Source organism: Nitrincola alkalilacustris (genome assembly GCF_008973755.1).
Lineage (GTDB): Bacteria > Pseudomonadota > Gammaproteobacteria > Pseudomonadales > Balneatricaceae > Nitrincola > Nitrincola alkalilacustris.
On the sequence record NZ_WBOM01000012.1, the window covers coordinates 1 to 104,402 of the forward strand.

At 53.9% G+C, this 104,402-nt stretch carries 97 protein-coding genes and 4 tRNA genes; 62 read left to right on the forward strand and 39 right to left on the reverse strand.

Going from position 1 to position 104,402, the window contains the following annotated elements:
* From F7R27_RS17195 to F7R27_RS17210, 4 genes are all read left to right on the forward strand, one after another.
* A partial coding sequence (locus F7R27_RS17195) for an ATP-binding protein (protein WP_168927547.1) occupies positions 1-235 on the forward strand: 235 nt, incomplete at its 5' end.
* Positions 236-315: 80 nt separating this feature from the next.
* Positions 316-765, forward strand: a complete 450-nt coding sequence (locus F7R27_RS17200; RefSeq protein WP_151705507.1) for a YaiI/YqxD family protein — start codon at positions 316-318, stop codon at positions 763-765.
* Positions 766-795: 30 nt separating this feature from the next.
* Positions 796-1,326 (forward strand): RBBP9/YdeN family alpha/beta hydrolase, encoded by a 531-nt coding sequence (locus F7R27_RS17205; protein ID WP_151705508.1) that lies wholly within the window; start codon positions 796-798, stop codon positions 1,324-1,326.
* 48 nt (positions 1,327-1,374) lie between these two features.
* On the forward strand, positions 1,375-1,788 hold the full coding sequence (locus F7R27_RS17210) for a DUF2784 domain-containing protein (RefSeq protein WP_151705509.1): 414 nt from the start codon (positions 1,375-1,377) through the stop codon (positions 1,786-1,788).
* Between the two features lie 142 nt (positions 1,789-1,930).
* Here the strand turns inward: F7R27_RS17210 and F7R27_RS17215 are convergent, their stop codons facing one another.
* A complete protein-coding gene (locus F7R27_RS17215; protein ID WP_151705510.1) occupies positions 1,931-2,134 on the reverse strand; it encodes a cold-shock protein in 204 nt (67 codons plus the stop codon).
* Between the two features lie 224 nt (positions 2,135-2,358).
* Entirely contained in the window at positions 2,359-3,288 is a 930-nt protein-coding gene (locus F7R27_RS17220; protein ID WP_151705511.1) for a 2-hydroxyacid dehydrogenase, read from the reverse strand.
* Positions 3,289-3,447: 159 nt separating this feature from the next.
* On the opposite strand from F7R27_RS17220, the gene F7R27_RS17225 reads away from it, so the two are divergent.
* The gene (locus F7R27_RS17225; protein ID WP_151705512.1) at positions 3,448-4,935 is read left to right on the forward strand and encodes an aldehyde dehydrogenase; all 1,488 of its coding nucleotides are present in this window, start codon (positions 3,448-3,450) and stop codon (positions 4,933-4,935) included.
* A 58-nt stretch (positions 4,936-4,993) separates the two neighbouring features.
* On the opposite strand, the gene F7R27_RS17230 is transcribed toward F7R27_RS17225, so the two are convergent.
* The 3 genes from F7R27_RS17230 to F7R27_RS17240 form a co-directional block, all read right to left on the reverse strand.
* Entirely contained in the window at positions 4,994-5,824 is an 831-nt protein-coding gene (locus tag F7R27_RS17230; protein WP_151705513.1) for a LuxR family transcriptional regulator, read from the reverse strand.
* Between the two features lie 98 nt (positions 5,825-5,922).
* Positions 5,923-7,305: an aspartate aminotransferase family protein gene (locus tag F7R27_RS17235; protein WP_151705514.1), complete on the reverse strand. Its 1,383-nt coding sequence runs from the start codon at positions 7,303-7,305 to the stop codon at positions 5,923-5,925.
* Positions 7,306-7,550: 245 nt separating this feature from the next.
* Positions 7,551-8,261, reverse strand: coding sequence for a GntR family transcriptional regulator (locus F7R27_RS17240; RefSeq protein ID WP_151705515.1), 711 nt, complete (start codon positions 8,259-8,261; stop codon positions 7,551-7,553).
* A 222-nt stretch (positions 8,262-8,483) separates the two neighbouring features.
* Here F7R27_RS17240 and F7R27_RS17245 point away from each other — a divergent pair, with 222 nt between their 5' ends.
* A complete protein-coding gene (locus F7R27_RS17245; RefSeq protein WP_151705516.1) occupies positions 8,484-9,824 on the forward strand; it encodes a glutamine synthetase family protein in 1,341 nt (446 codons plus the stop codon).
* A gap of 281 nt (positions 9,825-10,105) precedes the next feature.
* Here F7R27_RS17245 and F7R27_RS17250 read toward each other — a convergent pair whose 3' ends face one another.
* Complete coding sequence (locus F7R27_RS17250; RefSeq protein WP_420846637.1) at positions 10,106-11,509, reverse strand: Na+/H+ antiporter NhaC family protein; 1,404 nt, start codon at positions 11,507-11,509, stop codon at positions 10,106-10,108.
* Positions 11,510-11,802: 293 nt separating this feature from the next.
* A complete protein-coding gene (locus F7R27_RS17255; protein ID WP_151705593.1) occupies positions 11,803-12,714 on the reverse strand; it encodes a LysR family transcriptional regulator in 912 nt (303 codons plus the stop codon).
* A 292-nt stretch (positions 12,715-13,006) separates the two neighbouring features.
* On the opposite strand from F7R27_RS17255, the gene F7R27_RS17260 reads away from it, so the two are divergent.
* The 11 genes from F7R27_RS17260 (at position 13,007) to F7R27_RS17305 (ending at position 22,853) form a co-directional block, all read left to right on the forward strand.
* On the forward strand, positions 13,007-13,810 hold the full coding sequence (locus F7R27_RS17260) for a transporter substrate-binding domain-containing protein (RefSeq protein WP_151705518.1): 804 nt from the start codon (positions 13,007-13,009) through the stop codon (positions 13,808-13,810).
* Between the two features lie 132 nt (positions 13,811-13,942).
* The gene (locus F7R27_RS17265) at positions 13,943-14,599 is read left to right on the forward strand and encodes an amino acid ABC transporter permease (protein WP_151705519.1); all 657 of its coding nucleotides are present in this window, start codon (positions 13,943-13,945) and stop codon (positions 14,597-14,599) included.
* Between the two features lie 12 nt (positions 14,600-14,611).
* Entirely contained in the window at positions 14,612-15,265 is a 654-nt protein-coding gene (locus tag F7R27_RS17270) for an amino acid ABC transporter permease (RefSeq protein ID WP_151705520.1), read from the forward strand.
* A gap of 64 nt (positions 15,266-15,329) precedes the next feature.
* Positions 15,330-16,115, forward strand: coding sequence for an amino acid ABC transporter ATP-binding protein (locus tag F7R27_RS17275; protein ID WP_476739172.1), 786 nt, complete (start codon positions 15,330-15,332; stop codon positions 16,113-16,115).
* Between the two features lie 111 nt (positions 16,116-16,226).
* The gene (locus F7R27_RS17280; protein WP_151705521.1) at positions 16,227-17,561 is read left to right on the forward strand and encodes an aminotransferase family protein; all 1,335 of its coding nucleotides are present in this window, start codon (positions 16,227-16,229) and stop codon (positions 17,559-17,561) included.
* On the forward strand, positions 17,558-18,253 hold the full coding sequence (locus F7R27_RS17285; protein ID WP_151705522.1) for a CoA transferase subunit A: 696 nt from the start codon (positions 17,558-17,560) through the stop codon (positions 18,251-18,253). Before F7R27_RS17280 ends, F7R27_RS17285 begins: the two co-directional genes overlap by 4 nt.
* On the forward strand, positions 18,240-18,908 hold the full coding sequence (locus tag F7R27_RS17290; protein ID WP_240776423.1) for a 3-oxoacid CoA-transferase subunit B: 669 nt from the start codon (positions 18,240-18,242) through the stop codon (positions 18,906-18,908). The genes F7R27_RS17285 and F7R27_RS17290 overlap by 14 nt, the downstream gene beginning before the upstream one ends.
* Positions 18,905-20,173, forward strand: a complete 1,269-nt coding sequence (locus F7R27_RS17295; protein WP_151705524.1) for an ArgE/DapE family deacylase — start codon at positions 18,905-18,907, stop codon at positions 20,171-20,173. Before F7R27_RS17290 ends, F7R27_RS17295 begins: the two co-directional genes overlap by 4 nt.
* On the forward strand, positions 20,170-21,339 hold the full coding sequence (locus tag F7R27_RS17300) for an acetyl-CoA C-acyltransferase (RefSeq protein WP_151705525.1): 1,170 nt from the start codon (positions 20,170-20,172) through the stop codon (positions 21,337-21,339). The genes F7R27_RS17295 and F7R27_RS17300 overlap by 4 nt, the downstream gene beginning before the upstream one ends.
* A 397-nt stretch (positions 21,340-21,736) precedes the next feature.
* Positions 21,737-21,862, forward strand: a complete 126-nt coding sequence (locus tag F7R27_RS18945) for a hypothetical protein (protein WP_276612571.1) — start codon at positions 21,737-21,739, stop codon at positions 21,860-21,862.
* Positions 21,852-22,853: a Fic family protein gene (locus F7R27_RS17305; protein WP_151705526.1), complete on the forward strand. Its 1,002-nt coding sequence runs from the start codon at positions 21,852-21,854 to the stop codon at positions 22,851-22,853. Before F7R27_RS18945 ends, F7R27_RS17305 begins: the two co-directional genes overlap by 11 nt.
* Positions 22,854-22,957: 104 nt before the next feature.
* Here the strand turns inward: F7R27_RS17305 and F7R27_RS17310 are convergent.
* From F7R27_RS17310 to F7R27_RS17325, 4 genes are all read right to left on the reverse strand, one after another.
* A tRNA-Pro gene (locus F7R27_RS17310) sits at positions 22,958-23,034 on the reverse strand.
* 43 nt (positions 23,035-23,077) lie between these two features.
* Positions 23,078-23,153, reverse strand: a tRNA-Asn gene (locus F7R27_RS17315).
* 222 nt (positions 23,154-23,375) lie between these two features.
* Positions 23,376-23,452: transfer RNA gene (locus F7R27_RS17320), tRNA-Pro, on the reverse strand.
* 39 nt (positions 23,453-23,491) lie between these two features.
* Positions 23,492-23,567, reverse strand: a tRNA-Asn gene (locus F7R27_RS17325).
* A gap of 175 nt (positions 23,568-23,742) precedes the next feature.
* Between F7R27_RS17325 and ycaO the strand changes: the two genes are divergently transcribed.
* The 4 genes from ycaO (at position 23,743) to F7R27_RS17345 (ending at position 31,076) form a co-directional block, all read left to right on the forward strand.
* Complete coding sequence (ycaO, locus tag F7R27_RS17330; RefSeq protein WP_151705527.1) at positions 23,743-25,506, forward strand: 30S ribosomal protein S12 methylthiotransferase accessory factor YcaO; 1,764 nt, start codon at positions 23,743-23,745, stop codon at positions 25,504-25,506.
* Between the two features lie 112 nt (positions 25,507-25,618).
* Positions 25,619-27,010, forward strand: a complete 1,392-nt coding sequence (locus F7R27_RS17335) for a Wadjet anti-phage system protein JetA family protein (protein WP_151705528.1) — start codon at positions 25,619-25,621, stop codon at positions 27,008-27,010.
* A 3-nt stretch (positions 27,011-27,013) separates the two neighbouring features.
* Positions 27,014-27,646, forward strand: a complete 633-nt coding sequence (locus F7R27_RS17340) for a DUF4194 domain-containing protein (protein ID WP_151705529.1) — start codon at positions 27,014-27,016, stop codon at positions 27,644-27,646.
* Positions 27,633-31,076, forward strand: a complete 3,444-nt coding sequence (locus F7R27_RS17345; protein ID WP_151705530.1) for an SbcC/MukB-like Walker B domain-containing protein — start codon at positions 27,633-27,635, stop codon at positions 31,074-31,076. The genes F7R27_RS17340 and F7R27_RS17345 overlap by 14 nt, the downstream gene beginning before the upstream one ends.
* On the opposite strand, the gene F7R27_RS17350 is transcribed toward F7R27_RS17345, so the two are convergent.
* The gene (locus F7R27_RS17350; RefSeq protein WP_151705531.1) at positions 31,077-31,727 is read right to left on the reverse strand and encodes a hypothetical protein; all 651 of its coding nucleotides are present in this window, start codon (positions 31,725-31,727) and stop codon (positions 31,077-31,079) included. It abuts the gene before it with no gap.
* A 116-nt stretch (positions 31,728-31,843) separates the two neighbouring features.
* Here F7R27_RS17350 and F7R27_RS17355 point away from each other — a divergent pair, with 116 nt between their 5' ends.
* Positions 31,844-32,158 (forward strand): BolA family protein, encoded by a 315-nt coding sequence (locus F7R27_RS17355; protein ID WP_151705532.1) that lies wholly within the window; start codon positions 31,844-31,846, stop codon positions 32,156-32,158.
* A gap of 34 nt (positions 32,159-32,192) precedes the next feature.
* Here the strand turns inward: F7R27_RS17355 and F7R27_RS17360 are convergent, their stop codons facing one another.
* Positions 32,193-34,520 (reverse strand): methyl-accepting chemotaxis protein, encoded by a 2,328-nt coding sequence (locus F7R27_RS17360; protein WP_168927548.1) that lies wholly within the window; start codon positions 34,518-34,520, stop codon positions 32,193-32,195.
* A gap of 346 nt (positions 34,521-34,866) precedes the next feature.
* Between F7R27_RS17360 and F7R27_RS17365 the strand changes: the two genes are divergently transcribed.
* The 8 genes from F7R27_RS17365 to F7R27_RS17400 all read left to right on the forward strand — a co-directional run bounded on the left by F7R27_RS17365 (position 34,867) and on the right by F7R27_RS17400 (position 44,602).
* Entirely contained in the window at positions 34,867-35,805 is a 939-nt protein-coding gene (locus tag F7R27_RS17365) for a DMT family transporter (RefSeq protein WP_151705534.1), read from the forward strand.
* 167 nt (positions 35,806-35,972) lie between these two features.
* Positions 35,973-36,854 (forward strand): DMT family transporter, encoded by an 882-nt coding sequence (locus F7R27_RS17370; RefSeq protein WP_151705535.1) that lies wholly within the window; start codon positions 35,973-35,975, stop codon positions 36,852-36,854.
* 195 nt (positions 36,855-37,049) lie between these two features.
* Entirely contained in the window at positions 37,050-37,775 is a 726-nt protein-coding gene (locus tag F7R27_RS17375; protein ID WP_168927549.1) for an AfsA-related hotdog domain-containing protein, read from the forward strand.
* The gene (locus F7R27_RS17380) at positions 37,750-39,402 is read left to right on the forward strand and encodes an FAD-dependent oxidoreductase (RefSeq protein ID WP_151705537.1); all 1,653 of its coding nucleotides are present in this window, start codon (positions 37,750-37,752) and stop codon (positions 39,400-39,402) included. Before F7R27_RS17375 ends, F7R27_RS17380 begins: the two co-directional genes overlap by 26 nt.
* Complete coding sequence (locus F7R27_RS17385) at positions 39,399-41,732, forward strand: efflux RND transporter permease subunit (protein WP_151705538.1); 2,334 nt, start codon at positions 39,399-39,401, stop codon at positions 41,730-41,732. Before F7R27_RS17380 ends, F7R27_RS17385 begins: the two co-directional genes overlap by 4 nt.
* 46 nt (positions 41,733-41,778) lie before the next feature.
* Complete coding sequence (locus F7R27_RS17390) at positions 41,779-42,594, forward strand: outer membrane lipoprotein-sorting protein (protein WP_168927550.1); 816 nt, start codon at positions 41,779-41,781, stop codon at positions 42,592-42,594.
* Positions 42,542-43,933, forward strand: coding sequence for a DUF1302 family protein (locus F7R27_RS17395; RefSeq protein ID WP_151705540.1), 1,392 nt, complete (start codon positions 42,542-42,544; stop codon positions 43,931-43,933). The genes F7R27_RS17390 and F7R27_RS17395 overlap by 53 nt, the downstream gene beginning before the upstream one ends.
* 9 nt (positions 43,934-43,942) lie before the next feature.
* Positions 43,943-44,602 carry an HAD family hydrolase gene (locus F7R27_RS17400; protein WP_151705541.1) on the forward strand — a complete coding sequence of 220 codons (660 nt, stop codon included), beginning with the start codon at positions 43,943-43,945 and terminating at the stop codon, positions 44,600-44,602.
* On the opposite strand, the gene F7R27_RS17405 is transcribed toward F7R27_RS17400, so the two are convergent.
* Together F7R27_RS17405 and aroA are read right to left on the reverse strand one after the other, a co-directional pair.
* A complete protein-coding gene (locus F7R27_RS17405; protein ID WP_151705542.1) occupies positions 44,584-45,489 on the reverse strand; it encodes a LysR family transcriptional regulator in 906 nt (301 codons plus the stop codon). The two genes, F7R27_RS17400 and F7R27_RS17405, sit on opposite strands and share 19 nt — an antisense overlap.
* Before the next feature lie 32 nt (positions 45,490-45,521).
* Positions 45,522-46,811, reverse strand: a complete 1,290-nt coding sequence (aroA, locus tag F7R27_RS17410; protein WP_151705543.1) for a 3-phosphoshikimate 1-carboxyvinyltransferase — start codon at positions 46,809-46,811, stop codon at positions 45,522-45,524.
* Between the two features lie 174 nt (positions 46,812-46,985).
* On the opposite strand from aroA, the gene F7R27_RS17415 reads away from it, so the two are divergent.
* Complete coding sequence (locus tag F7R27_RS17415; RefSeq protein ID WP_151705544.1) at positions 46,986-48,779, forward strand: ABC transporter ATP-binding protein; 1,794 nt, start codon at positions 46,986-46,988, stop codon at positions 48,777-48,779.
* Positions 48,780-48,909: 130 nt separating this feature from the next.
* On the forward strand, positions 48,910-49,377 hold the full coding sequence (locus tag F7R27_RS17420) for an outer membrane lipoprotein (RefSeq protein ID WP_151705545.1): 468 nt from the start codon (positions 48,910-48,912) through the stop codon (positions 49,375-49,377).
* A gap of 102 nt (positions 49,378-49,479) precedes the next feature.
* On the opposite strand, the gene F7R27_RS17425 is transcribed toward F7R27_RS17420, so the two are convergent.
* Positions 49,480-50,061, reverse strand: coding sequence for a YecA/YgfB family protein (locus F7R27_RS17425; RefSeq protein ID WP_151705546.1), 582 nt, complete (start codon positions 50,059-50,061; stop codon positions 49,480-49,482).
* A gap of 230 nt (positions 50,062-50,291) precedes the next feature.
* On the opposite strand from F7R27_RS17425, the gene recQ reads away from it, so the two are divergent.
* On the forward strand, positions 50,292-52,139 hold the full coding sequence (recQ, locus tag F7R27_RS17430) for a DNA helicase RecQ (RefSeq protein WP_151705547.1): 1,848 nt from the start codon (positions 50,292-50,294) through the stop codon (positions 52,137-52,139).
* 27 nt (positions 52,140-52,166) lie between these two features.
* A complete protein-coding gene (locus tag F7R27_RS17435; protein ID WP_151705548.1) occupies positions 52,167-52,583 on the forward strand; it encodes a YqaA family protein in 417 nt (138 codons plus the stop codon).
* Positions 52,584-52,636: 53 nt separating this feature from the next.
* On the opposite strand, the gene F7R27_RS17440 is transcribed toward F7R27_RS17435, so the two are convergent.
* Both F7R27_RS17440 and F7R27_RS17445 read right to left on the reverse strand, forming a co-directional pair.
* A complete protein-coding gene (locus tag F7R27_RS17440) occupies positions 52,637-53,473 on the reverse strand; it encodes a CPBP family intramembrane glutamic endopeptidase (protein ID WP_151705549.1) in 837 nt (278 codons plus the stop codon).
* A gap of 77 nt (positions 53,474-53,550) precedes the next feature.
* A complete protein-coding gene (locus F7R27_RS17445; protein ID WP_151705550.1) occupies positions 53,551-53,754 on the reverse strand; it encodes a tautomerase family protein in 204 nt (67 codons plus the stop codon).
* Between the two features lie 151 nt (positions 53,755-53,905).
* On the opposite strand from F7R27_RS17445, the gene ttcA reads away from it, so the two are divergent.
* From ttcA to zapE, 6 genes are all read left to right on the forward strand, one after another.
* Positions 53,906-54,871, forward strand: coding sequence for a tRNA 2-thiocytidine(32) synthetase TtcA (gene ttcA / locus F7R27_RS17450; RefSeq protein ID WP_151705551.1), 966 nt, complete (start codon positions 53,906-53,908; stop codon positions 54,869-54,871).
* Between the two features lie 108 nt (positions 54,872-54,979).
* Positions 54,980-55,438, forward strand: a complete 459-nt coding sequence (gene soxY, locus F7R27_RS17455; protein WP_151705552.1) for a thiosulfate oxidation carrier protein SoxY — start codon at positions 54,980-54,982, stop codon at positions 55,436-55,438.
* Between the two features lie 30 nt (positions 55,439-55,468).
* Positions 55,469-55,777, forward strand: a complete 309-nt coding sequence (gene soxZ / locus F7R27_RS17460) for a thiosulfate oxidation carrier complex protein SoxZ (RefSeq protein ID WP_151705553.1) — start codon at positions 55,469-55,471, stop codon at positions 55,775-55,777.
* A 28-nt stretch (positions 55,778-55,805) separates the two neighbouring features.
* Positions 55,806-56,597: a hypothetical protein gene (locus F7R27_RS17465; RefSeq protein ID WP_151705554.1), complete on the forward strand. Its 792-nt coding sequence runs from the start codon at positions 55,806-55,808 to the stop codon at positions 56,595-56,597.
* On the forward strand, positions 56,597-57,121 hold the full coding sequence (locus F7R27_RS17470; RefSeq protein WP_151705555.1) for an elongation factor P hydroxylase: 525 nt from the start codon (positions 56,597-56,599) through the stop codon (positions 57,119-57,121). Before F7R27_RS17465 ends, F7R27_RS17470 begins: the two co-directional genes overlap by 1 nt.
* On the forward strand, positions 57,121-58,263 hold the full coding sequence (gene zapE / locus F7R27_RS17475) for a cell division protein ZapE (RefSeq protein ID WP_151705556.1): 1,143 nt from the start codon (positions 57,121-57,123) through the stop codon (positions 58,261-58,263). Before F7R27_RS17470 ends, zapE begins: the two co-directional genes overlap by 1 nt.
* Before the next feature lie 69 nt (positions 58,264-58,332).
* Here the strand turns inward: zapE and F7R27_RS17480 are convergent, their stop codons facing one another.
* Positions 58,333-59,070: an SIMPL domain-containing protein gene (locus tag F7R27_RS17480; RefSeq protein ID WP_206060549.1), complete on the reverse strand. Its 738-nt coding sequence runs from the start codon at positions 59,068-59,070 to the stop codon at positions 58,333-58,335.
* A gap of 123 nt (positions 59,071-59,193) precedes the next feature.
* Positions 59,194-59,940 (reverse strand): spermidine synthase, encoded by a 747-nt coding sequence (locus tag F7R27_RS17485; RefSeq protein ID WP_151705557.1) that lies wholly within the window; start codon positions 59,938-59,940, stop codon positions 59,194-59,196.
* A gap of 145 nt (positions 59,941-60,085) precedes the next feature.
* Between F7R27_RS17485 and F7R27_RS17490 the strand changes: the two genes are divergently transcribed.
* The 3 genes from F7R27_RS17490 (at position 60,086) to F7R27_RS17500 (ending at position 64,574) form a co-directional block, all read left to right on the forward strand.
* Entirely contained in the window at positions 60,086-61,726 is a 1,641-nt protein-coding gene (locus F7R27_RS17490; RefSeq protein WP_151705558.1) for a thiamine pyrophosphate-binding protein, read from the forward strand.
* A 156-nt stretch (positions 61,727-61,882) separates the two neighbouring features.
* Complete coding sequence (locus F7R27_RS17495; RefSeq protein WP_151705559.1) at positions 61,883-63,247, forward strand: glutamine synthetase family protein; 1,365 nt, start codon at positions 61,883-61,885, stop codon at positions 63,245-63,247.
* Positions 63,248-63,272: 25 nt separating this feature from the next.
* Entirely contained in the window at positions 63,273-64,574 is a 1,302-nt protein-coding gene (locus F7R27_RS17500) for an NAD(P)/FAD-dependent oxidoreductase (RefSeq protein WP_151705560.1), read from the forward strand.
* Positions 64,575-64,592: 18 nt separating this feature from the next.
* Here the strand turns inward: F7R27_RS17500 and F7R27_RS17505 are convergent, their stop codons facing one another.
* The 3 genes from F7R27_RS17505 to F7R27_RS17515 all read right to left on the reverse strand — a co-directional run bounded on the left by F7R27_RS17505 (position 64,593) and on the right by F7R27_RS17515 (position 66,649).
* Positions 64,593-65,495: a DMT family transporter gene (locus F7R27_RS17505; RefSeq protein ID WP_206060550.1), complete on the reverse strand. Its 903-nt coding sequence runs from the start codon at positions 65,493-65,495 to the stop codon at positions 64,593-64,595.
* Positions 65,496-65,561: 66 nt separating this feature from the next.
* On the reverse strand, positions 65,562-66,155 hold the full coding sequence (locus F7R27_RS17510) for an SCO family protein (protein WP_151705561.1): 594 nt from the start codon (positions 66,153-66,155) through the stop codon (positions 65,562-65,564).
* An 8-nt stretch (positions 66,156-66,163) separates the two neighbouring features.
* Positions 66,164-66,649 carry a hypothetical protein gene (locus tag F7R27_RS17515; RefSeq protein WP_151705562.1) on the reverse strand — a complete coding sequence of 162 codons (486 nt, stop codon included), beginning with the start codon at positions 66,647-66,649 and terminating at the stop codon, positions 66,164-66,166.
* 175 nt (positions 66,650-66,824) lie between these two features.
* Between F7R27_RS17515 and pdxB the strand changes: the two genes are divergently transcribed.
* From pdxB to F7R27_RS17530, 3 genes are all read left to right on the forward strand, one after another.
* Positions 66,825-68,009, forward strand: coding sequence for a 4-phosphoerythronate dehydrogenase PdxB (gene pdxB, locus F7R27_RS17520; protein WP_240776424.1), 1,185 nt, complete (start codon positions 66,825-66,827; stop codon positions 68,007-68,009).
* Between the two features lie 125 nt (positions 68,010-68,134).
* Positions 68,135-68,845 (forward strand): flagellar brake protein, encoded by a 711-nt coding sequence (locus F7R27_RS17525; protein ID WP_151705563.1) that lies wholly within the window; start codon positions 68,135-68,137, stop codon positions 68,843-68,845.
* A gap of 15 nt (positions 68,846-68,860) precedes the next feature.
* Positions 68,861-69,970 (forward strand): ATP-NAD kinase family protein, encoded by a 1,110-nt coding sequence (locus tag F7R27_RS17530; protein WP_151705564.1) that lies wholly within the window; start codon positions 68,861-68,863, stop codon positions 69,968-69,970.
* 15 nt (positions 69,971-69,985) lie between these two features.
* Here F7R27_RS17530 and F7R27_RS17535 read toward each other — a convergent pair whose 3' ends face one another.
* Positions 69,986-70,468, reverse strand: coding sequence for an Lrp/AsnC family transcriptional regulator (locus tag F7R27_RS17535; protein WP_151705565.1), 483 nt, complete (start codon positions 70,466-70,468; stop codon positions 69,986-69,988).
* Between the two features lie 280 nt (positions 70,469-70,748).
* Here F7R27_RS17535 and hppD point away from each other — a divergent pair, with 280 nt between their 5' ends.
* Together hppD and F7R27_RS17545 are read left to right on the forward strand one after the other, a co-directional pair.
* Positions 70,749-71,843, forward strand: coding sequence for a 4-hydroxyphenylpyruvate dioxygenase (gene hppD, locus F7R27_RS17540; protein WP_151705566.1), 1,095 nt, complete (start codon positions 70,749-70,751; stop codon positions 71,841-71,843).
* Positions 71,844-71,956: 113 nt separating this feature from the next.
* Positions 71,957-72,571 (forward strand): DUF938 domain-containing protein, encoded by a 615-nt coding sequence (locus F7R27_RS17545; protein ID WP_240776425.1) that lies wholly within the window; start codon positions 71,957-71,959, stop codon positions 72,569-72,571.
* Positions 72,572-72,577: 6 nt separating this feature from the next.
* Here F7R27_RS17545 and F7R27_RS17550 read toward each other — a convergent pair whose 3' ends face one another.
* The gene (locus F7R27_RS17550) at positions 72,578-73,735 is read right to left on the reverse strand and encodes a benzoate/H(+) symporter BenE family transporter (RefSeq protein WP_151705568.1); all 1,158 of its coding nucleotides are present in this window, start codon (positions 73,733-73,735) and stop codon (positions 72,578-72,580) included.
* A 209-nt stretch (positions 73,736-73,944) separates the two neighbouring features.
* Between F7R27_RS17550 and F7R27_RS17555 the strand changes: the two genes are divergently transcribed.
* Positions 73,945-74,526: a helix-turn-helix domain-containing protein gene (locus tag F7R27_RS17555; protein ID WP_151705569.1), complete on the forward strand. Its 582-nt coding sequence runs from the start codon at positions 73,945-73,947 to the stop codon at positions 74,524-74,526.
* Positions 74,527-74,735: 209 nt separating this feature from the next.
* Positions 74,736-76,814, forward strand: a complete 2,079-nt coding sequence (locus tag F7R27_RS17560) for a methyl-accepting chemotaxis protein (RefSeq protein WP_151705570.1) — start codon at positions 74,736-74,738, stop codon at positions 76,812-76,814.
* Positions 76,815-76,969: 155 nt separating this feature from the next.
* Here the strand turns inward: F7R27_RS17560 and F7R27_RS17565 are convergent, their stop codons facing one another.
* The 8 genes from F7R27_RS17565 to F7R27_RS17600 all read right to left on the reverse strand — a co-directional run bounded on the left by F7R27_RS17565 (position 76,970) and on the right by F7R27_RS17600 (position 84,276).
* Complete coding sequence (locus tag F7R27_RS17565) at positions 76,970-78,952, reverse strand: methyl-accepting chemotaxis protein (protein WP_151705571.1); 1,983 nt, start codon at positions 78,950-78,952, stop codon at positions 76,970-76,972.
* A gap of 153 nt (positions 78,953-79,105) precedes the next feature.
* A complete protein-coding gene (locus tag F7R27_RS17570) occupies positions 79,106-79,651 on the reverse strand; it encodes a DUF2231 domain-containing protein (RefSeq protein ID WP_151705572.1) in 546 nt (181 codons plus the stop codon).
* Positions 79,648-81,075 (reverse strand): ethylbenzene dehydrogenase-related protein, encoded by a 1,428-nt coding sequence (locus F7R27_RS17575; protein WP_151705573.1) that lies wholly within the window; start codon positions 81,073-81,075, stop codon positions 79,648-79,650. The genes F7R27_RS17570 and F7R27_RS17575 overlap by 4 nt, the downstream gene beginning before the upstream one ends.
* Before the next feature lie 106 nt (positions 81,076-81,181).
* The gene (locus tag F7R27_RS17580) at positions 81,182-81,379 is read right to left on the reverse strand and encodes a YgaP family membrane protein (protein ID WP_151705574.1); all 198 of its coding nucleotides are present in this window, start codon (positions 81,377-81,379) and stop codon (positions 81,182-81,184) included.
* Positions 81,376-83,097 (reverse strand): SulP family inorganic anion transporter, encoded by a 1,722-nt coding sequence (locus F7R27_RS17585; RefSeq protein ID WP_151705575.1) that lies wholly within the window; start codon positions 83,095-83,097, stop codon positions 81,376-81,378. Before F7R27_RS17585 ends, F7R27_RS17580 begins: the two co-directional genes overlap by 4 nt.
* Positions 83,094-83,516 carry a YeeE/YedE family protein gene (locus tag F7R27_RS17590; RefSeq protein WP_151705576.1) on the reverse strand — a complete coding sequence of 141 codons (423 nt, stop codon included), beginning with the start codon at positions 83,514-83,516 and terminating at the stop codon, positions 83,094-83,096. The genes F7R27_RS17585 and F7R27_RS17590 overlap by 4 nt, the downstream gene beginning before the upstream one ends.
* 2 nt (positions 83,517-83,518) lie before the next feature.
* Positions 83,519-83,953, reverse strand: a complete 435-nt coding sequence (locus tag F7R27_RS17595) for a YeeE/YedE family protein (RefSeq protein ID WP_151705577.1) — start codon at positions 83,951-83,953, stop codon at positions 83,519-83,521.
* Entirely contained in the window at positions 83,950-84,276 is a 327-nt protein-coding gene (locus F7R27_RS17600; RefSeq protein ID WP_151705578.1) for an ArsR/SmtB family transcription factor, read from the reverse strand. Before F7R27_RS17600 ends, F7R27_RS17595 begins: the two co-directional genes overlap by 4 nt.
* A 109-nt stretch (positions 84,277-84,385) precedes the next feature.
* Here F7R27_RS17600 and F7R27_RS17605 point away from each other — a divergent pair, with 109 nt between their 5' ends.
* The 4 genes from F7R27_RS17605 (at position 84,386) to F7R27_RS17620 (ending at position 89,805) form a co-directional block, all read left to right on the forward strand.
* Positions 84,386-85,246: an MBL fold metallo-hydrolase gene (locus F7R27_RS17605; RefSeq protein WP_151705579.1), complete on the forward strand. Its 861-nt coding sequence runs from the start codon at positions 84,386-84,388 to the stop codon at positions 85,244-85,246.
* 202 nt (positions 85,247-85,448) lie between these two features.
* Complete coding sequence (locus tag F7R27_RS18950) at positions 85,449-87,527, forward strand: putative bifunctional diguanylate cyclase/phosphodiesterase (protein ID WP_151705580.1); 2,079 nt, start codon at positions 85,449-85,451, stop codon at positions 87,525-87,527.
* A gap of 181 nt (positions 87,528-87,708) precedes the next feature.
* On the forward strand, positions 87,709-89,298 hold the full coding sequence (locus tag F7R27_RS17615; RefSeq protein ID WP_151705581.1) for a methyl-accepting chemotaxis protein: 1,590 nt from the start codon (positions 87,709-87,711) through the stop codon (positions 89,296-89,298).
* Positions 89,299-89,373: 75 nt separating this feature from the next.
* Positions 89,374-89,805, forward strand: a complete 432-nt coding sequence (locus F7R27_RS17620; protein WP_151705582.1) for a DUF3135 domain-containing protein — start codon at positions 89,374-89,376, stop codon at positions 89,803-89,805.
* 53 nt (positions 89,806-89,858) lie between these two features.
* Here the strand turns inward: F7R27_RS17620 and F7R27_RS17625 are convergent, their stop codons facing one another.
* The 3 genes from F7R27_RS17625 to F7R27_RS17635 all read right to left on the reverse strand — a co-directional run bounded on the left by F7R27_RS17625 (position 89,859) and on the right by F7R27_RS17635 (position 92,214).
* The gene (locus F7R27_RS17625) at positions 89,859-90,167 is read right to left on the reverse strand and encodes a hypothetical protein (RefSeq protein ID WP_151705583.1); all 309 of its coding nucleotides are present in this window, start codon (positions 90,165-90,167) and stop codon (positions 89,859-89,861) included.
* A gap of 261 nt (positions 90,168-90,428) precedes the next feature.
* The gene (locus F7R27_RS17630) at positions 90,429-91,361 is read right to left on the reverse strand and encodes a helix-turn-helix transcriptional regulator (protein ID WP_206060551.1); all 933 of its coding nucleotides are present in this window, start codon (positions 91,359-91,361) and stop codon (positions 90,429-90,431) included.
* Positions 91,354-92,214: a formate dehydrogenase accessory sulfurtransferase FdhD gene (locus F7R27_RS17635; protein WP_151705584.1), complete on the reverse strand. Its 861-nt coding sequence runs from the start codon at positions 92,212-92,214 to the stop codon at positions 91,354-91,356. Before F7R27_RS17635 ends, F7R27_RS17630 begins: the two co-directional genes overlap by 8 nt.
* A gap of 343 nt (positions 92,215-92,557) precedes the next feature.
* Here F7R27_RS17635 and F7R27_RS17640 point away from each other — a divergent pair, with 343 nt between their 5' ends.
* From F7R27_RS17640 to F7R27_RS17675, 8 genes are all read left to right on the forward strand, one after another.
* Positions 92,558-93,022: a DUF3305 domain-containing protein gene (locus F7R27_RS17640; RefSeq protein WP_151705585.1), complete on the forward strand. Its 465-nt coding sequence runs from the start codon at positions 92,558-92,560 to the stop codon at positions 93,020-93,022.
* Positions 93,015-93,725: a DUF3306 domain-containing protein gene (locus F7R27_RS17645; protein WP_151705586.1), complete on the forward strand. Its 711-nt coding sequence runs from the start codon at positions 93,015-93,017 to the stop codon at positions 93,723-93,725. The genes F7R27_RS17640 and F7R27_RS17645 overlap by 8 nt, the downstream gene beginning before the upstream one ends.
* 168 nt (positions 93,726-93,893) lie before the next feature.
* Positions 93,894-95,672, forward strand: coding sequence for a 4Fe-4S binding protein (locus F7R27_RS17650; RefSeq protein WP_151705587.1), 1,779 nt, complete (start codon positions 93,894-93,896; stop codon positions 95,670-95,672).
* A gap of 17 nt (positions 95,673-95,689) precedes the next feature.
* Positions 95,690-96,325, forward strand: coding sequence for a TorD/DmsD family molecular chaperone (locus F7R27_RS17655; RefSeq protein WP_151705588.1), 636 nt, complete (start codon positions 95,690-95,692; stop codon positions 96,323-96,325).
* A 12-nt stretch (positions 96,326-96,337) separates the two neighbouring features.
* Entirely contained in the window at positions 96,338-96,556 is a 219-nt protein-coding gene (locus tag F7R27_RS17660) for a twin-arginine translocation signal domain-containing protein (protein ID WP_151705589.1), read from the forward strand.
* A 23-nt stretch (positions 96,557-96,579) separates the two neighbouring features.
* Positions 96,580-99,438: a molybdopterin-dependent oxidoreductase gene (locus F7R27_RS17665; RefSeq protein ID WP_151705590.1), complete on the forward strand. Its 2,859-nt coding sequence runs from the start codon at positions 96,580-96,582 to the stop codon at positions 99,436-99,438.
* A gap of 57 nt (positions 99,439-99,495) precedes the next feature.
* Positions 99,496-100,140, forward strand: a complete 645-nt coding sequence (gene fdh3B / locus F7R27_RS17670) for a formate dehydrogenase FDH3 subunit beta (RefSeq protein ID WP_151705591.1) — start codon at positions 99,496-99,498, stop codon at positions 100,138-100,140.
* Between the two features lie 35 nt (positions 100,141-100,175).
* Positions 100,176-101,213: a formate dehydrogenase subunit gamma gene (locus F7R27_RS17675; protein ID WP_240776426.1), complete on the forward strand. Its 1,038-nt coding sequence runs from the start codon at positions 100,176-100,178 to the stop codon at positions 101,211-101,213.
* 79 nt (positions 101,214-101,292) lie between these two features.
* Here F7R27_RS17675 and F7R27_RS17680 read toward each other — a convergent pair whose 3' ends face one another.
* From F7R27_RS17680 to F7R27_RS17690, 3 genes are read right to left on the reverse strand one after another with little or no spacing between them, the layout of a single operon-like run.
* Entirely contained in the window at positions 101,293-102,729 is a 1,437-nt protein-coding gene (locus tag F7R27_RS17680) for an ABC transporter ATP-binding protein (protein WP_206060552.1), read from the reverse strand.
* The gene (locus tag F7R27_RS17685; RefSeq protein WP_240776427.1) at positions 102,726-103,523 is read right to left on the reverse strand and encodes an ABC transporter permease; all 798 of its coding nucleotides are present in this window, start codon (positions 103,521-103,523) and stop codon (positions 102,726-102,728) included. The genes F7R27_RS17680 and F7R27_RS17685 overlap by 4 nt, the downstream gene beginning before the upstream one ends.
* Positions 103,520-104,233 (reverse strand): ABC transporter permease, encoded by a 714-nt coding sequence (locus tag F7R27_RS17690; RefSeq protein ID WP_240776428.1) that lies wholly within the window; start codon positions 104,231-104,233, stop codon positions 103,520-103,522. The genes F7R27_RS17685 and F7R27_RS17690 overlap by 4 nt, the downstream gene beginning before the upstream one ends.
* Positions 104,234-104,402 lie beyond the last annotated feature (169 nt).

The window sequence follows — 104,402 nt, forward strand, 5'->3', positions numbered from 1 at the left end:
GTTAGGTTACCTGCCCATGAGCCGACAATCGCGGTACAACCTCTTCCAACTGATCAACAGTCTCTATGAATACCGCTCCATCATCCTGACCACCAACAAGGATTTTACAGACTGGGGTGAGTTCTTCCATAACGACAATGTGGCGATCCCGATCGTGGACCGGATCATCCATCACTCACACATCTACATGCTGGGAGGTGAGAGCTATCGACTGAAAGAAAAACTGACCAATTAGCGAACTAGGTGGGTCAATTTTATTGGCCAAAAGTGGGTCAAAATAGATGGCCATTGACAGGTCAGAGAGTTGAAACAGCAATGACTATATGGGTCGATGCCGATGCATGTCCGGTGGTAATCAAGGAGATTCTGTTCCGAGCTGCCGAGCGGACAAAAGTGGAGCTGGTGCTGGTTGCCAATCAGGCGATGCGTGTGCCGCCTGCATCTAATATTCGTTCGATTCAGGTGAACTCCGGTTTTGATGTGGCAGATGATGAGATCGTCAAGCGGGTTCAGGTTGATGATCTGGTGATCACCAGCGATATTCCGCTGGCAGCCGAGGTGATCGAGAAGGGTGGTCATGCCCTGAGCTCACGCGGTGAGGCATTCACCAAAGAGAATATTCGCGGGCGACTGAATATTCGCGACTTTATGGATACGCTGCGCTCAAGCGGTATTCAAAGTGGTGGGCCACCGCCCTTGGGTCAGCGTGAACGACAGGCATTTGCCAATGAATTGGATCGTTATCTGGCGCGTTTCATGCGTTGACCTGTTACTGGCCTGTTCAAGGATGCTGAAATGACTACTGATGTTCTGATACTTCCCGGTTATCTCAATTCTGATCCGGATCACTGGCAAAGTCTGTGGGAGCAATCTTATCCTTCTTGCTCGCGAGTCATGCAGCGCGACTGGGAGAGGCCGGATTGTGATGAGTGGGTGGCTGAGCTGGAGAAGCGGGTCGCAGCTGCAGGTCCAGAAACGGTGCTGGTGGCGCATAGCATGGGTTGCTTGTTGGTCGCGCACTGGTCATCGCGCACTCGGCTGAAAATAAAAGGCGCATTGCTGGTCGCCCCTCCAGACCCGGGTGGTGCTCAGTTTCCTGCATCTGCTATGGGTTTCGGTTCCTTGCCAGCTGAGGCTTTTGGTTTTCCCTCCATCATGGTCGCCAGCAGTAATGATCCCTATGGTGAGTTGTCCTTTGCACAGCACTGTGCTCGAGATTGGGGTTGTCAGTTTATCAATCTTGGCGAAGCTGGGCATATCAATACAGAAACCGGTCTGGGTGACTGGCCATATGGTATCAGTCTGTTGCAGCAGTTGATGGGTTGATGCTCTATCCTTCAGAGAGTTGTTCTGTTTGATGAGGCGTCTGAATAGATGAGTTGGTATGACAGAGTGCCCGCGCCGGGGTTGGTGGCAGATATTATTCTGATATTGCACAGCCTGATTGTGGTGTTTGTTATCTTTGGCCTGGTGCTGACGCTGCTGGGTGGGTGGCTGAACTGGCAGTGGGTGCGCAATATCTGGTTTCGATCAATCCACTTGCTCACTATTTTGATAGTGGCCGCGCAGGCATGGTTCGGGATGATCTGTCCGCTGACAATCTGGGAGCAGGAATTAAGGCGGGTGGCGGGGCAGTTTTATTACGATATCTCATTCATTGAGTATTGGTTGGGGCAGTTGCTCTATTATGATTTGCCCTGGTGGGTATTTGTACTGATCTATTCGCTGTTTGGGGTGTTGGTTGCAATGACGTTCTGGCTGGTGCCACCGAGATGGCGTAAGCACTGAGGTTGCAGAGGTTGTGGTTGCTTAAGTTGATGCTGCTGGGTTTGATGTGAAGTATGTTGGTATTGCTTGGGTTGGTGTGCAAATTTCAGACAAAAAAAAGCCCCGCTATGCGGAGCTTATCTTTCTAGGCGTCAGCCCGGATTCAGAGTACCTGAATCTGTGAAGCCTGAGGACCTTTAGCACCCTGTGCAGGGGTGAAAGATACCTGCTGGCCTTCAGCCAGAGTTTTGAAACCATTACCAACGATTTCAGAGAAATGTGCAAACAGATCTTTGCTGCCGTCGTCTGGAGTAATGAAACCAAAACCTTTAGCTTCGTTGAACCATTTAACTGTACCAGTAGCCATTTAAGTCTTACCTTATAAAAATATTGATGAGCAATGCTCGGAAAATGCAATGAAAATCAAAGAGAGGGGACTGAAAGACTGAAGTACCGTAAGGATCCAACAAATACTAGGGTCGCGCCAACTTGAGTGATCTTGCTGAACCCATAGTATGAGATTGGTACCCTGTCGTCAAACCTTATTTGATTTATTTTCATGCGGGCACTCCTTTGCCTTGTTGTTCAGACTCAGTAACCGCGCTGGCGATCAATAAGCCCACTGGGGGATTCGCCGGACTCGAGCAGCTTGATCTTCTCGCAGATCTGCTGCACGGTTTCATCGCGCAGGGTGCGCGCCGATACGTGTGGCGTCAGGGTGATGGATGGGTGTCTCCAGAAGGGGTGTTCTATCGGGAGAGGTTCCTGGCGGAACACATCCAGTACCGCATGGCGTATCAGGCCCTCATCAATGGCGCGGATCAGGTCGTGATCAACCAGATGCTCGCCTCTACCAACATTGATCACCACCGCATCCGGCAACAGGCTGCTAAAGGTATCGTAGTTGAGCAGGTCTCTGGTTTCGGGTGTCAGTGGCAGGGTGTTGATCAGTACGCGAGTCCGCGCAAGAAAGGGTTTGAGCTGCTCCTGGCTGGCAAATGATTCGACACCCTCTATCGGATGCCTGGAACGGCTCCAACCAGCAACCGGATAGTCGAGTCCCGCCAGTGTGGTGGCCACTCGCTTGCCTATCTGACCCAGACCCAGCACGCCGATACTCCAGTCCTGACGGCGAATAGGGCGCAGCATTTTCCAGACTCCGGATGCCTGCTGGGAGCGGTAGTCGGCCATATCGCGGCTTGCTTCGACAACATGGTAAGCCACATATTCGGCCATCTGAGCCGACATGCCGGCATCTTCAAGGCGGTAGATCGGCAGATTGTCTGGCAGCCCAGGCAGTTTGAGCAGGGCATCAACACCGGCTCCCAGATTGAATATGGCCTTCAGCGAGTGTGTCTGTGCGAACACCTCTGCGGGTGGTTGCCAGACAATCGCATAGTCGGCATCGGTCGCTGGGTTTGCTGCATCCCAGATATGGATATCGGCCTGGGGTAGCTGCTCCAGCAGTGGGGCTTTCCAACGTTCGGCTTTCGGGTCTTCGGTGGCAAAGAGAATCTTCATCAACGTGTCCATTCCTTGTGCTTGCTTGGTGACCCTATGCTAACGCTCTGCACCAGAAAAATGAAAGGGCATCCGCGCAGAATACCCCCTGGTGTATATATCACTCCTTCCTGCACCTCCCTAGACTTGGATCATTACCAGAGTCTGAGAGGTACGACTGTGAAAACATTACAAGAATGGAAAACCTTGAGTGAGTCCATGACGCTGCGGGGCGAGGCCTATATCAATGGCTGTTTTCAGCCATCGCTGAGTGGTGAGACCTTCCCCTGTATCAATCCGGCAACCGAGCAGTTGCTGATTAATGTGGCCAGCTGCGATCAGGGCGATGTCGATCTGGCGGTGGCTAATGCGCGAGAAGTGTTCCGCTCGGGTATCTGGTCCGAGATGGCACCCAAGGCACGCAAAAAGGTGCTATTGAGGCTGGCCGACCTGCTGGAGAAACACCAGGATGAGTTTGCGCTGCTGGATACGCTGGATATGGGAAAATCCATCTCCGAGATGGTGAATATCGATGTGCCGGATACGATCGATTGCTTCCGCTGGACAGCCGAGAGTATCGATAAGGTATATGGCGAGATCGCTCCTACCGGTCATGACACGCTGGCACTGATCAGCCGTGAGCCGGTGGGTGTGGTGGCAGCGATCACGCCCTGGAACTACCCGCTGATGATGGCGACCTGGAAGCTGGCACCGGCGCTGGCAGCCGGGAACAGTGTGATACTCAAACCCTCTGAAAAATCACCCTTGAGCGCGTTGCGACTGGCTGAGCTGGCCACCGAGGCGGGCTTGCCTGATGGTGTACTGAATGTGCTGCCTGGATTTGGCCATACTGCCGGTAAAGCACTGGCGCTGCATCGTGATGTGAATGTCCTGGCGTTTACCGGTTCCAGCCGAGTGGCGGGGATGCTGATGGAGTATGCCGGCCAGTCCAATATGAAGCGTGTCTGGCTTGAGGCGGGCGGCAAATCACCCAATCTGATCTTTGATGATTGTGAAGATGTTAAAAAGGCAGCGGCCACGGCGGCTGCGGCGATTTTTTCCAATCAGGGTGAGGTGTGTATCGCCTGTTCACGCATCTATGTACAAAAAAGCATCAAGGAGCGCTTCCTGGCTGAGCTGATTGAGGCGGCCAGCCAGTATCAGCCTGCTGATCCGCTTGACCCGGCAACCTGCATGGGCCCGGTGGTGGATGCCGTGCAACTGGCAACGGTGGAGCGCTATATCAGTTCGGCGCTGGAGGAGGGTGGTCAGTGCGTGCTGGGTGGCCTGCCGAAATATGTACCAGGGAAGGGATATTTCGTGCAGCCGACCATCATTGATCAGGCGCATAATGGCATGACCTTCGTGAAGGAGGAGATCTTTGGCCCTGTGCTCGCGGTGTGTGAGTTTGAAACTGAGGAGGAGGCCATTGCACTCGCCAATGACTCGGTTTATGGTCTGGGTGCTTCCGTATGGACCGCTAACCTGTCGCGCGCTCATCGCGTCAGTCGCAAACTGGAAACCGGCATGGTCTGGGTGAATACCTGGGGTGAGGGCGACAGCACAGTACCCTTTGGTGGTGTGAAGGCATCGGGTAACGGACGCGACAAGTCGTTGCATTCACTGGAGAAGTACACCGAGCTGAAAACCGTCTGGATACGCCTGTGATCGTGAGGGGCTATCCAGCCCCCTTATCCAGCTCCCTTATTCAGCCCCGTTATCGATATCAGTGATGCTGTACCGCCACTCTGGCAGATGATGCCGGCTCCAGCTCATTCAGATGGCTGAGGAACAGGGTGAAAAGCTCCGACTGGGTGGAGGTGTGAAAGCGGGAGTGTATATTCTTGCGATGCACCTTTACCGTTCCCAGGCTGATATGCAGCCGATCTGCAATCGACTGGGAGGAGTGCCCCTGCAGGATCAAGCCGGTGATCTCCTGCTCTCGGCGTGTCAGAACACCACTGCCAAAGGTATTCAAAGCCTGCCGTATGGCCCCTTCCGCTTTTTCATACTGCACATACTCCTGATGCTGAGATAGCCAGAACTGACGCATCAGGGAGTTGATGATCGGGTAGATATCCTGAAGTCGCTGCATTTCAGCGCGGGTAATGCTGCCGAGCAGTGAGCGCCGCCCGAGTGACAGGCTACAGGTGATATCGCTTTCCAGTTGAATCACCAGGTTGATTTCATCCACCAGGCCGAAGTTCTGATAGCAGCTCTGATAGTACTCGGTCATCTCGAAGGAGTCCGGGGCGATGTCGCTCAGGCGGCTGACGTCGGAGATGCTGCCCGACATGATAGCGTTGTAGAGCGGGTCCAGTACGTAGGCCTGCTTGATATAGCTGTGCAGTGTCTGGCTCTGTTCGGCGGGATCGGTCGGGTGCAGGATAATCGGTTTGCAGTCCTGCTTGTAGGTCACGATCAGCAGGGTGTCGAAGTTGCATTGGGTGGCCAGAAAGGCCTCAAGGGCTTTGGGAAAGGTGCGCAGACGGGTTTGATCGATCAGTGAGGCAAGACTTTTCTGCCAGCCGCTATCTTTTTCTGATATGCGCTTCATGATGTCTCTCTGGAGGCTTACGGTTTGTCGTGATGTGTTTCATTGATGGCAGTGGAACGAGCCGGACATTGCTGCCCGGCCGTTGTAACGGGGATCTGTTATTTGACCGACTTGAGGGTCAGGTCCAGACACAGGCGTGCCTTGTCGCAGATCTCGTCCACTTCGCTGCGGTTGATCACCAGTGGCGGTGACAGCACCATGCGACTGCCGACAGCGCGCATGATCAGGCCGTTGTTAAAGCAGTGGTCGCGACAGATCAGGCCGATATCCATATCCGACGGGAAGAGGGTCTTGCTCGCCTTGTCCTTGACCAGCGCCATGCCAGCCACCAGGCCCACCCCTTCGATATGACCGACAAGAGGGTGATCTGCCAGCGTTTCTCTCAGCTTGGCCTGGAAATAGGGGCCGATATCATCTGCCACATACTCCACCAGCTTGCGCGACTTCATCAGGCGAATGGTGGCCAGCGCTGTGGCTGCTGCAACCGGGTGGCCTGAATAGGTGAAGCCATGGTTGAAGTCTTCATTGTGCTCAATGAACGCATGTGCAATGCGGTTGCCGACGGCGACTGCTGCAATCGGCAGATAGCCGGATGACAGGCCTTTTGCCATGGAGATGATGTCCGGCTGGATGCCGAAGGTCTGGCTGCCGAACCAGTTACCGGTTCGGCCAAAGCCGCAGATCACCTCATCGGCTGCAATCAGCACATCATACTTGTTACAGATCTTCTGAATCTCCTGCCAGTAGTTGGCGGGTGGCACGATCACGCCACCGGCTCCCTGCAATGGCTCCCCGATAAAGGCTGCCACGTTTTCGGGTCCTACGGCCAGGATCTTATCTTCCAGCGCCTTGGCGCAGGCGATGCCGAACTCCTCTTCACTCATGTCACCGGCTTCACCGTACCAGTAAGGCTGGCGAATACGTTCAATGCCGGGCAGCAGTGGTGCGCCCTGCTTGTGCATACCACTCATGCCACCGAGGCTGGCGCCGCCGACAGTGCTGCCATGGTAGGCGTTTTCACGGCTGATCAGGATGTTCTTATAGGGCTTGCCCTTGATACACCAGTACTGACGCACCATGCGGATAATGGTGTCGATCGCCTCAGAGCCTGAGTTGGCAAAGAAGATATGGTTCAGATCACCCGGTGTCACGCTGGCAATCTCTTTGGCCAGTTCGGCTGCCGGTGCGTGAGTGGTCTGAAAGAAGGTGTTATAGAAGGGTAGCTGCTGCATCTGCTGATGCGCGGCATCTACCAGCTCCTGACAGTTATAGCCCAGGTTCACGCACCACAAGCCCGCCATGCCGTCGATGATCTTGTTGCCTTCACTATCCCACAGATAAACGCCTTCACCATGCGTAATGACACGGGCACCTTTTTTGTTCAGAGCACCGGTATTGGTAAAGGGGTGCATATGGTGCTCGGCATCCATGCACTGAACGGCGAGGGTTTTGGCGGAGGGGGACTGGGTTTTGTTGAGCATGATGTTTCTCCCGGCAGCACTGGTTAATGCAGGGCTGGTGTTGTCTTGTTATGTGATCATTAAAGTTGAATACAGATATGCTTGATCTGATATTAACTCTATTTTGTGATCACAAAATTATAAAGTCAATACAAATAAACACCCAGCCAAGGCTCTGGGTGAGTCGGCTGAGGGCTTAAAAGGGGTTAAGTGATTGAGGTGAATCTGAAAGTGCAGATAAGGAGAGCTCGGGCCTGATGGAGAGGTCAGGCCTGATTGGATTGTTCGATGAAGCTCTGCAGTAGTTCAGGAGTATCGGCAAAGGCAAATCCCTCGCGGATATCGGCAGCTATGGCGCGCTGCAGGGCGAAGGCGTCCCGGTCACGAATGGCGGCAAGCGCTTCGTTGTGGCGATCGATCACATAGTGCTCCTGCAGCTTGCTGGAGGCCAGGCGCATGAAGGGGCCAAGTTGCAGCCAGAGGCTTTCGATCAGGGGGAGTGTGATCTGGTGTGGGTTAGCCTTGTAGAGGGCGCGATGAAAGCGCTGGTTGAGAATGCTGATCTGCTCCAGATTGCCCTCTGCCTGCGCGTTATCTATCTGTCGGTCCAGTTGTTGCAGGTGCTGCAGCTGCTCTCCATCGATGTAGGGCAGGGCGCGGGCGGCTGCATGGCACTCTATCGCTATGCGGGCTTCGCAGAGTTCGGTGAACTTCATGGCCGTCATTTTTGGCACCATCACCCGGCGATTGCCCTGTATCTCCAGTGCACCCTCGGCCGAGAGCTGGCGCAGCGCCTCGCGCACCGGCATCGGACTGACATCCAGAATGCCGGCCAGCTCGCGGATGGTCAGTGCGCGGCCGGGCAGTATCTGCCCCTGCATCACAGCATCTCTGAGGGAGGTGTATACCCATTGTGTCACGGTGCCGTTGTCATCGCGCTCGGGTGGGGTGATCTGTATCGGAGATTTCTTATCCATTGTCTCGGCTGGCCAGATGGTTTCGGCTGCATTGTAGCCTGCTCGCTTATCAGCGTGAAGCGATCAGGGCAGATTGACCTTTTTTAAATTTTGTGATCAAATTGATTTATATTTTTGTGATCACAATTTATATCAATTTCCCAAGTAAAAACCCACAAAAGCTGATCAAAAAGCTTTCGTCTCAGCTGAAAAAAGTACATCCGTACTTAAGAGAGTCTCTGTATGTCGTCTAATAACAATACTGAATTTGATCTGTTCATCACGGATCTTAATGGCAACCTGCGTGGAAAACGGATGCCCTGGAAAGCGCTCGGCAAGGTGATGGAGGAGGGTGTGAAACTGCCTCGCTCCGTGCTGGGGTTCGATTTCTGGGGCGATGATGTGCTTGAAAACGGTCTGGTCTTTGAGACAGGCGATATCGATGGTACCTGCATGCCGGTGCAGCAACCAGTGCCGGTCACCTGGTCGGAATCGCCGCGGCATCAGATTCTGGCTACCATGTTCAACCCGGATGGCACCCCTTTTGGCGCCGACCCGCGTCAGGTGTTGTCACGGATTGTGGATCGGTTCAAATCACATGGGCTGACCCCGGTGGTTGCGACTGAGCTTGAATTTTACCTGCTGGATGGTGATTCCGAGGTGAGTCAGCGCCCTCAGCCACCAATACTGTCCGAAGGTCATGGTCGTCGTCTGACCGAAACCGACTGCTACTCCATTGATGAGATGGATGGCCTGTCCTCTTTCTTTTCCGATGTGCGTGAAGCCTGTGAGCTGCAGGGTGTACCGGCAGATACGATTGTGTCTGAGCTGGGGCCAGGGCAGTTCGAGATCAACCTAGTGCATGTCGCTGACCCGATGCTGGCCGGTGATCAGGCGACCATGTTCAAGCGTCTGGTCAAGGGGATTGCACGCAAGCATGGTTACGCCGCGACTTTCATGGCCAAGCCTTACACCAAAAAGAGCGGTAATGGTCTGCATGTTCATTTCAGCCTGCTGAATGAAGACGGTATCAACGTATTTGATGATGGTGGAGAGGAGGGTACCGATCTGCTGCGCTATGCTGTGGGCGGCCTGATGCGCACCATGTCAGACAGTATGCTGACCTTTGCACCACATATGAACTCCTATCGCCGCTTCAAGGTCGGGGCGCATGCACCGACTTTTGCCAGTTGGGGTTACGAGAACCGTACTGTGGCCATCCGTATCCCAGAGAGCCCACCTGTGGCGCGTCGTATCGAGCATCGTGTAGCGGGGGCGGATGCCAACCCCTATCTGGTGCTGGCTACGGTGCTTGCAGGCGCGCTCTACGGTATCGAGAATAAGCTGATGCCAATGGCAGCGATCGAGGGCGATGCCTACAACGAGGCTGAGGCTAACCGCGAGCTGTTGCTGCCGAACAAGTGGGATGTCGCCACCGAGGTGTTCAGCCGCAGTCAGGTGTTGAAGGAGTATCTGGGCGAAGAGTTCGTCCGTGTCTATTCGGCAGCCAAGCGCCAGGAGTTACGCAAGCTGCATGAACGCATTTCGGATGTGGAGTACGAGTCCTACCTCGGCTTGCTCTGATCTGAAATCGGGATAAACAGAAACCTCCGGTTGTGATGATCGGAGGTTTTTTTATACCTGAATCCGCTGCTTCAACGCATATCCCGGAGGCCTTAGGTGAGACGCCGTGAATACATCCCTGTAGGCATACACTGGCAACTGCTCCTGCGTTGCCAGTGTACAGTCCATCCTTGGACATAACTCACCCAAGGTCTCCGGGATATGCCTGTACATACAAGCAGTTGTCAGTTTTTGAGGGCGGAGGAACGCGTGCCTGACAGTGGGATCAGGCACGCGAGGGATCAGCTGAACAGGTAACCCATGCCAAGCAGCAGGAAGAAGGTCAGCACCGCGCCGATCAGCGCATAGGGAATCTGGGTCAGTGCATGCTGCATCGGTGTGCAGCCTGAGCCCTGGGACGAAAGTACGGTAGAGTCGCTGAAGAAGCAGGCGTGGCTGCCAAAAGCAGAGGCAGACATAAGAGCACCGACAGTCAGTGGCATGGACATCTCCAGTGTCAGGGCCATCGGGATCACAATCGGCAGTGACACGACAAAGACACCCCAGCTTGAACCTGTCGCAAACACCACGGCAGCCATGGACAGGAAGACCAGTGCCGGCAGCATCTCTTTGGAAAGGTAGGGTGACAGTGCGTCAATGATATAGGGTGTCATACCCAGTTGGTCGTTCACCTCTTTCAGCATGAAACCGGCGCAGACGACAGCAATCGGGTATAGCATCACCTTGAAGCCATCCAGCATCGCATCGACCAACTGGCCGAAGTTGAGCAGTCGCTGCCAGAAATAGAGCACCATGGTGAACATGGAAGCGACCAGTGCCCCGAACAACAGATCTATTTCGTAATATACACTGGCGGCAACCAGTACGATCATCGGCAACACAAAGTTCATCAGACCTACCCAGGGGGAGGTGTGCTTGAGATGCGAGGTGTCAAAGTCAGTCACCGGGGCGTCATCTGGAATCGGCTGGCCCGCCTTGGCGCGTTTTTCTGCCTGCTTCATCGGGCCAAAATCACCGAGTATGCCCATGGCGACCAGAAACACCACCAGCAGTGCTACCCAGCCATAGATCATGTAAGGGATCGACTGAATATAGAGCCACATCCCCTGGCCCTTATCGACGGCGCCATTATCTTCCAGCAGTGCTGCAAAATAGACTGCCCAGGTAGAGATAGGAACCAGGATACAGACCGGAGCAGCGGTTGAGTCAACCAGAAAAGCCAGCTTCTCGCGCGAGATGCCAAAGCGATCCGTGAGATTCTTCATTGAGGCTGACACGGCAAGAGAGTTCAGGTAGTCGTCAATAAACACCATCACACCCAGGCCGCAGGTGGTCAGCATGGTGCCTCGCCGTGTCTTGATCCGTCTGGCCATCAGCTTGCCAAAGCTGAGGACGCTGCCGCCACGCTCCAGCATGTTGATCAGGCCTCCCATCATGCCGCACACCAGTACGATCCAGACGATGGTGTCATTCTGCACCACCTCCATGGAGAGGTCGCCCAGTCCTGAAACGAGATTGGCTGGATCAAGCAGCAGCAAGCCGGCAATGACACCGGCAAAAATAGACTCCAGTGGCTTTTTGGTGCTGATCGCCACGAACAGAATCAGGAGCGCAGGCAGCAGACTGTAGAAGCCATAGGCTTCACCTTCGGCTACCTGGGTGGACAGGTAGGCAAAAGCGGCCATGATCAATCCATAGAAGATCAGCCAGCGGGTAGGAGAGTTGCTTTCTTTGGTAGCCTTGTTGACCACCAGTGAAGAGTTAAGGGAAGAATCTAGCGAAGAGTTTAATGGAGTGGTATTGGTACTCATTAAAACACCCTGGTTGGATTTATTGTAAGTGTTGGATCGGCCTGGCAGACGGCTTCAGAGATGAGTCGCAGCAACTGCCATCTGGTAAGTAACAATACGGGTAGGGCAAACAGGGGATAAATACCTATCCGGGTATATTTTTCTGTTCAGGGGGGGGAGGGCTGCTTTTATCTCTCCAGGCAGTCAGGTGTTTTCGGCAGATTCTCTTTCAGCAGCTTGATCAGTTGAGTATCAGACCAGCTACGCTTATAGATCAAACCGAAGCTGTAATGAAAAGCGGGCCGAAAGGGCTTGATGACAATGCCACGCTGCACTGCGACTGTATCGTAGGCAGTAATCGGGTTGATCAGGCTGATGCCAACCCCATTGGCAACAAGACTGCAGATCGCCGCGATATTCGCTTCTGTTTTGCCAGAGATGCGGATCTTATTCTGTGAGATCAGCCTCAATACCTGATCGGCGGCCAGATTGGGCTGGTTGGGAATGACCAGATGCTGATTCTTCAGGTCAGTGATCTCGATATGATCAGCTGCCGCCAACGGATGATTGGCTGGAATCATGCAAACGGCTTCTACCGTAAACAACTCTTCAATAATCAGTCTTTCGCTGGTAACCGGGAGGGTGACAAATCCGGCATCAAAATGTCCTGACTCCACGGCACGCACCACGTCCGGGCTTGGCATGATGTCAAAGTAGATGCTGTATTTGGGATTGATCCTCAGGATTGAAGCGATCACCTGGGGAATATAGGCAAAACCAAGGGCAGGGGCGGAAACCAGTCTCATTCTGGAGGCGCCGAACTCGCGCAGCGCCACGATGGTGTGCTTCATCTCATCCAGATTGCCCATCAGTTCCATGATCTCCTGATAAAGCTCTTCCGCCTCGGGCAGGGCAATCAGGCGATTTTTATGACGCATGAACAGCGCCATACCGATGTTTTCCTCCAGTTGAGCCAGTGATCGGCTCACTCCCGACTGGGTTATGCCCAGCTCTCTGGCCGCTCTTGTTGCGGTGCCGGACTCGAAAAGTGTTTTGAAAACAATCAGTGATTTCAGTGAGTTGAGATGAAGTTCGCTCATACTTGTGACTCGCTGTCTTTTCTGCTCAATAGGGTCGGATAACTGCATTACAGCTTCCTGCCATGACTTAAAATCATAATATCATGAAAAAACATTATGCATTGATATTATGTGATTTTTTCATACACTCAGTTGAAGTCGGATATTAAGAGGCTCGCTTGAAAGAGTCATTGGCTTATAAAAATGCAGAAGAAACCTTTCATCAGGTTATATTCGATCTGAAAGAGGGGGTCTGAATACCAGGGCAGTATCCGTTCTGCCTGAGTGGATAATTACAACATGGGATATAAAGATGAATAAAATAAAACAGCATTTGGCTAAATCTCTTACCGCAGCTGCCCTCGTTCTGGGCGCAGCATCCATGATCTCCACACCTGCCTATTCTCGTGATCTGTCTGAAATCAGGAATGATGTTTTTCAGGTTGCCAACTCAGGTGCTTATCCTCCCTTCAGCTTTGTTGATACTGCCGGCAATCTGGTTGGCTTTGATGTTGATATAGCCAAAGCCGTGGCAGAAAAAATGGGTGTCGAAGTCAATATTCAGACCTCGCCCTGGAACGGGATTATCGCCGCATTGGCCGGTGGTCGTTTTGATGCTTGTATCTGCAGCATGAGTGTAACTGAAGAGCGCCAGCGTGCGGTGGATTTCACCGACTCCTACTACAGCGCCGGTCTGTCTGTCTGGGTTCAGGGCAACAATGACGATATCCATAGCCTGGATGATCTGGCCGGTAAGCGCGTCGGATCGACACTGGGTGAAACAGGAAATCAGTGGGCCGTTGAAAACGGACAGGGTAAATGGCGCAATCAGACCTTCCAGGGCCTGCCTGATATGCTGACAGGTCTGACGACCGGTCGTGTCGATGCGATGATCGCAGATGACGTGCCAGTGTATGTGGCGCTGAGAGAAAACAATCCGGATATCAAAATAGTCGATGTCGGCGAGCTGCCAAGATGGCCTGCGGCGATTTCGATTCAGAAAAACAAACCTGAGCTACTGGCTGCTCTGAATACTGCGCTTCAGGAGATCAAGGATGATGGTACTTACCAGGAGATCGTTGATAAATGGATTGGTGAAGGTGCCAATATAGAATAATTAACCATTATTCATGGAAGAAGATCATTAATCAGCATGTGATATGAGTAGGTTTATTTTTATCAGAACCTGCTCATATCCAGAATGCACTGCCCCCTTGAGAGATCTATAAAAACATAAAAGGGTAAGCTCATGGACTTTAATTTAATGGCGGATATCACGCCATTATTGATAAAAGCAGCCTGGGTGACGATCGATATTTCGGCAAGAGCTATCGTCATCGGCTTTATGGTTGCCAGCACACTTGTTTTTCTCCGTTCCATCAAATTCAAACCGCTGCAATGGTTTGTACGTGGCTATGTCAGTCTTGTGCGCGGTACGCCTTATTTCGTGCAGCTACTGCTGGTGTTTTATGGAGGGCCGACAATCGGCCTGAAAATGGACCCCTTCACCTGTGGGGTGATGGTTGGCGCGTTCAATATCGGGGCCTATATGAGTGAAGCGATCCGCGGCGCGCTGGAGTCGGTCGATTCCGGCCAGAACGAGGCTTCGCGATCACTCGGTTTCGGTCGCCTGCAGACGCTGGGCTATATCGAACTGCCCCAGGCGGCGGGTCTGATGATTCGTTCAGTCGGCGTGCTGGCTATCGTACTGGTCAAGAACTCATCCCTGGTATCCATCATCTCCGTTGTCGAGCTGACCTATCAGGCACAGCGGCTGATCGGTTCCACCTACAAGCCATTGGAGATCTTCACGCTCAGTGCATTGATGTACATCGTCATCGTGTATGCCGTGATGGGGATTGTCGAATTGGCTTACCGACGCGCTACCCGGTATACCACCCAATAGGAGGATGCAGTGATGGAATTGGATTTCTCACCGGTTTTAACCTACCTGCCGACACTCATCTCCGGGGTTGGTGTGACCTTTGTGATTGCAGTGGTGGTCGGACTTTTTTCTGTAGTGGGTGGCCTGCTGGTTGCGGTGATCTCGATCTACACCAATAAGGTGGTCAGTTGGCCTTTGCGCTTTTTCATCTGGTTGTTCATGACAACACCTCTGCTGTTGCAGTTGTATTTCCTCTACTTCGGCCTGGGGGAGTGGATACTCATACCGGCGCTGGTGGTGGGTGTGCTGGGGCTCGGGTTTCACTATATGGCCTACAACGCGGATATCTTCATCGCCACGATCAGGTCGATCACCAATGGCCAGTATGAGGCATCGCGCTCGCTGGGCTTCGGTCATCTGAGAACGCTTTATTACATCATCGTACCGCAGGCGTTTATTCGCTCGGTGCCTCAGATAGGTAATAACCTGATTCTGATGGTCAAGGATACCTCAGTATTGTCTGCGATCGGTGTGGCGGAGCTGGTGTATGCCTCGCAGTATGCGATCAGCGTCAGCTTCAGGCCGTTTGAGTTCTTCATCGTGATTGCGGTCATCTACTACGTCATCAATCTCTTCATGGAATTTGGCCAGTCTCGCCTGGAGCGTCTGACGGCCTATCGTCGATAAGGAAACTCGCCATGACTGGAATTGAAACCAATACTGCGTTCGGCAAAAACAACATGGAGCAACCATGAGTACTCAGAATATGACCGAAACTCCGATGGTGGAGATAAAAAATGTCCATAAAAGCTTTGGCGATCTCAAGGTGCTCAAGGGAATAGATCTGACAGTTGATCGAGGCAAGATCGTGTCCATTATCGGGTCGTCCGGGTCAGGCAAAAGCACTCTGCTGCGTTCAGTCAATCATCTGGAAGTGATCGATGAGGGCACGATTCTGCTGGACGGCGTGCAGGTCAATCGTCCGGATATGAAGGGGCTGGCCTTTGAGCGCCACATAAACCATATCCGCCAGAACATGGGCATGGTGTTTCAGCACTTCAATCTGTTTCCGCATCTGTCGACCCTCGACAACGTGACCCTCGCTCCGCGCAAACTCAAGGGGATGGACAGGAAAACCGCCCGTGAGCTGGGCATGGAGTACCTGGAGCGTGTGGGGCTGGCTGCCAAAGCGGAAGTTTTTCCGTCACACCTGTCGGGTGGTCAGAAGCAGCGGGTCGCGATAGCGAGGGCGCTGGCGATGCAGCCCAAGGTGATGCTGTTCGATGAGGCAACATCAGCGCTCGATCCGGAGCTGGTGGAGGAGGTGAACCTGGTTATGCGCAGCCTGGCCAAGGAGCATATGACCATGCTGATCGTGACTCATGAGATGGCATTTGCACGCGATGTGTCCGACTGGGCGATGTTCATGGATGGTGGCGTTGTGGTGGAGGAGGGGCCACCGGATAAATTCTTCACCAACCCGGACCATGAGCGGACACGTAGCTTCCTTAAAAAGCATCTGGACTCGAATCATTAAAGGTCGCAACACAGTCTGCAAGTCGTGCAGTAGGTTATTCGAGGTGCCCTGAAGCTCATCGGGGTCGTCTATCACTCCGTCTCATGTGAGACATGAATTCAAGTAGGTTGTATGTCCAAGAGTGCATTGTTTTATCAAACCGGTGTGGATCTGCCGCTGGTCAGTCATGGTGAAGGGATCTATCTCTGGGATACCGAGGGCACGCGTTATATCGATGCCTGCTCGGGTGCGATCACCTGCAATATGGGGCATCAGCACCCGGCCATCACGGCTGCGATGAAAGCACAGCTGGACCAGGTGGCGTTCAGCTACCGGACACAGTTCGAGAGCCAGGTGGCGGTAGATCTTGGGGATGAGCTGGTGGCACTGAGTCGTGGCCATCTGCAGAAGGTGTTCTTTGTCGGTGGTGGTTCGGAAGCGGTCGAAAGCGCGATGAAGCTGGCGCGGCAGTATTTTTTTGAGCGGGGTGAGCCACAGCGCAAACGCTTCGTGTCTTTGAGCCCCTCCTATCATGGCAGCACGCTGGGTGCGCTGGGCCTGACCGGTTATGAGCCGCTGGAAAAACCCTTCAAGGACCTGGTGATGCCATCGATCAAGGTGCCATCGCCTGATTTTTATCGCTACCGAGAGGGTGATGTCGAGTCACATATCGCGGCAGTGCTGGAACAGACCGAAGCGGCGATGGCGGCAGAACCGGCTGACAGCATTATCGCCTTCGTACTGGAGCCGGTAGGCGGGGCCAGTACGGGTGGTCGGATGCTCAATCGGCAATATCTGGAGGGTGTGCAGCGCCTGTGTGATCGTTTCGGATGCCTGCTGATCATGGATGAGGTGCTCAGCGGCATGGGGCGTACCGGCGAGTGGTTTGCCTGGCAGCACTGGGATATCCGCCCGGACATTCTGGCGCTGGCCAAGGGGATGGGGGCGGGTTATTACCCCATCGCTGCCATCATGGCACGCGATGAGCTGGTGGATACCATCCAGAGCAAGAGTGGCTTCATGCATGGGCATACCTATGCCGGTAATCCACTGGCCTGCGCCACCGGCTTGGCCGTGATCCGCGCCATGAAGGATGAGGCGGTGCTGGAGAATGTGCGTAAAGAAGGCGTGTATCTGCGTGAGCAACTGGACTGGCTCAAATCCAGACATGCGTGCATCGGTGATGTGCGGGGTATCGGATTTCTGCAGGGCGTGGAACTGGTGCAGTCGCAAAGCAGTAAACAGCCGTTTCCGGCTGAGTTCAACGCCTTCAACAAGATCACACAGATCGCCAAGGATAATGGTTTGCTGATCTATCCCCGTCGCTGCCTGAATGGAGTGTTGGGCGATCATTTTCTGGTGACACCACCGCTGAATACGACCCATCAGCAGATCGACGAGATCATCGCGTTGCTGGATCAGTCGTTGACAGAGTTTGCACAGACACTACCGGATAAAGCGATATGAACAAAGTAACACACATAGAAGAGGCGATCGCCGCGATACCTTCCGGTGCCGTGGTGATGGTGGGTGGGTTCGGCAGCCCCGGCACACCCTTCAGCCTGATCAATGAGCTGTTGCGCCAGGGGCAGAAGCATCTGACGCTGATCAAGAACGATGCCAACGAAGCCGGTATCGGTATCAGCAAGCTGATAGAGGCCGGGCGAGTGGATCGTCTGATCACCACCCATATCGGCCTGAACAAGACAGCGATTGAGTGGATGAACACACAGCGGCTGGAGGTTGAGTTTCATCCTCAGGGGATGCTGGCAGAGAAGATCCGCACCGCCGGTGCCGGCAGCTTTGGCTTTCTGACCGATATCGGGCTGGGGTGTGAAATCACCCGTGAGGATCAGCTACTTGATTGGGAGGGGGAGCGCTACAAGGTGGAGATGGCATTGAAGGCGGATTTTGCGCTGATTCATGCGGCGCGGTCTGATCGTCTGGGTAATCTGGTGTATGAAGGCAGTGCGATGAACTTCAGCCCACTGATGGCGATGGCGGCGGATCAGGTGATCGTCGAAACGCCTGAGTGCTGTGAGCCGGGAGAGATCGCCCCGAACCAGATCCATACCCCCTGTGCGTTTGTTAATTCACTGGTCCTGCTGCCCTTGTTGACGCAGGAATATGCTGTAATGGAGCATCATGTCAGACATTGAAATCATACTGAAACGTGCCGTGCACGAGGTGCATCCTGGCAGCATTCTGAATCTGGGGATCGGCCTGCCAACACAGTTGCTGGATTATCTGCCGGATGATCTGGATGTAATGATCCACTCCGAGAATGGTGTGCTGGGTGCCTGGAAGCAGGCGCCACGTGAGGAGATGAGTGCGTCGCTGATCGATGCGGCTGGTGCCTATATCTCGACAGTGAAGGGCTGCAGCTTTTTCGACAGCGCTGTTTCCTTTGCGATGATCCGGCGCAGCAAGATCGATCTGACCATGATCGGCGCCTTCGAGGTGGATCAGGAGGGTAATCTGGCCAACTGGAAGATTCCCGGCAAGTTCTCTCCCGGCATCGGGGGCGCGATGGAGCTGGCGCAGAAAACACCGCGCATCGTGGTGCTGAGCACCCACTGCGACAAACATGGCAAGCCGAAAATTCTGACAAAATGCCGCCTGCCGGTGACCGCTTATCACTGTGTGTCGCGCATCATTACCGACAAGGCGGTGCTGGATGTGACGCCGGATGGATTGCTGGTGACTGAAATGGCCGCCGGTATGACACCGGAATCGTTGCAGGCGATCACCGAAGCGCCGTTGATCTTCGCTGCAGATACGTTGGATCTGACGGAGGAGGTCAAGCTGTCATGAATAGTGTGGAACAGACGATCGTCAAGAGTTGTGATGAGGTGTTCAACGATCTGCTCTCGTTCACCCAGGATATGGTCAAGCAATACAGCGTGCTGAATCAGGAGCAGGGTGTGCTGGATGTAGTAGAACGGCAGCTGGCGGATCTGCAGCTGCCGGTGCAGCGTGTGGCGATGAAGCATGAAGCCCTCTGCAGCCATCCACTCTATGCGCCGGTGCCCTGGAACCACGAAGATAAATATAATCTGGTGTCGCAGATTAACCCCGGTGCAGAGGGTAAAACACTGGTGTTCAACGGCCATCTGGATGTGGTCAGTGCGGCACCGGCTGATATGTGGACGCGTGCCCCGCATGAGCCCTGGATCCAGGATGGCTGGCTCTATGGCCGTGGTGCCGGTGATATGCAATCAGGTGTGGCGGCGATGATCTATGCCGTGCATGCTGTCAGGCACGCAGGCTTCAAGATCGCATCACCGCTGACGCTTCAGGCAGTGGTGGAGGAGGAGTGCTCGGGTAATGGTGCACTGTCCTGTCTGCAGCAGGGGTTTGGTGGTGATTTTGTATTGATTCCCGAGCCCTTCGGCCCGCAGATCTATACCGGTCAGGTTGGCGTGCTCTGGTTCAAACTGACGGTTCAGGGCAAACCGGTTCATGTGCAGGATACGGCAGCCGGTGAGAATGCGATTGAAAAGCTGCAACGCTTTATTCCTCCACTGAAACAGCTTGAAGAGCGGCTGAACAGCGATTATCGCCAGCCCCCTTACGATACGATTGCCAACCCGTTCAACCTCAATATCGGCACCATTCAGGGCGGTAACTGGCCCTCCAGTGTGCCAGCCTATGCCGAGATGGAGGGTCGCATCGGCTTTCCGGTGGGGATGTCTGCCAATGAGATCATGCAGAAGGTCAGTGATGTGATTGAGCAGGCCAGCCAGGCGATGAATCTGTCGGGTGCTGGTAAACCGATCCTGCGCTTCCATGGTTTCCGCTCAGAGGGGCATCTGGTCGATCTCAAGCATGCAGGCATTGGATTGCTGGCTGACTGTCATCGCAGCCTGGTGGGTGCAGAGCCGGAGCAGTATCTATCTACCTGCACCACGGATCTGCGCGCCTTCCACTTCTACAGTCGTACGGCTGGCACCTGTTACGGCCCGATTGCACGCAATATTCACGGGGTGGATGAGTGTGTGGATATCGAATCGGTGCGACATACCCTTAAAACCTATGCCCTGTTCATCAGCCGCTGGTGCAAACTGGAGCCCTTATGAAACCTGTCTATCTGACCCACTATCGCCGTACGGCGTTCAGCCGCGCGCATCCGGTTAAAACCGAAACCGATGCCTTCGCAGAGATCTCCGGCCCTGAACTGCTGGCGCGTCTGATTGATGCGATGCTCGACGAGACGGGACTCGATCCTGAGCTGGTTGATGATCTGACGCTAGGCTGTGCGCTGCCGGTAAAAGAGCAGTGGAGTTTTGGTGGGCGCTATCCGGTCATGCAAAGCCAGCTCGGGGATCAGTGTGCCTCGCGTATGATCGATCAACAGTGTGGCTCCGGTCTTGCGGCGATGCGGACAGCCGCCATGATTCTCCAGTCAGGCGCGGCTGAGATTGCGCTGGCGGGCGGGTTTGAGCATATGACCCGTGTGCCGATGGGGCCCTCCCTGTTTCAGGAGGGAGTGCTGACAGTGCCAGAGGTGCAGTCACACTATGATATGCAGCGTGCAATGAATATGGGGCTGACCGCCGAGTCTCTGGCGGCACATGCCGGCATCGGGCGCGAAGCGATGGACCGATTTGCCTGCCGCTCGCATGAGCTGGCAGCAGATGCCAGGGATCGCGGCTTTCATGCAGGTGAGATTCTGCCGATCAAGACCCCGTCAGTGGATGCCTATGCGCTTGATGCCTGTATCCGGGATACGACGACCCTGGAGACACTGTCGGGTTTGAAACCGGTGTTTCAGGAGGATGGCCTGATCACGGCAGGTAACAGCTCGCCGCTGACAACAGGTGCGGCGCTGTCGCTGCTGATGTCCGAATCGGCCTTGCAGCGCAGCTCACTTGAACCACTGGCCAGAGTGATCGCCTGTGTTGATCGCGGTACTCGTCCCGAACTGATGGGGCAGGGGGTGGTGCCAGCGGTGGAAAAACTGCTGCAGGTAACGGGGTTGGCAGTGGCGGATATTGATCTGTGGGAGATCAACGAAGCCTTCAGCATCGTGCCGCTCTATGCGATGCAGCAACTGGGTATTGATGCTGAGCGTGTGAATATCAATGGAGGCGCGCTTGCGCTGGGGCACCCGTTGGGAGCAACCGGGATTCGTCTGGCAGGAACGCTGGCCAGAGCCTTGCAGGCGCAGAAAGGGCGCTATGGGATTGCTGCGGCGTGTATCGGTGGTGGGCAGGGGATTGCTATGTTAATTGAGCGGTGTTGAATGAACAGTGTTGATTGCCCTGCTGCTGCGCTGTTCTTAAATGCGAATAATCACGAGGAAATGAAATGACCAATATCCTCACGGCTTGTATCAAAAACTGGTACTGGAATACTGTGAGGGAGAAAATGGGCAATGCGATCACGGCGAGTGGTAGACTAGTTGGATGAATAGCCATTATTTGATAACTGGATCCGTGATTTCATAGACAACTATTTGTATGTGCAGGATATTCTGAAGGCCTTGGATGAGACGCCGTAAATACGTCCCTGTAGGCTTGAGTGCCGCATCCCTGCGGCACACACTCACCCAAGACCTCCAGAATATACCTCGAAGTCACGGATTCAGGTGATAGTGATGTCGATGTCTGAACTAAAAAGGATCAATAGCTGGATGTTCTATGTTCAGCAACATTAAAGATCAGGAAATGGTGTTGATGATTGAAGCTTGCCTGACGGGAACGAGAGAAGAAGCGGCTGAGGTACTAAAGAAGCAGAGCTTTGCAGGTAGCTGCCATGCCTTATAACCCTCCATACAGCATCACACCGATCATCCTTAAGCAAGTGGCTGATATCAGTGAGGCTATAGGCCGCTTAAGCGCACAGGTTGATATGAGCAATGCTTTGCGTTTGCGCCGTGCTAATCGTATTCGCACCGTACAAGGCTCATTGGCCATTGAGGGTAATACCCTCAGCGAAGCTCAGATAACGGCTATTTTGGAGGGCAAGCACGTTATAGCACCGCCCAAAGAGGTGCTGGAAGTACAGAATGCGCTCAAAGCCTATGATAAATTACCCCATTGGCAGCCAGCAAATGAGCAACACTTGCTGCACGCACATCGGGTGTTGATGGCAGGCTTGTTAGAAGACGCTGGGCATTATCGACAAGGCGGTGTGGGGGTGATGTCGGGTGATCAGGTGGTGCATATGGCACCGGGGGCTAACCAGGTGCCCAGGCTAATGACCGATCTGCTCCGCTGGTTACAGCACATTGATGCGCCTGCGTTAATCACTAGTTGCGTGTTTCATTACGAGTTTGAATTTATTCACCCCTTTGCTGATGGCAATGGTCGAATAGGGCGGTTGTGGCAAACCTTGATTTTAAGTCAGTGGCAACCGGTGTTTACCGACATCCCTGTTGAAAGCCTGATTCACCAGCACCAGCCTGCATACTATCAAGCGCTGCGAGACAGTACAGCTCGTTCTGATTGCTCCCCCTTTATTGAGTTCATGTTGGGTGTTATTACCGCAACGCTGCAAGAGACGCTGGCCAATGTGTCGGAAACCAGTTCAAAAACGCGGGTAAAAACGCAGGTAGAAACGCGGGTAAAAACCCCCGAACAGATTTTAGCCTTGCTGGCACAACACCCGGAAATGTCGCTGGTCGATGTGGCAGTACATTTGGGGCGCTCACCCAGTACTATTGAACGTGCGGTGGCCAGGCTTAAAGAGCAGCAACGCCTTGCTTTTCATGGCCCGAAAAAAGGTGGTTATTGGCAAGTGTTAGAGAGCAAGTAAAGGACGGATTATAAACAGCACTTTGCTGTGCACTTCCTTCTTCGAGGCTGATCTGTTGCTAGCTGTTGATTGAGCGGTGTGATTGAAGGGAGGATAAATAAAGATGGTCGGAGTGGAGGGATTCGAACCCCCGACCCTCTGGTCCCAAACCAGATGCGCTACCAAACTGCGCTACACTCCGACACTTTTGTTCAGATTGCCAGATTGCATGGCGATCTCTGAATTGGCTCCTCGAGCTGGACTCGAACCAGCGACCAATAGATTAACAGTCTACTGCTCTACCAACTGAGCTATCGAGGAACTGCTCAATTCAGGCCGCGTATATTAATGATGAGTGCTGGCAGGGTCAACAGAAGAATGAGGAGATTTGAAAATTCTTTTTAAATCAAAAGACTGGACAGCTTCGAATTGTACAAAATTTAAGCAATGATATCGGTTGGCGATAGATCAAGGTAAGAGGGTTTATCTGTGTTGACTAGTATTTGGATGATGCAGGATTTTTACAAAAAAGAGGGGAATTAATGGTCGGAGTGGAGGGATTCGAACCCCCGACCCTCTGGTCCCAAACCAGATGCGCTACCAAACTGCGCTACACTCCGACGTTTCGCGATGATCATCTTGCATGAACATCGCTGAATTGGCTCCTCGAGCTGGACTCGAACCAGCGACCAATAGATTAACAGTCTACTGCTCTACCAACTGAGCTATCGAGGAACTGCTCAACTCAGGCCGCGTATATTAATGGTCCTGATGGTGGCCGTCAACTGATTGGCAAAAATAATTTATAAACTGTCTGTCATCACACTTTTAAGTATAATCTTTGAGCAATCAATAAGATGTGGCAAGCTGTACCCTGTAACAGAGACAGGGGTTTAGGGAGACGTATCGTATGACAACCATTCTGGGTAAAGACGCACCACTTGAGGATTCCATCGCGACCATGAGCGAAGGACTCAAGCGTCTTGGCTTTGATATAGAGGAGGTCAGCTGGCTGAATCCTATCCCTAATGTCTGGTCGGTGCACATCCATGATCGTAACTGCAATCTGCTGTTTGCCAATGGCAAGGGGATGAGCCGCGAAGCTGCCCTGGCCAGTGCGTTGGGTGAGTTTTTCGAGCGTCTGAGCACTAATTATTACTTTGCCGACTACTTTTTGGGTGCGGATAATGCTGCGGCTGATTTTGTGCACTATCCTCAGGAGCGTTGGTTCAAGGTGTCAGCCAAGGGCTGGCCGGAAGGGTTGCTGGATGAGGCAACGCGTAACCATTACGACCTGCATGGCGAGCTGTCGCCGGCATCGCTGATCGATATCAATTCAGGCAATGCCGAGCGCGGCATCTGCGCACTGCCCTTTGTGAAACAGCGCACCGACGAGACGGTCTGGTTTCCGGTGAATGTGATCGGCAATCTCTATGTCAGCAATGGCATGGCCTCCGGTAACAGCATGTGGGAGGCGCGGGTTCATGCGCTGTCTGAGATCTTCGAGCGTCATATCAAGAACACCATCATCTCATCCGGTATCAGTCTGCCCTCTATCCCGGATGCGATTATCAACCGTTATCCCCGGGTCAGGGCGGCCCTCAAATCACTGCGTAACCACGGTTTTGTGATTGAAGTGCGTGATGCGTCGCTGGGTGGCAAGTTTCCGCTGGTCAATGTCAGCCTGTTTCATCCGCAAAGCGGTGGCTGCTATGCCTCTTTTGGCGCACATCCCAAATTTCAGGTGGCACTGGAGCGGGCCGTGACCGAGTTGTTACAGGGCCGGGCGCTGGATCAACTGGACCAGTTCCCGATGCCGGTGTTCGATATCGAGGAAGCTGCCGAGCCGCACAACCTGGAAGCGCACTTCATCGATTCCAGTGGTGTGGTGGCCTGGGATCTCTTCTCTGCCAATACCGACTATCCCTTTACGGAGTGGAATATCGAGGGTGATACCCGGGCTGAGTTTGAAGAGCTGTGTCGACGTATTCACCGTGTCGATATGGATATCTATATCGCCGATTATGAGCATCTGGGCTTTTACACCTGTCGCATTCTGGTGCCGGGCATGTCCGAGATCTATCCGGTCGATGAGCTGATCTGGAGCAATAATAATGCGGCGGCTCATCTGCGTCCGCTGCTGCTGGCTTTGCCCGATCTCGATCAGGAGCAGTATGCGGATCTGTATGATGCGCTGGATGAGGCGGGCTTTGATGAGCAGTATCAGGTCGCGGAACTGATCGGTATTGTGGCCGATGCCGGCAGCCCCTGGGAAACTCTGCGAATCGGGGAGCTTAAATGTCTGCTGGCGCTGCAGCTCGAAGATCCGCAAGGCGCTTTCGAGATGAGTGAATGGCTGCTGGCTTTCCAGCATCTGCCTGCACCACGCATGCGGCTGTTCCGCTGCCTGCATCAGGTGTTGGGTATTGAGCTGAGCGAAAGTCGTGAGCTGGACAGTTATCTGTCGGTGCTCAAGAGGATCTATACACCGGAGCTGGTCAAACGCTGTCGCGAAATGATTCAGGGGCAGGAGCTGTTCAGTGATTACGGCAGCCACGACGAGCGCCTCAAGCGTTTCAAGCTGCACCAGCAGTTGCTTTCAGCCTGGCATCTGCTCGATCTGGCCAAACGCTCGCAGGAAAAGCGCTCACAGGAAAAACCGATAGATTCGTGACAAAGGTTAGGCACCCGCATCGATTTTCGCTAGAATCACCCAATTGAATTCACCAGGCTGAGGGGCGTTTCATACGTCCGTCGGCATCTCATTTGTGAGACCGGGTAAACGCATGCTGTTCAACAAGCTTCCAGACGATATATTTCTGCCGCTATCCGGCCAGAATCGCCAGGTTTATCAGGCTGTGCTGCTTGAACTGTCGGATCTGTTCTTTGATGAGGATCTGATCGATCCGTTCATCGCCAAGGATCTGGTGCGCTCCACCATTGAGAATGCCGTGGTCAGGCTGGGTGTCCGGCGCTGGGAAGCGGAGTCTGATGAGGACTCCGAGCCTCCACGCTCAAGTGCCGATTACACCAATCGCATCTATCGCAGGCTGGTGTTGTGTGGCTGGCTCGAAGAGGAGCAGCGTATCTATCGTACCTATGTGCTGCTGACGCCCTCCATCAGTTATCTGCTGCGCTCTCTGGTGGCGATTGCCCGACACGAGAAACGCAGTTATGGCGGTGCAGTGCTGAACGTGCTCAGCTCGCTGGAGGCTGCGATCAACGATCCGGTCGGGCGTGGTATCACCCTGTCTGAAGCGAGTGAAACGGCAGCAGAGTTCAGCGCACATCTGACCGATATGCTGTTGGGGCTGCGCGAGATGAAAATCAGCCTCGCGGCCAGCACCAATGCTCAGGATATTGTGCGCAGCTTCTTCGATCGTTTTGTCGAGCACATGCTGGTATCGGATTACAAAACGCTCAAGACACGCAACAACCCCTTCCGCTATCGTCGCAAGATCCTGGCCATGCTGCGTGATCTGCAGTTTGATCTACTGAAGATCGAGCAGCTCAGCCAGCATTATCAGTTGCAGTATGAGCTGGATTACGAGTCGGCCGAAGCGATGGTGCATCAGCATATCAACCGTATCATCCGTATTTTTGAGTCTGTGGATCAGCGCCTGGGTGCGATTGATGATTTCCGCTATCAGCTCGAAAAACGTGTCGCGGACACGGTGCGTTACATGGACAAGACCACGCCGGGTATGGCGGCTCGCCTGTCTCGTATCATCACAGCGATAGCCAAAAAGCCTGCCGCCAGTGTGCCGAAGCTGACGTCACTGGAGTCGATCGGCTTTATCTCTCCGGCCAGTGTGCGCTCGCCGATCAGACGCCGGGTTGAGTCCAAACCACGCATCATCACTCAGGCCACCATCGACCCCCGCGTGCTGGAGTTGCGACAGCTGTTCAAAGAGTACAAGTCACGTCGTGAGGTCAGGGTGGATCGTATCGAGGCTTATCTGGAACGTCATTTTGATGGCCGACGAACACTGCGTGCGACCGATTTTTCCATTGATTCGGTCGAGGATTACATCTGTTTCAGCTACGTGCGCCATCTGCCGTCGCTGGGCAAGAAGGCACGCAAAACAATGGAAAAATACCGAATTCAGTTTGATGACAGCTATGTGCAGGTCGCCGATGTGGTGGAATGCCGTGGCTTCGAGATTCACAGGAACTAATCCATGTTAGGTGATCTGCAGAAAATTCTATCCAAGACCGAGCAGGTACAGGCGGATGATTTCATCCATGCTGCCAATCTCCTGCTGGTCAATCAGTTCCTCTATGCTGATCGTCCGGTGCATCGAGACAGCTACTTCCTGGTCTCCAGCCATGTCGACTACTTCCGCAATCTGTTCGAGGCGATCGGCTGGAGTTTGGTCTATCAACCGGATGAAGCCTATCTCGGCATTCTGCCTCAAGGGGAGGAACGCGTGATGCGGCTACGGCTGGATGAGTCGCTGCTGATGCTCTGCATGCGTCAGATCTATGAGCAGAAGCTGGAGAATTTCGAGGTTGAAAATGGCCGCGCCTTCACAACTACCGATGAGCTGCTGCGTCTGTATGAGAACCTGACCGGCAAGGAGATCCCCAACGAGACACGTCTGAAGGAGATCGTGTCGCTGTTCAGTCGCCATGGGATCATTGAGCGTGGCAAAGCGGATGAGACGGATCCTAAAAATCTGCCCTTGCGGATAAACCCGGTGATTCGTCAGGTGGTTGTCGAGGACTATATCGGTCAGCTCGAAGCCCTGTGTGATCTTGAACCACGTGAAGAGAGCGAACTGCTGGAGGAGAGCACTGATGAAACTGCTTAACCGCATGGTGCTGGTCAACTGGTATGTGCTGGGTGCGATTGAGATACCGATCAAGGGCAACGTCGCCATCGTCGGTCCCAACGGTTCGGGTAAATCCTCGCTGCTGGATGCGGTTCAGACAATTCTGATGGGTGGTCACAAGCGCCATCTGAGCTTCAACGCTTCGGCGGGTGAAAAGAGCGAGCGCTCTTTGCGCACTTACTGTCTGGGTTTTCTGGATGATATGGGCAAGAAGGTGAATGCTCGTGAAGACTCCCTGACCTATATGGCACTGAGTTTCTTCGATACCGAAACAGCAAAAGAGTCCTGTGTCGGGATCGCGATCAGTGCATCCACCGCGAGTGCCGATGAGGAGATTCTGGGTCGTTTCATTCTGCCGGACTTTTCCGTCAGTCTGGATGACTTCTCCTACAAGGAAGGCTCCGGCCGCATGCCAAGGCCCTGGCAGGAGGTGCGCGAGAGCCTGCTTAAACAGTGCCCGGATATGGTGCTGGAGAAGCGTGCCAGTCGTTTCGTGCGCGAGATGGTGACGCACCTGAGCCATGATCCACAGATGCCGAACGATGATGAAAAATTCATCAAGAATTTCAAGAACGCGATAAAGTTTGTGCCGATCGACAGCCCGACCCGCTTTATCCGCGAGTTTGTGCTGGATGAGAATATCGTGCATGTCGGTGCGTTCCGCAAGTCGCTGGATGAGTATCGGGCGATGGAGCAGAAGACACGTGAAGTGTCTGACCGCATCGGCGAGCTGGAAAAGGTTCAGGAGCTGTGTCGCGGTATCAGCCGTAACGTCAAGAATGCGGTGGAGTATGAGTGGGTTGTTCATGAGAGCCGTTTTGAACATGCCGATCTGAAAAAAGAGGAATCAGCTGAGCGGCTGGAAAACTTCACCGAGCAGGAGGGGCAGCTGCAGGAGGAGTTGGCTGGCAACAGCGAACAACTCAACCAGACGATGCAGGACCTGGCCAACGCCCGCGCTGAGCTGAATAACTCCGACTCAGCACATAAGGTAAATGCGCTGGAATCCACTATTCGTTCGCGTCAGCATGAGCAGTCGGTGGTGAAGGACAAGATCCAGCAGGTTTACAACCTGATGCGAACCAATGTCGGCTTCGCCAAGCAGTTGCAGTTGCTGCCTGAAAAATTCCGCCCTGTCGTGGAGCAGTCGGCAGAACTCTGGCGCTCAGGTGAAAATCTGCTGGCCGATCAGTGGCCGCAGTCGCCGGTCGAGGTAGATAACAATCTGGCACAGTTGCGTGAACAGATCGACCCGGTCAGACGCGCTGTGGCGCGCCGCTTCGAAGAGTCGGTGATCCGCATCAATGAGCTGCGCACTCAGATTCAGAGCCAGAAAAGCGCCGTGGAGCAGCTGCAGCAGGGGCGTGCTCCGGTACGGCACAACACGCGAGAGCTGATGGATCTGTTGTCCGAATACGGTATCGAATCGACTCCCATTTGTGAGCTGGTGGATATCACTGAAGACAAGTGGCGTATCGCCATTGAGTCTTTCCTCGGCGCCCGCCGTGAAGCCCTGGTCGTGGCACCGGATCGTGTCAAGGAAGCGATCACCCTGTATCGTCGCAAGGGCCGCCATCTCAAGGGTTGCCGTATCATCAACACCACTAAGTCAGGTGATTGGCTGAATCGCGGCAAACCCGGCACGCTGTCACAGTTTGTCGAAACCGATAACGACCATGCACTGGCCTATATGAACCGTGCACTGGGCGGCGTGATGGCGGTCGAAACAGAAAACGAGTTGCTGCGTCATGAGCGTGCCTTGACCTATGACTGCATGCTGCAGACGGAAGGCTCCACCACCTCGATCAACGAGCTGAGCCCGATCATGGGTATCAGGCGCCGTGGCGATCAACTGGCGCTGCAGGGCAAACAGGTCGATGAGCTGATTGTCGAATTTACCACCCTGGGGCAGCAGCATGAGACGCTGGAAAAACTGCGTGACTCGCTGATCAACATGTCCAGCGCGTTGACTCAGATCAACGAGCGTGTATTTGATCTGGTCACTCAGCGTGAGCAGCTCAACAGTGAGATAGAGGGCTATCAGCAGGCGATCGTTGATCTGCGTAACCATGATGACTCTGGTATCCAGCGCCGGATTGGCGAGCTGGCAGAGATGCAGAAAAATCTCGAAGCGCGTCAGAAGTCGCTGATGGATAAGCTGCAGAAAGCACGTACCGGCATGATCAAGGACAATGCCGCACTCGAAGTGCTGGATCGGGAACTGTCTGAACATGCACAGGCGCGCAGCAAGTGTGAAGAGAGCCCCCATTTTGATGCCCAGTCCGCTCAGGAAAAACGCGATTATCTGGATGAGTCCTGTGATGGCGAGCTGGAGCGGGTAATTTTCGAAGCAGCAAAAAAAGCGCAGAGCGAACTGCAGTTGCATGAGAAAAAAAAGAACGGTGTGCGCGATGCCGTGGCTCAATACAAGGCGCGCTATCATGGTGGAGGCATGAGCCATCAGGGGCTGGATAATATCAGTCCCGATTCCAGTCACGAAGACCTGGAACGCTATGTCAACGAAACCGTTGTCGCGCTGCAGGATTCAGAGCTGGCGCTCTATACCCAGAAGGCTGAGCGCGCACGCATGGAGGCCGAAACGGCTTTCCGCTCCGATTTTGTCGCGCACCTGAATGATCAGATCAACAAGATCAAGGATCTGATCCGTGAGCTGAACAGTCATCTGAAGAATCGTCCCTTCCATAAGGAGATGTACAACTTCGAGATGATGCCCAACCCGGAATTGAAGGATATTCTCGAACTGGTCGAGGCCTACACGCGAATGGACCAGGCCAATGTCGGCTCACTGTTCGATATGCAGCACACGGGTGACAACAGCCATCGTGATGCACTGAGCAAGATCCATGACGTGCTGCGCAGTGAAGGTGAGAGTAATCTGCTGCAGGATTACCGTAACTTCTATAACTTCGAGCTGGTGGTCAAGGATCTGGACGGCAACCGCAAGACAACCCTGACCCAGCGTATCAAGACGGGTTCCGGTGGTGAGCATCAGGTGCCTTTCTATGTTGCGATGGCGGCAGCGCTGGGGGCAACCTATCGTCTGAAAGAGGGCAGTGATGGCAAGCCGGTCGGTGGTTTCAGCCTGTCACTGTTTGACGAGGCGTTCAACAAGCTGGATTCCGAAAACACCATGACCTCGCTGGCGTTCATGAGCGATCTGGGTCTGCAGACCATTATCGCCGCGCCGGATGAGAAATACTCACTGCTCAGCTCCTGCATGGATACGATTATCAACGTCTGCCGTGATGGACGTATCGTCGATATCGATGTCGAGTTCCCGACCGAGAAGGGTAAGGAGTTGCTGGCATCGGATCATCCCTATAAGATCATGGCGCTGGAGGAGGATGAGTTGAATGAAGTGGTCGAGGAGCAGGGCGAGCTGATCTAACTAAAATACACCGGTGCTCTGCAATCTACGGATCGCAGGGCCCGGTTGCGGTATCAGACTGGCATAGGGCTGGTCGTCCAACAGCAGGTGCAACTGTTGACCATCCTGCTCGATACGCCAGCGTTGAGGTTCCTGCTGCAGTGACAACATCATCTGCTCAGGTGCATGGTGTTCGGCCAGATTCAATTGCAAGGCGCGGTATTGTCGGTTGGCAAGCAGGCGGCTCACCAGTTGATGATCCCAGCTCTCAGGATACTGAGCTACCGGATGCAGCAAGCCACTGGCAGAGGGAGCAATCATATGGCGATCCCTTGGAAAGGACTTGCGTGCCGTCAGCTCTCCCTGAAGTTGCAATAGATGGTTGTCGCGCACATTACTGCTGAAATCCAGTTTTTTCACCCCTTCCAGCACCACCGACAGACGCCAGCCGCACCCTTTTATCAGATTCCAGGCAGGCTCCATTGAACGCCGGGACCCAAGGGTGTAACGGACCGGATCACTGGTCTGAGGAAAAAGGGTCAGTTGCAGGAAGGTAGTCTGAAAATCGAGCATGCATTCAGGATTTTCCACCAGGCAGTAGGGCATGTCGCGGCGCATGAAGGCCAGCCACTGCTCACGGTTTTCCAGCTCCGGAAGTACACGGATGATCATGATTTAACTTTTTATCCTTGCAGCACACGAACCGGTTGTGGGGTAAAATGACCGGCAAATAACGATCACAGTATACAGAACAGGCGGGATGATAACAGTCCTGCCGAGGACGCGAGATGAGTACAGCACAACGAATCGAACAGCTACTCACACAAACGATGCAGGTCGAGGTGTTCAACCTCGAAAACGAGAGCCATATGCACTCAGGCCCTGCCACTGAAAGTCACTTCAAACTGACCCTGGTCAGCCCCGATTTTGCGAACCTGAATAAAGTCCGTCGGCATCAGTTGATCTACGGACAGTTGTCTGAGCTGATGCAGAACCCGATCCATGCCCTGACCATGCATCTGTTTACTCCGGAAGAGTGGGTTACAGCGCAGAACAGTGTGCCGGACTCACCCAACTGCCGGGGTGGTTCGAAGGCCGGCTGAACTGGTCTTCAGCCACGGTGTTTTGTATCGACGTTCAGGTTTTGAAACGGGAAGCCTGTTCGTGCACCTGTCGTGCAAGTGCTTCTATTTGCCCCGCTGTCTCGGCACTTTCACCGGCGGCTTCGGCGTTTCGTCTGGCAATTTCGCTGATCTGCACAATACTGGCGCTGATGGTTTCGGCTACTACCAGCTGTTGTTCTGCGGCGGCTGCAATCTGTTCATTCATCTGCTTGATGGTCTGTACTGACTGGGCGATCAGATCAAGTGCCTGACCAGCTTCACCGGCTGTTTCGACATTGCGCTGCGCTTGTTGATAGCTGTTGTCCATGGTGCTGACTGCCTTGCCCGCATTGCCTTGCAGCTGGTCGATCATGGTTTGAATCTCGTGGGTCGATTGCTGGGTGCGTTGCGCCAGCGTTCGTACCTCATCAGCCACCACTGAGAACCCTCGACCCTGATCACCGGCTCTTGCAGCCTCAATGGCCGCATTCAGCGCGAGTAGATTAGTTTGCTCAGCAATTGACTGAATCACTCCCAGTACCGTACCGATCTTGTCGGAGTCCTCGGATAGCTGACGAATGACCTGAACAGCCTCTTCAATCTGGTGGGCAAGGTTGTGTGTGCCTTCAATGTCTTTTCTGACCACCTCAGTACCTTTGCGGGTTGCCAGATCCGCATCATGTGCTGCAGTGGCCGCACTCTGTGCACTGCGTGCAACCTCCTCAATACTGGCCGCCATCTCAGTTGCAGCTGTGGATACCTGGTCACTTTCCTGTTCCTGATGTCTGGCACCCTCCAGCGTGAGGGTTGTCAGGCGGGCCATCTGGTCGGAAGCACTGCTCAGCGACACTGACACTTCGGTCATCTTGCTGATGATGCGATGAAAACTGGTGAGCATCTGATTTAGGGCGCGTTCCGAGTCGGCTATTTCATCCTTGCCTTTTGCTGGCAGGCGCTGGACGAGATCAGAATTCTTCTCGATATCGGTCAGTGTGGTGGCAAGTTCTTGAATCGGCCTTGTCAAACCTATTGCCAGCCAGGTGCCGATCAGTACTCCCAGCACAAGAATGACCGGGCCCAGTAGCAATGCACTGATCAATACCTGACGTGCCAGTTGTTGACTGGCTGCAAAGGCTTCCACTTCGTCCATCTCGCTCATCAGTACCCAGCGCACCCCCGGTATTGCCAGTGGGGTATAGGATGACAGCACGGGGGTGTTGCGATAATCGGGGAAAATATCAAAGCCACTCTGGCCTGCCAGTGCGCGCCTGACCCCTTCCGTATCGGCTGGCTGAAAGCCGATGGCTGTGTCCTTCGCCTCAATCAGGCGTATGCGCTCAGCGGAAACTCCGGCACTGCGCAGAGCGTCCAGATAAGCGGTTTTATCTTCAAGCAGAAAACGGCTCTGACTGCGCAGCGTACCATCACTTCCGACCAGATAGGTTTCGCCGCTGTCGCCCAGCCCGGAAGCCTGCCAATTCTCTCCATGGGTCATCATATTATTGATACGATCCACAGGCATCTGAAAGATCAGAACGCCCAGTAACTCCCCATCCTCGTGGATGGTGATGGCTGTAAAGGATGCAGGATTTTCATAAGAGGGTGGGTAGGAAGCAAAGTCTATCAGCACCACTTCTGAAGGTCTTTGCATCGCTTGCCGGTAGGCCTCTGCGATACCTGTACGTGCATAGGGCCCTCGCTGCAATGATGTCATGTAATCCAGCTCTTTGAAAACACTGTACACAATCACACCATCGGTTGGCTCGACAAGAAAAATATCGTAATAATCGAAAGCGACCAGAAACTCCCTGAATGCAGGATGAAATCGCCGGTGAATAGTGGAGTAATCGGTTTGGTCTGCCGGAGCGATAAGGCTGTCTTTTTCACCCAGAGGATGGGGGTTGGCTGCAATAAATTGATGCTGAAAGATCACTGCAAGATCATTTAGCGCATTGAAATATGCCAATCCTGGATTGCTCGCTCCAGGGTTGGCTTGCTCATAGACCGGTCCGAACTCATTCGTATAGAAACGTTGCAATTCTCGGCGCTGCTGCTGGATGGCTGTGTTATCCAGATTGCGTTGCTGTTGATAGAGGGGTACGGCTGCTGAAAAGCTGCGCATGGCATCCAGTGTCATGGTGCTCATGGCTGTGGTTCTGAGCTGGTCATGAATGGTGCTGAAGTAATCCTCAACCTGCTGGCGCTTGTTCTCACGAATAGAGGTCAGTTGATTCTCGACCAGAGTGGCTATGGCATCATGGCCGGATCGATAGGCAAGAATACCGGATATGGAAGCCCCCAGAAGAGCCGGAATCACCGCCAGAAATACACACAGCAGTGTCAGCTTGAGTTTGATGGTCATGTCAATCTCACATATTGAGCCTGACAGCGCATCCATTTTACTGCAGGCTCTGGATCTCCATCGGTGCTGGCGTATCGCCACTCATTGACACCACTGCCCGATCTGTCCATGCCATTAAATTTAAGGTTAGCAGAAAATGGCTATATCACACGGATTATTTATAACTTATGAAGATCCAGATGCGGAAATTTATGATGTCATTGGTGGGTGGCAAAAATTGTTGTTGCTCATTGCTTTGCATATATCTTTCGCATAAGATACTTTTTATAAAGAAACACTGATTAGAGACTGTCATTAAGCAGATGGCCATTTCAAGAGTGTTTGTACCAAGCAGTTGGAGTCGATGATGGGCAAGCTACAAGATATTGGAAAGGGTAATGGCAGCGCAGGACTCAAGGCATTTGCCTGCCTGCTGATTGTGGGAAGTTTTCTGGCGTTATCACTGGTGGTGGCGAAGCTGGCTGATGCGGCTGGTGCACCACGTCTGAGCTTTCTGATGGTGGCGCTTCTTGTCACTGGTCTGCTACTGATGGGGCTGGCCATCTGGCAGCGTAATCTGGTACCGCTTAACCTGAGAGTACTGGAGTATGCGTTGGTCACGGGTGCCTTTCTGGCCCTGCCTAATGCGTTGGGCTTTCTGGCGGTGCGCCACGTGGGTGCTGGATTCCTGTCGATGAGCTATGCCTTCCCGATTCTGTTGACCTGGCTGATGGCGGTCGTTCTGGGTATGGAAGCGGCACGGGGCTTGCGCTTGTTGGGTGTATTGCTGGGCCTTGCCGGTGGAGTGATTCTGGCTTCAGGCAAAGTGATGGATCTGAATGGAGCCACTGGCTGGGTCATCCTTGTACTGGCAATGCCGCTGGCGCTGGCGGCAGGTAATATCTTCAGAACGCTGCGCTGGCCAACCGGTGCCTCTCCCATCTATCTGGCTGCCTTGATGATGTTTGGTGCCGTATTGTCGCTGCTGCCTTTTGTGCTGTACTTCGAGCCTGGGCAATTACCGCAGCTGATACTGGATCTGACAATCGTGAAACTTCTGCTGCTGGAGATCCTTGTCTTCTCTGTCCTCTACTTTTTTTACTTTGTGCTGCAGAAACTGGCGGGTCCTGTATATCTGAGTCAGATAGGGATAGTTGCAGCCGTGGTCGGGGCGCTGATCGCTATCCTGATGCTGGGAGAAGCTGCGCCATCCAACCTGGCTCTTGCCGGGTCTCTGGTCCTTGCCGGTACCGTGATCTTTCAACTGTCGGCACCGAAAGGCATGTCGGAAAAATGCAGTCCCTGATGGGGCAGGTGCTACAGTGAATCAGACACAGCGGGCAGTTACCGTTTGTTTTTAAAACGAATCTCTTCAAGCGAACTCTTTTAAACCGCAAGTCACTTATGTAAGGTGGGGTGATATTTCGTTTTCTGACGAACCTCCTCATCACGGCCATTCCGGGATTTAATCTCATGATGACTCAGGACACCTGGCGTTCTGATCTGCTATTGGTATTGGTCACGCTGCTGGCGGGACTTGGCTGGGTATTTTCTCGCGAAGCTCTGCTGGGCATGACTCCGATTTTTTTCATAGGTGTGCGCTTCCTCTGTGCCGGTTTGATTCTGGCTGTACCCGGTTACACCGGCCTGCTCAGGCTGGCGGGAGAGTCCTGGCGTCGTGCATTGCTGACGGGTGCTGTCATGGGGGTGGCCATGTGTCTGTGGATCGTGGGACTGCAGCATACCGAGAATATGGGAATCGGTGCCTTTCTGACGAGTCTGGGTGTGGTCCTTATCCCGATAGTCGGGAAACTGCTGTTTGGTGCTCATACTGCCCGCAGTACCTGGGTTGCTCTGATCATCGCATTGGCAGGCCTGGCATGTCTGCGACTGGAAAGCGGCCTGTCTCTCTCCCTGTCTGATATCTGCTTTCTGGGGGCGGCCGTGGTGTTCTCGTTGCACTTTAACCTTAACAGTCGTTTCGCTGCCCGACTACCTGCCTTGCCATTAACTACTATTCAGTTGGGTGTGACAGGTGTGCTGGCACTGTTGCTGTCTCTGTTCATCGAACCGCTCCCGACGGTGCCCAGCGGTGCCATTTTTGGCTGGTTGCTGGCCAGTATTGTGATAGGTACCTGCATGCGCTTCTTCATTCAGGTCAAGGCTCAGGGTATGGCACCTGTCAGTCATGCGGCTGTTATCATGACACTGGAGCCGGTATGGACCAGTCTGTTTGGTATCCTGTGGTTTGCTGAAACCATGACATCCATTCAGCTGCTGGGATGCGGTCTGATATTCGGTGCACTGTTGGTCAGCCGCTGGCGCATGATTTTGAGACGGCCTCAAGCGGTCTGATTTTCCATTACCCATCCTTGTAGCTCCCTTTGCCTCTTTACTGTCTGGCGAGCACGTATCCTGCCGTCTGCCGAAATGCCACGCCTGTAAAAACCATTTTTCAAATAAAGAAAAATCATTAAAAAATTCAAGCTATATAATTGGCAGTTATGGTTAACCGTGGATTGATCATTAACTTCATCAAGGATGTTGAGAATGCCATTCAGAATTGTGGTAGGGGAAAGATTCAGAAAGCTGGCTGAGCGGTGTGATCAGTATATTCCGTTCACCGACTATGCAAACAGTCATGAACAGTTGGAACATAACCAGGATGTGCTTTATATACCTGGCCAGGGGCTAGATGAACAGCGGCGTGAACTGGTCATTAGCAGGATGCCCAATCAGCAGGTCAGGGAGTATCTGGACAAGGGCTCCAGAAAACTGTCCTGCCGCGAGGCGCATAAGCATAACGCGGCTAATATTCTGGTCACTGAGCTGGAGGTCTTGTCGAAAGGTCATTTCAGAACCTACCTTAATCTTCATAATGATAATGAACTGCTGCTTGATCACTTCAGTGGGGCACATATCCCGGGCATGGTGGTACTTGAAGCCACGCGACAGATATCCATCGCTGCCTGGTCAGCCTACGAGGGCAAGGATGCCGATGATGTTGCCATGGTGATCAATGATATCCATTGTGAGTATAAGAAATTCGCATTTCCCTTTTGTCTTCCCATCGATGTGCGGTTGAGCAAACTCTCTGAAGAGGAGTATGAGCTGACTGTCGAGTTCCTGCAGAATGATGAGGTTGTGGCACTGACCTATGGCACCTTCAAGGCACTGTCGAAAGAGAAGATAGAGAAGCTCGAGTCCATTCTGCTCAAGAAAATAACCAACGCAAGAAAGCGATATTTTCTTGAGACTTTTGCTGAGAGTGCCTGACGTCATGGTGGATAAGGATGTTTTGATCGTCGGGGGCGGCCCGGTAGGACTGACTCTGGGGTGTCTGCTGCGCTCCTATGGAATCAACTGCTGCATTATCGAAAAACATGCCGAGCGACTTAAGCAATCCAGAGCCTTCAGCCTGCATGCCCGCACGGTTGAACTGCTCGATATTCTGGGGCTGGGAAGCTGGATCAGATCCGATGCATTTCAGGTCGATCGGATGACCATCTACTCAGATAAAAAGCCGATTATCAATTTTGATTTCAGCCATCTGAAGCCTTATGGGGATCCCTGTATTTTCAGCTATCCGCAGCATCGGCTCGAACAACTGCTCGAATCCCGATTTGTGGCACTGGGTGGTCGTCTGCGTTACGCGACCGAGCTGCAGACTCTTGAACAGCATCGTGATCATGTTGGCGTGGAGCTGGCTCAGGGGGCGCACACTTCTCATGAGTGCTATCGCTATGTGGTGGGGTGTGACGGCAAGAACAGCCAGGTCAGGGATCTGATGGGTACAGGCTTTACCGGCAAGTCCTATGACAATCGTTTTCTGGTATGTGATGGTGTGCTCGACACAACTCAAGTGTTCGAAGCACGAGACTTATCTCAGGCTCAGACTCAGGCTCAGGGGCATACCTATCTGACTTCTGACGGCTATGCGATGCTGTTTCCACTCCCGGGAGGCATGCACCGTGTTGTCGTGGATTTAACAGCTGAATCCCGGAGTAGTGCGCCTGCAGACCTGGAAGTGCTACTGATGGAGCGACTGAAGCTGATAGGTTTGCCGCATATAGGTTTTCGCAATGTGCACTGGATTTCCGAAGCGTCTCTGGCTGCCAGAATTGCGGAAGAGTTCTGCCTTGGGCGTGTCGTGCTGGCTGGTGATGCCTGCCATGTACATAGCCCAATTGGCGGGCAGGGAATCAACCTGGGTATTCAGGATGCTTTCAACCTGGCCTGGAAGCTGTCACTGACCTGCAAGGGGCACTCTGATGACTCGCTATTACAGACCTATCATCATGAACGGTATGCGGCTGCAGAATCAGTACTGAAAAAAACGGATCGCATGCATCACCTGTTTACCTCCCCGCATCCTTTGAAATCACTGATCCGTGACAGGTTTTTGCCAGTACTGGGGCGACTGGAGGTCGTGAATCGTGCTCAGGTCATGAGCATTTCAGGGCTGGGTCATGACTATGGCGAAGGCAGAAAGGGGGTGCTGAGGCAGAGCAAAGCGCGGCGTGGCGCTCGTATCGCGAATCTTGAATTGAGGCGTCAGGGCAAATCTGTCGGGCTTTATGAGTTTCTGGGCTCCGACAGGTTTCTGGTACTGGGCTACGGCGTAGAGGGACCACTGCCGGAGATCCCGGCATTCATGCTCAAACACGTCAATTTTATTCATGTCAGTGCCGATGATGATGCGTCAGCCTATACCTTTTGCCCTTCACGACAGGTGTTGAAGCGTGATCATGGGATTGTAGCCCCCTGTTTTCTGTTTATCCGACCTGACGGCTATCTGCAGGAGGTGATCGAGATGATGCCGATGTTTGATGCGCTGTGCGAGATACGCAATTTTCTCATCAAGAATAATATTCTGATTACCGGATTAAAGAGTCGCTCATGAACCTATCAAAATATTATGCCCGGCTGATAACCGACAGGCCGATGGTGGTCTTGTTGAGTATGCTGATCATGACGCTGCTGGTGGCCAGTGGGCTGGCAAACCTGACAGTGCGCACCAATCAGGATGCGGATCTGCCGGTATCTGACCCTATCGTGCAGACCAAAGAGCGGATCGATGCGGTCTTCGGTGATAGAACCGAAGTGATGATCGGTATCCAGCACGACAATATTTTCAACACCTCCACCCTCAGCAAGGTGGTTGCCATCTCTGAGCGCCTGAAACAGGTGGATCATGTGGTGCCTGATCAGATTGACAGCCTGTCTACCCTCAACAACGTCATAGGTGAAGAGTGGGGCATGCAGGTAGGGGTGTTCATGCGAGCTGCCCCTGAGAGTGCTGCTGCACTGAAGAAGCTGGTTCAGGATGTCAGGGATAACCGTCTGGTCTATGGTCGTCTGGTCTCCTTCGATGAGGATTTTACCGTGATCACGGCTCGGGTAGAGGAGGGCTATGATCAGGCCACACTCTATGAGCAGATATATGCCATCGTAGAGGAGTATGAAGGGCCGGAGCAGATTTTTGTCACGGGTGAACCGATCTTTACACAGGAGATAGATGGAGGGATACAGAGTGATACCGCCGTGCTGATTCCGCTGGCGCTGCTGCTGATCCTTGTGGGGTTGTTTCTCTGCTTCAGATCGCTGCGTGGGGTGCTGCTGCCGATGCTGGCGGTATTACTCAGTATTGTCTGGGCGATGGGGATGATGGGGCATCTGGGCTTGCCACAAACCGCGGTATCAACCGCCTTGCCACTGTTGCTGGTGACTATCGCCAGCTCCTATGCGATCCATATTCTGATCTATTTCAATGATGAACAGGCGGATGATCCGGACAGAGTGGTAAAGGCGCTGAGCAAGATAATGCCATCACTACTCCTGGTTGGCATCACCTCCGCCTTGGGAGCGGCTTCGCTTTATGTATTCCAGATACTGATGATTCGGGAGTTTGCGATAGCCTCAGCCGTCGGAATACTGTCTGCCTGGCTGATCAATGTGACGGTGATTCCCGCCATACTTCAGCTTAACAGCCGCTCTTCGCGGATGAAAACTGCGACAGTAAATCAACCCTCACGGCTGGACAGGCTGCTGATCTGGGTGACGCTGTTTTCCTATCACAACAGTAAAAAAGTTGTTGCCGGCTACCTGCTGCTGTTGCTGGTAGCAGGCGTCGGTATCAGCAAGGTGCAGACCGGCCTGGATTTTCTCAACCTGTTCAAGGAGGACAACCAGGCCAGGGTTGCATTCAATGTGTTCAATGACTCCCTTGGCGGGGCCAGATCCTTCAGCATCATGGTGGAGGGTACAGGGGAGGGTGATATTCAGACACTTGAGTATCTGGAGTCGATAGCCCGTTTCCAGTCCTTCATGGATCAGCAGGAGGGTGTCGGTTATACCCACTCGATTGCCGATGTGATTGATCAGATCGCCGAGGCCGTTGCCATGGAGGATGCTGCAGGTGCCAGGTTGGTGTCGGACGCGCAGGTGGCCGAATATCTGATGCTGTACGAGATGTCGGGGGACCCGGGCGATTTTTCCAATCTGGTCGACTATGACTATCGCCGTGCCAGGATTCAGGTGATGCTGACCACATCCGATCCTGATCAGCATCGTGCACTCTATGAAGTTGCCCGGGACTATCTGGCTGACCATCTGCCTGAGGGTGCCAGAGCCGAGTTTGGTGGCGATATCATCCTGTGGCTGGCGCGGGTGGATTATGTGGTGATGGGTAAGCTGCAGAACATTGCACTGGCGCTGTCACTGATCATTCTGATTACCAGTCTTGCGTTTCGCTCTGTCTCTGCGGGCCTGCTGGCGGTGGCCCCGATTGCTGCAGGGGTGCTGATCACTTTTGCGTTCATGGGGTTTTACGGGCTTCGCCTGGATATGCCGACATCAATCATCACCGGTATTGCGGTCGGCATAGGGATCGATTTCTCCATTCACTATCTCAGTCGTGTGCGCAAGGAGATGCTCAAGTCTGCGGATTATGTCAGTGCACTGCGTGCCACATCGACCACATCAGCCAAGGCGGTATTTTTCGATACCTTCACCAATATGCTGGGCTTTTCGATGTTGATCTTCTCGCAGTTTCAGCCGGTACAGGTGTTTGGATACCTGGTCTCCTTCACCATGTTGATTATGGGGCTGAGTGTCCTGGTGCTGTTTCCGGCGCTGCTGCATCTGACGCGTCCGGGCTTTGTTTTTGCCGCGCATCGGCCGTCATCGGAAGGGGGCAAGGTAATTCCTGAGGGTGTCAGGGCCGATGTGTAAAACGCCCCTGCCTGAGCATTCAATAATCTATTCAAAAGGATCTGTTATGTGCAAAACCAATCAATCTATTCTGGTTGCTCTGCTGTTTTTTTTCATGATGACGCCTGTACTGGCAGAAGCCCTGACGGCCAGAGAGATCATGATCCGCAACGAGTCTGCCCGAAAAGCCGATATCAGTGAAGTGGCTGAGTTGCAGATGACACTGATCAACCATCAGGGGCGCGAGCGGGTCAGGCGGGTGAGCTTTATTCTTGATGATACGGATCCATTACTGCGTAAATCCTATCTTCGCTTTATCGCACCACAGAATGTCGAGGGGATCGCTTTCGTGCAGCTTGAACATGCGCAGGCCGATAACGATCGCTGGCTCTATCTGCCCTCCCAGCGACGCACACGACGTATCTCGGGAAATACCAAAACGGACAGTTTTGTCGGTACCGATTTCAGCTTTGAGGACTTTGAAATTCTGGATGGTCAGGTGGCGGGCCAGAACAGAAACTATCAGTTGTTGCGGGAAGAGATCCGAGATGGCGTGGATTGCTGGGTAATCGAAGCGGTGCCTGCCACTGATGAGGAGCGGGCCATAAGCGGTTATGGCAAGCGGGTGATCTGGATTGCGAAGTCACACTATCATGCCGTATATACCGAGTTTTATGATCATCATGGTGAACTGTTCAAGGTGATGACTGCCGATCAGTTTGCTGTTGTAGCGGGTGGCGACAGTGAGGAGATGCGGCCTCACCGGCTGATCATGGAAACCCTGAAAACCGGGCATCGCACGGTGATCGAATTCCGTGATTTTGTACTTAATGAGCCATTGGACCCGCGCATGTTCACGCGTGAATATCTGTCGCGCGGTTGATCCGGTGATGCGTATCAGGATCAATAAAACAGCTGGTATCAGTGCTCTTCTGTTGATGTCTGCCATGCAGGCTGACCTGCAGGCAGGGCCGCTCAATCTGTCGACCGAGCTGATGTTTGAGCAGGCGCATGCCACCCGATCAGGCACGGTACATAAGCTCAATCTGTCTATTGTGAATAAGTTGGATGCGGAGTTGAGTGATGATCTTGGACTGCATGGCAATCTGCGTTTCAATCACGATCGCCGTGACAGTAATGATTATTCACAGGAGCGGAGCTACGGTCATTATTCCAGACCACACTATATCGGACAGCAGGGAAAGCTCACGCTGCAGGAGTTATACCTGGACTGGCAGATGGGGAGTGGGCTGCTGAGACTGGGTAAACAGCAGGTTGCCTGGGGCGAAACCGATGGCATGAGGGTGCTGGATCTGGTTAACCCGCTGGATCTGTCGGAGTTTGTGCTGGCGCCGTTTGACGAGATACGTATTCTGGTATGGATGCTGAACTACTCCTGGATCGGTGAGGAGTATGCCTACCAGTTTCTGTTCATCCCCGATACGACGCGTAGTTATGTGCCGAATGGGCGTTTTCAGCCGAGCAGCCCGCTGGTGACACCTGTTCTGGCACCCAGCCAGGCTGCAGGTGCGCAGGATCCGGTTATTTATCCTGATCCGGGTGGTCGCTCCGGGTTGAAGTATGCCGATCTGGGGTTAAGGCTTGGGCGCTCATTGGCCGGCAGAGACCTTAATCTGATTCTGCTCAGGCAGCAGAGTCATGAGTATCTGGCCGTTGCTTCCCTGGATGCAACCGGACAGATACGAACACTGACACCGACCTACTTCATGCGCCATCTGGCAGGGGTGTCCTACTCCGAAGCGCTGGATGAGTTTGTGTTTCGCGCAGAGCTCTCCTACTCACCCAGAGAGTATTTCTATCAGCGCATCCCGGGTCGTGGCAGTGGCCTGAATCGTCGGGCTGAATGGCGTTATGCAGCAGCATTGGACTGGTATGGTATGGATGATGGCCTGCTGAGTATGCAGTTGTTGCAGAGCGTACTCGCTGGATCAGCAACGGCGCTGGTCAGAGACAGGGTCGATACAAGCCTGAGCCTTGCGCTCAGTCAGAATTTCCTGAACCAGATCTATCGCCTGGATCTGTCACTGATTCACAGTCTTAATCAGAAAGATGGCCTGCTGCGAGCCTCTGTGCTGTGGAACACAACAGATCATCTGTCGATCAGCCTCGGTGTGGACAGCTTCTATGGTGAGGCAACAGGTCTGTTCGGTCAGTTCAGGGAGCGCGACCGTGTCAGCCTGATAATGAAGTATGCTTTTTAGGAGAGACGGATGAGTCAGCCAGTTGCGTTCTTTGATGTAGATCACACGCTGATTGAGATACAGAGTATGCTAAGTTTTCTGGAGTACTATTACCGGGTTTCGGCAAGAGAAGCGCGTTATCAACAGGCGTTGACTCATCTGCAAGCCATCAAGGAAGCCGGGGCATCCAGAGAGGTGCTCAATCTGGATTTCTACGCATTGCTTGAAGGTGAGAGCTGGTCGGATGTTCATCTTGTCGGACAATGCTGGTTTACACAGTGCCGGATAAGTGATCACTTGATACCCGAAACACTCGCTTGCCTGCAACAACATCGCCAGGAGGGGGCCCTGATTGTGCTGGTGTCAGGCTCATTTACTCCCTGCCTCGATCCTTTGGTGGCGATGATTCGGCCAGACGCTGTGCTTTGCACTGAGTTGGCGTGCCTTAGTGGTCGTCTGACCGGAAGGGTTGAGCAGCAGGTGATCGGCCAGGGAAAAGTGACGGCTATTACCGAATGGATGGCAGGCAGGGGTATCGACCTGCAAAAGTCTCATGCCTATGGTGACGATATCAGCGATGTGCCCATGCTGGAACTGGTCGGGTATCCGGTAGTCGTCGGTCATAATCCGGAACTCCGTGAGCTGGCTCGACACAAGGGGTGGCGCACTCTTCACAATACCCGTGGTTGATGCTCTGCCCACTCCCGGATAAAGGATTTGAACAGCGACATCAGTCGCGTCATGGCCAGTTTCTTATGATAGATCAGGCTGATATCCATTGCTGGAGAGGCGTAATGCGGGTAGATCTGCAGCAGTTTTCCTTGATCCAGAAGAGGTTGTATATAGATGCGTGGCAGGATGGATGCTCCCAGCCCCGCCAGCGTCATTGAGACGATAGCGCTGAGATGATTGGTGCTGTGGCTGCTGACTACCTGTTGCACGCGTATGTTGGCATCCGGGAAAAACTTCTTTGCGATCATAGACAGATTGACGAAGGTGGGGACGATCAGCTGCCTGTTTTCAAACAGTGACTCATAGGAATCGGTCAGGGGATGCTGATCCAGATAATCAGGCGTGGCACAGAAGATATGCTGAGTGGCAAACAGCGGTACTCTGATCAACTGCGAGTCCTCCAATACTCCCGAGCGGAAGCAGAAGTCGATATCCGAAGCGATCAGATCCTGCAATTCGTTGGAGACATTGAGCTCGAAGCGGACATCGGGGTACAGATTGCCAAATGACTTGATTGCATTCAGGAGCAGAGGGGTGACCAGCATCTCCGGCAGGGCAATTCTGATCCTGCCAGCTGTAATCTGGTTCTCTTCCCGGATCAGGATCTCATTCTCGGTAACAGCGTCGAGTATGCTTTTGCAGCGCAGGTAAAAGCGCTCTCCCAGTGGCGTGATCGACAGGTTGTGTGTGCTGCGATCCACCAGTTGCACACTCAGTTCATCCTCCAGCTTCGACAGTTTTTTGCTGATGGATGAGGCGGAAAGATTGAGCTGTCTTCCCGCCTTGGTAATGCTTCGGGTTTCATAAATACTGATGAACGCCTGATATTCCTGAAACTTGGGCATGTCCTTGCCTCTTCCGGTTTGTCAGTTCTTTGTTAAGCCTCTGTCGTTACCTGCCCAAACAGATCAAAATACTCTGGAAAAGTCTTGCTGGTGCAACCCGGGTCATTGATGGTGATAGGTACATCACCGAAGGCAGCGAGTGAAAAACACATCGCCATGCGATGATCATCATAGGTATCTATGGCGGCACTCTGCAGTTGTGTCGGTGGGGTGACTTCGATGTAGTCCTCGCCCTCAACTACCGTGGCACCCACTTTGCGTAACTCGGTCGCCATGGCGCTCAAACGGTCGGTTTCCTTGACTCGCCAGTTGTAGATATTACGGATGGCGGTGGGGCCTTCGGCAAACAGGGCGGTGGTGGCGATCGTCATGGCAGCATCCGGGATATGGTTAAGATCCAGATCCACGCCTTTTAAACTATCGCCACGGGTCACTTCGATCCAGGTCGGGCCATAGGTCACCTGCGCACCCATCTTGCCCAGCACTTCGGCAAACGCCTTGTCACCCTGAACACTGTCGGCACCCACACCATAGACACGTACCGTGCCGCCGGCAATCGCCGCCGCCGCCAGGAAGTAGGAGGCCGATGAGGCATCACCCTCCACCATCACCTCGCCCGGCGAGCGGTACTGTTGCTGGCCTTTGACTACAAAACGCTGATATTGCTGGTTATCCACCTCGACACCGAACAGGCGCATCGCATGCAGGGTGATATCGATATAGGGTTTGGATACCAGCTCACCCTCAACCTCCAGTATCAGATCATCCTGTGCCAGAGGTGCAGCCATCAGCAGTGCGGTCAGAAACTGGCTGGAAATATTGCCGCGTACACTGACCTTGCCACCTTGAAGGCCATTAGCCTTGATGCGAAGAGGAGGGAAACCTTCATCTTTCAGATAGGTGATATCGGCACCGAGGGGCCTGAGTGAATCAACCAGATCACGAATCGGTCTTTCATACATGCGTGGCTCACCGGTCAGGGTGAACTCGCCTTCGCCCAGACACAGCGCAGCACACAGTGGGCGCATTGCCGTGCCGGCATTGCCGAGGAACAGCTCAAGTGCCTTAGTGGATGACAGAGCCTTACCCGCTCCATGTACTACACAGCTGCGACGATCTGCCGCCAGTTCATAGTGGATGCCCAGACTGGACAGTGCGTTCAACATATGGCGAATATCATCACTGTCGAGCAGATTGGTGATGCGGGTTTCGCCCTGTGCCAGCGCAGCCAACAGCAGGATACGGTTGGAGAGGCTTTTGGAGCCGGGAAGCTGAACTTCCCCATTAGCGTGTACAAGCGGTTTCAGTGTCAGGCTGTCCATTGAGCGGTCTTTTCTTTGGTGGATGCGATTGGAAGGGCATAAACTACCTTGATTCCATGCTGGCGTCGAGTCTGAGATCATAAAACCTGCTGCAGTGACAGGCATCTGATCGATCCGATTCAGCGTATGTGATTCCATGTTGGTCAGTCATGCTTTGTAATCAGGGAGTCTTGAGTGAAAAAGAGGGAAGAAACGAGTTTTACCTGGCAATACATCTGGCAGGTGGCTCTTGAACATCGGCGACAGTTGGTGCAGGCAAATGTGATTGCCTTTCTGGCGGCGCTGGCTTCTGTTCCCTTGCCGTTGCTGATGCCGCTGTTGGTTGATGAGGTACTGCTGGATCAACCCGGATGGATAGTGGGCAGTATCGACCGGTTCTTTCCCGAGAGCTGGCACGGGCCGGTACTCTATGTATTTGCCGTACTTGCGCTCACGGTAGTGCTGCGCTTGATTTCGCTGGTGCTGACTGTGCTGCAGGCCAGACAGTTCACGATCATCTCCAAGGATGTGATCTACCGCATGCGAGAACGCCTGTTGCAGCGGCTGGGCCGAATATCCATGGCGGAGTACGAAACGCTTGGCAGTGGTAATGTCGCCTCTCATTTCGTCACGGATCTGGACACCATTGATCGTTTTGTCGGCAGCTCGATCAGTCGTCTGTTGATCTCCTGTCTGATGATTGTCGGGGCCGCAGTTATCCTTTTATTGATGCATTGGCAACTGGCGCTGTTCATTCTGGTACTGAACCCAGTGGTGATTTTTTTCACCATGACCATGGGTAAATATGTTAAAGAGCTCAAGCGCAAAGAGAATAGCGCCTATGAACTGTTTCAGTCGGCTTTGACCGAAACGCTGGATGCGATCCAGCAGATCCGTGCCAGTAACCGTGAGCGGCACTACCTGAAACGACTTGTAGATCAGGCATCCGGTGTTCGCGATCACTCCAGCCGCTTCGAGTGGCAGTCGGATGCGGCCAACCGCTTCAGCTTCATGGTGTTTCTGGTCGGGTTCGATCTGTTTCGCTCACTGTCGATGCTGATGGTGGTGTTTTCGGATCTCAGTGTCGGTCAGATGATTGCGGTGTTCGGCTACCTCTGGTTCATGATGGGACCGGTGCAGGAAGTGTTGGGCATTCAGTACGCCTGGTTTGGCGCTAAAGCGGCATTGTTGCGAGTCAATCGTCTGATGGCGCTGAAGCTCGAACCCTCCTGGGACGCACTTATCGATCCCTTCCAAGGCAAGCGTACCGTGAGTGTCGAGTTGGATAATATCCACTTCAGTTACATAGAGGGGCAGGAGGTGCTGCGCGGCATCACCCTGAAGATAGATGCCGGTCAGAAGATCGCCTTGGTCGGGGCCAGCGGTGGTGGTAAATCAACCCTGGTACAGGTGTTGCTGGGGCTTTATCCAGCTTCACAAGGGGAGGTGCGGTTTGATGGCGTGCCGGTGAGTCAGATAGGTCTGCCGACGGTACGGGATAATGTCGCTACAGTGCTGCAGCAGCCGGCGCTGTTCAATGGCACGATTCGGGACAATCTGACAATGGGTGAGCAGATTGAGGATGAGGTTCTGTGGCAGGCGCTTGAGGTGGCACAGCTGAAAACTTTTATCACAGATGAGTTGTCCAATGGGCTTGATACCGTGGTCGGACGGCAGGGTATTCGATTATCAGGTGGTCAACGACAGCGCCTTGCGATAGCAAGGATGGTTCTGGCAGACCCGAAAGTGGTGATTCTGGACGAAGCCACTTCAGCTCTGGATACCGAAACAGAGTTTGCACTGCATCAGGCGCTCAACCGCTTTCTGGCAGGTCGCACGACGATTATCGTGGCGCACCGGCTGAGCGCTGTGAGGCAGGCTGATCATGTCTATGTGTTTGAGGATGGCCAGATCAGTGAGCAGGGTAGTCATTATGATCTGATTGAACAGAAAGGCCTGTATGCGCGTCTATATGGACAGCACCAGTAATTGAGAATGTTAATCTTTCATACAGGTAGCTGGCACTATCATGGCGCCAGTAGATACAAATATTGTAGCTGGAGTAATGGCTAATATCGTGACAAAGACAGGATTATTCTGTCATCAGGAGGTTATAAGGATGAAAAAATATGCAACGGCACTGGTTATAGTGCTCAGTGCAGGGGTACTGGCCGGTTGTGCTCAATCATCTCTGACAGGTACCAGTTACAGCCGGGGCGAGGCGCGCCAGACCCAGACGGTACGTTATGGCACAATTGAATCGGTCACGCCGGTTGTGATTGAAGGTCGCACAGATGGTATTGTCGGCGCCGGTACCGGTGCGGTCATCGGTGGTGTGGCCGGTAGTAATGTCGGTGGTGGTAGCGGCAAAACGCTTGCCACGGTCATTGGGGCAGTAGCAGGTGGTATTGCGGGTCAGCGAGTGGAGGAGGCGGTGTCACGTCGTCAGGGTCAGGAGCTGACCGTGCGTCTGGACACAGGGACAACCATATCGGTGGTGCAGGAACTGGATGATGGCATGATGTTCGGTGCTGGTCAGCGGGTTCGTGTACTAGGCAGTGGTACTACCACACGCGTCACTTATTGACAGATGCTAACAGCTTGTTGAGCTAGCGCTTAATGAGTGTAGGTAATATAAGAGTGTGCCCTTCCTGATTCAGGTAGGGCACAGTCAGTCAGATAAGCAGAATCACTTCTCTGGTGAATGGTAGTGCAGGTACAGATCCACCAGAACATCAGGAATCTGTTCCGCCATCTCTTCACTCAGGGCACGATCCTGGCGCACTTCGATGATTTCAGGATCATCAAACAGATCAGATGACACCATGATCGGCAGCAGCAGGCCGGCAATGGTCTCTTCGTCGTCACCAAACCACTCCTCTTCGCGCAGGAATACACCTTCCATGAAGGACTGCGCCCAGATAGTCAGCTCAGCAACGCCTTCCTCTTCATCAACATCCAGTGTCAGATCGCAAGGCAGCAGTATCTCTTCATCACTGTAGAGATCGGCCGCGATGGTGTGGTTCAGCTTGCGCAGCAGTGCCATTACTTCGGCTTTCTGTGCGTCTGATTCCCATTTGGGTTCGCTTTCGAACAGCAGGTCGACCCACTCCTGTTCAGGTATCTTGACGGGACTGATGTTGATCGCGCAAAGCAGACCATGTGCACCGATCAGATCCAGTGCATCTTCCGATACGGCAGATGAAAACAAAAAGGCTTCAAGCTGGTCGAGTTCGGCTTCTGTGATCAGCCCGGTGGTGTCAGCGCTCATTTTACAATATCCCATGATTCTTTGAGCCGCCATTCTACGCTTTACTGCGCACTTGTGCATCCTGTTTACGGCTCAAGTGGCCGGTTGCGTGCCCCTTTTGAGCGACGGCTGTGCTAAAATCCTGCCCAATTGCTCACTTTACAGACCCCTCAATGCAGTCGCGCCTGATTTTCATTACCAGGCTCGGGCATTCAACCCCGGCAGTGCAGAGGTCTTGGATAGTTTCCCGCATGACAGATAAAGCTAAACAGGTACTGGCCGAAGTCTTCGGCTTTGATCAGTTCCGTCCACCTCAGGATGAGGTGGTTCAGACGGTACTTGATGGACAGGATGTGCTGGTCGTGATGCCGACCGGTGGTGGTAAATCGCTCTGCTACCAGTTACCGGCGCTGGTACGCGAAGGCACGGGTATCGTGATATCACCGTTGATCGCGCTGATGCAGGATCAGGTGACGGCCCTGTCACAGCTCGGTATAAAAGCCGGTTGTCTGAACTCCTCTCAGACACAGGAACAGTTGCAGTGGACCGAGCAGAACCTGCTTTCGGGTGAGCTGGATCTGCTCTATATCGCCCCCGAACGGCTGATGCAGCCGCGCACACTGGGTTTGCTCAAGCGAGCCAGAATCGCGCTGTTTGCTATTGATGAAGCTCACTGTGTGTCGCAGTGGGGGCATGATTTCCGCCCTGAATATCTGCAGCTGAACTGCCTGCGCGAGATGTTCCCTCAAGTGCCTCGTATTGCACTGACTGCCACAGCAGATGCCCGTACCCGTCAGGAGATCATTGATCGCCTGGACCTGACCGACGCCCGACGCTTTATTCAGGGCTTTGATCGCCCCAATATCCGTTATCGCATCGGGCTCAAGGAGCGCGCGCGCGATCAGTTGCTGCGCTTTATCCGCAGTGAGTATGAGCAGGAGGCGGGTATTGTCTACTGCATGTCGCGCAAACGTGTCGAGGAAACTGCCGCCTGGCTGTGTGAGCGGGGGCTGACCGCTCTGCCTTATCATGCCGGCCTCTCATCTGAATTGCGTGCACACAATCAGCACCGTTTTCTGACAGAAGAGTCGGTGATCATGGTGGCGACCATCGCATTCGGGATGGGGATCGACAAACCCAATGTGCGCTTTGTTGCCCATCTGGACTTGCCGCGTTCGATCGAAGCCTATTATCAGGAAACCGGCCGCGCCGGGCGTGACGGCCAATCGGCCACGGCCTGGATGGTCTATGGGTTGCAGGACGTTCTGCTGTTGCGCCAGATGCTGGAAAATTCTCAGGCTGAGGATATCTTCAAGCAGGTTGAGCGGCAGAAGCTGGAAGCGATGCTCGGGTTGTGCGAGATCACCAGTTGTCGTCGTCAGGCGCTGCTGACCTATTTCGGTGAGGCGGATCATCCCCCTTGTGGCAACTGTGATACCTGTCTGGACCCTGTGCCGGTCTGGGATGGCACCGAAGCGGCGCGCAAAGCACTCTCAGCTGTGTTTCGCAGCGGCCAGCGCTTTGGTGTCAATCACGTGGTCGATATCCTGCTGGGACAGAAAACCGACAAGATCCAATCCTGGGGGCACGACAAACTGTCCACCTGGGGGATCGGCAAGGAGCTGGACCGCAATCAGTGGCGCTCGGTTTTCCGGCAACTGGTGGCGCGCGGCTATCTGAATGTGGATGCCGATGGGCATGGTGTGCTGCATCTGAACGATGCCTGCCGTGATCTGCTGCGCGGAGAGGAGACGCTGGAGCTGCGCCGTGACCTCAAGCCTGCTGCTGCCAAATCATCGGCCGTGCGCAAGGAACGACCCTCTGCCGTGGCGCGGAATCTGGACCTGGCGGAACAGCAGCTCTGGGAAGATCTGCGCACTCTGCGTAAAACACTCGCACAGGAGCAGGATGTACCGCCTTATGTGATCTTCCATGATGCGACGCTGATGGAGATGGTGATCTACCGCCCACAGAACGAGGTGCAACTGCGGCGTCTCAGTGGAGTAGGTGAGCGCAAGCTGGAGCTCTACGGTGAGCCCTTCCTGGAGTTGATCGCGGAACATATCGATGCCAACCACGCCTGGGTAGAACCTGCTTGATGGACGCAGTTTGATGGGAAATGCCTGATGGAGACTGCACTCTGGGCACTGTTTGCCAGCGCATTTATCTCCGCCACGCTACTGCCGGGCGGTTCCGAAGCGCTGCTGGCCTGGTACGTACATCAGGGTGAGCATCCCGTTGGCTGGATGATCGCCAGCGCGACACTCGGTAATGTGCTGGGCAGCCTGGTGACCTTCGGCATGGGCGTGATGCTGCGCCGTTACTACCCACTGAAGGTGTTGGATAAGCCCGAACACCAACGCGCCCACCGCTGGATCGAGCGCTACGGTGCCGTAGCGCTGCTGATGGCCTGGCTGCCGATTGTCGGCGATCCACTGTGTTTTGTTGCCGGCTGGGTCGGGGTGCGTTTTGCACCCAGTGTGATCGCCATTTTTATCGGTAAGCTGCTGCGGTATTTGATAGTGGCTGGGATTTTTTTGTAGGGCGGTGTCGGTGTATTTCTGGGAGCTGTTCATCTAGCCGTGCGCATAGATCATTAAGTTGCACTCAATGGGTAAGTGAACAGCATGATGTGGCTAAGGTTCAGAAACCAGTGGACGAGCACAGCCCAGACAACTCTCCCGCTCCAGTAGTAGACCAGTCCATAAAGTACACCCGTCAAGGTGGCAACACCTACATAAGCCCACCCACCAGCCAGGTGTGCGAGGCCGAATAGCAGTGCTGCTGCGGCTAGTGCCAGTAACGGCGTTAAGCGCTGTTGCAGTTGGCGCTGTAATAAGCCACGGAACAGAAGCTCTTCGGTAATGCAGGTGTTCAGCAGGTTGCCAGCCGCGAATATCCAGAATAAGGGAGTCCAGACTGGCTGCCAGTTTATAAGCCCTAGGTTGACAGCCAAGGTCAGGGCTGCTGCTATGCCCAGCGTTATGATCAAGGGCATCAACCAGAGGGGCTTTAGAGGCCGGGGTGAGGTGCTTTGCCGAAACATGGGGATGAAGTTGAGCAAAGACCAGGCGACCAGTACTTTGTCGTGATTGAAATAGAGGTTGGTTGCAGCACTACCGGGTTTAAGTACCACTTGCTCAGCAACCAATAAGCCTTCGTAACCGGGCATGGCATGGACGACCAGCGCCGTACTGGCCAGAAACCATAGCGCATAACGTATCCAGCGTAAGACTGTGGGTACAGTCTGCTCCAGCATCCAGGCCGTTAGAGCAATATAGGCTATAGCGCCGGCAAAAAACATCCAACTGGAGTATCCGATGACTGCAGCAGTCAGCAGTATGAAAGCGGCGCCTCCATAGCGCAGTTGAGCGTGTTTGCTGAGGCCAAGGAGGATCAGTGCGGTTGAGTAGAGCAATCCGAAGTAGAGCATAAGTCCCTGATTACGTAATGCAGAATGTGGCTATGCTGGGGGCTGTAAGTCTTTTTTGACGTGCTGCTGCGGGGAAGTTACTCTGACTGCTGTCTTTTCCATTCGTCAGTAAGCAACCCTGCGAAGCCCCAATCTTCTTCTTCAATTTCCTGTATCACGACGTGTGTATGCTCAGGCTTTTTGCCTAAAACGCGTACAAGTGAATCAGTAACGTCTTTAACCAGGGCCGCCTTTTGTTGTTTTGAAGCGCCTTTCGTTATTTGAATATTTACGTATGGCATACTAACTCCGGAATTAATTCAGGTTGGCGAGCATGATCATAATGCCGGCCACAGGTGCTGGCAATTTGTTGTGAGTCTGAAGGCTAAAGATGTGTAAACGTCCAGTTTCCGCTATAATCTTACCCCTTTGAACTCCTATCGGCCGGACCAGATGAACGCGCACATTCAGGACATCGCAAACAGCTCGGATCAGCACTCACAAGAGAGTCTTGATCAAAGCTCTGACAGCAACAGCCCAGACAAGAAGCAGAAGACCCGTCTCAATAAGCTGCAAAAGCGGCTGCGTCGTGAGATGGGGCAGGCGATCGAAGCCTTCAATATGATTGAAGATGGCGATCGTGTGATGGTGTGCCTGTCTGGGGGGAAAGACTCCTACGCGATGCTGGATATTCTGATGAATCTGCAGAAGAGCGCGCCGATCCATTTTGAGCTGATAGCCGTAAATCTGGATCAGAAACAGCCCGGTTTTCCGGAGCATGTGTTGCCAGCTTATCTGGAAACGTTGGGTGTACCTTTCCATATTGTGGAGCGTGATACCTACTCCGTGGTCAAGGAGCTTGTGCCGGAAGGTAAGACCACCTGTGCACTCTGTTCGCGTCTGCGCCGGGGTACTCTGTATGGCTTTGCCGAGGAGATAGGGGCCAACAAGATTGCGCTGGGGCATCATCGTGACGATATTCTGGAGACCTTTTTCCTGAATATGTTCTATGGTGGCAAGCTGAAGTCGATGCCGCCGAAGCTGGTATCGGATGATGGCCGTAACATGGTGATCAGGCCGCTGGCCTATTCACGTGAGAAGGATATCGCCGCCTATGCCGAGTTGCGCGAATTTCCGATCATTCCCTGCAACCTGTGTGGCTCGCAGGATAATCTGCAGCGTCAGGTGATCAAGGAGATGCTGCAGTCCTGGGATAAGCAACATCCCGGGCGTATCGAAACCATGTTTCGTTCGCTGTGCAATGTTGTACCTTCGCATCTGGCGGATCCCGAGCTGTTCGACTTCAAAGGGCTGCAGCGCGGTTATGCGCACGGTATTGTACCGGGTGCTGAGTCTGCGCAGGTTGCTGAAGTCGCAGGTGTTCAGATGCAGGACCGTATTGATATTCTGTCGCTCTGATAAACTGTTTCAGACGGCACTCGGAGCTACGGGTGTGGTCCAAATGGCAGTGTACATTCAGTATTGTCAGCTGCCGATGAGTGTAAAGATGAGTTGTGAGGAGTAATGATGAGCTTAACCCGTCGTAGTCTGATCCAATCTCTGGCCGTCACGGCCGGGCTGTTCAGCCTGGCTATGGTGATGCCGCGCACGGTGCTGGCCTGGGCCGAGAGTGCTTTTCGTGCGACGGCCGAGCCAGATGCGATGCAGGCGCTGTTCGGTGATCTGCCGATCGAAGAGTCGGATCAGGTAACGATCAGAATGGCGGATATTGCAGAGAATGGCGCCGTGGTACCTGTAACGCTGATCTCCACCTTGTCGGGTACTGAATCCATCTCGTTGTTTGTCGAGAACAATCCCTTACCGCTGGTGGCTCAGTTCATGATCATGGACGGGACAGAGGCGGATATCTCTACTCGGATACGCATGGAGGAGACTTCTAAGGTGACGGCAGTGGTCAAGGTTGGTGACAAGCTTTACAGCAACAGCCGTGTGGTTTCGGTCACCGTGGGTGGATGCGGTGTGTAACTGGCAGCTGGCTGGCGAGGAGAGGTTGCGATGAGTATTTTTCGGGTACGAGCACAAAGCCGGGGCGGCAAAACGAATGTCCGCCTGCTGGCAGATCATCAGATGGAGTCAGGCCTGCGGGTGGATGAGCAGGGTAATTCGATACCGGCCAATTATCTGCAGGAGATCACGGTCACTCACCAAGGCAAGAAGGTGTTTCATGTCAATATGGGGCCGGCACTGACGCACAATCCCTATCTGGCGTTCAGTTTCAATGGTGGCGCAAGGGGTGACGAGCTGGAAATCAGTTGGAAGTCCAACACCGGTAATGCCGCTACCGAGAGTGCCAAAATCGAGTAAATCAGCGTTTTTAACGTCAGGATGCATCATGAAACCGCACTATACTGTCTTGCCCGTGTTGCTGTTGTCTGTATTGCTGCTGGGTTGTCAGGATGCCAATGTACAGCCATCTGCACCCGCCGCCGCACCTTCTGCTGGCGCATCCGATATACCCGAGCTGCATGAACTGAATCAGGATAATATGCCTGAGCCGATATCCCGTCTTGAAACCGCCGATGGCTCATCCGGGATGTCTGGTTTCGGTGATCAGTCGATGCAGCCATCATCTGCACCACCATCTATCAGCTCACAGCTGGATCAACTGACCGGTCGTCTGACGCTGTTACAGGAGCAGGTGATACAGATACGCTCAGGTACTCAGCAGTTGATGGAGCAAAATCAGATACTCCTGTCGCGTCTGCAGATGCTCACGGAAAGTCGTGCGTTGGCGCAATCGTCGGGTGGAGCAGGGATGGATGAGGATATGGCGGAGCAACTGGTGCAGGATATCGACGCTGCGATCAGCCAGTTGATGCAGGTGGCAAATATGCAGTCGCCCGAGGCTATGGTGTCTGGACCTTATCGCATTGTGAGCGCCTATACCCGCAGCGGTGACTGGATTGTATTGCGCTATCATACCGAAAGCGGCGAGAGCTGGCTGGCCGAACGGGGTGGATGGATACCACTGAAGGAAAGCAGCAGCCCGCGAAGCTCTTCATTTGAGATATCGGTGCAGCGTGCTGATCAGGATCAAAAAGGCTATGTGGCAACCCGAATAGACCGTCGCAGCGGCAGAAGCTGGTGGCTGAACGGCGATACCTGGCAGGCATTCGATCTCTGATGCAACACGATTACCATGAGCTGATCGAACTGTTCAATCAGCAGTTTCTGATACCTTTCAATACAGTGCTGGTGGCTGGTGATGACGAGCCGATCTATCTGCCTGCCGATGACTCGTCGCCGCACAACCGAGTGATCTTTGCGCATGGATTCTATTCCAGTGCACTGCATGAGATCGCTCATTGGTGTGTCGCGGGGGCAGAGCGGCGCAAGCAGGTGGATTTTGGCTACTGGTATAAGCCGGATGGCCGGACTGAGCTGGAGCAGGAGGAGTTTGAACGTGTGGAGGTTCGGCCTCAGGCGTTCGAATGGCTGCTGGCAGAGGCAGCCGGACATCGGTTCCACTTCAGCGCGGATAATCTCAGCAGCGGACTCGGTGCCAGCGATACTTTCAAGCAGAAGGTGCGGGACACGGTGCTGGAACTGCTGGAAAAGGGTTTTCCGCCACGTGTTGGTCAACTGGTTGAGGCACTTCAACGCCATTATCAAACACCTCCTTTGACGCCCGAAAGGTTCAGTATCTGATGTCGGGTCTATCCCCGCGTGCCGCTTATGAACTGGTACTGCAGCAGGGACGGTTTTTCTCAGATGCGGCGCAGGATCACGCTGTTGATCAGCTTGAAGCGTTATATCAGCAGATACGAAGCGGGCGTGCTCAGGCCGGAGGCGTTTATCTCTGGGGCCCGGTCGGCCGTGGTAAAACCTGGCTGATGGATCACTTTCATGCCAGCTTGAGTGTTCCGGCACGGCGACAACACTTTCATCACTTCATGCGTTGGGTACATCAGCGCCTGTTTCAACTCAGCGGCACAGCCGACCCCATCCGTAAACTGGCAGCCGATCTGGCAGGTGAAACGCAAGTACTGTGTCTGGACGAGTTTTTTGTCAGCGATATCGGCGATGCGATGCTGCTGGGGCGTCTGGTACAACATCTGTTTGAACACAGGATACTGCTGGTGATGACCTCGAATCAGCCACCTGAAGGGCTGTATGCTGATGGCTTTCATCATGACAGATTTCTGCCGGCCGTGAGAGCGATTAAGCAGCATATGCAGGTGGTTAATCTGGATGGCGGACAGGATCACCGCTTGCATCCCGGTGTGGCACATCAGCGTTATTGGGTCAGGACGGCAGGTGACGGGCAGCCATTGGGTGTTGTGTTTGAGCAACTGTGCCGGGGGCAGGCTTTTGTTAATGAGCAGGAGAGAGAGTCGATCTGTGAGCCTGTCGAACTGGGGCATCGGCAGATTCAGGTGGTAAAGCGCTGCGCAGATCTGGTCTGGTTCCGCTATGCCGACCTCTGTGAGCAACCTCTGGCGGCGATGGATTTTATCCATCTCTGTGATCAGTTCGGCACGATCCTGTTAAGCGAAGTACCATGCCTCAGTGCCGAACAGCACGCATCCCGGATTGCGCGAGGCACCGAAGATGCTGCTGAGCAGGTCGAGACGGGTGATCGCGAGCTGCCCCGCCTGTCACGTCAGGATGATGGTGTGCGTCGTTTCATCGCATTGGTGGATGAGTGCTATGACCGACAGGTGCCGCTGTATCTGGAGGCCGCAGTACCACTGGATCAGCTTTATCCGCATGGCCATCTGGCCTTTCCCTTTCGTCGGACACTGAGCCGACTTACTGAGATGCAGCTGGCACGCTTTGGGCAAGTCTGATTCAGGTGTGAGTCCAGGAATGTGCTGCTGTGTGTTAAAGCACAAGCTCAGCAAGTTTCAGCCAGGCCCTTATTCCAGCCGGAAAGCAACGTTGGTCACTACTCTGACTCGCTTGATCTCAGGGGTATAGTTATCCAGATCTTCGATGCTGAACAGCCCTTGTGTGGCTTGCAGAATGGCACCGACCTGGCTGTCTGAATCCTCGGCAAACTGCTCTGCAGCCCGGCGCGCGTCCCGTGTAGCTTCGGCGACCATCTCCGGTTTGATCGATTCGAGTTCAGTGAACAGGAAACGTGGCATGTGCTCGTAGCTTTGAGTCAGGCTGATACCCCCGCGAACCAGTTCATCGGTCGAATTCATGGCCTGTTTGACCTGTACGGCATTATCGCTGCGTATCAGTATCACGACATCGGCGCCGTAGCGGAAGGCCGGACGATGTTCACCGTAGGCATGCTGCTCACGATCATTGATCTGGGTGGGCACGGGTTGTATCTGCTCAGGTGTGAAACCCTGCAGCAGCAAAAAGGCATTTACCAGCTCACGCTGCTGATCTATCTGCTCCTGCAAACTGCTCAGATCCTGCGCTTGTACTTGAAACACCAGGGGCCAGAGTACTTGATTGGCGGCAACTTCGCGCTCAGCCAGTCCGCGTACTGTGACTTTACGATCTGCACTGGTGATCACACCCGCCGAGCCGGTCAGGCCATCTCGGATATGTGTACCGAGCAGGGAGGGGCCAAGAATAATGGCACTGAATATAAAGAGTATACCCAGCAGAGAAACCAGCAGCAGTTGACGCTCTTTCATCGGTCGAATCCTTTTGTCAGATGTGGGCAATATGCCCATGAACTCATCAAGTCTAGTTTAACTCAGCTTAATAGAAGCTGATCAAACAGAAGTGATTCACTACGTACTGATATCTGATGCCTGTCACATCTCGACACTTTTCAGTCGCGCCAGATAGGGTGTCATGGCAAAGCCGAACTTCTGGCTGAGTTGCTGCGCATTGACCTTGAGTTGCTTATTACTGAATTGACTGGGTGTTTTGCCAGCAAAGATGATCCAATTGCCATCCTGCGTGGTGCAGGTGCGGATATCTGCAAAAAGCTGGCGCAGGGTATTGAGTGAACCACTCTCGCGATGTTCACGCCAGCAGTTAAGCACCAGCCAGCCCTCGGGCTTGAGCAGGTCATGGCAGCGGCGCAGATACTCAGGTTGCAGCTGCTGCTCATCCAGGCCATCCACCGTATAGATATCACTGAACAGCACGTCCGCCTTCTTGCCTGTTGGTGCCTGCAGATAATCCACTGCGTTCAGATTCTGTACCTCAAGGCGCTTGCTGCGCGGTAACTGAAAATAACGGTAGGCCACCTCGATTACGGCAGGTCGTAACTCGATGACCTGCTGTTTCAGTTCAGGGTAGTGGAAGTGCAGGCAGGAGTTGAGGCTGCCACCACCCAGGCCCAGGCAGATGCTCTGCTTCGGGTTGCAGAACAGCAGTGCCAGCAGCATGGTGCGCACATAGTCATGCTGAGGCAGATAGGGATCATGCTTGAACCAGCAGCTCTGTTCATCATGATCCCCGAATGCCAGGTAGCGCTTGTTGCCGTCATCCAGAACGCGGACAGCACCAAACTCATCATATGAGCGATAGATCTCTTTGCCTTGCAGTGACATGTGGGCTCCAGTGGGGCAGGCTGCGTAAAAACCGCGCGATCATACCAGAGATACCTCTTTTGAGCCCGTCTGATTAAGTTGCATTTGATATGCATCAATACAGTCGGACGCCTTTATCAGGATACTGGTGCAAACGGAGGTAGTTATGCAATTAGTCGACCTGTTATTGAAAGAGCTTGAAACGGTTGGTGTTAACCAGTTGTTTGGTATTCCCGGTGATTTCGTGTTGCCCCTGTTCGAGCAGTTGGAGCAGAGACAACAGATGCCGATTACCTATCTCAGCCATGAACCCTCGGCGGCCTTTGCGGCAGATGCCGCGGCACGGGTGCTTAACAAACCCGCTACTGTGATTCTGACCTATGGTGCCGGTGCACTGAATGCCGTCAATGCGGTTGCCCAGGCCTATGTTGAACATGTGCCATTGATTGTGATTGCCGGTTACCCATCGGCTGCCGAGAAGGCCAGAAATCTGATGATCCACCATCAGGCCCGGCACTATGATTCACAACAGGCAATCTATCGTGAAATTACCGCCTGTCAGGTGCGCCTTGACGATCCGATCACTGCCGCCCAGCAGTTGCGTGACGCCCTCGACTGCTGTGTTGAGCAGTCGTTGCCGGTGCTGATCGAGCTACCCAGAGATGCTGTTTCATTTGATCTGCAGCCCCTGCCGCCGAGCCAGCCAGCCTCGCTGGATCTCGATCTGTTAAACCACTGCACCCTCGCCATGACTGAACGGTTGAAGCAGGCAAAGCGTCCTGTGGTGCTGGTGGATGTCGATGTGCGGCGCTTTGATGCCGTTACTGCACTGGAAGCGATGTCGGAGGCTATGCGTATTCCGCTGATCAGCACGTTTCTCGGTCGTGGTACGCTGAGCAGTACCCATCCGCAGTACGCTGGATTGTTTCTGGATCGATCAGACAGCTGCGCGACTGAACTGCTGGCAGAATCGGATCTGATCATTCTGGCGGGCGTGATCCAGACAGACAGTAACTTTGCGGCTAATCTGGCACTGTTTCCTGAAGATAGAGTGATCGATCTGCAGCAGGGCAGGTGTCAGGTTGGTGCTGAGCAGTTTATCGGTTTGCCACTCTCATCCATCTTCATGGCGCTGGCAAAGGATTCAGGGCTGGAGCCTTTTGAACAACAGATGCTGATACATCGCCACCACGCCGATCATAAGTCTGTCGATGCCAGCGACAATGAGCTGACCCCAGCCGGGGTCGTGAAGCATATCCATCAATTGCTGTCGCAGCAGGATGAAAAGGTACCCTTTATCTCGGATGTGGGTGACTGTCTGTTCGCATCACTTGAAGCAGATCCAACGCTGCTGTTGGCACCGGCCTTCTATGCCTCGATGGGGTATGCCGTGCCTGCTGCGCTGGGTGTGCAACTGGCCACAGGGTTGCGTCCGGTGGTGCTGGTGGGGGATGGTGCATTCAGAATGACAGGGCTGGAGCTGGGGCACTGCACACGTTACGGCCTGAGCCCGATCGTTATTCTGTTCAATAATGGCTGCTGGGAGATGATCCGCGCTTTTGCCCCCAGTCTGCAGTGCAGCGGCATGGGTGAATGGCAGTATGCCGAACTGGCGCGAGCCATGGGTGGCGAGGGCATAGTGGTGCGTGATGCAGATGCTTTTGCAGATGCCTTCGCGAAGGCTCGAAACACACCGGACAAGATGATGTTGATTGAGGTGCAATACGAAGTGGGCAAACGGACGGATCGCCTGTCACGCTTTGCTGAGGGGTTTCTGGGTGCGGGGAGAGTATGTTCAGCAGTCTGAGATGAAAAAGCAGGTATTTGATCTGAACAAATGAGGGTCACCCAATTTACCTCCCGGTAGGTATGTCTTTCACCGGCGTATCGCATAGTATGATGGTATGAGCCGTTCACTCAATTGGGCACTTCAGTGGCCGGGAACGGAATTGGGAGTCATATCATGGAGTTTGCGAAGATTGAAGAGGCCCAGGAATTTCTGGGCCTTCACCCTGAGGTGGAGCTGTTCGAGCTGTTCATTCTGGATGCTAATGGTGTGCCGCGTGGCAAGCTGCTGCATCGAGAGGAATTGTTGGCGGTGTACGAGTCTGGCAGGCCTTTGCCGAGTACGATTCTCGGCCTGTCGATCAAGGGTGAGGATGTTGAGGAGAGTGGGCTGGTCTGGGAGGTCGGCGATGTGGACTGTCGGGCCTATCCTCTACCAGATAGCCTGGTGCTGTTGCCCTGGCGCAAGATACCCACTGCCGCGGTGCAGGTGAGTATGCATCCGGAGGAGGGGATGCCAGCGGCGGTGGCAGATCCACGCCATCTTTTGATTCAGGTGATTCAGCGCCTGCAATCGCTGGGTTATGATCCGATCATGGCCTGTGAGCTGGAGTTTTACCTGCTGGATCAGGCGCGTGATACGTCGGGTAAGCCACAACTGGCACAGGAGCCTGGTGGGCTGAGACCTGATGCAACTCAGGTGTATGGACTGCGTGAGCTGGAGCAGTTTGAGCCGTTTCTGGCGGATCTTTATGAAGCCTGCAGGGTACAGAAAATTCCGGCGCGCACGGCGATTTCGGAGTATGCACCGGGCCAGGTGGAGATTACGTTGCAGCATGGCGATGCGCTGAGTGCAATGGATCAGGCTGTGCGCTACAAACGTTTGGTCAAGGGGGTTGCCCATAAGCATGGCATGCAGGCCTGTTTTATGGCTAAACCCTTTGCGGAGCTGTCCGGCTCCGGCATGCATATGCATCTGAGCTTGAATGATGCCGCTGGCAATAATTTGTTTGCCAGTGAAGATCCTGCCGGTACATCTCTGCTGCGGCAGGCGATCGGCGGCATGCTCGCTTCGCTGACCGAATCGCTGCTGTTCTTCTGCCCCCATGCCAACTCCTACCGCCGTTTTCAGTCCGAGAGCTATGCACCGCTGGCACCGACCTGGGGCGTGGATAACCGTACCGTATCCATGCGGATTCCCGGTGGTCCCGCCGAGAGTCGCCATGTAGAGCATCGTATCTGTGGGGCTGATGCTAACCCCTATCTGGCGGCAGCCGCGATACTGGCGGGTGCCTTGCGAGGTATTCAGGAGCAGATCGATCCGGGTGAACCGATCACCGGGAATGGTTATGCGCAGGTCAGCGAGCAACTGCCGGGGGACTGGCTCACGACACTGGATGCGTTGCAGGGTTCTGACTGGGCGCGCAGTGTGCTTGATCCGGGTTTTCTGAAGATCTATCTCACCGTAAAGCGGGCCGAGTATCGTCAGTTCATGTCAGAAGTGAGTGAGCAGGACTGGCGCTGGTATCTGAATCAGGCCTGATATCCACGTCAGTAAGGAATACAGTATGAAACAACAGCAGACGATTGCCGGGCGTGTGAGCTCCTACTACAGTGCAACGCTGAATGAACAGATCGATTACCCGGTGTTGCAAGATACTATCGAGACCGATGTCGTGATTATCGGAGGAGGCTTTACCGGTGTGGCATCGGCGGTCGAGCTGGCCGAGCGGGGCTTTAGGGTTGTGCTGGTGGAGGCTAACCGACTCGGCTGGGGCGCTTCCGGGCGCAATGGCGGCCAGGTGACCGGCAGTCTGTCGGGCGATGAGGCGATGCGCCGGGAGATGCGTAAGACTCTGGGCGACGAAGTGGACGATTTCATCTGGCATCTGCGCTGGCGTGGTCATGAGATCATCAAAAGCCGTGTTGAAAAATACGGTATCCAGTGTGATCTGCGTTATGGCCATCTGCATGCTGCTTGCAAACCTGCACATATGAAAGAGTTGGAAGCCAGCTATCGGGAAGCGCAGCAGCGCGGGATGGGTGAGGAGGTAACTCTACTGGATACGGCTGGCGTGCGTGAGCTGCTGGATACTGATTTCTACTGCGGCGCGCTCCGCAATAACCGTAATATGCATCTGCACCCGCTTAACCTCTGTGTAGGCGAAGCGAAAGCGGCGGCCGGTCTGGGTGTGCAGATCTTCGAGCAGACAAGGGTCGAGGAGATCCTGCATGGCGAGCGGCCAGCAGTGATCACCTCTCAGGGACGTATCAATGCCCGTCATGTACTGCTGGCAGGTGATGTGTATCACCGTCTGGAGCAGAAAAAACTCAAGGGGATGATCTTTCCGGCGATGGGAGGGATTGTGACGACAAAACCGCTGGGCGAACTGGCACAGCAGATCAATCCGCACAATCTGGCGGTGTATGATTGCCGCTTCGTGCTGGATTATTACCGTATGACGGCGGATCAACGTTTGCTCTTCGGTGGAGGCTGCAACTACTCGGGGCGTGACTCGCGTGATATTGCAGCCGAACTGCGGCCAGCGATCGAACGCACTTTTCCGCGCCTGAAAGGGGTCGAGATCGAGTTTGAGTGGAGCTGTGCGATGGGGATCGTGATCAACCGCATTCCTCAGCTGGGACGCCTGTCACCCAATGTCTGGTACTGCCAGGGCTATTCCGGGCATGGTATCGCCAGTAGCCATATCATGGGTGAGATCATGGCAGATGCGATCAGCGGGCATCTGGAAAAGTTTGACACCTTTGCAGCCTGCAAACAGATCCGTGTGCCCTTCGCCGACCTGCTCGGCAACCCGATGCTGGCGGCCGGGATGTGGTATTACCAGATGCTGGAGAGGTTGCGTTGAGGTGATTACTCAAAGTTGCTATTTGGCATCACGCCGGTTGGTTCTCGCTTTATAACTACTGTAACTGATCAACCCCAGTGCGGTAACGGTGCAAAGCATGCCGAGGCCTTCGGCCCCGCTGGGGCGTTCGCCCAGTTCTATCCAGCCGCTGAGCACGCCGACAGCGGGGACGAGCAGGGTGGATAAGCCGGCCAGGCCAGCAGGCAGGTGGCCGAGAATGAACAGCCAGAGCAGCCAGGCCAGGCCTGTGGCGAGTATGGCGTTATACGCCAGAGCACCATAGAAGTAAGGGGTCAGTTGCGGTGGCTCCGAGGGGAGTATCCCGGCCAGAATACATAGCGCGATGGCACCCAGCAGCATCTGCCAGGCGGTCAGTGAGAGTAGATCCACCCCTTCGCCGATGCGCATTTTTTTGGCAACCACCGCGCTGATTGCCCAGATCAGTGCGGCGCTTAATCCCAGGAAGGTACTGAAAGCATCCGGCTGGGTACGCCAGGGTTCGATGATCAGCAGCAGCCCACCCATGGCAACGGTGATCGCAATCCATTGCATGCGCGTGACGGTTTCTTTCAGAAAAAACAGGGATAACGGCAGTAGCCAGAAGGGCATGGTATACACCAATACAGCGGTTTTGCCGGCACCGCCCTGAACCAGTGCCCACTGAATCATCGCTGTGAACAGAGCCGTTTGCAGCAGACCCAGCAGCAGCGTCGGCCCGAAGGCGCGAATGCGCAGTGAACGACGGCGCAGAATAATCACGATAAAGAGTGCTATCGCGCCGAACAGAGTACGCAGTGCCGAGAAATCAAAGGGATCAACATAGCGCATCACCTCCTTCATCACGACCCAGTTGTAGCCCCAGATCAGTGACAGGAAAAACAGGGCGATGATTGCCAGATGTGTTTTGCTGAGAGTTGGCATCATGCCTTCTTGTTAGCTGTGTCAGGATCTGCACAGATCTATATTACAGGTGCAGTTTATGCGCACTTAAATCTGCGCCTTGATTGCTGTGGCCAGCTCATCCGGTGACAGGGTGTGCTGCAGTGCGGCTGCCATTTTTCCCTGCTTGTCAATGAGATAGATTCTGGCGGTATGGTCTACGGTATAACTCATGGCCGAGTTGGGTGTTTCCACTATGCGATAGAAGGCACCATACTGGCGAACGACCTTGTCCAACTCCTCTTTGCTGCCGGTGATGCCGGTGATGCGTGGTGAGAAGTGACCAACATACTCAGCCAGATGCTCAGGCGTGTCTCTTTCTGGATCAACACTGATAAACAGCCCCTGCACCTGCTCGGCCTCGGCTTCACTCATGCTGTCGAGCGCCTGTGTCATCACGGCCAGGGCGGTCGGGCAGATATCCGGGCAGTGGGTGAAGCCCATGAAAATCACGACCACTTTACCTGTGTAATCAGACAGTGACACAGGGCCTGTGTCGGCATGCAGCGTGAAGTCGCCGCCCAGGGAGCTGCTGGTCAAGGTTGACAGGCGAGCGGGCTCATCCTTTTGGTTGATCAGTAGCGTACCGCCTATCGCAAGTGCCAGCAGGCATACAAAGAAAAATATCTGTTTTGCGTTCATAGTGAGCCTCAATGTGCGCTGAAATCGAACCAGGTAGTATAGGTTGTGGTGCTGTCGTCAATGACCAGTTGTGCTCTCCAGGTCATCTCGCCGGTTGCACAAACGGCCAGTTCGGTATTGCCGCTCCAGTTTCCAGAAGAGTGATCAGTACTGTGCAGCTGCGTCTGATTGATCCCCATGTACATATCGCGTCCCTGAATATCCAGCAACACCGCCTGTGCATTGATACCTTCGATCTGCACCAGAACCTGAAGTGGTTTCATGGAGTACAGCGGACCAGGTGTGATACTCAGGCTTACCCGCTTCTCGCTCAGTACCGCTTCACAGATACCTGTGTGTAGATCGCAGGGTTGTGGCTTCAGTTCAATGGCAGTGTTGTTTTGCTGCAGATACTCTGGCAGCAGCATCAGGGCAGCCAGTCCTGCCAGTAGCAATACAATGATCATCACCGCACGACGTTTCAGGCCGGGGATGGTTGGTTTATCTGAACTCATGGAAGTTTACTGTATCTGCTGCAACTGCTTGCTGTAGTTGGCTGATTTTGGCATCTGGCCGACATAATTATCGTGCCGCTTGCGCGCTGATCAGACGATGACGATATAATGGGGTCTGATTGAGCCTGACTTTTCCTTTATTGTAAAGTCCTTAAGTAATGCTGCGGAGCCCTGAGTGATCAAGTCTGGTTTGACAATTGTTGCTGATGAAAACATGCCGGCGCTGGAACCTCTGTTCGGCCATCTGGGATCGCTGGTCCGGTTGCCGGGGCGTTCGATGACTCCTGATGATCTGAAACAGGCGGATATTTTGCTGGTGCGTTCCGTGACTCAGGTTGGTGAGGCGTTGCTGCGAGACAGCCAGGTTAAATTTGTCGGCACGGCGACGATTGGCACGGATCATATCGATCAGGCCTGGCTGCAGCAGGCAGGCATAGCCTTTGCCAGTGCCCCCGGATGTAATGCCGATGCGGTGGTGGACTATGTGCTGAGTGTCTGCTTTCATCTGGCGAGGGAGCAGACGTTTGACCTGAGAGACAGAACCTTCGGTGTTGTTGGCGAGGGGAATGTTGGCGGTCGGCTCGTCCAGCGCTTGCGCGCCATGGGGGTGCAGGTGCTGGTGTGTGATCCACCGAAAGCGCGTGAGCAGGCTGTTGATGTTGTAGTTGAGAGTACAGTTAACAGTAGCCTGGATAGTGTTGAGAGAGTGGATCTGCCAACACTGTTGGCGCAGGCGGATATTATCAGTCTGCATACCCCTTTGACCCATGACGGCGAAGACCCCACCTGGCACCTGTTGGGTGCTGATCAGCTGGCAGTGCTGAGAACCGGAACGATACTGATCAATACTGCACGTGGACCGATCATCGATAATCAGGCGCTGTTGCAGGTAGCCCGACAGCGGTGTGATCTGACGCTGATACTGGATGTCTGGGAGCAGGAGCCGGTCGTGGATCCTGAGCTGGCTGCTCTGTGTCGCATAGCGACCCCTCATATTGCCGGTTATAGTCTGGATGGCAAGATTCGCGGCAGCTGGATGCTGTATCAGGCGCTTGGGCAGTGGTTGGAGAGAGAGCCTGAAATCACTCTGCAATCGGTGCTGCCTCCAGCGGCGTTCAACCAGGTGGTGTTGGGGCAGGGGGCTGATACGCTGCCGTTGATGCAATTACTGTATGATCCGCACCGGGATGATCGGGCGCTGCGAGCGACATTGCACCTGCGGCCGGATGAGCGGGTAAAAGCCTTTGATCACTTGCGCAAGTCCTATCCTGAAAGACGTGAATTTGCTACCTTGAGCCTCAGTGGTGATATCTCATCAGCACAGCGAAGGGAGCTGTCTGCTGTCGGATTCCGTTTATAGGGCACCTCATCATCTAACCGCCAGGCTTTTCCGAACTGGATCAGCACCAAGTTCGGCTGCCGCCTGGTGACGGTTTTTGAGATACCCGATTTGTAATTTTTTTAATCCCGGATATGTGTGGCCTGATGCCTGACTCTGCAGTTCAATTATCAATCAAACCCGCTTTGACTCTGGCACAGCTGAAGCCTGTTCCCGGTGAACGGGTGCGGCTTGAAACACGTATACCGAGAGCGCGCTACAGTGTCCGCTTTATCGGTTTGCATGAAGGCGGCGGGGTGCTGGTTAGCTCACCCAAACCGGGTGCGGGCAGAACGCTGCCGAATGAGGGTGCGAGCCTGACCGTGAAGCTGGCAGCGGGTAATCATATCTGTGCGTTTCAGGCCCGGTTGCTGAAAATTCAGTATCTTCCCTTCCCACATTGGGTGCTTGAGTATCCCGCCCAGATAGATGTGCGCAAGCTCAGGGCGCATACCAGAGTACCGGTAAACCTGATGGTCACGGTAGATAACGAAACCTCAGACAACGGTTTCCCGATGAGCGTCTTCTGCAATGATATCTGCCTGAAGGGCGCCAGCCTCGAAGCCGGACGTATGCTGGGAAATCCGGGGGAAAAACTGTTTATCACGACTCGTGTATCAGTGGCCGGGCTGGATCACGTGATGCTGATCCCCGCTGTTCTTCGCAGTGTATATCAGCGTGAATCTGGTCCGGTTGGTGTGTTTCGTCATGGAGTTGAATTCTTTGATCTTGAAGAGGAAACACGTCTGGTGCTGGCCGGGTTTGTCTATCAGCAGTGTCTGTATGAGAGTGGCTATCTTGAAGAGTACGAGTCTTGAGGAGTATGTAGCGATATGAGTTTTCGTCTGGGTCTGATCATCAATCCGGTTGCCGGTCTGGGTGGCAGTGTCGCGCTTAAAGGCAGTGACGGCCCCGAAACCACTGCGCGTGCCCTTGAGCTGGGCGCACAGCCACGTGCAGCAATCAGAACCGGGCAGGCACTTGAGCTGTTGCAGGGGCAGGATATCCGGCTGCTGACCTGGGGTGGCGAGATGGGCGAAAATCTGGCCAGATCCCTCGGCTTCGAGCCTGAAGTGCTGGGTGCAACTGCCGAGATCACGACCCCTGAGGATACGATACAGGCCGCCAGGACACTGGCTCAGGCAGGAGTCGATCTGCTGCTGTTTGCCGGTGGTGATGGCACGGCCCGCAATATCTGCGATGCTTTGGAGGATCGCTATCCGGTGCTGGGGATTCCGGCTGGGGTCAAGATTCACTCAGGTGTCTATGCGATAACCCCCCAGGCCGCTGGGCAGATAGTACTCAGTCTGGTGCGGGGAGAGCTGGTGACCCTACAGGATCGTGAAGTGCGTGATATTGATGAAGAAGCGTTCCGTGCAGGCAAGGTTAGGGCGCGCTATTACGGTGAACTCAAGGTGCCAAGTGAGCACCGTTATATGCAGAGCGTCAAGAATGGTACCCGCGAAGATGAGTCACTGGTACTGGCCGATATCGCTGCGGACTTTATTGAGCAGATGGATCCGGATATCCGCTATATCATGGGTTCAGGCAGCACCGTGGCGGCGATCATGGAGGAGTTGGGGCTACCCAATACGCTGCTGGGTGTTGATGTGATTCAAGGTGGTGAGCTGATTGCTTCAGACTGCACTGCCAGTCAGTTGCTGGAACTGACCGAGGGATATGAGACCCAACTGGTGATCACGCTGATCGGGGGGCAGGGGCATATCATCGGGCGAGGTAATCAGCAGATCAGCCCGGAGCTGCTGTTGCGGCTCGGACGTGATGCGCTGTATATCGTGGCCACTAAAACCAAACTGAATCAACTCGAAGGGCGGCCGATGATCAGCGACAGCGGCGAGCCGGAGGTGGACAGAATGCTGGCTGGCTTGATGCCGGTGCATACCGGCTACCATGATGCGGTACTCTATCGCGTTGGCTTCTGATCAAGGCTGTGTAGACTATTTATCTGCTTTATTCAATGGCAGGTTGGTGCTGGATTTGATGCGATCCAGTACCACGGTCGACTTCACATGGCTGACGCCTCGGATCGCCACCAATTGATCCATCAGAAAGTCGGAAAAAGTCTTCAGATCAGCCAGTACGACCCGCAGCAGGTAATCTGCATCACCTGTGACGGAGTAGCATTCCAGAATATTGGGGATAGCGGCAATTGCTTCATGGAAATCCTTGGCCGGATTTTCACCATGCTTCTCCAGCGTCACGCTGACGAATGCCATCACCCCAAAACCCATCTGCGCATGATTCAGAATCGTGGCATAGTGTTCAATCAGTCCACTCTGCTCAAGGCGTTGCAGACGTCTTGAACATTGAGAAGGAGACAGATTCACATACTCCGACAACGCGACGTTGGATATCCGTGCATTTTCCTGCAGCGCCTGAATCATGCGCCAGTCATAGCTGTCGAGTTCCAGAGCGGTCATCTGTTACCTCCTTTCGGTTGTCATGAAAAGTTGTCATGAAAAGCTGTCATATGTTGGTCATCTATCGAGAGGGCAAGACGGGTAATCATATGCATGGCTGATATTATGCAATAATCCTTCAAATCGAAACCCTGTATGCAATTTTCATTCATTATGGCAGGCCTGGCCGGCTTAATACGCGAGGATATTTCCTGTCTCAGCTCCTATAATTTCTCTTATGAGCTTAGTCATACCGTCGGCCATCAGCGGCCGTTCAGAATAACAAATGAGGAGCTGTCCCATGAGTAACCCAGCACGCGCATCGCGCATTACCGATACCAATCCTATGGGTACGGATGGATTCGAGTTCGTTGAATATACCGCCGAAGACACCCAGCAACTGGAAGCACTGTTTCTGTCGCTCGGTTTTACTGCTGTTGCCCGTCATCGCTCCAAGGATGTGACACTGTATCGCCAGGGCGATGTCAACTTCATCATCAATGCAGAGCCGGACAGCTTCGCGCAGAAATTTGCCCGTCAGCATGGCCCGAGCGCCTGTGCCATGGCATTTCGCGTGGCGGATGCTGCCTATGCTTTTAAACGTGCCGTTGAGCTTGGCGCAACACCTGCGACCAACAAAATCGGCCCGATGGAGCTGAACATTCCTGTTATCGAAGGGATCGGTGGCAGTCTGATCTATCTGGTGGATCGCTATGGTGATGCCGGTTCCATTTATGATGTCGATTTTGTGCCGATCGAAGGCGTGGATCAGAACCCTGTCGGTGCCGGCATGTCCTATATCGATCATCTGACCCATAACGTCTTCCGTGGCAATATGGATGTCTGGGCTGAGTTCTACACCCGTCTGTTCAACTTCCAGGAGATCCGTTACTTCGATATCGAAGGTAAGCTGACAGGCCTGAAATCCAAGGCGATGACCAGTCCCTGTGGCAAGATCCGCATTCCGATCAATGAGTCTGCCGATGACAAGAGCCAGATAGAAGAGTATCTGAAGCAGTATCAGGGTGAAGGGATTCAGCATATCGCCATGGGTTGCACCGATATCTTCAACACGGTTGAACAACTGCGTGAAATCGGCGTGAAGTTCATGACACCGCCACCAGCCGCCTATTACGAAATGCTGGATGAGCGTCTGCCGGGCCATGGTGAGGATCTCGAACGCCTGCAGCGTAACGCCATACTGATGGATGGTGCACCGACTCAGGATGGCGGACGCCTGTTGCAGATCTTCACAGAAACCGTGATCGGTCCTATCTTCTTCGAGCTGATTCAGCGCAAGGGTGATGAAGGCTTCGGTGAAGGTAATTTCCGCGCACTGTTCGAGAGCATGGAGCGCGACCAGGTGCGCCGTGGTGTCTTGCAGGATAACGCATAATCCTGCTGATTCAACTGACAAAGGCAGGTACTCCTGCCTTTGTCATATTTGAGACTTACGTCCGGCCCCAGTAAACTGCACTGATCCATTATCAGATGCAGCCGGAGAACACCGTGTCTCGACAGAAGCCGTTTTCGCAAGCCTGCGAGAATAACAAGGGCCCGATACTTGCCATTCTTCAACCTCTACTGACAGTACCGGCAACCGTACTTGAGATAGGCTGTGGAACCGGTCAGCATGCCGTGCATTTCGCTGCCAATCTGCCGCATATTAACTGGCAGCCAAGCGATCAGGCTGTCTACCTGCCTGGTAGTCAACTCTGGATCAATGATGCCGCTTTACCCAATTTGAATGACCCACTGGAACTGGACGTGATGGCCGAGGACTGGCCGATCAGCGAAGTGGATGCCGTTTACTCAGCCAATACCGCCCATATCATGCACTGGCCTGCGGTGGTGGCAATGTTTGAAGGGGTTGGTCGGGTGCTCAAGCCGGGCGGGCGCTTTGTGCTTTATGGACCCTTCCGCTACTCAGGGCGCTACACCAGCGACAGTAATATTCAGTTTGATCAGTATCTGCAGCGCAATGACCCGGGCATGGGGTTGCGGGATCTGGATGATCTGACTGCTTTGGCACACCTTCATGGCCTGATGCTGGAAGCAGATCATGCCATGCCGGCGAATAATCAGACGCTGGTCTGGTATCGCTCGGCATATCACTCGACATGAGTGTGATCAGCGCCTGCTGATATTCCAGGCGATAAAACCGGCCACCAGCCCCCAGAAAGCACTGCCAACACCGAAGAGTGTCATGCCTGAGGCGGTGATCAGAAAGGTGATCAGCGCTGCTTCTCGTGCGCTCTCCTCCTTGACGGCCACGGCCAGGCTGTTACCGATGGTGGCCAGTAAGGCCAGCCCTGCCAGGCTCAGCACCAGTTCGGCGGGAAAGGCAAACATCAGCGCCGCGACAGAGGATGCCATCAGGCCCGTCAGCAGATAGAAGAACCCCGCTGCAAGTGCAGCCGTATAACGCTTGTCCCTATCCGGATGAGCTTCTTCGCTCATGCAGATGGCGGCGGTAATCGCGGCCAGATTGAGTGCAAAGGCGCCCAGCGGTGCCAGCAACAGTGTCGCAACCCCGGTCCAACTGATCAGTGGTGACAGAGGTGTCTGATAACCGGATGCCCGTATCACGGCAATACCGGGCATATTCTGTGATGCCATGGTGACAATGAACAGCGGTATACCGATGCTGATGATTGCCGTCAGTGAGAATACCGGCAGCGTCAGTACCGGTTGCGTCAACTGCCACTCAAAGCCATTGAAATCCAGCATCCCCCTCAATCCTTCCAGGAGAACACCCAGCAGCAGAACAGAAAGGATCGCATAGCGTGGAAACAGGCGTTTACCGATCAGGTAGGCCGCGAACATCGCACATACCAGCAGCAGTTCGGTTTGCATCGATGTGAAGATCGATAAACCGAATTGCAACAGCACGCCAGCGAGCATCGCGGCCGCGAGTGACTGCGGAATATACTTCATCAACCGCTCAAACCAGCCGGTGACACCCGATAGGGTTATCAGCAAGGCGCTGAACATAAAGGCGCATACCGCCTCGGGCATGCTGACACCCGGTAGACTGGTAACCAGAAGCGCTGCACCCGGCGTGGACCAGGCGGTCAGTATCGGTGCCTGATAGCGCAGCGACAGACCGATGGTAGTGATGGCCATGCCGATACCCAGTGCAAAAAACCAAGAGGCTACTTCAGCCGTGCTGGCACCGGCGGCTGCAGCAGCCTGAAAGATAATCACGGCTGAACTGGTGTAGCCGACCAGTACGGCGACAAAACCTGCCGTGATGGAGGAGAGTGAAAAGTCCTTGAGCAATGACACGATTGGCTTCCTTCCGGAACATGCCCGGAACTGGATCAGACGGTTGAATACTGGTATCGTGCGTTATAGCGCACATGGCGTAAAGAGTGTAAATTATCATTGTGCGCTATAACGCACAAGTGAAATTTCAGCATGGATCAAGCGGCATGCATAGCGAGCAGGGCGATCAAGGCGATCAGGGCGATCAGGGCTAAGAGGCAAGGGCATAGGTGGAGCAGATATCAGAGCAGTTAGGTCAAAACCTTCGCCAGTTGCGACAGGATCGGCAATGGAGCCTGGATGAGGCGGCACGGCGAACCGGTGTCAGCAAGGCGATGCTCGGGCAGATAGAGCGCGGTGAGTCGAGTCCGACCATCGCCACCCTGTGGCGTATCGCCACGGGATTTCATATCTCTTATTCCAGCCTGTTGACCGGGTTGACTGAAGAGAGCTCACTGATACAGCAGGGCATCACCCTGGATTCGGATGATCCCGGCATTCAGGTCAAGGCGCTTTTCCCCTATAACCCTGCGACAGGCTTTGAAGTGATGCAATTGCGCCTGGAGCCAGGCAGCAGTACTTTGTCGGATCCGCATGAAGCGGGTGTCAGCGAGCACCTGATCGTGACCGAAGGGTGTGTTGAGTTATGGCTCAAGGGGCAGTGGCATCCTGTCAGGCAAGGGGAGACCTTCAGGTTTGCAGCTGATCAGCCGCATGGTTATCGAAACAACAGCTCGATCCCGACTGAATTTCATGACATTATTCACTATGCCGGTCAGGTAAGGCCTGCACAGCCATTGACTGACACTTAGCGTCACTCCATTTCAAACACTGACCTTTTCCGTCATAGCTCACTGGGCAGGGGTTCGCTAACATCCTCTGTACTCATCAGTGTCATGATCGCTGGAAGAGGAGGGTCGATTTTTCCTCCTGACCTTTCTGGCTGATTGCGCACACCACAATAATAAAAAGACGTTATTCCACCTGGGCCCGTGCCGGTGAATCACGTTTGGAGCGTGCCGTGAAGAGCTTTCTATACCCTGCTGTTTATCTGATGAACCAGCTCAGATATATCTATAAATTCGGCTTGATCAGTCTGCTTTTTCTACTGCCATTATCGGTCATGAGTTACGCCCTGATCAGCCAGTCATATCAGAATATACGTATCACTGAGCAGGAACGGGAGGGGGTTGAACTGCTGCAGCAGACTTCCCGACTGATTCAGTCTGCCGAACGCTACCGTGACCTGCGGGCAGTGGAACACTACCGCGACGTGCCTGATCTGGCGATGCAGATCACACGGCAGCGCTCCGAAGTAGCACAACACCTGCAAGCACTGATCTCTTCGACATCACCTCTGGTCGCCAGGAATCAGGTGACACACAATCAGGCTGTTAAGGGCCAGGCTATTCAGAGTCAAATATTGTCCAATCTGGACACTGTTGCCCAGCACTGGCAACGACTGGCCAGTGAGGGGGCCAGTAACCAGGGCTCGATAGATGCTCAGTTCAATGTCTACCATGATTTTGTCAGTGACCTGCTGCGTCTGCAGCGCTCCATTGCACAGGTGAGTGGTTTGACCAAGGATCGCAGTGATGAGGTACTGAATCTGATTGATCTGGTGGTGCGTGAGCTTTCTCCGGGGCTGGAGTTGATGGGCAGAAGTCGCAGTTTCGGGGTGTATGCGCTGAATGGTGATTTTCTGGAGTCGAGCCTCAGTGATCGTCTGAATCTGATCTTTGATGGTCTGACCGATGCGCAGCACAATCTGCAGCAGGTCATGATACCGGCAATCACCCCTGTTTCTGCCGGTGTGCCCGAGCTTAGACAACTGACGGACAGAGCAGAGGCATCCCTGCTCAATGTACGTGACATGCTGGATGAGGAGGTGATTATCGCGATGTCACTGGAACTGCCCTGGCAGGACTACTTCAACAGCACCAGTGCTGAGATCGATGCACTGCACCAACTGAGTATGACGCTTCTGCCGCAGGTAGACCACCTGCTGGAACAGCGACTGGCGGCTGACAGTCAACAGCTGTATCTATTGTTGGCGGCCCTGGCTTTTGTTCTGTTGTTGATCACCTATCTCTATTCAGGCTTCTATCTGTCTGTACAATCTTCGATCGACCGTATCTGGCGCGCCAGCCACTCGATCGCCGAGGGCGATATGACCGTGCGCGTAAAGTCGGGCACACGTGATGAAATGTCGGCGCTCACACTGGAGTTCAATCGTATGACAGAACGTGTCCATAATCTGATTACTGAAGTTCATGCAACGGCTCAGCAGGTATTTGAAAAGGCGGGCGAGGTGGAATCCATCTCCATCGAGAGCAGTGCTGCGATTCAGGGGCAGCGTGAAGAAACCGAGCAGGTAGCTGTTGCGATGAATCAGATGACACTGTCTGTGGAAGAGGTGTCGCGCTTTGGCTCTGAAGCTCTGGAGGCAGCCGTTCAGGCCGATGAGCATACGCGGCTGGGGCATCAACAGGTCAGTACTGTACTGACGGGCATTCATGCACTGGCGGATGAAATAGAAAAATCTGTAGAGGTGATCAACCGTCTGGAAGCTGACAGCCATCATATCACCCAAGTGCTTGATGTGATTAAAAGTGTGGCAGAGCAGACCAATCTGCTGGCGCTGAATGCAGCGATCGAAGCCGCTCGCGCCGGTGAACAGGGCAGGGGGTTTGCCGTGGTGGCCGATGAGGTACGGGTATTGGCACAGCGCACGCATCAGTCCGCCGAGGATATCGATAAAAGAGTGGCGGGATTGCATCAGGGGGTCGCTGAATCCGTTCGAGCGATGCAGAGCAGTCAGCAACTGGCCAGAAACACCGTGGAGGAATCAGGCAAGGTAGGTGCAGCCCTGCAGAGTATTGCGTCATCTGTACACACGATTGTGGAGATGAATGAGCAGATTTCCAGCTCATCCGGTGAGCAGTCCGGCGTTGCCAGTACGATAGACAGAAATATTCTGGCCATCAGCGGAGTAAGTGAGCAGACAGCGCGCGGGGCGGATCAGGTGGTGGCAGCCAGCAAGGAGATGGCCGCGATGACGGAGCAGTTGAAGCGGCTGTTGGGTACGTTCAAAGTCTAAGCTTGCCACGCCTGATATTGATACGAGATTTCGCAGCGATCCGCGTATATTCCTGAATGCAGGAAGTCCCGGCAATGCCGTGGGTTCGAGAAAGGGTAGTGTTGCGTAGAGTTGCATAGGAGCGCCATCCCTGGCGCTCCTATGCAACTGTTCTATCAGATTGTAAACCGCCTCAGAACCACCTGTTGTTCCTTGGCATAATCCAACAGGTCGCTGCTGCTGGCAGCTGCCTGCTCCGCACCCTGGGCTGTCTGTGCTGCTGCACTGTTGATGCCATTCAGCGTCATGCTGACCTCATCAACTGCAGAAGTCTGCTGCTGTGCAGCCTCGGCGATCTGAGTGCTCAGCGAGCGGATATGGGAAATGGAGTTGTTCATCTCCTCCAGTGATGCTTTGGAGGTGGTGGCATGGCCGACACACTGCTGGGCCTGGTCATAACTTTCCTTCATTACCTGTTCTACACGCTGAATCTGCTGTTGCATATTCTCAACCATCTCCTGAATGCGTCCGGTTGAGTTCTGGGTGCGGCTGGCAAGGTCGCGCACCTCATCGGCAACCACGGCAAAACCACGGCCATGTTCACCGGCGCGAGCGGCCTCAATTGCTGCATTCAGAGCCAGCAGATTGGTCTGTTCAGCAATAGCGCGGATTGTTGACAGAATCGACTCGACATCATTACCAGCTTTGGCCAGCTCAGTGCTGACCGTGACGGCTTCGGTGATCTCTTTGGCCTGGCGTTCGATACTTTTCAGCGTTTCGTCAACATTACGGGTAACATCCACACTGAGCTCTTCACACTGTCCCACCGCATCCAGTGTTGTATGGCTGTGGTTGGCGACCTCTGAAATGCTGCTGGAGATTTCGGTGGCAGCCGATGCGGTCATCTCCAGTTGCTGGCTCTGTTCCTGCATGGCACGAGTGGCCTGCGTACTGATGGCAGAGTTCTGAGTGGCCATTTCGGACAGTCGAACTGAACCTTCGGCTATCTGACCCAACACCTCTTTCAGGCTGCTGATCACTGCATTCAAGGACTCTGCCAGATCACCGAACTCATCCTTGCGTGACTGATCGAAGGTTACGCGCAGGTTGCCGTTACGTACCTCCAGCAGTGCTGCACGAATTTTGGACAGCGGCTGACGAATGGCCGTAATGGTCAGGAAGGCGACTATTACTGCAAAGAGCACAGTAGCTGCCGACAGCGAAAACATCACAAGAGTACTGACACTGGCGGCATCATTTGCCTGAACTCGTGCACCTTCTGCCTGGTTGTTGGCTGCCTCTATCAACTGATTGGCAGTTGTCAGCGAGCGCTGAACCAGTGCAGACACTTCGCTGAGCTGCTTTTCTATCTCCTGGTTCAGGTCGTACATTTCGCTGAGTAGCCGAACCATACCCTCTTCTTCGCCATAGAGTGCATTGATGATCTCATTGGTCACCAGTTCGGCGCCTGCCGCATCCTGGTCCACTTTCAGGAAATCATCGTAGGCTTTACGCAGTTCATTGCTGTTGGCGGCGAAATCGGCACGAAAGCGTTCGATATCAGCAGAGCGCATATAGTTGAAGTAGTGAAACCTATGCGTATTCATGGCGCGGTTGAGATTACGTACCGCGATGACACTGTTGATGTCAGTGACGCGTGAGGAGTAGGCACGCGCCCAGTTGGCCAGTGCATCACCCTGTATCAGGAAGTTAAGCTCTGAGCGGGTGGCCTGCTCCTGCATCACGATCTGACTCTGTCGATTGGTCAGAATCGCCTGTGCCAGTTGCCCGAGCTGATCGCTGTATCCACTCAGCTCGCGAGCCAGTCCAGCGAGTTCCGGTGCCTGCTCGAACTGGGTTTGAAGCTCGCCCAGTGACTGACTCAGTGTGCTCATCTGTTGGGTCAGATTGCCTCGTTGCTGCTCGAGCACCTCTTCATCATTTGCGGACAAACCCTCATATAAGGTCTGGATGGCACTTTGCAGGCGTACCATCTGTCGATAGCTGCCATCAAGAGCCGGAATGGATTCATCCATAACGTTTTCGAGGCTGCCGGAAATGCTGCGATTGCCATATTGGCCACCGAGGCTGACGATGATAATAAACAGAACGAGGATCGCAAAACCGAGGGTGATGCGCTGAGTGATATTCAGGCTCATGGTACTCCCGTTGTTTTTTATGGAATTATCGGGCGAAGATGAAGTTGAGTATAAGGGAAACCACTGGAGGGTCAATAAGAGTCTGCAACTGAAAGGTATCTTAATGCGTTTAATTGCCCGACTGCATCAACCGACAGTCGGGCAATAGGGTAATTACTGCTGTTTTGTTTTCCAGCCGACCAGCAGGCAGCTGATGCCGATCAGAAGGATGGCGATCAGTGTCCAGTCCGGAACGTAGAGAGTTGAATAGACATTCCAGCCCAGCAGTCCCAACAGGGTCGAAAAGTGTGTGGGGGCGCCGGCGAGGTGTCCACCGAGTGTTCCGCTGATCGCAAACAGCACTGACCCGATCAGTGCCAGTATGACCAGTACCCAGCGCTTGCAGCCACTGAAGGCGCTGGCACCGCCACGCCAGATGAGCAGTGTCAGCAAGGCATAGATGGCAGCAGACCAGTAAGAGGTCAGGATATGGTTACGGGTCATCGGACTGTGTGTATTGGCTTCCAGCGGCCACACCAGCAGGCCGCTGATAATGGCTGCTACGGCTCCCAGCAGGCTCAGGATCAGTAGCGGCAACAGAGCCTTGCGGCTGATATCTGCCCAGTACCCATGAGTGAGAGAGGCGATCAGAATCATAAGGGTTGCCAGTGCCCAGAATGCCAGAGGAAAGTGAACGAGCATATGATGCATACCAGTCATGACTTATCTCCTGCATCCGGGGTGAATTGTCTGAACAAGCCCATGCCTGCCAGCAGTATAAGAGCCAGACCGGCAAACAGTGTCAGGTACCACTGCCTGATAATTTCCTGGTTGAACTCCATCTCCACACCGTAAACAGCCAACTGCTCTTCACTGTGACGAGGTTTGACAGGCTTACCCTCGGCAATATCCGGGGCGCCGGCATGAGCCTTGCTGAGGAGTTGCGGCCAGTCCACCTGACCGGGATAAAAGAGTGTTACAGCAAACCATCCATCCTCACGCCAGGTAGGTTCATCGCCAGAAAAATAGTGTGACTGGATCTCGGCTTCGCGACTCAGGCCCAGCGTAAAGGGGTGTGATACATAGTGCCAGCGGCTGCCGGTGGCATCACGGTGTACGGCAAAGGCGATATCATAGATACCCTGTGGCTTGAACTGCTTGTCATCCAGTGGATTTCCTGTATCCAGCGCACGACTGAGCGTGACATCCCAGATGCCCTGAGACCAGAGACCCTTTCCCTGTACACCGACATCACCGCGTGAACCGCCTGGCTCGCGCAACAGTCGACGGGGTATCACATCCCCGTTCTGCCAGTTGGCATCCGGATCAAAGGGCATCGCTATCTCTTCGGAGATAAAATAGATTGAGTCGAAATCTACCCGACCGGAGGTCACATCGCTCCACTGCAGCCGGTCAACGCCTGCTTTGTCTGGATCAATCATGAACAGAGGCTGTTTAGTCTCTGCATCCCAGTTGGTGGAGAAGGGGCCTCTGCCTGCATCACCAAAACGGTGCTCGGCAATAACCTGATCATCGGACGCGCCGATGGGGTTGGAACGGCCAGCCCGCCAGTGCCACAGATCAAGAAAATAACCAGCTTCACGCTGTTCGCGCAGTTCATCAGTACTGACAACCGTACGCCAGTCGCTGACATCCTGCCGGGTATCAGGCAGATGTTTCTGAATCTCATCTGTTCCCAACTGACCTATGTGCGGGTGTGCTGCCACCTCGGCTTTGTCGGCCATATTGGTGAAGAAACGCATGTTGGATCCAACGGTGATATAACCGCCGTAGCGGCCAAACTCAGGAACTCTTCCATCATCCACCAGCATGGTGATGCGATCTTCATATGTGCCATCGGGGTCAGGCCCGACAATGGACGCTCCATGCCTTACCCACTGACCATCCTCATAACGCAGCATATCGTGATAGACATGCGGCTTGTCGGACTCCCAGCGATAGCGAAAAAAAATGGTTTCATCATTATGGCTGACCTGTACGCTCAGCGGCATGGTCAGTTCGGTTGGTATCCAGATGTTTCGATCCGGGTCGTTGTGGATCAGGCCCGTGCCCTGGCTGAACCAGATCAGCAGCAGGGCCAGGATCAAACCAGCCAGAATCGCTGGAAGTCTTGGTAAACCCATTTTCAGCTCCTTGAAATTCAGATGCTTATACATAAAGCGCCTATCCAGTCAGCATAGACGCTTTGAGCCTGAAAACCACGCTGAAATAAGGGTTTATTGAGCTGGGTCAGTCTTTTTTGTTAATCGAGCAGGTATTGATACCCAGTAACGGATAGGCTGGGCAGAAACGAAACACTCCGGTTGCCAGAGGCAGTACACCTATCCAGCCCCAGATACCGATGGTACCGGTGACAGCCAGCAGGATCAGTACAAGACCTGCCACTATGCGCAACACTCTATCTATTGTTCCAACATTGGTTTTCATTTTGTCTCTCCAGTGGTGAGGGCGTCCTCTTCAAGAGCGCCGATAGTATTAAATGCATCATGTGTACTCAGAAAGACAGCAGCCACCTGTTCCTTGTACCAATGGGTGTCCTTCAGTTTGTCCATCAATGGGCCTTTGACTTCGGCCAGATGTATCGCGATTCCTTTGGCTTCTAGTCCTTCAGCCAGTTCGCTGAGCATCTCCAGCCCTGTGCTGTCTATCTGATTCACTGCTGACAGAATCAACAGTAGTGCATGGGTATCCGGTTGTTCACTCAACGCTCGATTGATCGCCTGTTCGATCGCCTTGGTATTGGCGAAGAAGATGTTTTCATCAATACGGACGGCAACGAGTCCGGGCAGTGTTTCAACATCGTAACGGCTGATATTGCGAAAGTGTTCGCTGTGCGGGATACGTCCAACCACCGCGACATGCGGCTTGCTGCCTCGCCAGAGCTGAGTGGCGATTGACAGGCACAGACCAATCAGAATGCCCCCCTCAACACCCAGTACTATGACGGCAATGGCAGTGGTCAGCAGCGTGACGCCATCGGCGCGGTCATAGCGCCAGGCTTTTTTCAGGCTGGCGATATCGATCAGAGGTGCTACTGCGACAATGATGGTGACCGCGAGTAATGCAAGCGGCATAAAGGCAAAGATATCGGCAATACTGACCAGCATCAGCGCAATGATAATGGCGGATACGATACCGGCCAGGGGGGTATTGGCACCGGCTGCCTGGTTGACGGCGGAGCGCGAAAAACCACCACACACGGCCAGGCCCCCGGAAATGCCGCTAGCGAAATTGGCAGCACCCAGGCCCAGCAGCTCTCGGTTGGGGCTGATGCTTTCACGCTTGCGCCGCCCCAGTGATTGTGCGACTGAAACGCTTTCGACAAATCCCACCAGACTGATCAGCAGGGCGGGTATCAGCAGTAACTTCAGCTGTTCAAACTCTGGCGACGACCAGACCAGATCAGGCAGGCCTGAGGGCAGATGGCCGACCACCGGTACGCTATGCTGATTGCTCAGATCCAGCCACCAGGTCAGACCAATTGCGGCCAGCACTGCAAGCATCGGTGCCATTTTTGACAGTACTCCGGCCGTGCTGCTACCGATGCCTGTAGCCTGCAGGTGTTTTTGCATCCAGACACGCGCATAGATCATCCATGCCAGCGCCGCGATACTCAGACTCATGACGACAGGATTACTGGCTGACAGATGAGTGAGTAGCCCACTGACAGAAGAAGCCTCCGATCCCAGTCCGAACAGGTGGCGGATCTGACTGTACAGAATCAGCACGGCAGCTCCGGAGATAAAACCGCTGATGACAGGATGACTGAGAAAATTGGCCAGAAAGCCGAGTCTTAACAGACCAAACACGAAGAGCATGGCGCCAGAGATCAGCGCCAGCCAGATGGCCAACTGGATATACTCGGCAGAGCCTACCGCTGCAAAGGGTGATAACAGCTCCAGTGTCATCAGTGCAGTGATGGCTACCGGACCAACAGATAGAGTCATACTGCTGCCGAACAGGGCATAGCCCAATAGTGGCAGCAGGCTGGCATAGAGCCCCATCTCCACCGGCAGTCCGGCAAGATATGCATAGGCGATGGCCTGAGGCACCAGCATGATACTGACGATCAGACCCGCACTAAGATCACCGACAAGCAGTGATTGCCTGTATTGCTGAAGCCAGGGGAGCAGGGCCCGTCTCATGCGTTCATAAACCTTTTATCGATCAGGTTGAAAAGCCCCATACCCGCCAGCATGGCGACAACGAACAGTATCGCCAGTGGCATGCCCGCACCTGCCGCAACCAGCGCTGGCCCGGGACAGAAGCCAGCAACACCCCAGCCGGTTCCGAAAATCAGACTGCCGATCAGCAGGCGTTTGTCGATCTGTGTCGAGGTAGGTAACTGAGGCGTTGTTGCCAGCAACGTACGCTGGCGCCTCATGACCCACTGAAAGGGGACGATGGCTGTGGCGATGGCACCAACCATGACAAATGCCAGTGACGGATCCCATTGCCCGGCCAGATCCAGAAAACCCAGAACCTTGACCGGGTTGGACATGCCGGAGAGAATCAGGCCGAATCCGAAGATCAGGCCGCTGCACAGTGCAATAAGAATACGCATGATCAAACTCCCAGCAGGTGGCGCAGTACATAAACAGTGATGAAACCAGCCGCCATGAACGTCAGCGTAGCGACAAGTGAGCGGACCGACAGGCGGGCAAGACCACATACACCGTGTCCGCTGGTGCAGCCAGAACCGAGTCGTGATCCCAAGCCGACCAGCAAGCCCGCCAGGATGATCGCAGGTATGCCACTGTCAATCTGGACGGTTGGGCGTTCGAGTATCATCCAGACCAGCCCAGGGGCAATAATCAGTCCAGCAATAAAAGCGATACGCTCAGCCAGTTCATTTCTGTTCCTTGACAGAATGCCGCCCACCACGCCACTGATCCCGGCAATGCGGCCATTCCAGAGCAACAGCACACTCACCGAAATGCCGATCAGAATGCCGCCTGCCAGTGAGCTCCAGGGTGTAAACTGGCTCCAATCGATAGTCATACTGACTCCTCTTCATAACAGAATAGTTGATAAAGTGTTTCCAGCACGGCCAGAGCCTTGGGGTTGGCTATACTGTAGTAGATCTGTTTGCCTTCGCGGCGGGTGTCTACCATGCCTTCCCGACGCAGAACAGCCAGTTGCTGAGACAGGGTGGGCTGCATGATTCCCAGATCCTCTTCCAGCTCACCGACATTACGTTCCTGCTCTGCGATCTGACACAGCAGCAGCAGTCGGTCTCGGTTAGCCAGGGTTTTAAGCAGGTGGTGTGCCTTGTCGGCAGCATCACGCATCTGTTCAATCTTGGGCGCGGACGTTATGCTCATATTCAAAAAAACACTTCACAAGTTAAAAATTAGAATAAATTAATTTATTGACTAATAATATATAAAAAAATATAGTATGTGCAAGTGTTATTTCGGGAGAAAGTTAATCATGCATATCGAGATCCAGCCATTCTTTGATCAAGCGACCTCGACCTTTACCTATGTGGTGCATCAGGGGCAGGGTTCTTCTGCCGCTATCATCGATTCAGTGCTCGACTATGATCCCAAGGCGGGTCGTACCACGACACACTCGGCTGATAAAGTTGTCAGCTTTATCAAGGAACATGAGCTGAATGTTGAGTGGATACTGGAGACTCATGCTCATGCGGATCACCTGTCTGCAGCGCCTTATCTGCGCAAGCTTCTCGGGGGCAGGATCGCGATAGGTGAGCGCATTACTCAGGTGCAGGGTGCCTTCAAGAAGCTGTTTAACCTGGAGCCTGAATTTGCTCTGGATGGATCACAGTTCGACCATCTGTTCAAGGATGGGGAAACCTTCCGTTTCGGAGATCTGGAGGCGACCGCCATTAATGTGCCTGGCCACACGCCGGCGGATATGGCCTATCAGATTGGGGAGCATCTGTTTGTCGGCGATACCCTGTTCCTGCCGGATGTCGGGACTGCGCGTTGCGATTTTCCAGGAGGTGATGCACGGACACTGTATCGGTCTATCAAAAAACTGCTTTCACTGCCGGGTCAGACCAGGCTCTATATGTGCCATGACTATCCTCCTGATGAGCGCCCGGTGAGCCATTTGAGCACTATCGCTGATCAGCGAGCGTATAACATTCATGTACATGATGGTGTGACCGAGGACGAATTTGTGGCGTTGCGAGAAGCGCGCGATGCCACGCTGGAGATGCCGGTGCTGATATTGCCGTCTGTACAGCTCAATATCCGTGCCGGGCAGTTTCCACCGGCTGAAGACAATGGCATCGCCTATCTGAAAATTCCGTTGAATCAGCTCTGATCAGAATTCGATCACCAGCACACTCTCCTTGCCCATGTCACCTCTGATGTGGGCAACTTCCTGTCTTTTTCCTCCCCCCTGATCCAGATCAAGTTTCCGTTGCGTACCCATTTACATTAGAAAAAGTTCATGTTAAATACCTTGGTTTAGTTATGGTTATTGGACTATTTACCAAGGGCAAAGGGAAAGGAAGCTGAACGCCATGCAAGAGCAGCTGACAAACAGTGCATTCCCTGACACAACGTCCGATCTGAATGAGATGTTCAATCAGGAGATTCTGAGCCACTTTCTGGATGGCGTGATCACCATTGATAGGCGGGGTATCATTCACTCTATCAACCGGGCAGTTGAGCAGATTTTCGGCTATACCTCTTCGCAGCTGGTAGGCGCTAATGTCAGCGTGCTGATGCCTCAACCCTTTCGTTCCCATCATGATGGGTACCTTGCTCAGTACCAGCGGACAGGCCAGGCGAGCATCATCGGTAAGGGGCAGCGCGAGGTCAGAGGGCAGCGGGCTGATGGAACAGTGTTTCCAATGGATCTGGCTGTGTTTGAATTCACAGTGGGTGATCAGATTCACTACTGTGGCATCCTCAGAGATATCAGCGCACGCAAACAGATTGAGACGGATCTGCGCATCGCATCCTATGCATTCGAGGCACCTATAGGGATGGTGGTCACCGATGCCCGTACCCGCATTCTCAAGGTCAATCACGCCTTTACCCGTATCACCGGTTACACCGAGCGAGAGGCGATCGGTAATCCGGCCAGTCTGCTTCGTTCTGATCACCATCCTGCGGAGTTCTGGACTGACATGTGGGACTGTCTGTATCAGAACCATATATGGGAGGGTGAAGTCTGGAGCCGTCGCAAGAATGGTGAAGTGTTTCCAAAGTGGCTGACGGTTACAGCCATACGTGATGAGGCGGGATCGATCAGTCACTATATTGCCACGATGAACGATCTGTCTGAACAGAAGGCATCGGAAGAGGCAATTCGTCAGCTTGCACTCTATGACCCACTGACCGGGCTGCCCAACCGCAGGTTGCTGATGGATCGGCTGAGGCAGGCGATGTCTGTCGGTGCACGCAATGCACTCTATGGTGCCTTGCTGTTTATCGATCTGGATCACTTCAAGACCCTCAACGATACACTCGGCCACTCCTGTGGTGATCAACTCTTGAAGCAGGTGGCTGACAGACTTTCAGGCTGTATCAGGCAGAGCGATACCGTTGCACGGCTGGGAGGCGATGAGTTTGTCATCATGCTGGTGGAACTATCCAGTGATCCAATCAGTGCAGCAGAAAGGACAAAGCTGGTCGTTAACTCCATTATTGAGAAGTTCAAACAGCCATTCCTCCTGAACGAAGAGCATTTCCATACCACCCCCAGTATCGGTGCAACACTTTTCGTCGGGCACCGGGAGAGTATTGACGACCTGCTGATTCAGGCTGATCTGGCTATGTATAAAGCCAAGAGTGATGGACGCAACGGCTATTGCTTCTTTGATCCGGAGATGCAGTCGGCAGCACTGAAGCGTTCGACCCTGGAGATGGATATACGCCAGGGCATTCAGCAGGAGCAGTTTGTTGTCTACTATCAGCCGCAGGTTAATGTTGAAGAGCAGATAAAAGCATTTGAAGCACTGCTTCGCTGGCAGCATCCTCTGCGAGGTTTCGTGTCGCCATCAGAGTTTATTCCCTTGGCGGAGGAAACTGGTTTGATCATTCCACTGGGTCTGTGGGTGATCGAGTCTGCCTGCAGGCAGTTGGTAGCCTGGTCGCAGGATGAGCAACGGGGTGAGCAGAGTATTGCCGTCAATGTCAGCGCAAAGCAGATCTACCATTCAGATTTTGTGGCTGAGGTTAAAGATATCATCGATAGAACAGGTGCAGATCCGCACCTGCTGAAAATGGAGCTGACTGAAAGCCTGCTGCTGGCCAATGTTGACGAGAGCATCATTAAGATGAACCAGCTCAGGGACCTGGGGATCCGGTTCTCTCTGGATGACTTCGGTACAGGCTACTCATCGCTAAATCACCTCAAACGCCTGCCTCTGGATCAGTTGAAAATTGACCAGTCTTTTGTGCGGGATGTGCTACTGGATGAGCATGATGCCACCATCGCCCGCACGATTATAGCTCTCGGTGAAAGCATGCGCTTGAATGTGATCGCAGAAGGTGTCGAGAGCAGTGAGCAGAAAGAGTTCCTGGTGAATTGCGGCTGTCGCTGTTTTCAGGGCTATCTGTTTGGTTACCCGGATCTGCCGGAAAAGTACTGAATTTAAGTATTCAAGTGACCCAGTCAGCACTGCCGTGCGTATGAAGCATAAGTGTTCGGATAACCGGACCTGCCCAACATCTGCTGAGAATAATAATCCAAGGGTCAAACGGTTTGTTTGAGTCGCAACACCATGAGGGAGGAGTTAAACATCAACTATTGATTATCAGATTTGAGCAACCATGAAGAAAAACTACCCCATCTCCGGCCGTGAAATCGATTATCCGCACAGCGCCAATATCCTGTCGACCACCAGCCTGAAAGGCGCCATCAGCTATGTGAATGATGACTTCATCAGGATCTCGGGTTTCACCAACGAAGAGCTGATAGGCAAGAATCATAATATTGTCAGGCACCCTGATATGCCTTCAGAAGCATTTTCAGACCTCTGGGGTTCTGTTAAATCAGGACGTTCCTGGATGGGGATGGTCAAGAATCGCTGCAAAAATGGTGATCACTACTGGGTCAGTGCCTTTGTTACGCCAATAGTCCATAACGGTGAAGTGACCGAGTATCAGTCGGTTCGTACCAAGCCACCACGTGTGCAGATAGAGCGGGCAGAAAAAGTCTATGCACAGCTGAATGCAGGTAAGAAGCCCAGAGAGCTCAGAGGCATCAGAATCAGTCTGACAAACAAGTTACTGGGTGCTGTGGGCATCGGTGCACTGGTTTCATTTGTACTGGCGTTATTGCTGGGCAATGTGCAGTGGAGCTCTGCCTTGATGATGGCGGTATCCATGCTGCTGATCAGTGGGCTGCTGATGGTGGGCTTTCTGCAACCCCTTAACAGAACCATCAAACGTGCAAAGGCGATCGCAGACAGCCCGTTGGCGCAGGTGATCTATACAGGCCGAACGGATGAGGTGGGTGCACTGGAGTATGTACTTAAGATCCAGGAAGCAGAAGCAGGAGGCATACTGGGGCGAATTGGCGATTCTGCGCGCAAGCTTTCAGAGCAGGCCAGTCAGCTTGCTGCTGCCGTTGCTCAGACTAGTGTTGGTAGTCGTCAGCAGCAAGAGGAAACTGAACAGGTATCGACAGCAATCGAACAGATGTCGGCCAGTATTCGTGAAGTGGCTGGTAACTCTCAGAATACAGCTCAGGCTGCCCATCAGGCGCGTACTCATGCCAGTCAGGGGCATGGTGTGGTGTCCGATGCCAGCAGTGCCATGCGTGTGTTGGCGGCCGACATTAAACAGACCGCGAGTGTTGTGCAGAGTGTGCATACCAGTAGCTATGAGATTTCGAAGATCCTTGATGTAATACGCAGTATTGCCGAGCAGACCAATTTGCTTGCACTCAATGCTGCCATTGAAGCCGCTCGCGCCTCTGAGCATGGGCGAGGATTTTCTGTTGTGGCTGATGAGGTGAGATCGCTGGCAGGCCGAAGTCACAAAGCCACAGAAGATATTAATCAAATGATTGATATTCTTCAGAAAGGCGTCAAAGGTGCTGTGGCGGCAATGGAAAATAGCCTTATTGAAGTTGATAAGGGTGTTGTCCGTTCTGAAAAAGCGGCACAGGTTCTTGAGGATATTGCATCAGGAATTGCTACTATTACAGATATGAGTACGCAAATCGCCAGCGCAGTTGAAGAGCAAAGCGCAGTTTGCGATGAGGTTAACCGTAGTATCTCATCGATCAGAAGTGGTACGGATAATAATGTACAGGCCGGGCACCTGGTAGAGCAGGCCGCTCATAGTGTTTCTGAACTGTCACACAGTCTCAGATTGCTGTCTGATCAGTTCTGGAGCAAGCGACAGGTGAGTTAGGAGTAACTGAGATCTAAGGGCCGAAGCTATTGCTGGACAGCAGGCCCTTAATAACCCGGAAAACGGGAGGGTAGTATGAGTCGATCAGATTTACCCTGTTTTGACGAGTTGATAAAGATGAACCGTCAGGACCCAGACAAGCTGGAGGCTTTGAGGCTACAGCTGACAGATGAGCTGTTGCGTGATAAACCACCAGAACAGCGGCGATCACTGGAGCAGCTCGCATTCAGAATTGAAGCGGAGCGCAAGCGGTGTCAGCACCCTATGGGCTTGTGCATCCGTTTTTCCAATATGATGCATGAGCGCTTCTGGAATATGGCTGGCTTGTTACAACGGCTGCAGTCAGGGCCCGGAATCAATGAGCTGGAGGCGAGTGTCCGTGGGGCTGTTGTGACAGGTGGTGAGATAGAGAGCAAGGATGCGGAAAAAACTGAGAAAAAGGATAGTACGCAGCAAAGAGCTTCTGTGGTCTCTCTTGCAGAATACAGACGTCATAAGCAGAAATGAAAAACCCCGGATGCCGAAGCAACCGGGGTTCTGGGCATTAATCAGCGAGCTGATTACTTACCGAATTTCTGCAGCTCAGCCATGAAGGTCTTGCTGGAGTCAGTAGCCAGTGAAGTGAAAGCTTCGCCCTGGCCTTTCATCAGGTTGAACAGTGCAGTGTTGGATTCAACATTGAACTTCATTACATCCTGAGGAGTTTTCAGTTCTTTGGCTTTTTCAGCTTCAGACTTGAAGAAAGAAACCAGCTCTTCGCCAGCTTTTTTCTGCAGCTCAACTGTTTTGCTGATTGCTTCTGCCTGGGTAGCCAGAAGAGTCTTTACTGCTTCAACAGGCTTCTGGAAATCTATGTTTGCTGTGGTCATGTTATCTCTCCTGATTTTTGATGGTATGCAGTACGTATGTTGCACTGCACAATGAAGCCTATTATAGAGATGGTGAATTAATAGTCAACCCTATTTTGCTGCACTGCACAAAATATTTTCATATCTATTTCATCTCAGTCAATTCAATGTAAACCATCATTATTACAGGCGGGTGAATGGTTGGTGATATAAGAAGGGAGCCTTGAGGTGATCCTGATTTTTGCAGTGCACATATTTCTCGATCTGCAGTGGCTGGTCTAGTCAGTTGCGCTCTTCGCCAGTCCACACCAGCTTTCCGCATTGGCTCAGGTCGTAGCCCGCGAACTGCTGTGACATGCGCACGCCTTCCTTGCCTTGCAGCCATTCGAACAGATGCTGAATCAGGGTTCGGAAATAGACGCTCCTTGGTACCACCAGCTCAAAAGATTCCTGATAGACAGGAATGAAGCTCAAACCGAACTCTTCTGCTGCCGCCTGTGTGCCGGGGCCTATCTCTGCCTGTCCACGTGCAATGGCTGAAGCGGTCTCACGCTCGGTCAGGGCATGGCAGGCAAGGTTCAGATGTTCAAAGGCAACCTTCTGCTCGCTCAACCACTCCTTTAAAAAGCGCTGCGAGCCGGCACCTTCCTGGCGGATTACCCAGCGATAGCGTTCCAGCTGTCGGGCTGTCAGATCCAGAGAATCACTGATCTGTCGGTTTGCGATCAAACCCTGCTGTCGCTTGAACAGATGCACCAGTACCCAGTGGCGCGATCCTGCATATTGTCTGATAAGAGCAGGGTGGCGTAACTGGCTTTCGTCTGAGCGCCCCCAGTGTATGGCACAGCAATCCACCAGACCCTGCGATAGTAATGAGAGGCCAGCCTGCGTGCCGGTCGGCATGTAGCTGTACAGTGCACGGTGTTGCTGTGCTTTCATCACTCTAAGCAGTGCGGCCTGCAGCAGGGGGTCATCGCTGCCTGACAGCAGCAAACGATCGGTCAGCACACCATGATGGCTGGACTCCAGCAGCCACTGATCGATCAGCTTGCGCGGAAAAAGCCACTTGCCTGTGACCTTGGTGGCAGGCAGATGTCCGTTACTGGCCAGTTGATACACCTTTTTCTCATTCAGATGAAGATAGCCGGCGACATCCTTGACTGTCATATAGGGAGAGGGAAGGGCGGAAAGGGATGGTGGCGAGTGCTCAGTCATCTGTCCGACCTCGTTTCTCAGAGCGGCCTCGTTCCTCAGGCTTTGAGTCCAGCTCCAGACGCTGATGCCCACTGAAGGCCAGAAAATGTTTTCCCTTGGCTCGGGCGAGCATCAGAATATTCAGCCGCTCGGCGATCTCAAGCCCCATCTGTGTGGCACCGGATCGAGACAGCAGCACACTCATGCCCATCTGAGCCGACTTGATCACCATCTCCGACGTTAATCGACCCGTTGTGTAAAAGATTTTGTCTTCGGCCGTGACATGTTCCAGCCAGAGCCGGCCGGCCAGGGTGTCGACAGCATTGTGGCGGCCGATATCTTCGCAGAAGGCGATCACCTCACCCTCACGGGTACAGATAGCACAGCCATGAACCGCACCGGCATTGCGGTAGGTTTCATTGTGGTTGCTCAGGCTATCAAGCAGGTTGTAAATCTGGGACTGCTTCAGCGACCATTGCGACAGCTCCAGGTGTTCAAGTTTTGCCATCTGATCGCCGAATACCGTACCCTGGCCACAACCGGTGGTAACGGTACGCTTTGACAGCATCTCATCCAGATTATCCGGTGTGCGGCGGGTGACCACGGCAGCTGATTCCACCTCCCAGTCCACCTGAATTGCAATCACATCCTTCAGTGATTCAACCAGATTCTGATTACGCAGGTAGCCGAGCACGAGAGCTTCGGGATCTTCGCCCAGTGTCATCAGTGTCACGATTTCGCGCTTATCCAGATAGATCGTCAGCGGTCGTTCGCAGGCCAGTGCCTGCTCACGCCAGTTACCCTGCTCATCCATGACCTGTGTTATCAGTGTCAGCGGAGCGCGGGCTTCTGACAGCTGTGGGCGGTAAGCCATACAGAATCCTTTTTTCAGTTTCTTGTTTGTGCAGCAACAAGCATACCAGTTGGGAATAGCACAGGCATATCCTCCTTCGACACGCTGCATGCAGGACCAAGCCTGGTGTTTGAAGCAGCGGGGGCTTGTTTAGTTGCCTGATATGGCGGTATCTGATTGGGTCAAAATGTCTCATCTGTGCAGGTGTGTTGTATCCAAATGGCGCTGCCGAGCGTTGCTGAAAATATCGAGCTGTGGCTGTGATGGCATATCCCTTGGGCTTTTCAGGCCGAATAGATCTACCAAAAAGAGGCGGCATGTAAATTGCGTGCCATATTAAGTAGGTAAAAATGGAGAGCGATTGATGTCTGACGAAAAACCATCACTGAACACCTGGCCACTATGGGTGAGGCTGGAGCGACAGATCACCATGTCTCGAGGTTGGGAATCCGAAAACTGGCGCGTTGCCGAAGTGGCCATGGAGCCTGACGCACATGAATCCTTTCACCGCCTCTGGCTGCAGCTCTATCGTGATGAGCGCGTAGCCTATCGATTCAATCTGGATTCTGGTTCACCCCGTTTGTTCGTTGTCTGTGAAGCACTGGAGACAGGTTGGGTGCCACGCAAGCTGACCATCTGCCAGGATGTGGCTGCTGACTATATGGATGGCAGTCAGCCGGTGCTGAGTATCCCCATGCCCGAAGCGATCATGCTCTGGGCGGAGCGTTTTATCGCCGGACACGGGGATCTGCCGGATCCCGCGAGCCATAAACGTCGCATGCGCCAGCAGAAGAAAGCTGCAGAGCAGGGGGTGAGTGGACATGAGTGAAGCTTTTCTGTCCCGCTGGTCTCGTCTGAAACGAGCACCGGACGAACAAGGGAAGGCCGAATCAGAACACTCTGACCCTGAGGCGACGGCATCTGATCAGGCGAAATCGACCGCACAGTCACAATTGATGTCTCACTCACAGTCAGTAGAGCAAGTGCCATCAGAAGTCGATCTCTCTTCGAACGCTGAAATGGATAGTGGCAGTACTGAAGATCAAGCCATCACTGAGCCTGCTCTGCTGACTGATGAAGATATGCCTGATCTTGAGTCAATCAATGCCCGCAGCGATGTGTCGATGTTTTTTTCCTCTTCCGTCAGCCCTGAGTTACGCAGCAAAGCGCTGAAAAAACTGTTCCATCAACCTGAGTTCAACGTCCGTGATCCTCTTGATGAGTATGCCGATGATTACTCCAATATGCCGCTGCTGGATAGAAAGGTGGCTGCCACTTTGAAGGGCTGGGTCGGTCAGCAGGTCAGAGAGGCCTTGCAGGCTGAGGAGAATGCTGCGGTAGAGAAGGCTGATTCGCTAGCGCAACAATGTGAGCAACAAAGCGATCAACAACGTGAGCATCAAGCAGTGGATCAATCAGTAGCAGATGATGCAGTGCAGCAGCGCCAGCCTGTTGAGTGGGATCAGATCCAGTGCGACCAAAGTCCTGAGCCAGAGTATCCCAATGAAGAGGAGGGTGATCAGACAAAATGACGCATCAATCGAAATTCCATCCATTTTGAATGGATCCTCGGGAGTCATGGCGCCTTATCTGGGTTGTCACTCTTGGCTTCAGAATTGCAATCAATAACAACAAAGCGCTGAACACTGCCAGACCCATAAATAAAAAAGTTCAGCCACAGCGTGTCAATGAGAGTGTGAATGAAATCAAATCACTGCCAGGAAGATTTGCAGGCGTCTGATGCCGGGCTGATGCCGCTTCAGTCGCTGATTACCCATCGGGCAATGACTGCCACTGATGATATCAATCGTCAGGCACGCCAGATTGCGTTGCAGTCGATGCCACCCGTTTTGCTGCAGCAAAACGACGCCATTCAATACCGCAGCAAAGGTCATCTGCTGATTATCGGCCCGGAAGATCAATCGCGGCTGGCTGCCGCTCAGGTGAAGGGCTTGAGCAGCATCACGCTTCTGGCGCTCGGCGATATCAGCTCACAGGATGATGAGCATCTGGAGCGCGCCATGGCCAGTGCTCCCGATGCCCCTTGTCTTTATCTGCCACTGATCAGCCTGGATGGCTGGTTGGGTCAGTTCAGACTGTTGCTCAAAGCGCCGGATGGTCAGGAGTTTAACCCAGCAGAGCCACTGATCAGACAGCAGGGCTTTGATCTGGTGCTGGATCTGACGCCGCAAGGGGTGATTGAGCAGGAGCTGACACCACCGGGTTATTACCATATTGCACCGGATTCCACGCATCTGCATGAGGCGCTGGATGAGCTGAGCGGGATGGTCGGGGAGTTTGAAAAGCCTCAGTATATCCAGGTCAATCATGATATCTGTGCGCACTCCACTCGCGGCAAGATCGGGTGTACCCGCTGCCTTGATGTCTGCCCGGCGGATGCGATCAGCCATCATAATGAAACCTTTGACCACGACTATCAGATCGAGATCAATACCCATCTGTGCCATGGCGCCGGTAGTTGCGCCACGGCTTGCCCGACAGGCGCGCTGAGCTTCATGACACCGGCACCTGCGACGCACCTTGAACATCTGCGCCGTCTGCTGGATAACTATCATGCCGCAGGGGGTGAGGGTGCGGTGCTGCTGATCCACAGCGAGATAGCGGCACCTGACATGGGCACCTTGCCGGGCCAGATCTTGCCGATCGCACTTGAGGAAGCCGCTGGTATCGGGGCTGAGTTGTGGCTGTCACTGCTGGCACAAGGTGCCACGCTGGTGGCGATTCAGGTCGATGGCGATACACCGCCATCTCTGCGCACGCTGTTGCAGAAAGAGACTACTCTGATCGGCCAGTTGCTCCGGGCACTGGGCCACCCTGCTGCACGTGTCAGTCTGGTTGAGGCCGACACGCTTGCCACTGAATTACCTGAACTGATTGAACAGCTTTCCCATTGGCAGAATCTGCCAGCCAGTGAAACCTTTGCCTATTCCGGTAAGCGACAGACGCTGAATGAAGCGTTGGATCGTCTGTATCAGCAGGGGCAGGGCAGCGATGATCCGGTCAGTCTCCCAGTCGGCAGCCCTTATGGTCAGGTGCTTATCAATGAGAGTGCCTGCACCCTCTGCATGAGCTGCGTGGCGGTCTGCCCGACACAGGCACTACGCGGTGGCACTCCAGAGCAGCCAAAGCTGGCGTTCATGGAGGGTGATTGTGTGCAGTGTGGCCTGTGTGAACGCAGCTGCCCTGAGCAGGTGATCACGCTGGAACCTCGTTTTCTGCCAGCCACCGGCGATCGTTGTGAAGTCAGTGTACTGAAACAGGAAGACCCTTTTCATTGTGTCAGTTGCGGCAAGGCGTTTGCGACCAGCAGCACCATCACACACATCATGAAAAAACTTGAAGCCCACCCCTATTTTCAGGGCGAAGCGGCCAAGCGGCTACAGATGTGTGAAGACTGTCGGGTCAAGGACAGTTATCGCGAACTGGTGATGGATCCCGAAGCGCAGTTGCGCCTTTAACCTGCAGGAGTCATGGCATGAACAGTGTTTTACACGCCACCCCGGTGATCAGCGAAGAGGATAGCCTCAGAGCTGATATCTATGCCCTGCTGGCATCCCTGTTGCGTCAGGCACCTAATTATGAACTGTTGAGCTTTCTCAGTGAGCTGGAGCTGGATGAAGCCGCGCAGGGCGAGATGGCACAGGCCTGGCAACTGCTGAAACTGGCAGCCCAGCACAGCAATACGAACGCTTTGGAAAGTGAGTATCTGAAGCTGTTCATTGGAATCACGCAGGGTGAGTTGACCCCTTTTGCCTCCTGGTATCTGACCGGATCTTTGATGGAGGCCCCTTTGATTGAGCTGCGCAAGGATCTTGATCTGTTGGGTTTTGCCAGAGCAGAGCCCTACTGCGAGCCTGAGGATCATATCGCTGCCTTGTGCGAAGTGATGAGTCTGCTGATTCAGCAGGGGGCCAGTCATGAGCGTCAGACGGTGTTTTATCAACGCCATCTTGCCAGCTGGGGACAGACTTTTTTTACCGACCTGGTCAAAGCGCCCAGTGCGGTGTTCTACAACGCGGTGGCCCTGTTGGGCCAGGCTTTCTTCAAAACTGAAACGATCTGCCTGCAGAAACAGTCGGATGCCGTTCAAAGCGTCCGTTTGAGTGGATAAAGGAGCGAAGTGATGCAAAACAACAAGAATGAGTCCGACGATACAACTCAAGTGGGACGACGCCAGTTCCTGAAAGGTGCAGTGGCGGTGTCGGCAGCAGCGGGTGTGGCTGCCGTCTCAGGCCAGACCCTGGCGGCAACGGAACCACTGGAACCCAAGAGCATGCCGGATACGGCTGAAGGCTACCATGAAACGGATCATATCCGGGCCTATTACGCCAGTTGTCGTTAACACTGGACTGAGAGGGAATCACGATGCGTTTAAATAAAAAATCCAGTGAACAGACACTGGCTCCGGGTCAGAACCGTTTCGGCATCAGTCGCCGCGGTTTTCTGAAAGGGACGACGCTGGCGGCAGGCGGTATCGCTGCGACCGGTATGCTGGGCCCGAATATGATCCGCAAGGCGGAAGCTCAGACGCAGACAGTTGATCTGGCGACCGAGATCAAGCGCACTATCTGTACCCACTGCTCTGTTGGCTGCGGTATTTATGCCCATGTGCAGAAGGGGGTCTGGACCGAACAGGAAGCGGCGTTTGATCATCCGATCAACCGTGGCGCGCACTGTGCCAAAGGGGCCGCTGTGCGTCATCATGGCCACAGTACCCGCCGCCTGAAGTACCCGATGAAGCTGGAAGGTGGTGAGTGGAAGCGTCTCTCCTGGGAGCAGGCGATCAGCGAGATCGGCGACAAGATGCAGACGATTCGCGATGAGTCTGGTCCGGATTCGATCTTCTGGCTCGGTTCAGCCAAGTTCAATAATGAGCAGGCCTATCTGTTCCGTAAAATGGGCTCACTCTGGGGCACCAATAACGTTGAGCATCAGGCGCGTATCTGCCACTCCACCACGGTAGCCGGTGTTGCCAACACCTGGGGCTACGGCGCCATGACCAACAGCTACAACGACATGCAGAACAGCCGCTCCATGCTGTTTATCGGCTCCAACGCTGCCGAAGCGCATCCGGTGTCGATGCAGCATGTCTTGATTGCCAAAGAGCGTAACCGCTGCAAGGTGATTGTGGCGGATCCTCGCTACACCCGAACTGCAGCTAAAGCCAATGAATATGTTCGTATCCGCCCTGGTTCCGATGTGGCATTTATCTGGGGCCTGCTGTGGCATATCTTTGAAAACCGCTGGGAAGATCAGGAGTACATCAACCAGCGCGTCTATGGCATGGATGAGATCCGTGAAGAGGTGCGCCAGTTCCCACCCGAAGTGGTCGAGGATATCACCGGAGTCAGTGGTGCGCAGATGTACAAGGTGGCCAAGCTGCTGTCGGATCACCGCCCCGGCTGTATCGTCTGGTGTATGGGCGGAACGCAGCACACCACCGGCAACAACAATACTCGCGCCTACTGCATTCTTGAGCTGGCGCTGGGTAATATCGGTAAAGAGGGTGGTGGCGCCAACATCTTCCGTGGCCACGACAACGTACAGGGTGCCACCGATTTCGGTGTTTTGTCAGACTCTCTGCCTGGCTACTACGGTCTGGCTGAAGGCTCATGGCGCCATTGGGCGGGTGTCTGGGGTCTGGATTACGAATGGATACAGGACCGTTTCGACCAGAATGAGTACCGCGGTGGCAAACCGATGCATACCAACGGCATCACCGTTTCCCGCTGGGTAGATGGTGTGCTGGAAGATAAGGAGAAGATAGCGCAGAACGATAACATTCGCGCCATGTTCTACTGGGGTCATGCTGTCAACTCGCAAACCCGCGGACCAGAAATGCGCGAAGCGATGAAGAAGCTCGACATGATGGTGATTGTCGATCCCTATCCAACCGTTGCCGCCGTCATGAATGACAGAACCGATGGCGTCTACCTGCTGCCGGCCTGCACCCAGTTTGAAACCTACGGTTCTGTGACTGCGTCCAACCGCTCCATTCAGTGGCGCAGCAAGGTAATCGAGCCGCACTTCGAGTCCAAGCCTGATCACACCATCATGTATCTGCTGGCGAAGAAGCTTGGCTATGCTGATGAGCTGTTCAAGAATATTCAGGTCAACGGTGATGAGCCACTGATCGAAGATATTGTGCGCGAATACAATCGTGGCATGTGGACCATCGGCTACACAGGGCAGAGCCCTGAGCGCCTCAAGTATCATCAGGAAAACTGGCATGCGTTTGATTTTGTCAATCTGAGAGCGGTGGGCACCGATGCCCATGGCGACTTCTACGGACTGCCCTGGCCCTGCTGGGGAACGGCCGAAATGAAGCATCCCGGTACGCATGTGCTCTATAACACCAGTCTGGCGGTCAAGGATGGTGGTCTGGGCTTTCGTGCCAACTTCGGTGTTGAGCGCGATGGTGTGACACTGCTGGCGGAAGGATCAGCGCCTTTAGGCAATGAGATAGGTGATGGTCACCCTGAGTTCTCGGCCAATCTGGTCAAACAGCTAGGTTGGTGGGATGAACTGACTGCCGATGAGCAGGCAGCCGCAGAAGGTAAGGATTGGAAGACCGATCTTTCCGGCGGTATCCAGCGCGTCGTGATCAATCATGGCTGCGCACCTTTCGGAAACGGCAAGGCGCGGACCATTGTCTGGACTTTCCCGGATGCGATTCCCAAGCACCGTGAACCGCTTTACACCACGCGGCGTGATCTGGTTGAAAAATACCCGACCTGGGACGATTTCGAATCGCTCTATCGTATGCCGACCTTGTACAAGTCGATCCAGGCGCGTGATACCAGTGCCGAGTTCCCGATCATTCTGACCTCCGGTCGACTGGTTGAGTACGAAGGTGGTGGTGATGAAACACGTTCCAACCCTTGGCTGGCAGAGCTGCAGCAGGATATGTTTGTCGAGATCAACCCCTTCAATGCCAACACACTGCGTATTGCAGATGGTGATACTGTCTGGGTTTATGGACCGGAAGGTGGCAAGGTCAGAGTCAAAGCCCTGGTTACCAATCGTGTCGATCGCAATGTTGCCTTCATGCCTTTCCACTTCGGTGGCGAGTTCCAGGGTGAAGATCTGCGCAGTCGCTATCCCGCGGGCAGCGATCCCTACGTGCTGGGTGAATCGGTTAATACGGTCACAACCTATGGTTATGACCCGGTGACCATCATGCAGGAAACCAAATGTACGGTCTGCCGCATCGAGAAGGCGTGATAGGACATAAATGCGATACGCCCGTCCTGGCGGCGGGCGTTGCTGAGGAGAAGTTCCATGGCTCGAATGAAATTTTTGTGTGACTCAGAGCGCTGCATCGAGTGTGAAGGCTGTGTCACGGCGTGCAAAAACGCCAACGAAACCGAGTGGGGGATTCAACGTCGCCGCGTGGTGACGCTGGATGATGGCGAGATCGGCAAGGAGGTTTCGATATCTGTGGCCTGCATGCACTGCTCGGATGCACCGTGCATGTCCGTCTGCCCGACTGACTGCTTCTATCCGACCGAAGATGGCCTGATCCTGCACAACAAGGATGCCTGCATCGGTTGCGGTTATTGCCTCTATGCCTGTCCGTTCGGGGCACCGCAGTTCCCGAAACAGGGGTCTTTTGGCGCTCGTGGCAAGATGGACAAGTGTACATTTTGCGCTGGCGGCCCAGAAGCCGACCCGCAGGTGGATCAGCAGAAATACGGTGCCAACCGCCTGCGCGAAGGTAAGTTGCCACTGTGTGCCGAGATGTGCTCAACCAAGGCACTGCTGGCAGGTGATGCGGCAGATGTGGCTGATATCTTCCGCGAGCGCGTGGTTTATCGTGGCCATCGTAACAGTGCCTGGGGTTCATTGGAGCAGGGGGCTCAGGAGACTGAACTGGCGGCAGCCAGACAGGCGGATCTGGCCTACGATGCTACCCGTGGTGTTTAACTGCAGCATAGCGAGAGCTGATGATGAGAAAGCCATTGCCTGATCAAATCAGTGCCTGGCTGGTGTGGTTGCTGCTGGTGGGTTGTCTGATCAGCCTGCCAGTCGCTGCACAACAGGGAGCTGATGCGCGCCGTGAGGCGATGCAGACCATGCCGGGCGTCACATCCGATTACTGGCGAGAGGTTGTGTCGGGTACTAAAGGCTCGACTCAGTCACGCAGTCCCGGAGCAGACAGTCTGATCATGATTGAGGGTGAACGCTGGCGCGAGCTGCGCAACACCTGGGTATCCCCGGGAGGAGCTATCGCACTGGGAGGGAGTCTGGCTGCGATAACCTTCTTTTATCTGTTAGTTGGCAGGATCAAGCTGGTCAACCCCAGAACCGGCCGTGTGGTCGAGCGCTGGAGTCGCTGGGATAGAACGATCCACTGGTATACCGCCAGCCTGTTTATCATTCTGGCACTGACCGGTCTGTCGATCCTCTATGCCAAGTGGTTCCTGATGCCTTTGCTACCGACCTCTGTCTGGGGTGGATTTATGCTGGCGGCCAAGAACATCCATAACTATCTGGGGCCTTTGTTTGCACTGGGTGTGTTGGCGATGATCGTGAAGTGGGTGCGGCATAACTTCTTTAATCTGACAGATCTGAAATGGTTTCTCAAAGGTGGTGGATTGGTGGGTAAGGGGCACCCTTCTGCCGGTTTTCTGAATGGAGGAGAAAAAGTCTGGTTCTGGATGATCGTTTTTGTCGGACTCACCGTAGTTGGTTCAGGACTGGTACTGGATTTTCCAAATTTCGGCCAGAGCCGTGAAACCATGCAGATCACCTTGCTGATTCATGCCGGTGCGTCATTATTGCTGACGGCTGCTGCCTTCGGGCATATCTATATCGGTACTCTCGGCACTGAAGGGGCGTTTGAGGGGATGAAAACCGGCTATGTGGATGAAGCCTGGGCCAAGCAACATCATGATCTCTGGTATGAGCAGGTCAAGGATCAGGCTGTGCCGGCTGAACAGGTATTGAGTCAACCCGATCAGAGCGCTGCACCGACCCGACAGGCCGGTAGCAGCTGATTTAACCTTTAGTTCATTCTTTCCTTCCCTGGAAAGATATTTTCCATGCCCCAGCCAATGGGGCTTTTTTTTGCGTGATTTACAGACTTATCACACCATCACAGACCTTATCAACCAGCACCGGATCATGGCTGACAAGCAGCAGCGCGCAGTGGTACTCGCGCGCCACTTCGGCCAGCAGCTCGGTGATCGATTGGGTTGTGATCGGATCCAGTCGTGATGTCGGCTCGTCGGCAAACAGTATCACCGGATTGGGCAGCAGGGCTCTGAGCAGGGCGATGCGCTGTAACTCACCGCCAGATACATTATCGCTGGTGCGTTGCAGCAGACCGGGATCCAGCTGCAATCTTTCCAGCAGAGGCGGTATGCGCGATTCATCCAGTTTATGCAGTCGAACCAGCTCTTTGAGCAGGGTTCCGAGCTTTACGTTGGGTGCAAAGGCTGCGGGTGGGTCCTGATAGAGCTTGAGCATCTGATGGCGTGGAATCTTATGGCTGTAGCGAATCTGACCGGCATCCGGCCTAGTCAGGCCCAACAGCAGGTCGCCCAGTGTACTCTTGCCGGCGCCACTGTCTCCGGTGATGCCGAGAATTTCACCGCGGTTGAGCGTTAAAGAGAGATCCTTGAACAGCTCGGCCCCGCCGCGACTGATGCTGATCTTTTCTGCACTGAGTATTCTGTCCGAATCACAGCCTTTGCGCTTGGCAGGCAGTGGTTTCCACTGTGTCGGTGCCGCGGCAATCAGCTGCTTGGCGTAGTCTGACTTAGGGTTGGCAAGAATATCCGAGGCTTTTCCTCGCTCCACCACTTGCCCCTTGCGCATCACGATCATATCGCCCCCGAGCTGGCGTGCCACCTCAATATCATGGGTGATGGTCAACACGCTGCCCTGTTCCAGTCGCTGCTGTAACAGGCGCACGATATCATCCCGGCGACGGTAATCGAGCCCTTTTGTTGGCTCATCGGCAATCACGATACTGGCTCCGGCAGCTGTAGCGGCAGCAAAGGCAAGTCTCTGTGCCATTCCACCAGACAGCTGTGTCGGAATCTTCTGTCCGGCTGCTGATAATCCCATCTGTTGCAACTGCTTGTCGGCGGCAGCACCAGCGCTGGCGCTATCGACACCATGCACCACTTCATGTACCTCTGCCACCTGCTGCCGGGCCTTCATGACCGGGTCCAGTGAGTGCCAGGGCTCCTGCGGAAGCATGGTGATGCTGCGCCCCCACAGGCGCTGCAGCGTTTTACGATCCATCTGCAACAGCTCCTGATTACCGAGGCGGATACTGCCCGTCACGCTCAGTCCGTCAGGTAATAAACCCATGATCGCCTGAGCGAGCAGGCTCTTGCCCGACCCGGTTTCACCCAGAATGGTCAGAGGCATTCTCGGTTTGAGTGTCATGGACAAGCTATCGACAATAACGACCTCGCCGGCATGAATGCGGAGGTCTTTGACTTGAATAGAGAGGTCTTTAATTTGAATAGAGAGTTCTTTGATCTGGATAGCCTGATTCATGATGATTTCCCTGCCAGCAGATTAAAACCCAACACCAGCAGGAAAATAGCTGCCAGTGGTTGTGCGATCACCCAGGGGGCTTCGCTGTAGTAGGGCAACAGCTCCACGACCATCAGCCCCAGTTCTGCCACAGGTGGCTTGAGGCCGACATATACGAAACCGATGGATGCCAAGGCCAGTATCGAGTTGGCCGCACCGAATGCTGCAAGCGTCAGCACCGAGGGTTTGACGGCCGGCCAGATATGGCGTCTGAACAGATACACGCGACCAAACCCCAACAGCATGGATGACTGCAGCTGTGGACCAGTGACAACCGTGAGGGTGACAGCGCGCACCACGCGATAATATTCGACCCAGAGCACCAGCGAGATCGCCAGATAGAGCACCAGGAAAGAGCCGGGGGCAATGGCCGCAAACAGCAGGATCAGCACAAGCCCGGGTAAGGCCAGCAGCGTATTGACCAGAAAGCCAAGGCTTCGATCGACCCAGCCACCATGCGATGCCGCCAGCACACCCAGCAGCGTTCCGAGGGTTGCCGAGGTCAGCACGCAGATAAAGCTGAGCGTAAACGACAGGCGGATTGCTGAGCCCATTCTGGCCAGCATGCTGCGTCCGTATTGATCAGTGCCGAACCATGCATCCCAGTTGGGCGGGGTGAGGTACAGAGACAGATTCTGCTTCACGCTGCTGCCCTGATGGAACAGAGCCTCCAGCACGGCAAAGAGCAGCAGTGCCAACAGAACAAGCGCACCAATGCGCTGTGAGTGGCTGCTTTGCATAAGGGTTTTCTTCATTGCAGGCGTCCCCTTGGATCGGCCAGATAACAGGCGACATCCACCAGAGCGTTCAGGATCACGAAGATCAGCCCCATCATCAGCGCAGTGCCCTGGATCATCGGGATATCCCGTGAGAAGATGGCGTGAGCCAGCCCGTGCCCGACTCCCGGCCAGGAGAATAACGACTCGATCATCACGATTCCTTCGATCAGGCCAACCAACTGAATCCCCATGTAAGCAATGACTGGCACTGAGAGGTTGCGCAGACCGTGTCGCATGAAGGTATCCATGGCAGGGAGTCCCTTAACGCGTGAAAACAGGTAAAAGGGTGAGTTGACCACGCGCTGAGTGCTGTTGCGCACCACGCGGTTGGATACGGCAGCCAGACACAGTGCCAGTGCCAACGATGGTAGTACCAGGTGATACAGGCTGCCGAAGCCGGCAACCGGGAACCATTGCCAGTTGACCGAGAACAGCAGGATCAGGATCAGGCCAACCACAAAAACCGGCTGCGCGCGAAAGGCTGACGATATCACCATCACCAGTTTATCCAGACGTCCACCGGCCCTGAATCCGGTCAGGATACCCAGTGGCAATGCCAGCAGGGCCGCCACGGCAATTGCCGTGACAGCGAGCAGAAGTGAATGACTCAGTTGATGCTGGATCTCTGTTATTACCGGCGCGCCAGTGATCAGCGAGTTGCCCAGATTGAGTTGCAGAAGATCCATCAGCCAATGCAGGTAGGCCTGCAGAGCAGGCTTTTCGTTTGCCCAGCGAAGCTGGCAAACCCGCCCGCCTGAAAGAAGGCGGGATCACCCCGACCGGGGGGAAGATAATCCGAATGGCAAGGGCGTCATTGGCCAACGATGGGGTCTGAAGGAAGCCATAGGAAGTTAA

Excerpts from the sequence above, each read along its gene's own strand:
- F7R27_RS17595 (WP_151705577.1), bottom strand. The coding sequence starts at position 83,953 with ATGACTATCGATTGGAGCCAGTTTACACCCTGGAGCTCACTGGCAGGC.
- F7R27_RS17390 (WP_168927550.1), top strand. The coding sequence starts at position 41,779 with ATGTGCAAAACCAATCAATCTATTCTGGTTGCTCTGCTGTTTTTTTTC.
- F7R27_RS17275 (WP_476739172.1), top strand. The coding sequence starts at position 15,330 with ATGAGTACTCAGAATATGACCGAAACTCCGATGGTGGAGATAAAAAAT.
- zapE (WP_151705556.1), top strand. The coding sequence starts at position 57,121 with ATGTCGGGTCTATCCCCGCGTGCCGCTTATGAACTGGTACTGCAGCAG.
- F7R27_RS17585 (WP_151705575.1), bottom strand. The coding sequence starts at position 83,097 with ATGAGACGGGCCCTGCTCCCCTGGCTTCAGCAATACAGGCAATCACTG.
- F7R27_RS17335 (WP_151705528.1), top strand. The coding sequence starts at position 25,619 with ATGCTGTTCAACAAGCTTCCAGACGATATATTTCTGCCGCTATCCGGC.
- F7R27_RS17625 (WP_151705583.1), bottom strand. The coding sequence starts at position 90,167 with ATGACCACAGCAAACATAGATTTCCAGAAGCCTGTTGAAGCAGTAAAG.
- F7R27_RS17370 (WP_151705535.1), top strand. The coding sequence starts at position 35,973 with ATGATGACTCAGGACACCTGGCGTTCTGATCTGCTATTGGTATTGGTC.
- F7R27_RS17400 (WP_151705541.1), top strand. The coding sequence starts at position 43,943 with ATGAGTCAGCCAGTTGCGTTCTTTGATGTAGATCACACGCTGATTGAG.
- F7R27_RS17375 (WP_168927549.1), top strand. The coding sequence starts at position 37,050 with ATGCCATTCAGAATTGTGGTAGGGGAAAGATTCAGAAAGCTGGCTGAG.
- F7R27_RS17355 (WP_151705532.1), top strand. The coding sequence starts at position 31,844 with ATGAGTACAGCACAACGAATCGAACAGCTACTCACACAAACGATGCAG.
- F7R27_RS18945 (WP_276612571.1), top strand. The coding sequence starts at position 21,737 with ATGTTCAGCAACATTAAAGATCAGGAAATGGTGTTGATGATTGAAGCT.
- soxY (WP_151705552.1), top strand. The coding sequence starts at position 54,980 with ATGAGCTTAACCCGTCGTAGTCTGATCCAATCTCTGGCCGTCACGGCC.
- soxZ (WP_151705553.1), top strand. The coding sequence starts at position 55,469 with ATGAGTATTTTTCGGGTACGAGCACAAAGCCGGGGCGGCAAAACGAAT.
- ycaO (WP_151705527.1), top strand. The coding sequence starts at position 23,743 with ATGACAACCATTCTGGGTAAAGACGCACCACTTGAGGATTCCATCGCG.
- F7R27_RS17565 (WP_151705571.1), bottom strand. The coding sequence starts at position 78,952 with ATGAGCCTGAATATCACTCAGCGCATCACCCTCGGTTTTGCGATCCTC.
- F7R27_RS18950 (WP_151705580.1), top strand. The coding sequence starts at position 85,449 with ATGCAAGAGCAGCTGACAAACAGTGCATTCCCTGACACAACGTCCGAT.
- F7R27_RS17240 (WP_151705515.1), bottom strand. The coding sequence starts at position 8,261 with ATGGATAAGAAATCTCCGATACAGATCACCCCACCCGAGCGCGATGAC.
- F7R27_RS17385 (WP_151705538.1), top strand. The coding sequence starts at position 39,399 with ATGAACCTATCAAAATATTATGCCCGGCTGATAACCGACAGGCCGATG.
- F7R27_RS17340 (WP_151705529.1), top strand. The coding sequence starts at position 27,014 with ATGTTAGGTGATCTGCAGAAAATTCTATCCAAGACCGAGCAGGTACAG.
- F7R27_RS17270 (WP_151705520.1), top strand. The coding sequence starts at position 14,612 with ATGGAATTGGATTTCTCACCGGTTTTAACCTACCTGCCGACACTCATC.
- F7R27_RS17305 (WP_151705526.1), top strand. The coding sequence starts at position 21,852 with ATGCCTTATAACCCTCCATACAGCATCACACCGATCATCCTTAAGCAA.
- F7R27_RS17650 (WP_151705587.1), top strand. The coding sequence starts at position 93,894 with ATGAAATCAAATCACTGCCAGGAAGATTTGCAGGCGTCTGATGCCGGG.
- F7R27_RS17490 (WP_151705558.1), top strand. The coding sequence starts at position 60,086 with ATGCAATTAGTCGACCTGTTATTGAAAGAGCTTGAAACGGTTGGTGTT.
- F7R27_RS17530 (WP_151705564.1), top strand. The coding sequence starts at position 68,861 with ATGAGTTTTCGTCTGGGTCTGATCATCAATCCGGTTGCCGGTCTGGGT.
- F7R27_RS17525 (WP_151705563.1), top strand. The coding sequence starts at position 68,135 with ATGCCTGACTCTGCAGTTCAATTATCAATCAAACCCGCTTTGACTCTG.
- recQ (WP_151705547.1), top strand. The coding sequence starts at position 50,292 with ATGACAGATAAAGCTAAACAGGTACTGGCCGAAGTCTTCGGCTTTGAT.
- fdh3B (WP_151705591.1), top strand. The coding sequence starts at position 99,496 with ATGGCTCGAATGAAATTTTTGTGTGACTCAGAGCGCTGCATCGAGTGT.
- F7R27_RS17510 (WP_151705561.1), bottom strand. The coding sequence starts at position 66,155 with ATGAACGCAAAACAGATATTTTTCTTTGTATGCCTGCTGGCACTTGCG.
- aroA (WP_151705543.1), bottom strand. The coding sequence starts at position 46,811 with ATGGACAGCCTGACACTGAAACCGCTTGTACACGCTAATGGGGAAGTT.
- F7R27_RS17655 (WP_151705588.1), top strand. The coding sequence starts at position 95,690 with ATGAACAGTGTTTTACACGCCACCCCGGTGATCAGCGAAGAGGATAGC.
- ttcA (WP_151705551.1), top strand. The coding sequence starts at position 53,906 with ATGAACGCGCACATTCAGGACATCGCAAACAGCTCGGATCAGCACTCA.
- F7R27_RS17345 (WP_151705530.1), top strand. The coding sequence starts at position 27,633 with ATGAAACTGCTTAACCGCATGGTGCTGGTCAACTGGTATGTGCTGGGT.
- F7R27_RS17500 (WP_151705560.1), top strand. The coding sequence starts at position 63,273 with ATGAAACAACAGCAGACGATTGCCGGGCGTGTGAGCTCCTACTACAGT.
- F7R27_RS17395 (WP_151705540.1), top strand. The coding sequence starts at position 42,542 with ATGAGCCATTGGACCCGCGCATGTTCACGCGTGAATATCTGTCGCGCG.
- F7R27_RS17605 (WP_151705579.1), top strand. The coding sequence starts at position 84,386 with ATGCATATCGAGATCCAGCCATTCTTTGATCAAGCGACCTCGACCTTT.
- F7R27_RS17215 (WP_151705510.1), bottom strand. The coding sequence starts at position 2,134 with ATGGCTACTGGTACAGTTAAATGGTTCAACGAAGCTAAAGGTTTTGGT.
- F7R27_RS17255 (WP_151705593.1), bottom strand. The coding sequence starts at position 12,714 with ATGAGCGAACTTCATCTCAACTCACTGAAATCACTGATTGTTTTCAAA.
- F7R27_RS17495 (WP_151705559.1), top strand. The coding sequence starts at position 61,883 with ATGGAGTTTGCGAAGATTGAAGAGGCCCAGGAATTTCTGGGCCTTCAC.
- F7R27_RS17300 (WP_151705525.1), top strand. The coding sequence starts at position 20,170 with ATGAAACCTGTCTATCTGACCCACTATCGCCGTACGGCGTTCAGCCGC.
- F7R27_RS17210 (WP_151705509.1), top strand. The coding sequence starts at position 1,375 with ATGAGTTGGTATGACAGAGTGCCCGCGCCGGGGTTGGTGGCAGATATT.
- F7R27_RS17660 (WP_151705589.1), top strand. The coding sequence starts at position 96,338 with ATGCAAAACAACAAGAATGAGTCCGACGATACAACTCAAGTGGGACGA.
- F7R27_RS17290 (WP_240776423.1), top strand. The coding sequence starts at position 18,240 with ATGTCAGACATTGAAATCATACTGAAACGTGCCGTGCACGAGGTGCAT.
- F7R27_RS17260 (WP_151705518.1), top strand. The coding sequence starts at position 13,007 with ATGAATAAAATAAAACAGCATTTGGCTAAATCTCTTACCGCAGCTGCC.
- F7R27_RS17440 (WP_151705549.1), bottom strand. The coding sequence starts at position 53,473 with ATGCTCTACTTCGGATTGCTCTACTCAACCGCACTGATCCTCCTTGGC.
- F7R27_RS17590 (WP_151705576.1), bottom strand. The coding sequence starts at position 83,516 with ATGCGTATTCTTATTGCACTGTGCAGCGGCCTGATCTTCGGATTCGGC.
- F7R27_RS17465 (WP_151705554.1), top strand. The coding sequence starts at position 55,806 with ATGAAACCGCACTATACTGTCTTGCCCGTGTTGCTGTTGTCTGTATTG.
- F7R27_RS17685 (WP_240776427.1), bottom strand. The coding sequence starts at position 103,523 with ATGAAGAAAACCCTTATGCAAAGCAGCCACTCACAGCGCATTGGTGCG.
- F7R27_RS17570 (WP_151705572.1), bottom strand. The coding sequence starts at position 79,651 with ATGACTGGTATGCATCATATGCTCGTTCACTTTCCTCTGGCATTCTGG.
- F7R27_RS17505 (WP_206060550.1), bottom strand. The coding sequence starts at position 65,495 with ATGCCAACTCTCAGCAAAACACATCTGGCAATCATCGCCCTGTTTTTC.
- F7R27_RS17200 (WP_151705507.1), top strand. The coding sequence starts at position 316 with ATGACTATATGGGTCGATGCCGATGCATGTCCGGTGGTAATCAAGGAG.
- F7R27_RS17360 (WP_168927548.1), bottom strand. The coding sequence starts at position 34,520 with ATGACCATCAAACTCAAGCTGACACTGCTGTGTGTATTTCTGGCGGTG.
- F7R27_RS17425 (WP_151705546.1), bottom strand. The coding sequence starts at position 50,061 with ATGAGCGCTGACACCACCGGGCTGATCACAGAAGCCGAACTCGACCAG.
- F7R27_RS17435 (WP_151705548.1), top strand. The coding sequence starts at position 52,167 with ATGGAGACTGCACTCTGGGCACTGTTTGCCAGCGCATTTATCTCCGCC.
- F7R27_RS17620 (WP_151705582.1), top strand. The coding sequence starts at position 89,374 with ATGAGTCGATCAGATTTACCCTGTTTTGACGAGTTGATAAAGATGAAC.
- F7R27_RS17640 (WP_151705585.1), top strand. The coding sequence starts at position 92,558 with ATGTCTGACGAAAAACCATCACTGAACACCTGGCCACTATGGGTGAGG.
- F7R27_RS17635 (WP_151705584.1), bottom strand. The coding sequence starts at position 92,214 with ATGGCTTACCGCCCACAGCTGTCAGAAGCCCGCGCTCCGCTGACACTG.
- F7R27_RS17295 (WP_151705524.1), top strand. The coding sequence starts at position 18,905 with ATGAATAGTGTGGAACAGACGATCGTCAAGAGTTGTGATGAGGTGTTC.
- F7R27_RS17420 (WP_151705545.1), top strand. The coding sequence starts at position 48,910 with ATGAAAAAATATGCAACGGCACTGGTTATAGTGCTCAGTGCAGGGGTA.
- F7R27_RS17535 (WP_151705565.1), bottom strand. The coding sequence starts at position 70,468 with ATGACCGCTCTGGAACTCGACAGCTATGACTGGCGCATGATTCAGGCG.
- F7R27_RS17480 (WP_206060549.1), bottom strand. The coding sequence starts at position 59,070 with ATGAAAGAGCGTCAACTGCTGCTGGTTTCTCTGCTGGGTATACTCTTT.
- F7R27_RS17220 (WP_151705511.1), bottom strand. The coding sequence starts at position 3,288 with ATGAAGATTCTCTTTGCCACCGAAGACCCGAAAGCCGAACGTTGGAAA.
- F7R27_RS17285 (WP_151705522.1), top strand. The coding sequence starts at position 17,558 with ATGAACAAAGTAACACACATAGAAGAGGCGATCGCCGCGATACCTTCC.
- F7R27_RS17235 (WP_151705514.1), bottom strand. The coding sequence starts at position 7,305 with ATGCTCAACAAAACCCAGTCCCCCTCCGCCAAAACCCTCGCCGTTCAG.
- F7R27_RS17245 (WP_151705516.1), top strand. The coding sequence starts at position 8,484 with ATGTCGTCTAATAACAATACTGAATTTGATCTGTTCATCACGGATCTT.
- F7R27_RS17575 (WP_151705573.1), bottom strand. The coding sequence starts at position 81,075 with ATGGGTTTACCAAGACTTCCAGCGATTCTGGCTGGTTTGATCCTGGCC.
- F7R27_RS17515 (WP_151705562.1), bottom strand. The coding sequence starts at position 66,649 with ATGAGTTCAGATAAACCAACCATCCCCGGCCTGAAACGTCGTGCGGTG.
- F7R27_RS17665 (WP_151705590.1), top strand. The coding sequence starts at position 96,580 with ATGCGTTTAAATAAAAAATCCAGTGAACAGACACTGGCTCCGGGTCAG.
- F7R27_RS17470 (WP_151705555.1), top strand. The coding sequence starts at position 56,597 with ATGCAACACGATTACCATGAGCTGATCGAACTGTTCAATCAGCAGTTT.
- F7R27_RS17230 (WP_151705513.1), bottom strand. The coding sequence starts at position 5,824 with ATGAAGCGCATATCAGAAAAAGATAGCGGCTGGCAGAAAAGTCTTGCC.
- F7R27_RS17405 (WP_151705542.1), bottom strand. The coding sequence starts at position 45,489 with ATGCCCAAGTTTCAGGAATATCAGGCGTTCATCAGTATTTATGAAACC.
- F7R27_RS17205 (WP_151705508.1), top strand. The coding sequence starts at position 796 with ATGACTACTGATGTTCTGATACTTCCCGGTTATCTCAATTCTGATCCG.
- F7R27_RS17445 (WP_151705550.1), bottom strand. The coding sequence starts at position 53,754 with ATGCCATACGTAAATATTCAAATAACGAAAGGCGCTTCAAAACAACAA.
- F7R27_RS17350 (WP_151705531.1), bottom strand. The coding sequence starts at position 31,727 with ATGATCATCCGTGTACTTCCGGAGCTGGAAAACCGTGAGCAGTGGCTG.
- F7R27_RS17265 (WP_151705519.1), top strand. The coding sequence starts at position 13,943 with ATGGACTTTAATTTAATGGCGGATATCACGCCATTATTGATAAAAGCA.
- F7R27_RS17580 (WP_151705574.1), bottom strand. The coding sequence starts at position 81,379 with ATGAAAACCAATGTTGGAACAATAGATAGAGTGTTGCGCATAGTGGCA.
- hppD (WP_151705566.1), top strand. The coding sequence starts at position 70,749 with ATGAGTAACCCAGCACGCGCATCGCGCATTACCGATACCAATCCTATG.
- F7R27_RS17600 (WP_151705578.1), bottom strand. The coding sequence starts at position 84,276 with ATGAGCATAACGTCCGCGCCCAAGATTGAACAGATGCGTGATGCTGCC.
- F7R27_RS17690 (WP_240776428.1), bottom strand. The coding sequence starts at position 104,233 with ATGGATCTTCTGCAACTCAATCTGGGCAACTCGCTGATCACTGGCGCG.
- F7R27_RS17280 (WP_151705521.1), top strand. The coding sequence starts at position 16,227 with ATGTCCAAGAGTGCATTGTTTTATCAAACCGGTGTGGATCTGCCGCTG.
- F7R27_RS17615 (WP_151705581.1), top strand. The coding sequence starts at position 87,709 with ATGAAGAAAAACTACCCCATCTCCGGCCGTGAAATCGATTATCCGCAC.
- F7R27_RS17645 (WP_151705586.1), top strand. The coding sequence starts at position 93,015 with ATGAGTGAAGCTTTTCTGTCCCGCTGGTCTCGTCTGAAACGAGCACCG.
- F7R27_RS17485 (WP_151705557.1), bottom strand. The coding sequence starts at position 59,940 with ATGTCACTGCAAGGCAAAGAGATCTATCGCTCATATGATGAGTTTGGT.
- F7R27_RS17250 (WP_420846637.1), bottom strand. The coding sequence starts at position 11,509 with ATGGCCGCTTTTGCCTACCTGTCCACCCAGGTAGCCGAAGGTGAAGCC.
- F7R27_RS17630 (WP_206060551.1), bottom strand. The coding sequence starts at position 91,361 with ATGACTGAGCACTCGCCACCATCCCTTTCCGCCCTTCCCTCTCCCTAT.
- F7R27_RS17680 (WP_206060552.1), bottom strand. The coding sequence starts at position 102,729 with ATGAATCAGGCTATCCAGATCAAAGAACTCTCTATTCAAATTAAAGAC.
- F7R27_RS17365 (WP_151705534.1), top strand. The coding sequence starts at position 34,867 with ATGGGCAAGCTACAAGATATTGGAAAGGGTAATGGCAGCGCAGGACTC.